Genomic DNA, 88,950 nt, shown 5'->3' on the forward strand with positions numbered 1-88,950 from the left:
GCTATATTTTCCAGCAAATAATCAATTGATGCAAAATGTTGACTCCTGCATGGGATTTTTATTGACTTTGTTTTTATGGCTCTTATTCACCGGACCATTGATGAGAAAAATAAAAACAATACGGAAAAAGAAAAATCTCAACCCGCAGACAAAAATATGCAGCTTGCCCCAGGCATAAACGGAAAAGATTACAAGTGAAAAAGAAAATATTAATACTAGTCGATTGGTACTTGCCTGGCTATAAGGGGGGCGGGCAAATCAAGGCCGTCGAATACATAGTCGAGAATCTCAAGGAATACTTCGATTTTTATATCTTGTGTCGCGACCATGATGCAGATGGAACAAGCTATCCAGGCATTGCGACGAACACTTGGATTATGCGTGATGGCATCTGGATAAAGTACATGTCTGCCACACAGCAACCTTACCGTGCCAGTATCACGGCTGAAGTGGCGTTGCCACAGTGGGATGCCATTTACGCCAATAGTTTCTTCAGCACCTATTTTTCGATCATCCCTTTGCTGGCGCGGCGTTTCTCGGCAAGTTCGAAACGGCCATTTATTCTGGCACCTCGAGGTGAGTTCTCACCTGGCGCCTTCAATCTGAAACGCTGGAAAAAAAGGGCATTTGTCGGCTTGGCAAAGCTGCTGGGCCTGCACAAGAACGTGCTGTGGCATGCGTCAACAGAGCTGGAGCAGGCGGACATACTGAAACAATTTTCGCAAGCGCGTGTACACATCGCTCGCGAATTGCTTCCCCCTGCGGTACAGTCTCAAATTACCCCGTTGGAAAAAGAACCAGGCCAATTACGCCTTATCTTCTTATCGCGTATTTCCAGCAAGAAGGGGCTCGATATTGCGCTGCGGACGCTGTCCAACCTCGACCATGGGCAGGTCACGCTGGATATATATGGCCCCATCGAAGATGCACGCCATTGGAGCGAATGCGGCGCATTGATTGCCAGCATGCCTTCCAATATCACCGTCAAGTACTGCGGTGAACTTCCGCATGCGCGCATCAAGGAGGTCATTCCCGCCTATCATTTTCTGTTTTTCCCCACACTGGGAGAAAATTTTGGCTATGTCATCATAGAAAGTCTCTTGGCAGGGCGGCCTGTATTAATCAGTGACCAGACCCCATGGCGCGAGCTGCAGCAAAAACAGATCGGGTTCGACATTCCACTTGCGCGGCCAGACTTGTTCGTGCAAACCCTGCAAACTCTGATCGGACTGAACCAGGCCGGTTTTGACGCTTACCAAGCAAGTGTCAGCGCTTATGCCAGCGCCTATGTCGCCTCGCAAAGCATGCTGGTTAACGACAGCTTTGCGCTATTTTCTCGGGGCCAGTCACCTGAGTGAAGAGCTAATAATGAAAGCAACAATTTGAATATCCTGATCGTCAGCCAGTATTTCTGGCCCGAGAATTTCCGCATCAATGATCTGGTGCGCGCCTTGCTAGGCCATGGCCAGAAAGTCGACGTGTTGACCGGACAGCCTAACTATCCCACGGGCAAGACTTTTGATGGTTACCGCGCCAATGGATTCTCCATGCAGGATTGGGAGGGCGCCACTGTGTATCGGGTGCCATTGGCTCCGCGCGGTGTCGGATCAGCATTGCGCCTGGTGTGGAATTATGTATCATTCGTCCTGAGTGGCTCGACACTCGGTCCTTTCGCGCTGCGCGGCAGGCATGTAGATGTGATCGTGGTGTATGCTGTATCGCCCATTTTGCAGGCCCTCCCCGCTATTTTTCTGAAATGGATAAAGGGCGCCAAACTGGTTATCCTGGTACAGGATCTCTGGCCAGAAAGCCTCGAAGCCACAGGTTTTATACGTAACCGTACCGTGCTGTCGTTGGTAAGGTTAATGGTACGCTGGATCTATGCGCGCGCAGATTTGTTATTGGTTCAGTCAGAAGCATTTATCGAGCCGGTTGCGGCCTTAGCGGATCGAGGGAAAATTGCCTACCACCCAAATACTGCAGACGATGTATTTGTCGCTCCGCAGCAAGAAACACCCGATCATTGCCCGATTCCGGGCCTTGAGGAAGGCTTTAGCGTCGTTTTCGCAGGTAATCTGGGCACGGCCCAGTCGGTAGAAACCATCGTCGAGGCAGCTGCCTTACTAAAAGATATACGGGAAATCCGCTTTGTGCTAGTCGGCGATGGTAGTCGGGTTAGCTGGATCAAGCAGAAAATTGCCGAGTTAGGCCTGAAAAATGTGCAATTAACCGGCCGTTATCCACTTGGATCAATGCCGTCAATTTTAAAGCATGCCGGAGCGCTGCTGGTGACATTGAAGGATGAACCGATTTTTGCGCAAACTATCCCAAGCAAAGTCCAGGTATACCTGGCCATGGCGCGCCCGGTCGTCGCTTGCTTGAATGGAGAGGGTGCGCGGATCGTGCAGCAGGCCAACGCTGGCGTCAGTTGCAAAGCCGAAGATGCCCATGCACTGGCCATGGCCATCCGCCAACTTGCAGACTTATCTGTAGAGCAACGCAATGTACTGGGGCAAAATGGTTTGCGTTATTTCCGTAGCCATTTTGACCGGGATATGCTGACAAAAACTTTGATTGATCATTTTCAACAGCTAACGGATCCAACAAGTACTGCATAGTACGAGACAATAGCTTTTTTCAAATAAACAAATTGAGAGTAAAAGGATAACTTATGAAAGTTTTGGTGCTTGGAGTGTCAGGAATGCTGGGCAATACGGTATTGCGCTATTTTTCCGACGACAGCCGTTACCAGGTTTTTGGCTCGGCACGCAGCGCTTCTGTACGCAAGGCCTTCCCGCCGGCTCTGGCTGAGCGTATTGTAGTTGGCACGGATGTGGACAATGCCGACTCTCTGGCCTGGTTGTTTGGCAAGGTACAGCCCGATGTTGTGATCAATTGCATCGGCTTGGTCAAGCAATTGGCCGAATCCAACGATCCGTTACAGGCTATCCCCATCAATTCCCTGCTGCCGCACCGCCTCGCCCGTCTGTGCGCCATCGCTGGTGCGCGCCTGGTGCATGTCAGTACCGATTGTGTCTTCGCCGGTACGCGTGGCGGTTACACCGAAGCCGAGGCTTCAGATGCGACCGATCTGTATGGACGCTCCAAGTATCTCGGCGAGGTCAATTACGAACACTGCATCACCCTGCGCACCTCGATCATTGGCCACGAATTAAACAGTGCCAATGGATTGGTCGGCTGGTTCCTGGCTCAGCAAGGGTCGGTGAAAGGCTACACGCAAGCGATTTTCTCAGGTTTGCCTACCATCGAACTGGCCCATGTCATCCGCGATATCGTGTTGCCGCAACCACAGTTACATGGTTTGTATCACGTTGCTTCGCAACCGATTAATAAATTTGATCTGCTCACGCTGGTCAAGAAAGAATACAAAAAAGATATTGCAATCGTTGCCGATGAAAAGCTGAAGATTGATCGGTCGCTGAATGCAGATCGCTTCCGTGAGGCAACAGGTTATATTGCTCCGGCATGGCCTGAGCTTGTTGAAAAAATGGCTAATTTTAAGTAAGAAGGAAATCAAAATGTTTGCAAATAAAGTCTTGATGATCACCGGCGGCACAGGCTCATTCGGCAACGCAGTCCTGAAACGTTTTCTGTCGACCGACGTGTCTGAGATCCGTATTTTCAGCCGCGACGAAAAAAAACAAGAAGACATGCGCATCGCGCTGAACAATCCAAAACTGAAGTTTTACATTGGCGACGTGCGCAATCCTGAAAGCTTGAATGAGGCAATGAAAGGCGTGGATTACCTGTTTCACGCGGCAGCGCTAAAACAGGTTCCATCGTGCGAGTTCTACCCGATGGAAGCGGTGCGCACAAATGTGTTGGGTACCGAAAATGTGCTCAATTCAGCAGTCGCCAACAATGTATCGCGCGTAGTCGTGCTGAGTACCGACAAGGCCGTGTATCCGATCAATGCCATGGGGATTTCCAAGGCACTGATGGAAAAATTAATGGTTGCCAAGGCACGCGTGCGCAGTGCCGGCGAGACGGTCATCTGCGCCACCCGTTACGGTAACGTGATGGCTTCACGCGGTTCGGTCATTCCACTGTTTATCAATCAATTGAAAGACGGCAAAGCGATCACGATCACCGACCCCAACATGACGCGTTTCCTGATGTCGCTTGATGATTCGGTCGATCTCGTTTTGCATGCCTTCGAGCACGGAGAACAAGGCGATATCTTCATTCAGAAAGCCCCCGCATCGACGGTAGGCGACCTGGCGATCGCGCTGAAGGAGCTGTTTGCAAAGGATAATGAAATTCGCGTAATTGGTACCCGCCATGGCGAAAAATTGTACGAATCCCTGGTTTCACGCGAAGAAATGGCAAAAGCCGAAGATATGGGCCGATACTATCGTGTCCCTGCAGATAATCGTGACTTGAACTATGACAAATATTTTGTCGAAGGTGAGACCAAGATTTCGGAAATCGACGACTATACCTCGCACAACACCGAACGCCTGACGGTTCCACAAGTAAAAGAGATTCTGCTGACGCTGGACTTTGTGAAAGAACAACTCGATGCGTAAAATTATGACGATCGTAGGCACGCGGCCAGAATTAATCAAAATGAGCCGCGTGATTGCTGAACTGGAAAAACATACCCAGCATATTCTTGTTCATACCGGCCAGAATTACGACTACGAATTGAACCAGGTTTTTTTTGATGACCTGGAAATCCGCAAGCCGGATTACTTCCTTGACGCTGCGGGTACCACGGCAGCCGAAACCATTGCCCAGGTACTGGTAAAGGCCGATGCCGTGTTTGAAAAGGAAAAACCGGATGCCCTGATGCTGTATGGCGATACTAACTCATGCCTGGCGATCATTGCCGCCAAACGTCGGAAAATTCCGGTCTTTCATATGGAAGCCGGAAATCGCTGTTTTGACCAGCGCGTCCCTGAAGAATTGAATCGTAAAGTATTAGATCATTTGTCCGACATTAACATGGTATTGACGGAGCATGCGCGCCGTTATCTGGTTGCGGAAGGCATTCGTCCAGAAACCATCATCAAGACAGGTTCGCATATGCGCGAGGTGCTTGATTTTTACATGCCAAAGATTGAACGCTCGGATGTCCTGACGCGTCAAAATCTGCAGGAAGGTAAATTCTTCCTGATCAGCGCGCATCGTGAAGAAAATGTCGACTCGCCGGAAGCGCTGCGTGACCTGCTGGCCACGCTTGAGGCACTGGCTGAAAAGTATGATTACCCGGTACTGTTTTCAACCCATCCTCGCACCATGAAGCGCCTGCAAGAGATTGGTATCGAGAACCTCGATAAACGCATCATTTTCTCCAAACCTTTCGGCTTTGTCGACTATATTAAATTGCAAATGGAAGCTTTTTGCGTATTGTCCGATAGCGGAACGATTACGGAAGAAACCTCGCTGCTGAATTTATCGGCAATCACAATCAGAAATACGCATGAACGACCAGAAGGAATGGATGTCGGCACCTTGATTATGTCCGGATTAAAATCCGAACGTGTACTTGAAGCCGTCGACATTATTACCAGCCAATACAACCGCAATACGCCGCCCGTTTTGCCAGTAGCTGACTACGAAAACCCTTTCGTCTCCAAGCAAGTCTTGCGTGTAGTCAGCAGCTATATTGACTATATTAATACCAACGTCTGGTCGAAATAATTCAACCAACGAAATGATTGGCAACGGCAATGAAAATTCGTTTTTAAGATGACAAAGATTCTCGTAACTGGAGCGAATGGTTTTGTCGGCAGCGCGTTATGCGCTACGCTGGCAGAGCGCAACGTCGCCTACACGGCAGCGGTGCGCAAGGATGCCCGCGCTATTCATGCCATTGCCGTAGGCGAACTGGACGCGAGCACCGACTGGTCGCCTGCGCTGGCTGGCTGCACCTGCGTGGTACATCTCGCCGCCCGCGTCCATGTTATGCATGACGTTTCCAGCGATCCCTTGGCGGAATTTCGACGAGTCAATGTCGATGCCACCATCAACCTGGCCCGGCAGGCATTGGATGCCGGGATCAAGCGATTCGTCTTCGTTAGCAGTGTAAAAGTCAATGGTGAAGAAACCACTGACAAGCCCTTCACCGCCTTCGATTTCCCTGCACCTCGCGACCCATATGGCCAATCCAAGCTGGAAGCGGAGGTGGCTCTGCAGGCATTGGCTAGGGAGACCGGACTGGAATTGGTGATTGTGCGCCCTCCGCTAGTCTACGGACCAGGCGTCCGCGCGAATTTTCACAGCCTGATGAAACTGGTCAGACTGGGATTGCCGCTACCTCTGGGAGCCATAGACAATCGACGCAGTATGGTCGCGCTGGATAATCTGGTCGATTTATTGATTTTATGTTGCGGCCACCCTGCCGCTTCCGGGCAAGTCTTCATGGTTTCCGACAATGACGATGTCGGCATTACAGAGTTGCTGCGCAGGCTTGCTTCCGCCATGCGACAGCGTAGCTTGCTGTTGCCTGTGCCAGCGGCATGGCTGGCGGCAGGCGCTCGCCTGATGCGGAAATCAGCTGCCGCCGACAGGCTGCTTGGCTCTCTTCAGGTTGACGTCACACATACCATGCAGACGCTTTCCTGGAAGCCGGTGTCGAGCATGCAGGCAGCGCTCGAAAAAACTGTTGCGCCATTTCGCCGTTAATGCCTCAATAAACTTTTAATCGACCTTGAATGAAAAAAATATTTGATTTTTTATTGGCGCTTGTTGCCCTTTGTATTTTGCTGCTACCAATCACCATTGTCGCCTTACTGGTCAAGATCACATCAACCGGGCCAATAGTTTACTGGTCAGATCGCGTCGGTCGCAATAATCGCATCTTTCGGATGCCCAAGTTTCGCACCATGTTAGTCGGTACTCCTGCCGTAGCGACACATTTATTGTTAGATCCAAGGCGTTACCTGACGCCGATCGGTTCATTTTTGCGCAAATCGAGCCTTGATGAGTTACCACAATTGTGGAGCATCCTGTGCGGCGACATGAGTTTTGTGGGCCCACGACCGGCACTCTTTAATCAACAGGATCTGATCGCATTACGCACACAATATGGAGTCGATCAAATCTTGCCGGGACTGACCGGATGGGCTCAAATCAACGGCCGGGATGAACTGCCAATTCCGGAGAAGGTCAAGCTTGACGTGGAGTATCTGCAGCGACGCTCCCTAGCATTCGATATTAAAATTATCATATTGACCTTTATCAAGGTCATTCGCAAAGATAATGTAACACATTGATTCTAAAAAACTCTTGCCTACCTACGGAGAGTAATATAGCAACTTTTAATTCCGTGTCGCGTTGCCAGGGATGACAATTATATGAAGCATACAAATGAAATCCTTTCTTGATCTTTCGCGTTTCCATAAGCAAATCATAGCGGCCTCAGCAGATTTGTTGATGTTGCCGCTAATTTTTTCTACCGCCATTCTGCTTCGTTACGACGTCGTGGATATGGTGATCTTGAAGCAATATTATTGGCTAATCCTATTGGTACCGGTCGTTTCCTTGCCCGTGTTCGTGCGACTCGGCTTATATCGTGCCGTCATCCGCTTCATCGATCAGAAGATTGTCTACGTGGTGATCCTCGGCGTGTCGATCTCCGTCGCATTACTCGTGGCCGCCGCGGCCATCCTCACACACATGAGCGGCCTCTCGCGAGGCGTCTTTGGCATCTACTGGGTCAGCGCCATTATGTATATGGTGGCAAGTCGCTTCGTCGCGCGCGGCTTCTTGTTGCATGCCAATGCGGAACGGGCTCCAGTACGCGTGGCCATCTATGGCGGAGGCAAGGCTGGCACCCAACTGGCCACGGCGTTACGGGCTGGCCACGACTATCTGCCTGTGGCTTTTATCGACGACAAAAAAGAGATGAAAGGTGCGACCATCGCGGGCATCAAAGTCTATCCGGCCAGCGAATTGGATGCCTTGATCGCAAAAATGGATATCTCAGAGGTGCTGCTGGCCATGCCTTCGCTCGCCAAAAGCCAGCAAAAACTCATCTTGGAAAAATTAGCCGTCCATAAAGTCAAAATCAAGGTAACACCGCCAATCGGCAGCCTCGTGAGTGGCGAATTGCGCGCACAGGATGTGCGCGACATCGAAATCGAGGATTTGCTAGGACGCGATCAGGTAACGCCAAACCGCCACCTTCTGGCCAGCTGTATTACTGGAAAATCGGTCATGGTCACGGGTGCCGGCGGCTCCATCGGTTCGGAACTATGCCGCCAGATCATCCGTCTGCAGCCAAGTCACCTAATCCTGCTGGACATGACAGAATTTGCCTTGTATTCGATCAAGCAAGAGCTGCGATCGCTCATGTCAGCACACGATCTACACATTGAATTGATGCCCTTTCTCGGCTCCGTGCTCGATACAGAGAAATGCACCCGCGTCATGCGTACGTTCGCCGTCGAAACGGTTTACCACGCCGCGGCCTATAAGCATGTGCCACTGGTTGAACATAACCCGATTGAAGGCGTCAATAACAATGTCTTTGGCACGTTAAGCGTTGCCAAGGCAGCGATGGCGGCCGGCGTCGGTTGCTTTGTTCTCATTTCAACAGACAAGGCCGTGCGTCCCACTAATGTCATGGGTGCAACCAAACGCCTGGCGGAATTGATTTTGCAAGGTTTTGCGCGCGAACAAACGAAAACCCGCTTTTGCATGGTGCGTTTCGGCAATGTATTGGGGTCTTCCGGCTCAGTCGTACCGTTATTTCGCCGACAAATCATGCAGGGCGGGCCAATCACGCTGACCCATCCTGAAATTACGCGTTACTTCATGACAATTCCGGAGGCGGCACAGCTTGTCCTACAGGCTGGGGCGATGGGAGAAGGTGGCGATGTCTTTGTGCTCGACATGGGTGAACCTGTCAAGATCATGGATCTGGCGGAACGCATGATTCACCTGAGCGGCTTGGAGATCAGGAGCAGCTCTGCCCCTGACGGTATTGACATACAACACGTTGGGCTGCGTCCAGGGGAAAAACTTTATGAAGAGTTACTCATAGGCGACAACGTGGAAGGCACTGAACATCCTTTGATCATGCGCGCCCAGGAGTCAGAAACGGCCTGGAGCGAATTACAAGTGACACTCAACAGGCTCAAGCAAGCATGCGACCTGTTCGAATATGATCAGGTGCGCGAAGTACTGTTATCGGCCGTAATTGAATATGCACCGCAATGCGGCATAGAAGACTTGATCTGGAATGAGAAAAATCGCCGCAGCTCGCTGTTGCCAATAGCTAGCATATTAAATGGCAATACACCGGATACCTCGTCTTAAATAAAACGCACTCACGCAGTTTAAAGATGCGCAAAAACTGACACATCCATATTTAAAAAGTGAAATCATGCACAACCAAAACACCCAAGACAATCAGGATCAACAAGACGACTTCGAGGACGATAACGCAACGCCGTTTACTGACATGCTGGCGATCGCTTGGCGTTCGCGGCGCACCATCATCTCCGTTACCATCGCCGCTGTAGTGATTGGCGTTGGCTACACCTATGCGTTTCCAAGCTATAAAAGCGAAGGTTTCCTGCAGTTTGGCGGCGCCATTCCCATGCCTGCGTCGCTGAAGGAGCGTGAAACCGCCAGTTCCGGGATCGTGCTGGCTGACTATAAACGCTATTCGGCTGCGTTCAGCACAAGCGGCCGCTTGATGGATTACATTAAGGAATACAAACTGGAAGGTCAGCCTGGCGTCGACAAGCTGCGTCGCGTCTTTGCCTCGCGCGCGGGAATGGGCAAGCTGGTGGAGCCAGTCTTTCCATTTACCAAGATTGACGCCAAGGAATTGATGGAGCAGCCCAAGGATGGTGGCAATAACGTCATTGGCTTGCGCATTACCTATGATGCAGCCACGCCGATCGAAGCCAACCAAACGGTAGCCCTGCTTGGGCGCTATACGATGGACAGCATTATCTATCAGATCTATTCAGACGTGCTACGTTTCAAACATAGTGAAATTACTGCCCGAATTACCAAACTGGAAAATGACATCATCGATAGCAATGGGAAATTGGAAGTATTAAACCGTAAGGGTAGCAATTTGAAGCAAATCATGGCTCGCTATCCACAGAGCGCTAACCAGGCATCCCGTGAAGTAATTTCCATCACAGAAGATAATGCACGCTACTTGCCGCCAGCTACACAATTAATGACTACGGAAGTCGAAGCAGCCGCTGAAAACGAGTCTATCTACAAATTCAAACGCGAGCAGCAAAAATATCAACTGCTGCGTGAGTATTATGATCGTGCAAAAGTAACGCTGGACAATACTAAATCCGGTGAAGTCATCCTGCGCGCGCTTGAACCGCTGAAACAAACCATCTTCAAAAACAAGGACATGAAGAATGAGGTCATACAGGAGACCTTCAATATGATCAGCATTGATAATCAGAATGCGCTTAATCTTTATCTTGAGAAAAGCAGATTCATTGCAGGACCGAGCTTGCCTGAAAACCGTTCATCGCGTTTGACCACAACCGCACTAGCAAGCTTCATCTTCGGCCTGCTTATCTCGCTCGGCCTCGTTTTTGGTCGCAACTGGTGGAAAAATAACAGCAGCAAAATGAATGGCTAACCAAGCTACTCTGAATACATGCCGTGCGCCAAGGTGGCGCATGGCTGCATCAAAAAAATACATAAGGCACAATAAAATAGCAGCGATACGACTCCACAAATAATAATGAAATCTTATTATCCAAGGCTCATCTCGCCGTATTAATGGCCTGCGCACCATCGAGTATCAGGCAAGGAGCTATTACCTTCGCCTGAACTCCATCAAGTCAATCGCAGAAATATTGCAAAAAGCTCTACTTCAGCAACCCACCCAACAACGCCGCCACCTTCTGCTTCGGCTTGGCTGCGGCAGGCGCCATGCTGGCGGCAGCCGGAGCTGCTGCCTTGGCCGGCTCATATGGCTTCAGGAACCAGGGATCGGCCTTTTCGCGGCGGGCGCCGGGACCAAAGGCGGGACGCGCACCGCGCTCGGCGGAACGGCTGTCGCGGCTATCGCCGGCATGGCGGCTCTCAGGGGCACGCGCGGGACGCGCCTCGCCACCTTCGGTACGGCGCGGCGGACGGCGCTCGCTGTCGCTGCTGCGGGCGGGCGCCGGATTGAAGCCCGCCAGTTCGCCGCGCTTGATGCTTTGCTTGATGAGTTTCTCGATATCGGCCAGCAAGCGCTCGTCTTTATCCGAGTAGATCGAAATGGCGTCGCCCGAGGCGCCGGCGCGGCCCGTGCGGCCGATACGGTGCACATAGTCTTCCGCGTTGTACGGCAAGTCGAAGTTGATGACGCAAGGCAAGTCGGAAATATCCAGACCGCGCGCCGCCACGTCGGTAGCCACCAGCACGTCGATCTCGCCCTTCTTGAACGCTTCCAGCGCCGCCATGCGTTCCTGCTGGCTCTTGTCGCCATGGATCGCCGTGGCGCTCATGCCTTCCTGTTCCAGCACGCGGGCCAGGCGCGAGGCGCCGATCTTGGTGTTCGAGAATACGATGACCTGCTTCAGGTCGCGCTGGCGCAACAGATGGGCTACCAGGGCATGCTTCTGGTCTTCCGTCACCTTGTAGACCACTTGCGTGACCTTGTCGGCCGTCTGGTTGCTGCGCGCCACTTCGATCGTCAGCGGATCGTTGAGGAAGGTCGCGGCCAGTTTCTTGATTTCTGGCGAGAACGTGGCCGAGAACATCAGGTTCTGGCGCTGCTTCGGCAGCAAATTGATGATGCGTTGCAAGTCCGGCAGGAAGCCCATGTCCAGCATGCGGTCCGCTTCGTCCATGACCAGCATCTGCACCTGGCTCAGGCTGATGTTCTTTTGCTCGATATGGTCGAGCAAGCGGCCCGGCGTGGCGATGACGATTTCCACGCCGCCGCGCAGGATGACGGTTTGCGGCTTCATGTCCATGCCGCCGAAGACGACGGTCGAACGCAGCGGAGTGTGCTTGGCATAGGCCTTGACGTTTTCCGCCACCTGCACCGCCAGTTCACGCGTCGGCGTCAGGATCAACGCGCGCACCGGGTGGCGTGCCGGCGACATGCTGCTGCTGGCATGCGCCATCAGCAACTGGATGATCGGCAAGGAAAAACCGGCCGTCTTGCCTGTGCCCGTTTGCGCGGCACCCATCACATCGCGGCCTTGCAGCACTACAGGGATCGCTTGTTCCTGGATCGGTGTCGGATGGGTGTAGCCCTGGTCGGTCAGTGCGCGCTGGATTTCAGGCGCGAGGCCGAAGTCGGCAAAAGTCAGGCTGGGAGCAGCGGATACGGCAGGTGCTGGTGCAGGCGCAGCGGCGGCGGGCGCCGCTTCAGGGGCAATCGCCGGGCTGGGCGTAGGAGTCGATTCGATTTCAGACATAAATTTTCTGGTGTGCCTCCGCACTGCGGAAGCCATGCTTTCTCAATAAACAACATTTCGGGGCACAGGCAGCTCCGTCTTGCAAGCCATGGATTATTGTTCTTGCGGCACCTCTGTGCTCCGGGACATGCTGGATGGCGTATGCGGGAGCGTCGAAGAGATGTGCGGCAATGGCGGCGGAGATCGCGCCGGCGGAACATCGCGCGCAGAAGATACAATATCAGTGCTGTAAACGATACCCTAATTCACCGCAACTGTACACGGAAACCGTGATTTTTGAGCAAAAAGCGTTCCAGCAATGACGCGCCGGGATGCCGTATCATGCCAGCTCCTATGCCTGCTCCGATGCCAGCTTTACCGTCCACTGCCCTCACCATGCCCACCCCGCCCTTACCCCACGATCCGCAACCGCAAGCGCCCAGCAAACCAGGCAATGACGAGTGCTGCCACAGCGGTTGCACCTTTTGCGTGCTGGAAATGTACCAGGAAGACCTGGCTGCCTACGAAGAGGCCTTGAGGACGTGGCAGCAGCGCCAGCAAGCTGCTGCCGCGCCAGCTGCCCCAGGCATCAAAAAGCCGCGCAAGCGCGCCTGACTTCATTCACTTAAAAGCTTTCCCATTCATCCACCGGCGCCGCGCGACGCGCCGTGCCGGCCAGTTGACGCGGCGCAGTTGCTGGCGTCACGGCTGTCGGCGCCTTGACGGCGACGGGCGCGCGCGGCCGGCTCGCGGCGGCGCTGGCCGCGTCGAGCTTGAAGATGCTGACGACGGCGCTCAAACTGGCGGCCTGCTCCTGCATCGATTCGGCCGCGGCGGCCGCCTCTTCCACCAGAGCCGCATTTTGCTGCGTCACCTGATCCATCTGGGCGATGGCCTGGTTAACCTGCTCGATACCGGCGCTCTGCTCGCTGCTGGCGGCCGTGATCTCGCTCATGATGTCCGTCACGCGGGTGATGCTGGCAACGATGTCATCCATCGTGCGGCCGGCCTGGTCCACCAGTTTCGATCCCGCCTCGACTTTCTCGACCGAATCGCCGATCAGTACCTTGATATCCTTGGCCGCCGCGGCCGAACGCTGCGCCAGGTTGCGCACTTCGGTGGCCACGACGGCAAAGCCGCGCCCCTGCTCGCCTGCACGCGCGGCCTCGACGGCGGCATTCAGGGCCAGGATATTGGTTTGGAAAGCAATGCCGTCGATGACGGCGATGATGTCGACAATCTTGCGCGACGATTCGTTGATCGACGCCATCGTGCCCACCACTTCGCCGACGACCTTGCCGCCCTCGATGGCGATGCTCGACGAGGTCAGCGCCATGGTGTTGGCCTGGCGCGCATTGTCCGCATTCTGCTTCACGGTCGAGGTCAGCTCTTCCATTGACGAGGCCGTTTCTTCCAGCGAGCTGGCCTGCTCTTCCGTGCGCGACGACAAATCCTGGTTGCCGGCGGCGATCTGGCTCGACGCCGTGGCGATCGTATCGGTGCCGCTGCGTACCTGGCCCACCAGCTTTTGCAGGCTGGCATTCATGTCTTTCAGGGCCTGCATCAATTGCCCCGTTTCGTCTTGCGATTGCACAACAATGTGCGCCGTCAAATCGCCGGCCGCCACCTGGCGCGCCACGCCGACGGCCTCGATCAGCGGACGCGCCACGCTGCGCGCCACCCACAGCGCCAGCAGCATGCCGACGACGACGATGCCCACCACCAAGCCGATCAGGCTGGCGCGCGAGGCTTCATAGGTTGCATCGGCGCTGGCGCTCGAACGCACGCCGCCGTCCGTGTTAATCGACACCAGTTTATCCAGGGCCACCATCATGTCCGTCATGACCTGGGCCGACGGCCCCACGGCCAACGCGCGCGCCTCTTCCTTTTTCATCTCGCGCGACAGGCTCAACATGGTTTCATGCAGGCGCATGAATTCATCGTTGAGCGCCAGGAAGCGCTCGAACACTTCCTTCTCGCCCGGTTCGGAAATCAGGCTGCGGTACTTGTCGCTATCGGCCTTCATCCTGGCCTGCGTTTCCGTCATGCGCGTTTCATTCTGCGCCATGTCGGCATCTTGCGCGGCCAGCATGTGCGCCAGCTCCCAGCGGCGGAAATCGCTGACATCGCTGCGCATATTCAAGGCCGCCAGCACGCTGGGCATCCAGTTGTCGGACAGGTCGGTCGACGCGGTATTAATGCGCGCCATGGAAAAGATCGCCGACACGCCCAGCGCCGCCGTCAACAGCAGCACGGCGCCAAACGACAAGATCAATTTGGTGGCAATTTTCAGATCAAAAAACCATTTCATGCGTTGCTTTCCTTCATTAGACAAGCGGGACAAAAGTGAGCAGTGATGGAGAGCAAGCTCATCCCGACACACACGTTAAATTTCCGCAATGCAACATTTTATCACCGTCGTACTGCAACGCAGAGTGGTTTGACTGCTCCACGCGGCCAAAGTTCGCGGGTAGCGCGCAACGTGACGTTTTTTGCCGAAGTACCGTTATTTCCACAGGGAAAATACAGCAACAGGCGTAGGAGTCGGATGACACGAGGCAATGTTCCTAGCCTACATAAGCACGTCGGCTCATCCGATGCCCGCCGACGCCCCCTGGTCCTATAGTGGATACAAGATTCAGCACAACGCTAGCAAGCCAGAAAAGCAGCGCCATCCAACAAAATCAGAAGACGAGGCCCTACCATGTACAAAGCTTATAGCAACCTGACACCAGCAACGAATAGCCACGCAGCAGCCCAGCACAACTGGCAAGCCGCGCCCGCCACGCCCATGATCAGTATCACGGGCGCGCAACAGAACGAATTGCTACGCGCCTTGTCGCGCGCCGATCTGGAGCGCCTGTTTTGCCAATTGGAATTGGTCGCTTTGCCTGCCGGCAAGCACCTGTTCGATTGCGGCGGCAAAATTGAATACACGTATTTCCCCACCAATGCCATCGTTTCCCTGCTGTACGTGATGGAAGACGGCGCCACAACCGAGATCGCCGTCGTCGGCCGCGAAGGTGTCGCTGGCGTGGTGCTGTATGAAGCGGAACGCGCCACATGTACCGCCATTGTGCAGACGGCCGGCTACGGCTACCGCCTGAAAACGGCCTTCCTGCGCGAAGTGTTCAATGAGGGCGGCGCCCTGGCGCAATTGCTGATGCGCTACACCAGCGCCATGTTTGCGCAAATGGCACAGAACGTGGTGGGCGGCCGTCATTGCAGCATCGAACAAAAACTGTGCCGCTGGCTGCTGGACCGCCTCGACCGTTCCCTGTCGAATGAGCTGAAGGTGACGCAAGACACCATGGCCAACATGCTGGGCGTGCGCCGCGAAAGCATCACCGTCACGGCCCGCAAGCTGCAGGACGAAGGCTTGATCCAGTACCGCCGCGGCACGGTCGAAGTACTCGACCGCGAAGGCCTGGAAGTGGCCGCCGGTAATTGCTACAAGGCAGCGCGCGCCGGTTTCGAACAATTCCGCAGCGGCATCAGCGCACACAATTAAGTAACCAGCGGCAAGTCATCCGCGCAAGCACGCTTCGGCGTGCTTTTTTCATTCCGGGGTGTTGACTTCCCTTCCAAGCCACTTGATCGCCCGTCACTTCGAAGCGCACGACGCCACATGGGCAGCCACCTGCCCGCGCCTTTTCTCCATTGCCTCTCCTCGTTTGCACCGTTGCCTAAGCCGCCAGCCGGTACGCACCCGGTACAATATTGCAATACACCACAAACCGGCGCGACCAGCAGTACAGCGCGCAGGCACTATGAAAGAATCAATGGAAGATATCAATTGCGAAGGCTTGCCCCACATCCGCGTACTGGCAGGCGAAAACACGAGCGGTCCCGTGTATGAAACCCTGCCCGCGCGCAAGATCGACGAGCACGTCTACGAACTGTTGGCCTCGCCCGGCCTGACCCTGAACCTGGCACGCGGCGACATCGTCAGCATCGCCGACCCGCTCGCTCCCGCCGAAGTGCTTAAGCGCGGCGGCAACTTCTGCATCCAGATCTATGCCGACGACGTGTCGCAAGAGGCAGTGGACCAGCTCGAACGCGAGGTGCAAAGCCAGCTGGGCGGTACCATGGATGGTCAGTACAAGGGCAACCTCACCTTCAGCGTGCCGGGACACCACGGCATCTACAGCGTCAACGGGCCCTTCGACGCCTTCCGCGAAGCGACGGGCGTGGAGTGGTACTTCGCAAACATCTACGTCAACCTCGATGACGACGATGATGAAACCTTGCTCAACTGGTGGGTGGATATGTAAGACGGTTCGTGCGCCAGGCGGGGCCATGACACGTGTCAATGCTCCGTATTGCCCTGGCGCACATCAAGGTGCCTGTCCGCATCTTGCGTACGCTCTCTCTACCGTCAGTCACAGAGAGAAACGCCATGCCCTACATTGCGAGTGCCGACTATACAAAGCAAAAAGAAATCGTGGGAAATGGCGAGTGCGTCACCCTGGTCAGGGACCTCACAGGCGCCCGTGCCTCATCGCTTTAGCGCGAAGGCGACAAAGTGACTGATCTGCTGGAAAAAAGTAGCATCGCGAAAGGGACGCTGATCGCCACCTTCGTCAATGGTCGCTATCAGAATCTGCGGCATGGCAACCATGCGGCGCTCTTCATTCGCCAAGTGCCTGGCGGTATTGAAATTTTCGACCAGTGGCGCAACCACAAACCCAGCGCCCGCATGATCCACTTTGGCCGTTCAGCGGCCGGAGCATCGAATCGCCCTGAGCTGTATTCGGTGGTCGAATGAAGCCGCTCGCACTGCTGACATTGGCTATCGCGGCCGCGACGATGCAACCAACTGCAGCAGCCCCTCTTTCTTGCCCGCAAACAGCTCCATTGACCTGGAACCTGCCAGTCGCCAGGCTAGACAGTGTGCGCGTGCTGTCCTATCCGGCGAATCAGCCGCCGGTGGATGGCGAGGCCCTTCCTATCCTGGCCCCGATCAGGGAGTGGACACGAGGCGGCACCTTGTATCAGCACTGGAATATCAATTTCGATGCCCCAAACTTTCTGTTTCAAGTGGACTGCCTGTATGCCGGTACCGCACGCTACCTGCGCATGGATTTACCGGCAGTCAAACAGTGCACCGCGGCCATTCAACAGCGAACAAAAATGGTCAGGTTTCAGTGTAAATAGTGCGCTCGGCGGAATTTCTCATGCATGCTCATGGGAAAAACGGAGTGCGTGTGACAAGTCTGACAGCGGTTGTAGCGAATCGCCCGCACAGGGCACGGCCAACCGAACTCATCGCTACGTGCTACGATGCAAGACAGTTCCTTTCAATGACACGCCATGAAATACAAGCTATTCCTGTTTGACCTCGACGATACCCTGCTCGACTTCCGGGCGTCCGAAAAACGCTCGTTCCTGCACACCATGCACGAACTGGGCTTGCGCGATGGCATCGACGCGCTGTTTTCCCAGTACCAGGCGATCAACGTCGACCTGTGGAGACGTTTCGAAACGGGTGACGTGACCAAGGATTTCCTGAAAGTGGAACGCTTCCGCAAGACGTTTGCGCTGAACGGCATCGCCATCGACCCGGAACTGGCCAGCCGTCTGTATCTGGACTCTCTGCCGGACACGGTCGTGCTCATCGATGGCGCCAAAGAAGTGTGCGAAACGCTGTCGCGTATCGGCGAAGTGGGCATCATCACCAACGGCGTCGAGTCCATCCAGAACCGCCGTATCGCAGCATCGGGCCTGAGCGACTACATTTCCTTCGTCGCCACCTCGGAAGCGTGCGGTCATGCCAAGCCGGACGTGCGCTTCTTCGAATACGCCGCCAACATGGCGCGCGCATTCAGCAAGGATACGACCATCATCGTCGGCGACCGCCTGGACGCCGACATCCTCGGCGCCAACCGCTACGGCATCGACAGCTGCTGGTTCAACCCGGACAGCATGGCCAATATCTCGGCCGCCCTCCCCACCTATGAAGTGGCCAGCCTGCATGACATCGTGCCGGCGCTGGGTGCGGTAACGGTCAACCTGAAACAGGCTTGATCTTCAACAAACACGGCAATTAATAACGCGGGTAACGGCGCGAAAACACGCCGCTGCTCGCGTACCATCGGGGCTCGTCCATCCTGGTGCCAGCCCTTGCCTTCCTTCAAAGTCCTGTTCGCCATCGCGGCATTGATCCTGTTCTTTGCCATGTTGGCCACGCGCCAGGCGGCCAAGTCCCGCAGACCATTGAAGCTGCAAAGAAAGCCCGTCATGACGACGCGCGAGCAGCAGATGTACCACCTACTGCAGACAGCCTTGCCGGAATGCACGGTGCTGGCGCAAGTGGCGTTTTCCGCGCTGGTAACGGCGAAGGGATGGGCAAACAGAAACCGTTTCGACCGCAAGGTGGCCGATTTTGTCCTGTGCAGCCAGCAACTGCACGTCATCGCCGTGATCGAACTCGACGACAGCAGCCACGCCGGCCGCGAACGCCAGGACAAGGAGCGCGATGCCATGCTCAGGCTGGCAGGTTATGTGACCTTGCGCTATGCCACCTTCCCAACACAACAGGCACTACGCGCCGATATCGAGCAACTGCTGCTGAAAAAAGCCGGCGTCGTATCTGCCTGATGACACCACCCAGACATCAATCGCGCGTCAGCGCTTCCAGCAATTCAATCTCAAAGATCAAATTGGAGCCAGGTGGAATCAAGCCCACCTGACGTTCGCCATACGCCAGCGCCGCCGGCACCCACAGCTTGCGCTTGCCACCCACCTGCATGCCTTGCAAACCCAAAATCCAGCCTTGGATGACCTTGTTATTGCTCAACACACAGCGAAAAGGCTCACCCCGCTTGTGCGACGAGTCAAACTCCGTGCCATCTTCGAGCCAGCCCCGGTAATGCGCAGTGATCAGCGCGCCACGCGCCGCCGCCTTGCCATCACCCGCCACGATATCGTCAATCTTCACTTCAGCCGTCATCTCGTTTCATCCTTCATCAATCGTCATGCCGCGATTGTACGGCGGCACGAAAAAAGCCCCGGCAGTCACCTGTCGGGGCTAGTTCTATTCTTGCTAAATTCTGGTGGGCCTCCCGTGAGTCGAACACGGCACCAACGGATTATGAGTCCGCTGCTCTAACCAAGCATGAGCTAGAGGCCCGGGGACTGCGGCGTGGCGGCGCTGTTGATGCCCGCCTCGCGCGGCCGTTTTGGAAACGGACACGCGAGGATAGGGGTATCAGGGGCGCACGTCAAGCCCTATTGGCTTCTAGTTGCCTTCCAAGAAGCTTTTCAGCTTGTCGGAGCGCGATGGGTGGCGCAGCTTGCGCAGCGCCTTGGCTTCAATCTGGCGGATGCGCTCGCGCGTCACGTCAAATTGCTTGCCCACTTCTTCCAGCGTGTGGTCGGTGGACATCTCGATGCCGAAACGCATGCGCAGCACTTTGGCTTCGCGTGGTGTCAGGGAATCGAGCACGTCCTTGACGACGCCCCGCATGGACGCGTGCAAGGCTGCGTCGGCTGGCGCCAGGGTATTGTTGTCCTCGATGAAGTCGCCCAGGTGGGAATCGTCGTCGTCGCCGATCGGCGTTTCCATCGAGATCGGTTCCTTGGCGATTTTCATGATCTTGCGGATCTTGTCCTCGGGCATCTCCATCTTGATCGCCAGGGTGGCCGGATCGGGTTCCGCGCCCGTTTCCTGCAGGATCTGGCGCGAGATCCGGTTCATCTTGTTGATCGTCTCGATCATGTGCACGGGAATGCGGATCGTGCGCGCCTGGTCGGCGATCGAGCGCGTGATGGCCTGACGGATCCACCAAGTCGCATAGGTCGAGAACTTGTAGCCGCGGCGGTACTCGAACTTGTCGACGGCCTTCATCAGCCCGATATTGCCTTCCTGGATCAGGTCGAGGAATTGCAGGCCGCGATTCGTGTATTTCTTGGCGATCGAAATGACCAGGCGCAAGTTGGCCTCCGTCATTTCGCGCTTGGCCTTGCGCGCCTTCATTTCACCGGCCGCCATCTGGCGGTTGATGTTGCGCAAGTCTGGCAGCGGCAATACAACGCGCGCTTGCAGGTCGATCAGGCGCTGCTGCAGTTCCTTGACGGTTGGAATGTTGCGGCCCAGGATGGCGCTGTATGCGTGTCCTGCGTTGACTTCGCCATCGACCCAGTCGAGGTTGGTTTCATTGCCCGGGAAAACCTTGATGAAGTGGGCGCGCGGCATGCCGCAGCGGTTCACGGCCACGTCGAGGATCTGCTTCTCGATATGGCGCACTTCGTCGACCTGGCCGCGCAGGGTGTCGCACAGCTTTTCCACGACCTTGGCCGTGAAGCGGATGCCCAGCAACTCTTGCGATATGGCTTCCTGCGCCTTGGCGTAGGGTTTCGAGTTGTAGCCTTCTTTCTCGAAGGCGCGGCGCATCTTGTCGAATTGCTGCGAAATGATGGCGAATTTTTCCAGCGCAGTGCGTTTCAGGGTTTCCAGCTGCTCGGCCGAGAAGCCGGCGGCGCCCGAAGCGCTCGCTTCTTCTTCCTCTTCTTCTTCCTCTTCTTCCGCTTCGCCCTCTTCCTCGTCTTCTTCGACGGGCGCGGCCACGACAGGGGCGGCGGCGACCGGCTCGTTTTCATCGACGAGGCCGTCGACGATTTCGTCGATCTTGATCTCTTCGTTGGCGATGCGGTCGGCGGCGGCGATGATTTCGGCGATCGTCACGGGGCAGGCGGAAATGGCCTGGATCATGTCTTTCAAGCCATCTTCGATGCGCTTGGCAATCTCGATCTCGCCTTCGCGCGTCAGCAGCTCGACCGAGCCCATTTCGCGCATGTACATGCGCACGGGGTCGGTGGTGCGGCCGAAGTCGGAGTCGACGGTCGACAGTGCGGCCTCGGCTGCCGCTTCCGCCTCGTCGTCGCTGGTGACGACGGCAACGTTATCGGACAACAACAACGTTTCCGCATCGGGCGCGTGCTCGTAGACGGCGATGCCCATGTCATTGAAGGTACCGATGATGCCTTCGATGGCTTCCGGATCGACGATGTTTTCAGGCAAGTGATCGTTGATTTCCGCGTAGGTCAGGAAACCGCGTTCCTTGCCGAACTTGATCAGGGTCTTGAGTTTCTGGCGCCGGCGCTCAAGTTCTTCCTCGCTCGCTTCCGTGTCGGACGAGAACGCGTCCTTCAGCAGTGCGCGCTCTTTCGCCTTGCGGTCCTTGGCCTTGGCCTTGTCGACGGCCTTCAGTTCGGCCCGCTCGACGGCGTTCAGGGCGGCGACTTCATCATTTTCTGGCTGGAATTCTTTTGGCTTGCGGCCGCGGCGGCCTGGCACTTTTACCGACGGCAAGACATAACCGGACGTATCGATCGCGGCCAGGGTGGCGGCGTCGGTGGTCTGGCTGACCACGGGCGCGCTGGTGACGCGCGCTTCTGGCCGGTCGAGCGCCTTTTCGGCTTTCGTGGTAACTTTAGTGGGCTTTACAGCCGCTTTGGATTCGGGTTTCTTGATTGGCACAGGCGCTTTCGATTACACAACGACTTGCTTTACGGTGGATTAGGATAAAGTTTGCTGCCAGTTCCCTGTCTACCTGCGGGAACCACCATCTTCGAACCTGCCGACAACGCAAATTCGACACTGTTACGTTACTTACACCTCATCGGCCACGATCCGCGGGAAGCGCAGCAATTCCTGTCCACCGGCTGTTGCCAGCCGCCTCGGCAAAAATTCCTGCATCGACCGCGTTGGGAGCGAGAGCCTGGCGCGGCTTGCCAGCGTCTGCGAGCCTTGCCCGCAACGCCGAAAGCGCCCGTTGGCCCTGGCTGCCGACACGATCCACCGCGCCGATCAAGAGCCTAACTTACTGAAAACAAATACTATTTACGAAACAGAACTAGCTTGCCAAAGCACACAATACTTAGCATTTAATTATAGCACGCGAAAAATGTTTTTCCAGTGCGCGCCATACCCTCAGGGCAAGGTTAGCGATTCACCAACTCGGCATCGCGCTCGCGCTCCAGCGCCCCCTGCTCCTGCATGATTTCGCGGTAGCGTACACCAATTTTCTCCGATGGCAAACCCGAGGCAAACAATTGCTGCAATTCCGCCTTCAAGGCATTCAATTTGATCTCGCGGATGGTGCTTACCAGCCACGACAATTCGCTGTCGTAATCGGATTCCGTACCAGCCGCGATCTCGCCGATGATCTCGTCGTATTCGCTGCCCAGCTCCTTCAACTGCTGCGCCAGCGCGGCAAAACTGCCGTGCTCGCCCAACGCCTGCCCCACGGCCACCAGTTGCCCCAGGCTGTGCGCCGCATCGGGCCCCAGGTGCTGGAAGGCGGCCAAGGCGGCCTCATCGATGCGCATCGTCAGCGGCGGATGCGCCACCAGCATGCGCATGATCTTCAATTCCAGACCGACAGGCACGGGGCGGCCCGATTTCGGCGGCGCGCGGTGCGCCACGGCAACGGGCTTGGCCAGCTCGAACAGGGCTTCGATCTCGGCCGGCGTGGACTGCGTCAACTGGGCCAGGCCGCGCACGATCTGCAGGCGCAGGGACGACGGCGCCATCAGCTGCAGCAGCGGCTTGGCGTCGAACTGCACGCGGGCGCGCCCTTCCGGTTCCGACAGGTCATGCTCGCCCGACACTTCTTTCAACAAGAATTGCGACAGCGGCATGGCTTCATGCACCTGCTGTTCAAACCCCTCGGCGCCGAATTCGCGGATATAGCTGTCCGGATCGTGTTCCGACGGCAAGAACAGGAATTTGATGGTTTTATTGTCCGACACGTGGGCCAGGCTCGCTTCCAGGGCGCGGCGGGCGGCGCGGCGGCCAGCCTTGTCGCCATCGAAGCTGAAAATCACGTTATCCGTCTGGCGCAGCAGTTTTTGCACATGGGTGGGCGTACACGCCGTGCCCAGGGTCGCCACTGCCTGCGGGAAACCCATCTGCGCCAAGGCAACCACATCCATATAGCCTTCCGTCACCAGCACGTAGCCCGCGTCGCGAATGGCCTGGCGCGCCTCGAACAAGCCATATAGTTCGAATCCCTTGGAAAACAAGGGGGTTTCCGGCGAGTTCAGGTATTTTGGTTCGCCATGGTCGAGCACTCGGCCGCCAAAGGCGATCACTTGTCCCTTGGTATTGCGGATCGGGAACATGATGCGTTCGCGGAAACGGTCGTAGCGCTTGCGGTTATTGCCCTCTTCATCGACCTTGTCGATCACGAGACCGGCTTCGGCCAGGGCCACCACGTCGTATTCAGGGAAGACGGAGCGCAGATTATCCCAGCCGCCGGGCGCGAAACCCATGCCGAAGCGAGCGGCCACTTCGCCCGTCAAGCCCCGGTTCTTCAGGTAGGCGATGGCTTCGGGCGCGTGACGCAATTGTCCACGGTAATAATCGCAGGCCTGCGTCATGGCGTCGGACAGGGCCAGGCTTTGCGCCTGGATCTGCGCCCGCTGGGCCGGCGGGATCTTGTCGTCCGCTTCCGGCACGACCATGCCCACGTTCTGCGCCAGGTCCTTGACGGCGTCGACAAAGCCCATGCCCGAGTACTCGATCAGGAAGCCGATCGAAGTGCCATGCGCGCCACAGCCGAAGCAGTGATAGAACTGCTTGGTGGGGCTGACGGTAAAGCTGGGCGACTTTTCACTGTGGAACGGGCACAAGCCCATGAAATTGGCGCCACCTTTTTTCAGTTGCACATAGCGGCCCACGACATCGACGATATCGACGCGGTTGAGCAAATCGGAAATGAAGGATTGAGGTATCACTGGCTAGGGCGGGTCTTGTTATAGGTCAGACTATACTACCGCACGCGGCCTGAGGTTGAGCCAGGTCAACGTGTGGGCTGTTATTAACAGGCTGCCAGCGCGACGGCTGGCAGCCCTTGCTACTATTGTTGCTTACGCTGCCGGCGTCAAGGCTTTCTTGACCAGGGCGGACACCACCGTCATGTCGGCGCGGCCAGCCAGCTTCGGCTTGACGATGGCCATGACCTTGCCCATGTCTTGCGGACCGGCGGCGCCCGAGGCGGCCACGGCGGCAGCCACTTCGGCCGCCACTTCTTCGTCCGACAGGCCGGCAGGCATGTAGCCCGCCAGGTGCACCAGCTCGGCTTTTTCGATGTCGGCCAGGTCGGCGCGGCCACCGGCTTCGAACTGGGTGATCGAATCCTTGCGCTGCTTGATCATCTTTTCCACGATGGCCGTCACATGGGCATCCGTCAGTTCGATGCGTTCGTCGACTTCCTTGCGCTTGATTTCAGCCAGCAACAGGCGAATCGTGCCCAGCTTGCCCGCTTCCTTGGCGCGCATGGCGTTTTTCATGTCTTCGGTAATTTGTTCTTTCAAGCTCATGGCAATCCTCGTGTTGGTAAGTAGGGTTCGATGCTCGTGCAGGCACTCCAAGCAGGCGGCCACAAAAGCGAAAACCCGCTGCGGCGAACCGGAGCGGGTATGCGACTCATCTGAAGTATCACTCCAGGCGAATCAAAACAAAACCCGTGGCGAACAATGCGCCGAACTACCCGGGTTGGTTTTGACTGAACAGTCTTAGAATAATTTTTTCGGCAGTTGTTGGCTGCGGATGCGTTTGTAATGACGCTTGACAGCAGCTGCCAGCTTGCGCTTGCGCTCAGCTGTTGGCTTTTCGTAGAATTCGCGAGCGCGCAATTCGGTCAGCAGACCCGTTTTTTCGATGGTGCGTTTGAAGCGACGCATTGCGACTTCGAACGGCTCGTTTTCTTTAAGGCGAATAGTGGTCATGTAAAATTCAAACCGTTGAGGTGGTGTATAGGAAGAGATAGATAGTAGCAGCTTTTATTCGGAAAGGGAAGCCCCTCCCCCACTTGCGTGCGGCATGCAGCCTGCGGTCGCTGCCGGAATGTGGCGTAAACCACGCACCGGGGTGGCGCACCGGGCGCCAGAACCCCATCTTACAGAGTAGCTTACTGCAAGGCAATACCTGCCGCCACGCCGGAAGCCCAGGCCCACTGGAAGTTGTAGCCGCCCAGCCAGCCCGTCACGTCGACAGATTCGCCGATGAAATACAGGCCCGGCACTTTATTGGCCATCATGGTCTGCTGCGACAGCTCGCGCGTGTCGATGCCGCCGCGCGTCACTTCCGCCTTGCGGTAGCCTTCGGAACCGTTCGGCACGATGGACCAGGCATTGATGGCCTGGCCCAGCTTGCGCAGCTGCGCATCGGGCATGTCGGCGATGCGCGCGTCCGGCGCCAGGCCGTTGACGGCCAGCAGGCAGTCGGCCAGGCGTTGTGGCAGCCATTGCGCGACGATATTGCCCAGTTGCTTCTTCAGGGTGCCCTTGCCTTCGATCAAGGTCTGCGCCACGTCCACTTCCGGCAGCAGATTGATGACGATGGGTTCGCCCGGCAGCCAGTAGCTGGAAATCTGCAAAATCGCCGGACCCGACAGGCCGCGGTGCGTGAACAGCAAATCTTCGCGGAAACGCGCGCCCGTCGCCTTGCGTCCTTTCAGGCTGCCTGTTTCCACATCCACTTCCAGGGCGATGCCGGACAATTCCGCGAACGGCGCCCAGCTGGCCGCATCGAACGTCAGCGGCACCAGGGCCGGACGCGGCTCGACCATCGTCAAGTCGAATTGCTTGGCGATGCGGTAGGCAAAATCCGTGGCGCCGATCTTCGGGATCGACAGGCCGCCCGTGGCGATGACGACGCTGGCCGTCTCGATGTCGCCGCTATCGGTCTGCAGCACGAAGCCGCCATCCGCTTGCTGGACAACATTGTCGATCTTGCACGGCATGCGCCAATGCACGCCGCCAGCGGCGCACTCGTCCTTGAGCATGTCGATGATCAGCTCGGCCGATTCATTGCAAAACAGCTGGCCCTTGTGCTTCTCGTGGTAGCCGATCCGGTATTTTTTCACGAGCGCGAGGAAATCCTGCGGCGTGTAGCGCGACAGTGCGCTCTTGCAGAAATGCGGGTTTTCCGAGAGGAAATTTTGCGGGGTGGCATTGATATTGGTGAAATTACACCGTCCACCACCCGAGATGCGGATCTTTTCGGCCAGCTTGGCCGCGTGATCGATCAACACCACGCGCTTGCCTTGCTGGGCGGCAACAGCCGCACACATCATGCCGGCCGCGCCCGCGCCGATCACTGCCACATCAAATTGTTTTGCCATAAGAATTCCGGTCACCGCTGATTACAAAGACGCCATTGTAAACTGCGGCGACGCGGCTAGCGCGGCCGTGCTGCAATCTGCCGCGATGTCGTCAAGCATTGCTCCACCTGCTCGGCGATCGACGGCGGCACGGGCACGTCGCCGCGCAGCACGGCCGCGATCCAGGCCGCCGTCGTGGCTGCGTCGCGCTCGGCCGGCAAATGTGGCAACTCTTCCACCAGCAACTGCTTTTCCACCAGTACCGTACGCTCCACGCCATGGAACCAGTCGATCTGCTGCGCCTTGTTGGCGTTGGCCACCGTTTCTCCCTCCGTGCCGCGCATCAGGAAAGCGTCGCCGCGCGCGGGATCAGAGGCGGTGAGGAAATATTCGCCGAGCATTTCCAGGTATTCCGGATGCGTGTACGACACCAGGCGCAAGGCGGGACCGGCGAACGGCTGCATGATTTTCACCAGGGTGTGCGTGGAATTGCGCACGCCCAGCACGCGCCGCAACGACAGCATCCAGGATAAGCGCGGCGCCAGCGATGCTATGGGCAGGAAGGCGGCTTCGCCGCGCGCCATGGCGGCCTCGGCTTGCGCATGGTCCGTGGAAGCGGGCACGCCCAGCGCGGCCAGCACTTCGGCCGTCGTGATGCGGCCCGGGTCGCTGGTCACGCCATGCACGAGCACGGGTGCGCCCGCGCGCGCCAGCAGCAGCGCCAGCAAGGCCGTCAGGTTGGCCATCTTGCGCGCGCCGTTGTAGCTGGGAATGATGATCGGCGCAAATTCACCGGCCGGCGCGGCCAGCGGGGCAAATGAGGCTTCGGCCGCGTCGAGGAAGCCGGCGATCTCGTCCACGGACTCGCCCTTGATGCGCATCGATAACAAAATGCCGCCCAGCTCCAGGTCCGACACGCGGCCCTCGAGCATGGCGCGATACAGGGCGTGGGCATCCATGCGCGTCATGCTGCGCGCGCCGTTCTTGCCGCGTCCTATTTCCTTGATGAAACGTGCTGCGGGGAATGGCTCACCGGCCACATCGGTATGGGGTATGGAAACAGTCGTCATGGCGCCAGCTTACACGGATTTTAGCCCTTGCAGACGGGCTGGCAGGCGGCTTGGGCGAGTATGCAACAGTCTTCCAAGTTCTTTTTTGAATGAATCCGCATCGCGGCTGCATCCAAACGCGCCACCGCTGCGTATAAGACTGCACAGGGGGACTCATCATGGAACACGCGATCAAACGGGAAACGGCCTTCGTCGGCATCGAAACGAGCAAGCTGCTGCTGAAAGCCGTGCTGCTCTCGGGCAACGAAGTGCTGTGCAAGGTGCTGGAAAACGACGTGGCCGGCTACCGCTGGCTGCGCAGCTGGCTGCAAAGGAACGACGTGCCCGTCATGGGCTTGCGCGTCTGCATGCGCCTCGATATGCCGTACAGCGAGACGCCGGCGCGCATGCTGGCCGACATGGGCATGGTGGTTTGCGATGCCCAGCCCGCGCATCTGGCAGACTATCTGCGCGGCCAGAGCTTGCCCGATGACGCGGCGCACAGCGCCGTGGTGCTGGCCAACTACTGTGCGCACAGGCGCCCCGCGCGCTGGACGCCGCCCTCGCCCGCCTACGTGGAACTGCGGCTATGGCTGCGCCGCCTGCACGCCATCGAAGGCGTGCGCCAGCAGGAATCGGCGCGCCTGAATATGCATCTGCAGGCCGGCCAACATGCGCTGCACGCCCTGCTGCGCCAGCAGATCGCCTGCCTGGACGCACAGATACGCCAGCACGAAAGCGCCATCCTCGCGCATGTGCGGCGCTATCCCGGCCTGCCCCGGCCGCCCGAACTGGCCGGCAACTACCAGCGCATCGCCCGCTACAACGTTGGCGCCAGCCTGGCCGGCGGCCATTGAACGCACGGGGGCCGGCAGCGTGCCGGCCCTGCCATAAAAACAACTGAACCATTGCCGTTTTGGCCCCATCCCCGCCGCCAGGCCGCATTTCCGCTACACTATTGCCTCTTAAAGAACGCAATCGCGAAAGCCGAGCCAGAATCATGAATACGCCAGACATCGAAAATATCAACGTCACCTCTTTCGCGCCCATGCCGACACCGGCCGAACTGCACGCCAAGCTGCCCCTGTCGGAAAGCGCCTTCGACACCGTCAGCCGCGGCCGCGAAGCGCTGCGCAACATCATCGACCGCAAGGACCAGCGCCTGTTCGTCGTCGTCGGGCCATGCTCGATCCACGACCCCGTTGCCGGCCTCGATTACGCACGCCGCCTGAAAGCGCTGCAAGAGGAAGTCAAGGACACGATGCTGCTGGTGATGCGCGTGTATTTCGAAAAACCGCGTACCACCACGGGCTGGAAGGGATACATCAACGACCCGTACATGGACGATTCGTTCAAGGTCAACGAAGGCATGGAAAAGGCGCGCCAGTTCCTGCTCGACGTGTGCGAACTGGGCCTGCCCACCGCCACCGAAGCGCTGGACCCGATCTCGCCGCAATACCTGGGCGACCTGATCGCCTGGACGGCCATCGGCGCGCGCACGACGGAATCGCAGACGCACCGCGAAATGTCGTCGGGCCTGTCGACCCCGGTCGGCTTCAAGAACGGCACCGATGGCGACATCAGCATTGCGGTGAACGCGATCCTGTCGTCGGCGCATCCGCACTCCTTCCTGGGCATTAACGGCGAAGGCAATGTCGCCATCGTGCGCACGCGCGGCAACGCGTATGGCCACGTCGTGCTGCGCGGCGGCGACGGCCGTCCGAACTACGATTCCGTGTCGATCGCCATCGCCGAACAGGCGCTGGCCAAGGCCAAGCTGCCGGCCAACCTCGTGGTCGACTGCTCGCATGCGAACAGCTATAAAAAGCCGGAACTGCAACCGCTGGTGATGGCCGACGTGGTCAACCAGATCCGCCAGGGCAACCGCTCGCTGGTGGGCGTGATGATCGAATCGAACATCGTTGGCGGCAACCAGAAGATCCCGCAAGACCTGTCGCAACTGACCTACGGCTGCTCCGTCACCGACGGCTGCATCGACTGGGACACGACGGCAACCATGCTGCGCGATGCGCATGCACATTTGGTCAATCGCCCAAAATAATGCCGGCGATGTTGTCGGATTACGGCGCTTTGCGCCTAATCCGACCTACGAATTGAACCGCGTAAGCCGACACCACCACGCGGCATATCACGCCATCTGCACATGCGGCAGCACGGCGAACGATCCCGCCAGCGCCTGTTCCGCCTTGCTGGCCGGGATATTGAGTTCATTGACGTCCAGGTAAATGCGTCCGTCCAGGATGCGCACGGCGTACAGGCGCGCCATGCCCTGCACGGGCGCCACCAGGCGGCCCGAATCGAGCTCGATGATCCAGCTGTTCTGCGGCCCCATCAGGTTTTTCTCCATCAGCACCCCATGCGACAGCGGGCCGCCCAGGCAGGGCACCGTGTCAAGGAGCGCGTACACCGTATCGTCAGCTGCGCGAAACAGCGCCACGCCGGGTAAATCCTGCCACGCCAGGCCCCGCTGCACCATACGCGCACCCGCCAGCGGCATGTCCTTCAGGCGGCAAATCATTTTCCATTGTTCCGACATCGCTAGCTCCCTCGAGAAAGGTACACGCTTGCATAAGCAAGAGCGGTGCCAGTGCCGTCACAGGCGCAAAGCGGCCAGAATCCCGGGCAAAACCGGTCCGCGCCGCACTGCGCAAGTGCACACTGCCGCCGAAATGGTGCGCCGGCCGCACGGTGGACTGGCCGGCTTTCCTTTACAATGGCGGATTACTCCTCCCTATTTAGCACCTTCATGATTGTTCTTGGCGTCGAATCCTCCTGTGACGAAACCGGCCTGGCCTTGTACGACACGCAACGCGGCCTGCTGTCGCACGCCCTCTATTCGCAAGTCGCCATGCACGAGCAATATGGCGGCGTGGTACCGGAACTGGCGTCGCGCGACCATATCCGCCGCGCCATCCCGCTGCTGGAAGAAACCCTGGCCAAGGCCGGCATCACCCTGCCCGAAATCGACGCCATCGCCTACACGCAAGGCCCTGGCCTGGCCGGCGCGCTGCTGGTCGGTTCCTCCGTTGCCTGCAGCCTGGGCCTGGCCATCAATAAGCCGGTGCTGGGCATCCACCACCTGGAAGGCCATCTGCTGTCGCCCTTGCTGGCGTCGGAACCGCCGGAGTTCCCCTTCATCGCCCTGCTGGTCTCGGGCGGCCACACGCAGCTGATGCGCGTCGATGGCGTGGGCCAGTACACGATGCTGGGCGAAACGCTCGACGATGCGGCCGGCGAGGCGTTCGACAAGTCGGCCAAGTTGCTGGGCCTCGGCTATCCGGGCGGCCCCGCCATTTCGCGCCTGGCCGAATTCGGCGACCCGCTGGCGTATAAACTGCCACGCCCCATGCTGCACTCGAAGGATTTCAATTTCAGTTTCTCGGGCCTGAAGACGGCCGTGCTGACCGTGGTGAAAAACCATGAAGAAAAAGTCATCGCGAATATCTGCGAGCAGGACAAGGCGAATATCGCGCGTGGCTTCGTCGACGCCATCGTCGACGTGCTGACGGCCAAATGCGTGTCGGCCCTCAAGCACACGGGCTTGAAACGCCTGGTGATCGCCGGCGGCGTGGGCGCCAACGCGCAATTGCGCGCCTCGCTCAACGCGGCCGCCGCCAAGAAGCGCTTCAAAGTGTATTACCCGGAGCTGGAATTCTGTACCGACAACGGCGCTATGATCGCCTTTGCCGGCGCCATGCGCCTGCAGATCAATCCCGACGCCGCCAAGCACGATTACTCGTTCAACGTGCGCCCGCGCTGGCCGCTGGACGAGATCCGCGAAGTCTGATCACTTCAGCAGGAAGTTGCGCGCGCCCGCCAGGGCCGCGCCCTCTTCCACTGTTTCATCCTTCAATTCCACGCCCGACAACTGCCGGCTGAACGCCTGCGACAGCAAATAGTGCAGCCGGTACGCCGCCTGCGCATACGCCAGCCCCTCCGGGCGCACGTTCGAAATGCAGTTGCGGCGCTCGTCCAGCAGCCCCACCTTGGGCGCCCACGTCAGGTACAGGCCCAGGCTGTCCGGGGAACTCAAGCCCGGGCGCTCGCCGATCAGCACCAGCACTGCCTTCGCTTGCAGCATTTGCCCCACCTCGTCGCCGATGGCCACCCGTCCTTGCGCCACGATGTGCAGCGGCGACAGCGTCCACGCCTCCAGCGCCAGCCGTTCGCGCAGGGCGGCCAGGAACGGCGCCGCGTGGCGCTGCACGGCCAGCGCCGACAGGCCGTCGGCCACCACCAGCGCCAGATCCACACCCTGCGCCGAGGCCGCCAGCCGCGCCCGTGAAGCGTCGTCGAGCCGGCGTCCCAGGTCGGGCCGCTGCAGGTAGTCGGCGCGCGTGGCGGCCGCGCTGTGCAGCTGCACGCAGTCTTGCCCTTGCGCGGCCAAGTCGCGCGCGAGGACCTCGCCGTCGAGCGCCAGGTGCACGGCGTCGCGCGCCTGCGCGTGGGCCAGCTGGAACGCCAGCTGCGCCTTGGTCGGCACGCTCACGCCGCGCCGTCCCAACGCGATGCGCGCCGCCGTATGCGCGCGCAGCGCCTGCCAAGGATAGTTTTCATCCATGCGTTCTCCCTAGTCGTCCAGGCGCAGCAGGGCCGCCTGGAAGGCCGGCGCCAGCGCTTCGCTCAAGCGGTCCTGCCCATCCGTGATCCGCATGCGCGCCAGCCAGGCCGCGAATTCCGGCGCAGGGCGCAAGCCCAGCACCCTGCGCGCATACAGGGCGTCGTGGAACGAGGTGCTCTGGTAGCCAAGCATGATGTCGTCCGCGCCCGGCACGCCCATGATGAAATTGCAGCCGGCCACGCCCAGCATGGTCAGCAAGGCGTCCATGTCGTCCTGGTCCGCTTCCGCATGGTTGGTGTAGCACACGTCGCAGCCCATGGGCAGCCCAAGCAGCTTGGCGCAGAAATGGTCTTCCAGCCCCGCGCGCATGATCTGCTTGCCGTCGTACAGGTATTCGGGGCCGATGAAGCCGACGACGGAATTGACCAGCAGCGGCTGATACGCACGCGCCACCGCATACGCGCGCGCTTCGCACGTCTGCTGGTCCATGCCCTGGTGGGCGCCCGCCGACAGGGCGCTGCCCTGCCCCGTCTCGAAATACATGACGTTGTTGCCCACCGTGCCGCGCCCCAGCGACAGGGCCGCCGCCTGCCCCTCGGCCAGCAGAGACAAATCGATGCCGAAGCTGCGGTTGGCTGCCTGCGTGCCCGCCACCGACTGGAACACGAGATCGACGGGCGCGCCGCGGCGGATCGCCTCGATCGTATTGGTGATGTGGGTGAGCACGCACGACTGCGTGGGAATCTGGTACTGGTCGATGACGGCGTCGAGCAGGTGCAGCAGCGACACCACCTGCGCCACGTTGTCGGTGGCGGGATTGATGCCGATCACGGCGTCGCCGCTGCCCAGCAGCAGGCCATCGAGTATGGAGGCGGCAATGCCTGTAGCGTCGTCCGTCGGGTGATTCGGCTGCAGCCGCGTGGACATGCAGCTTTCCAGGCCCAGAGTATTGCGAAAGGCCGTGACGACCCGGCACTTGCGCGCCACCAGCACCAGGTCCTGCAGGCGCATGATTTTCGAGACGGCGGCCGCCATTTCCGGCGTGATGCCGGCTGCGACGCGCGCCAGCGTTTGCGTATCCGTCGCGTCATCCAGCAGCCAGTCGCGAAAGTCGCCCACGCACAGGTGCGCGATCGGCGCAAAGGCGGACCGGTCATGGCCATCCATGATCAGGCGCGTGACTTCGTCGTCTTCGTACGGCACCAGCGCCTCGCTGAGGAAGAGCGGCAGCGGCACGTCCGCCAGCGCCAGCTGCGCCGCCACCCGCTCCCGCGCGCTGGCTGCCGCCACGCCTGCCAGCACGTCGCCCGAACGCAGCGGCGTGGCCTTCGCCAGCAGCTCTTTCAGGCTGGCGAACGCATAGGTATGACTGTCTATCGTATGGCTGAAGCGGGGCATGGTTCGGTTCCTCCCATGCCCATTCTACGCCAGGCTACAGGCTGCGCAGCGCCCCTTCCAGTTGCGGATAGCGGAAAACAAAACCGTCGGCCAGCAAGCGGCGCGGCGCCACCCTTTGACCTTCCACCAGCAAGTCGGCCTGCTCGCCCAGCAAAGCGCGCATTAGGAAGGCCGGCGTGGGCATGACACTGGGGCGGTGCAGCACGGCCCCCGCCACTTGGGCGAAGCGGCGCTGCGCTATGGCTTCCGGCGCGCAGAAGTTATAGGCGCCGCCCACTGCCTGTTCTTCGCTGCGACGCGCCAGATGGGCGATGCCGCGGATCACGTCGCGCACATGCACCCACGTGACCCACTGCTTGCCGCTGCCCAGCGGGCCGCCCACGCCGAAACGGACCGGCAGCAGCATTTGCGGCAGCGAACCCTGGTGGCCGAAGACGAGGCCAAAGCGCATGCAGCCCACCTGCACGCCATAGCGTTCCGCCTGGCGCGCTGCCGCTTCCCACTCCTGGCACAGCTGCGACATGAAGATGGCTTGCGGCGCACTCTCCTCCGTCAATTCCGTGTCGTCGCCTTGCGGCTGCACACCGTAGTAGCCGATGGCCGACGCCGACAGCAGTACCCGTGGCTTGTGCTGCGCACGGGCGATCCACGCCACCAGTGCCTGCGTCAGCGCGACCCTGCTGCGGCGCAGGGCCGCCTTGCGCGCGTCCGTCCAGCGCTTCCCGACGATGCGCGCGCCGGCCAGGTTGACGACCATGTCGATGCGCTGCGCATCCGCCAATTCGTCGAACGACTGGATGCAGCGCACCTGGCCGTCGAACATCCACGCGGCCTGCTTGGGCTGGCGCGTCAGCACCGTCACGGCATGGCCGTCGGCCAGCAAGGCGCTGACCAACTGCTGGCCGATGAAACCCGTGGCGCCCGTCACCAGCACGGACTGCGGCGTGCTGGCAAAGCGCAGGTGTTCCTCTTGCTCTGCCGTCTCCTGCACCTTGCGCCGTCCCAGCTGCCACACGGCATACGCGTCGCGCAGTCCGGACAAGCCCACGCCCACGCCGCACAGGGCAAGGAAGACGCTGAGCCAGCCATACGGCTGCCACACGAGGGCCGTCGGCAAGGTCGCCCATTCGCTGCTGTTCAACGCCAGCAAGGCGATAAATGCGCCCGCGTTAATCGCCAGCACCGTGTGCGTGACCCGCTCCGTGGCGGGCAAAAGGCGCGTCTGGTCTTCGACGACGAAGTCCCACAAGGTCAATACGATTTCCACGCCAAACACGATGACCAGCGCCCAGGCCCAGGCGCCATGCCACTCCCATGCCGCCAGGCCCACGAACAGCAGGCTGTAGATCAGGGCGCGCGTTGCGTGGATCGTCAATTCAAGGCGCGCCGACGCCTTTTGCGGCAGCGCCTCCGTGATTTCATGGTGGTAGATGGTATCGAAGGCGCCCAGGCAGCCTTGCGCCGCCATCAGTTGCAGGGCCAACAGATGCGTATTCATGGTGTCTCCTTGTGATTTTGCGGTGCGGCCGATTCGCGGAACACGCCCGCCTGGGTGAACGTGGTGCCGAACAGGGCGTGGCGGATCTCGATGCGGATGTTGAACTGCTGCGGCGTCTCGTTGCGGTGGCACAGATAGGTCTTGCCGGGCGTGAGCATGCCCGGCAGCGGCAGGCGCCAGCCGAAAAGATCGAGAAAATAGCCGTCGCTGGTGAAGTGCAGATTGCCGTCCTCGACATGCAGCACCAGCTTCATGCCCAGGCCCATGCCCACGTATTCGAGAACTGCACCTGTCGCGCTTTCCGCCATGTAGGAGGTGAAGCGGATCGGCGCGCGCCCATGCAGGCGGTAGGTGCGCTGCTTGAAGATGAAGGGGCAGCCGGGGCGCGAATAGACTTCGATATCGACTGGGAAATCGTGATCGTCATGCGGGATCAAAGCGCCGTCAATGAAGGGGCGCGTCAACCAGCCGAGGAATTTTCCCAGGCGCGAGCTGGTGAGTTCACTGAGCTCCCCACGGTAATACAGGGGCTGGCCCGGCGCGGGATTTTTCTCGAAGCGGCGGCGGATGTCCGGGTGCAGCGTGAGCCACTGCGCACCCATCACCTTCTTGAACAGCTCTCCTTCCGAGGGGCCGTTCATGATTTTGCGCGCTTGCCAGGTTTGTCTTCCGGGCTGAGGAACTTGGCCACCTTGCCCCCCATCGACAGCATGCGCTGCAGGGTCGCTGGCGGCAAATTCTTGTAATCGCTGTAGGTGCTGCTGAGCATTTCCAGGAAGGCCAGCACTTCACCCATGCGCTCCAGGGTGGCCGGTGGAATGGCCGCATCGTGCTCGCCCTCGATCGCGCATTCACGCAGCACCGTCAGCGTGGGATCGATCTCGCGCCGCTTGCGCTCCTCCATGATGACGCGGAAGATTTCCCACACATCCTGCAGGGCGACGAAATGGTCGCGCCGGTCCCCCATCACGTGCGTGATGCGCGCCAGGCCCCAGCTTTGCAATTCCTTCAGGCTGTTGCTGACGTTGGACCTGGCCACGTTCAGGCTGGCCGCGATGTCTTCCGCCGTCAGCGGTTCATTCGCCAGGAACAGCAGCGCGTGGATTTGCGCCACCGTGCGGTTGACGCCCCAGCGCGTGCCCATCTCGCCCCAGTGAAGGATATATTTTTGCGTGGTGGGACTCAGTTCCATGATTTTCTCTTATTTCTGTCGTTACAGAAATGTAAGACCAAACGGAAATCGAGTCAAGGACGATTCATCACGTGCGGGCGGGCGGCTGGCCCATGGCACGCAGGAACTGCTGCTGCGAGGCGTGCAGCTGGCCGTAACCGAGTTCGCGGTACACGAGGCCGTGGCGCGGCGCCAGTTCGGCCAGGATGCGCGCCAGCGCCGGGTAGTGGCGATGATTCCAGGTGGGGAACAGGTGATGCGTCAGGTGCAAGTTCAAGCCACCGAGCCAATAACCGAGCCAGCGCAGCGCGCGCGGTTTCGGCGTCCAGTCGCAGGCCGTGTAAAACGTGTGCTGGTACCAGTCGTGCGGCAAGGTGCCGTCCTCGCCCGGCTGAAAGAATTCCACTTCGGCCCAGTGCGTGCCGAGGATCAGCGCCACCAGCGCGCACGAGGCGATCATCTGGCCCAGGAAATACGCGCCCAGCACCACGTTCCAGGCTATGCCGTGCTGCTGCAGCACCCACATGGGCAGCGCCAGCACCAGCGCCACGTGGCCCAGCTTCCAGCCGAGGAACGACAGCCAGCCGCGCCAGCCCTGCAAGCGGCTGTGCGCGGCCACGGGCGTCTTGCCGAAGCGGTCCAGCCAGTCGCCATACCAGTTCAGGTACGGCAGCGACAGGGCCGCCACCACGGGCCAGTACAGGTATTGATAGCGGTACTGGGGCGACCAGCGCTGGAACGGCGTCTGGCGCAGGAAGGGGTTCGGTTCCGTATCGAGGTCATAGCCTTCCACGTTCGCATACGTGTGATGGAAGTGCACGTGGCGGATGGTCCAGAAATCCGTATCCACGCCCACGGGCAAGCCCACCAGGCGTATCAGCACGCGGTTCAGGAAGCCCCGGCGGAAGACGGCGCTGTGAGCCGCGTCGTGCAGGGTATTCATGGCCAGCGCCATGGCCGCGACCAGGCAGGCGACATAGCTGGCGACAAACGGCCAGGTGCCGTCGGCGTTCAAGGCCAGCGCATACAGGCCCACCGTCAGCGCGGCCAGGAACACGGTTTTCGCATGCAGGCGCGCGTCGCCGAAGCGGTGCGTTCCTTCATCCGCCAGGTAGGCGTCGGCGCGGGCGCGCAATTCGCGGCGGAAGGCGGAATCGCGGGCGGGCCGGAAGCGCAGCGGCGGCAACGAAGGTACAGGCTGCGTCACGCGCGCGTCCCCGCTGCGGCAGGCCACCACAGGCGGCGCGCGCCATCGAGGCCATGCGCCAGCAGCGCGGCCAGGAAGACCATGCCCCACACATCGCGCGCGCCATACCAGCCCAGGTACAGGGCCGGCATGGCCAGCGCGATGGCCACCCAGGCGATGGCGCCCCAGCGGCGCGCATCCGACAAGCCGCCCAGCGCCAGGGTGCCGCCGAAAATCAGCGCGAACAGGATCGCCTGCTGCGCGCCGGCCAGCACCGCTTCATGGTTGACGTAATAGATCACGAGGCCAAACAAAATCACGCCGCCGATGCCGATGAACAGCTCGGGCACGTGGAAAGTGCCGCGCGACTGCCAGTGGGGAAAGCGCGCGCGCAGCCATTTAAACAGTTTGCCGTTGCTGGCCAGCAGAGGGTTGTGCGTGGGCGTCATGCCCTTCACGCCATAGCGCATTTCCACGCCCTCGAGTTCGGGCTGGAAGCTGCCGAACAGCCTGTCCCACAGCAGCAGGGTGCCGCCGAAATTGCGGTTGATGTAGCGTTTGTCCGTGCCGTGGTGCACGCGGTGGTGCGACGGCGTGACCATGAATTTATCGAGGATGCCGGATTTGTTTACCAGCGCATTGTGGTTGTAGAACTGCACCGTGTAATGCAGGGACGAGACGACGAGGAAGATTTCCAGCGGCACGCCCAGCACGGCCAGGATGGCGATGAAGGGGAAATTCGTCAGCGACGAATACCAGGAATTGCGCACGCCCAGCGACAGGTTGAAATGCTCGCCCTGGTGGTGCACCACGTGCACGGCCCACAGCAAAGGAATCTTGTGGTGCAGCCGGTGCATCCAGTAAAAGCACAGGTCCCAGGTAAAAAACGCGAAGATCCACTGCACCGCCACGGGCCACTGGTCGACGACGTGCAGGTTCGCATGGCGCAGCAGCAGGGCGAAGGCCGCCACCTCCACGCCGCGAAATACCCACATCAGGATATGGCCGGAATTGAGGTTGAAGATCACGTCCTTCCACGGCACGGGTGTCTTGCGTACCCATTTAAGTATCAAGAGTTCGGCCAGCACGAAGGCCAGCATGATCAGGAACGACAGGGCAAATGGATTCATCATGGTGCGGTGTTGATGGAAACGGCGCGGCGGGCAGCCAAGGATACCTGCATTTTCGCCAGCATGCCGCCAGCGATGCCAACAAACAGGCCGGCGGCCAGGTCGACGCTCACGTGCCGGCGCAGCGCGATGATGGCGTAGCAGATGGCCACGCCCAGCACCAGGGCCAGCGCGGAGCGCAGCAGCTGGTATTTGTCGCACAAGGCCCACACGCACAGCAATGTCAGGGCGCCGTGCAGCGAAGGCAGGCAGTTTTGCGTGGAGTCCGCCGCCTGCAGCATGCGCAGCGCCTGCGTGCTCCAGGCGCTCCCCTCGCCCACGGGCGGATAGGCGAGCGTGGTCGGATACAGCAGGAAGACCACGCCGCAGATGACGGCGGAAAGCGCCATGGCGCGCGCCAGCCAGCGTACCCTCGCCGCATCGGCTGTCAGGTAGGCGTACGGGATCAGGATGAAGAAAGACAGATACAGCCAGATGGCAGAGTCGCTGTAGGGAATGGCGCGGTCGATGGCCGTTTCCGGCAGCAGTACCCCCTGCCCTTGCAGCAAATCGCTGGAAAAATACACGAGGCCGACGCTGCCCCAGCCGGCCAGCAGGTGCAGCAGGCGGGAATACAGCGTCATGGTGTCTACAGATTTCATGCGGTGGCAAGGCGCCGGATGCGGCGCCGTTTCATGGTGGGATCAAAGGAAGGCAGCTCACTGCTCGCCGTCCAGGCCAAGCTATCGACAGCCACGCCCAGGCCCTGCAGCACCGTGGCCAGATGCGCGCGCAGGGCGGCCAGGCCGGCGGCGTCCAGCGCCGCGTGCAGTTGCAAGGCACTATCGTCCGTTTGCACCAGGCGGTAATCGGCATCGGCCGGCAAGGCTTGCGCAAACGCGCGCGTCAACACGTCGGCAAACACGGCAACGGTTTCACCGCCGTTCGCCGATGGCAAGGATGGCAAGAACAGCATATCGTCGCAGCGCCCTTCGATGCCATCGATGGCGCGCGTGGCGCGGCCGCATGGGCATGGCGTGGCGCGCGCGAGCAGGATGTCGTCCAGGCGGTAGCGCACGATGGGCTGCGTGATGCGCGTGAAGTCGGTAATCACTGGCACGAAGCGCCGCTGCTCACCATCGAGCCACTGCGGCTCGATGTGCACATACTCTTCGTTCAAATGCAGCACGCCGTGTTCGCAGCTGCTGGCGAGGAAACCCTCCGTAGCCTGGTAGATTTCATGCACGGCGCCAAATGCCTGCACGATCAGCGCGCGGTCCTGCGCTTCCAGCACTTCGGCGACCGAAATGACTTTTTTCGGCGCCAGCGCCAGGCTGCCGTCGATGACGCGCAGGGCCAGCTGGCGCAGCACCTGGGCCGGCGCGACGATGACGGATGGCCGGTATTGCGCCAGCCGCGCGCACAGCGCATCGAACGGTTCGAACAGATCGTAAAAAGCAAAGGTCAGCCAAGGCGAACGCACGGCCGTGTACAGATTGCTGTTCGCGCGCAGGAACAGCGCGACCCGTTCGCCGGAGAACAGGCCGTCGGGCAGCGCCTTGGCCAGCATCACGCCCGCCCATTGGGCTTTTTCGCGGGGGCTGACGGTAAACACGGCGCGCCGCGACGAAGTGCCCGACGACAGGCCCACCGTGATGTCGCCCACGGCCGGCGTGAAGTCGCGGCTATGCTCGGCCGCCATGGCCGCGTCCATCGCCTGGGCCAACGTGATTCCTGCTGTGTTCATGGCGTCGAAATGCTCGAGCATCAGCGCCTTGTTCATCGTCGGCCAGGCATCGAGCGGCAAGTTGCGGTATGGAGCAAAGTAGCGGCTGCGCGCGCACAGCACATCGATGAAACGGGCCAGCTGCTGTTGCTGGTAGGCGTCCAGCTGCCCGCGATCCGCAAAGCGCAAGCGGCGCGTGCGCCAGTACGACAGCAACAGCCAGACGATACGCTTCACGGGCGGCCCGCCACGGCAATGTAGTCGGCCGTATCTTCGTGCGTGATGCGGATCTGCGCATTGCCCGACCGGTGCAACTGATGCAGCCGGTTCAGGGTGGCGTAATACGGCGCGCGCTTGTGCTGGATGATGAACGACAGTTCCGACGGTCCGCGCAGCTGCTGGAAACTCTCCGGCACCCAGGCCGCATCCGACGCCAGCAAGGTCCAGCCGCCGTCCTGCAGCACGAAGGCGCCCAGATGGCCGATGGCGTGGCCGGGCAAGTCGACGATATAGATTTCTCCCGTGCCGCTGACGTCGCGCCCGTGCGTGAATGGCAGCAGGGCCGCCGGCAGGGCCGTCTCGGGCACGCTTTCGACAAAGCTCAATCGGTCCGCAATATCGGTCGGCAGCAGCTCGGGCACGAAGGCCTGGCGCACGGCGGCCACGCCGGACAGGCCGCGCACGGCATCCCAGCCCGTTTTCGAGGCCATCAGCCGCGCGCCGGGAAAGTCGCGCAGGCCGGCGATATGGTCGGCGTGGAAGTGCGACAGCAGCAGGGTGTGGATGTCGCCGGGCGATACGCCATGCGCGCGCAGCTGGCCCTGCAGCGACTCGTTCTCGTCGAAGAAAATCGGCGTCACCCACGCATACATGCGGTACACGCCTTTCGACGTGGCGGCGCGGAAGTGTTCGGCGTAACCGGTGTCCCACAGGTACAGGCCCGCGCGCGTCTCGAGCAGGTAGGCGCGCGAGGGGAAGCAGCGGCTGGCCAGCCCGCTGCCTTTCAGGACCATGCACGAAGGATGGGTGCAATGGCCGACGCGAAACGCGGTAATCCTAGCCATTGCGCTCCTTGCCTACCTTGTGCGCCGCCGCCTCCTGGCGCATCCACTGCGCCGTGCGGGCGATGCCGTCCTGCAGGCTGACGATGGGGCGGTAGCCGAGCACCTTGCGCGCCTTGGCGTTATCGAGCGTCATGTCGAAACTGAGCGCGCCGATGCTGTAGGGCGTCAGCGATGGCTCGCGGCGCGTGAAGCGCGAGGCGAACTGCATCAGGCGCGCGACCACCGCCAGCACGCGGTAAGGCACGCTGACGATCTCGAACGGCTGCTGCAGATGGTCGCAAAACAGGGTGCGCAAGATGTCGCACAGGCGCGCCGGCTCGCCATTCGTGATGTTGAAGGCCGCGCCGGAAGCGATGGTCTTGTGCACGGTGGCCAGCCACATCGCATGCACGACGTTGTCGACATAGGTGACGTCGATGGTGGCCGCGCCGCCGTTGGGCAGCGGCAGCTTGCCGCCGCGCTCCCGCAGCACCCTCGCCAGGCGCGGAATCAACACCTGGTCGTGCGGGCCGAAGATGGCGCGCGGGCGCAGGATCACGCACGTCATGCCGCGCTGGCGGTCGACGCACTCCTGCACCAGCTTTTCCGCCATCGCCTTGCTGCGCGCATACGCGTTGACGAAGGCGTCGGGGCGGAAGGTTTCCGGCACCTCGTAGCGGTTGCGGTAGTCGAAATAGATGGCGGGGGTGGAGATGTGCACGAAGCGCGCCACGTGCAGGCTGGCGGCCGCGCGCAGCAACTGGGCCGTGGCCGTGACGTTGGCGGCGATGAAGTCGCGCTCCGCGCCCCAGGGCGACGACAGCGCGGCGCAGTGCCAGACGGCGTCCATGCCGCGCACCAGTTCGTCGACCTGGCGCGGCGTGGCTTGCGCCAGATCGAGCGCGACAAATTGCGCGCCCATGCGTTCGAGTTCGCGGCCCACGGCGGCGTTGCGGCCCGTGGCGCGCACTTCCACGCCCTGCGCCAGCAGGGTGCGCACGGCATTGCGCCCCAGCCCGCCCGTCGCTCCCGTGACCAGAATCCGCCTCATCACACCACCTTCACAGGTCAAGTATCATGCCGCCGATGGTCAGGCCTGCGGCCGTGCCCATCATCAGCAAACGCTGGCCTGCCACGGCCCGCCCCGTCATCACCGCCTCGTGCAGGGCGGTGGGCAAGGACGCGGCCACCTGGTTGCCATGCGTTTCAAAGATCTTGATGATTTTAGCATCGGGAACGTCGAGGATGCGCGCCGCATGCGCGAGGCCCAATGGGCTGGCCTGGTGCGGCACGACCACGTCGATCTTTTCCAGTCCCGCGCCCGATTCCTGCATCAGTTCCGCCAGGAAATCCGGCATCACCTTGACGGCCAGGCGGAAGACGGCCTTGCCATCCATGCGGAACAGGTAGTCGCCCGGTTCGCAGCCATTGCGCGGATTGCGCTCGGTGCCGCCGCCGCGAATTTCGCAGTAGCGCCGCCCTTCCGGATACGTGCCCATCTTGTAGGCGCGGATGCCGGCGCTGCCGTCGCCCCGCTCGACGATGACGGCGGCGGCGCCGTCGCCAAAGATCATCGACGCTTCCGGCTCGCTCCAGTCGACGCCGCGCGAGGCGAGGTCCGACGAGACGATGGCGATGCGCCGGTAGGCGCCGCCGGCCAGCATGGACGCGGCCACGCGGAAAGCGGCCATGAAGCTGAGGCAACTGGCATTGACGTCGAAGCTTTGCGTGCCGGGCGGCAAGCCCGCATGATCGGCCACGAAGCAGGCCGTGTTCGGCAACGCCTGCTCGGGCACGCCGCAGGCGCAGATCAGCAAGTCGATATCGGCCGGACGCAGGCTGGCATTCTTCAGCGCGTCGAGCAGGGCGGCGGCGCCCAGCTGGCTTTGCGACTCATCGGGCGCGGCGACAAAGCGCGACAGCACGCCGCTCTTGCGCAAAGTGTAGCCGGCCGGATGGCCCAGTTTCAGGTCCAGGCTCTCGGAGGTAACGCTGTGCGACGGTACGGCTTTGCCCGTCGCGATCAGGCGAACTGGAATCATGTCAGCCTTAAAAAAGTAAAGTAAATACGGTTGATGAAGGGTTGACGCGCTAATCGCGTGCCAGCGGCGGCAATGCAACACCGCAGTTCTTGCAGAAGTTGGCATCGTCATCGAGCCCTTCTTTCAGGCACGTGGGGCAGGTACGCGTGGTGACCAGCTTGGAGCTGCGCTGTACCGTCATCTCGGCGCTGATAATGCCGGTAGGCACTGCCAGGATGCCCCAGCCCAGCAGCATCATCAGCGAGGCGATGGTGCGCCCGATGTCGGTCTTCGGCGTGATATCGCCGAAACCGACCGTGGTCATGGTGCTGATGGCCCAGTATATCGACGTGGGGATACTGCTGAAGCCGTTTTCCGGCCCTTCCACGACGTACATCACCGTGCCCAACAGAAAGACCACCATCATGACGAACGACAGGAAAATGAGGATCTTGCGCCGGCTGGCCAGCAAGGCCCGCCCCAGCACCGTATATTCATGCACATACGACGTGAGCTTGAGGATACGGAACATGCGCAGCAGGCGCAAAATGCGCACGTCGATCAGCACGTGCGCGCCCGGCAGCAGCAAGCCGATGTAGGTCGGCACGATGGCCAGCAAGTCGATAACGCCGAAAAAGCTCTTGGCGTAGCGCACCGGATGCTGCAGGCACGCCAGGCGGGCGAAATATTCGATGGTAAATAAAATGGTGAAAAACCATTCGAGCGCCGTCAGCCAGGTGCCATAGCGCTCGGCCACGGAGGCGACACTGCTGAGCACGACCACCGTCACGCTGATCAGGATGGCGGCGATCAGCAGCAAATCGAAGGCGCGGCCCGTGCGCGTTTCCGCCTCGAAGATGACGGTGTACACCCGCTCGCGCCAGCCCCGCTCGGGCTTGCCATATTTTTGCTGCGTTTCCTGCGCCGCCAGCTGCTGCGGCGTCAAGGGCGCCGCTCCGCTCTTTGTCGCGGCTTTCATGTGGTTGATGTGCTCATATACTATTATTGTATAGATAATTGACAAAGCACGGCGACACGCACTGTTGCGCTACGGCAGCACTACGACAGCTTTTTCGCCAGCAGCACGGCATTGCGCCGGTCGCGCTCGGCCTGCACGATGTCCGTCGTACGCGCTTCCGACAGGCCCACCGTGTGCAGCACGGTGGCCGTCAGTTGCAGCGCCGATTCCAGCGCCTCGGGCACGACCAAGGTGGCGCCCGCCTGTATCAAGGCCACGGCATGGGCCTCGTCGCGGGCGCGCGCATACACGGGCAGCTGCGGATATTCGCGGCGGATCGATTTCACGGCGTGCAGCACGGAGGCCGCATGGTCCATGGTCAGCACGACGGCAGCAGCCCGGTCCGCATTCACCTTTTGCAACAGTTCCGCGCGCGACGCATCGCCGAAATACACGGGGAAACCGCGCGGATGCAGGGTCGTCACCAGGCGCGCATCGTTTTCAATCGCCACATACGCGATATCCTGCTCCGTCAGCACCTTGGCCAGCAACTGCCCCACCCGGCCGAAACCGGCGATGATGACGGTGCTGCCCTGCGGCGGCAGCGCGCCGTGCGCCAGGTCGGCCAGTTGGTGGTGGTGGCGCTGTTCCCACCAGTTGCCGAACGCGCGCGCGGCCTTGGCCAGCGCCGGCGTGGCAAACAGGCTCAGGCCCACCACCAGCATGACGAACTGCGCCACTTGCGGGCCGATCAATTTCGTGCCCAGCGCATACGCGACAACGATAAAGGCGAATTCGCCGCCCTGCCCCAGCAGCACGCCCGTTTCCACGGCGCGCCCCCAGTGAAAGCCGCCGATGCGGAAAATCACGCTGATGACCAAAGTCTTCAGCGCAAACAGGCTCAGCACGGCCAAGGGAATCAGCACAGGCGACTTGAGGATTTCGCGCACGTCGATCTGCATGCCCACGGACATGAAGAACAAGCCCATCAGCAAGCCCTTGAAGGGCTCGATCGTCACCTCCACTTCGTGGCGGAATTCCGTTTCCGCCAGCAGCAGGCCAGCCAGCAAGGCGCCCAGCGCCATCGACAGGCCCGCCAGATACGTCAGGCCCGCAATGCCCAGGGTGCTGAGCAAGGTCAGGGCCATGAACACGTCGGGCTGGCGCTTCTTGACGAAAAACTGGAACAGCGGGCGGATGACCCTGCGGCCCAGCAGATAGATCAGCAGGATGGCGCCCGCCGATTTCACGGCCGCAAAGCTGAGCAGATACGCCAGGTCGTCGCTGCGCCCGCTGGCGAACACGTCGATCAGGATGAACAGCGGCACCACCATCAAATCCTGGAACATCAAGATGGAAAAGCCCGCCTGGCCGGCCGGCGTCTGCAGGGAGCGCTGATCGGTCAGCAACTGCATCACGACGGCCGTCGACGACAGCGACAGCACCAGGCCCAGCACGATGGACGCTTCCAGCGACAGGCCAAAGTAATACGCGACACCGCCGATCAGGCAGGCGCTGACGGCCACCTGCCCCACGCCTGCGCCGAACACCCAGCGCCGCAGCGCCCACAGCCGTTCCGTCGACAGTTCCAGGCCGATCATGAACATCAAGAACATCACGCCCAGCTCGGCCAGGCCGCTCACCTGCTCGGCCCGCACGAACGAGAAATACGTGAGCCATGTGAAGTCGCCCGCCCACAGGCCGAAGCCGAACGGACCGAACAGGGCGCCCACGGCCAGGAAGCCGAGCACCTGGTTGACCTTCAGGCGTTGCAATAGCGGAATAAAAATCCCGGCCAGGGCGAGAAACAGCAGGGTTTCTCGCAAATACGGTAAGGCGTGCTGCTCTTCCAAAATAATCCTAACTTAATGATATTCATGCCGAATTGGCAATTATTGCATGCTGGGCCGTGGCAAAACAGGCGCACACGCGATATTTTTTGCCCAAGAGCAACACATCCGTTCTCTATTTCGGCAGCGCCAGCATGTCCGCGCGGGGGCGGTCCCAGCCCGGCACGTAGGCGGGACATGGCCGGCTGCGGAACTGTTGCAATTCGACGGTCGTGAAATTGGGCTGCATGCCGGGATTGAAACGCACGTCCGTCAGCTTGTCCGCATTCAACCTGGGCATGCGGGCAAAGCGGAACCAGGCATCGACATAGCAATTGTCTTCCTGCAAGGCGCGCAAGGCCGCCAGGCTGCCCGCCGCCTGGGCGGACACGGCAATGCCGGGCGCCAGTTGCTGCTTCTTGCCCGTCTCGGCCAGCCCCGCCGGGCAGGCGGCGGGCGCCAGCGATGCGGGCAGCAGGCTCATGGTGCCGCGCCGCAGGGTGTACACGTCCGTCTTGCTGTCGAGCGAGACATAGATCCAGCACAGCGGGTTGCTGGGAAACGCCGTCATCGCCACGTCCCACACGCGCGTGCCGGGGTCGAGCCGCTGCACGGCCGCCTCGATGCGCGTACGGCCGAGGGCCGAGGCCACGCCCTGCGTGCCAATAAACGTAGCGGCCAGCGCGAAGGCCAGCAGCAACGGCCCGCGTCCCCGCTCGCCAGCCCGCCCCTGCAGCACGGCCAGGATCGCGCCCAGTCCCAACAGCACGGCCAGCGAAGCGGGCGCCAGGTAGGTTTTATAGGTGAAGAAACACAGGGCCGCCGCCAGCCCCGCCAGCAGCACACTTTTCACGATGCCGTAGCGCAAGGACATGATCACAGGCACGCCCAGCAGCACCCAGAACATCGGTTCGACAATGAAGACCATGTCGCCATACAGCCAGCGGCTGTCAAACGGATAAAACGGGTGCAAGCCATAGGAATTGAGGAAATCCATGCCCATGTGCAAGCAGAATCCCAGCAGCAGACAAGCGGCCAGGCCGATGCGGGCGGGCACGCTTTCCTTCAGCAGCCGGCGCGCGCCCGGCCATAGCAGCCAAAGCAAGGCCAGCAAGATCAGCGCCTGGGGCAAGGCCAGCAGCAAGGTATGCGTGTGGCCCCGGTGGTGCAACATGTAGCCGAATGGGCGCGGCAGCAGCCGGGTCAGCACCAGATCGAGGTCGGGCGCGTTGCTGGCAAACCAGGCCGTAAAGAGAAACAGCGCGCGCCGGGTGCGCTGTGCGGGGGCTTGCGGCTCGGGCGGCAGGCTGCGGTGTACCAGTTCGCCGACCCCGAGGCCGATGACCGAATGCGTAATATTATCCATCGGGCAATTTTACAGGATGCCCGCCCCGGCACGCTCTTGCGCTATTTGTGCTACAGCTTTTCCAGCTCCGCGCCGCGCATGCCCACCAGCAAGGCGCGGCCATCGGGCAGCACGCGGAACTCGCCATACCGCGCCTTTTCCCAGCGCGCCGCCTCGCCTTCCTTGAAGAACCAGGCATCGCTGACCAGCACCCAGTTGCCATCCTTCGGCGTCAGCTCGAGCAGGAATTCGCCGGGCGCCAGGGCTTCCTTGGTGTAGGGGCGCAGCAGTTCCGCCACGCCGCGCGCATCGCGCCTGGCCACCACGAAGGGCCGGCCGGGCGCCCGCTCCACGCTGGCCAAAGTGCTCAGCACGCCCAGGTTGACGAAATTGAGGCGCATGTAGTCGCCCTGCATCAGCGAGCGAGGATCGACGGGTTCCAGCGCCACGAAGATTGCTTCCCCCTTGGCAATCAGCTGCTCTTTTTGCCAGATGCCGCCATTGGCGACCAGCAACACCAGCAGCAATCCGCCCAGCACGCCCAGACGCACGGCGCGGCGCTCGAGGGCCACGCCCGCCGGTTTGCTTTCCACCAGGTGCAGCACGGCGCCGCGCGTGGCCAGCCACGACAGCGCGCACAGCACGGCACCCGCTATCGCCAGCAGCGCCGCCTTGCTGGCCAGCGGCCAGGCCAGCTGGTAATAAAAGCTGCCGATGATCCACGCCGCCGCCAGCGCGGCAGCCACGGCCACGCGCGAACGCCCGCTCGTCACGCAATACGCGAGGATCAGCAGCACGGGCCCCAGCGCCGGCATGAACCACGCCAGCACGATCAGCACCAGCGCCACGCCGATGGCGGGCAACTGGCGCAATGCGGGCCAGCGCCATCCCGTCCAGGCGGCCGCCGCCGCGGCCAGCACGAGCGACACGCCATTCAAGGCCTGCGCATACCAGGCAATACCCTGGTGCCGCGTCACTTCGCGCGCCACTTCGCCGGCAAAGCCACCGCCCAACGCGCCACCCAGCATGAATGTCATGCCGGACCAGAAGACCAGCCCCAGCAGGATCGCCAGGACCCACCCCGTCGACAGCGATTCCAGGAAGGCGGCGACGGGCGCGCCGCGGCCATCGTTGAAGGCTTGCTTCTGCAGCCAGTGGGCGCCCAGCCAGAAGGCCAGGGCCAGCATCCAGGCGAAATACAGTTCCGTGGGATCGTTCTCGAAAATCCAGTCGCGCGTGCTATCGACGATGCCCAGCCCCAGCAAGCCGCAGGCGACCAGTCCCAGCAGCACGCGCAGCCAGTCGCGCGGCAAGGCGGCGGCCACCACCAGGCATGCCAGGCACAGCATCAATGACGCCGTCTGCGTGGAATAGTCGCGGTACAGGGCATAGCCGAGCAAGCCGCCGCCCACGAGCAGGCAGGGCACGGCCAGTTGCTCGACAAACAGCGCCACGCCGCGCGTGCGGATCAGCAGCACGGCCACCACCAGCACGATGGCGGCCACGACATACGCGCCGGGACCGTGGCGCACGACGCTTTCCAGCCCCACGCCCAGCGCAATCATCAGGGGAATGGCGGCCAGCCAGGCGCCGAAGGCCGTCATCAGCACCAGCGGCCACGGCCGCACATCCTGTACGGGACGGGTAGCGTTGGGCGGCAACAGGCCGGCGCGCGTGGCGTCGTCGATCAGGGTGGCGAGCGCATCGGTTCGTTGAGTATTGATATTGCTCATGCCGCCTCCCGCCGCGTGCGCCACAGTATGCCTTGCACGGTCAGCGCCAGCAGCACGGCGGCCAGCAAGCCCAGCACTGTCAGCGCGCCGACGCCGTCGCCATGGCCGTTGAACAGCACGTGCGTCAGCCCGCCCACCAGCAAGGTGTTGATACCGAGCGCGACGGCGCTCAGGCCGAACACGTCAAAGAACCGGCCGGTGGCCAGCAGGACGCCGGCGACGAGCAGCAAGCCCAGACCAGCCCAGTAGGGTGACTCGATCTCATTGCCGAACAGGGCGCTGACGGCCGTGCCCGTGATGAGAATGGTGGCCAGCACCAGGCCCAGGCGCAAGGCCCAGTTGCCCGCGCCCGTCCAGCGCGCCAGCAGGGGCGAGACAAACGCACAGGCAAGCAGCACGGCCAGCCAGCCGCTGACGAAAATGCCCAGGTCGGCCGAATCGATGCGCCAGCTGTGGCGCGCCTGGGCCTGCATCCACAGGGTGGCGGCCGTCGACACAATCAGCATCCACGGCGTCCACAGCACGTCGCTGCGCGCGACCAGACACAGGGGCAAGGCCAGCACGGCCCACAGGGCGAACAGTTGCCACGGATCGGCGCCCGTCTGGTACGTCTGGCCAAAGTAAGCGAACAGGCCGCCGATGGCCAGCAAGGCCAGCAGCAGCAAAGGAACTCTCGCCTTGGGCACGGCAAACGCGCCCACGCAGGCGGCGGCAAACACCCCTTGCAACAAGGCAAAGCGGCCCATGCGGCCGAAGTCTTCCCAGTTGGCGGCCACCCAGCAGATCAGCCCCATGCCCAGCAGCGCGGCGCCCAGCACGGCCACGCCGCGCGGCAGCCAGTAGGCCAGGCGCGCCGGTTCGCGCTGGAAACCGGCCACTTCCTGCAACTGCCGGGTTTGTTGGGCATCGAGCGCATGGGTCGAGGCGAGTTGGTACACGGCGAGGCGTAAATCCATCGTCTGCTTTCTATTGATTTTTAGTATGGGAAGAAAGTGTCAGCGCTCGACGCTGACGCCGCGCCAGAAGGCGACGTGGCCGGCAATTTGCTTGGCGGCATCCTTGGGCTGAGGGTAATACCAGGCCGCGTTGGCATTGACCTGGCCGTCGACGACGACGTCGTAATAGCTGGCCGTGCCCTTCCACGGGCAGACGCTCGTGTGGCTGCTGGGACGCAGGTAGTCCTGCGTCACCTTTGACAAAGGAAAATATACATTGTTTTCAACGACTTGCACCTGCGCATCGGTCGCTTGCGCGATGACGGCGCCATTCCAGCTGGCTGTTGGCATTTGACTATCCTCCTTCTGCGCCGAGTGTAGCGCAAAAAGTCCGCCATGGCGCGCGCCATTGGCGCCCGGTTCAGGCGCCCGCGATGATCTGGCGCAAGGCTTGCTCGAACACTTCAGGCGGCTGGCCGCCGGAAATCAGGTGGCGCTCGTTGATGATGACGGCCGGCACGGAGTTGATGCCGTTCTGCTGGTAGAACTGCTCTTGCGCGCGCACCTCGTCCGCATAGGCGTTCGATGCCAGCACTTCGGCCGCTTTGACGGTGTCCAACCCCACCTTGCCGGCCACGGCCAGCAGCACCTCGTGCGACGACGGATCCTGCCCTTGCGTGAAGTAGGCGTCGAACAACGCCATCTTGAGTTCCTTCTGGCGCCCTTCCAGGGCGGCCCAGTGCAGCAACCGGTGGGCGTCAAAGGTGTTGTAGATGCGGCCGCGCTTGTCCATCGCGAAGGTAAAGCCCAGTTGTTCGCCACGCGCGCGGATCGCTTCGCGCGACTGCGCCATTTGTTCCGGCGTGGAACCGTATTTGCGGGCGATGTGTTCGCCGATATCCTCGCCTTCGGGCGGCATGTTGGCATTCAGCTCGAAAGGCTGGAAGTGGATGTCGGCCTGGACGGTGCCGTCCAGCTTGGCCAAGGCTTGTTCCAGCGATTTCAGGCCCACCACGCACCAGGGGCAGGAAACGTCGGAAACGAAATCGATACGGACGGGAGTGGGTGTGGCGGAGGAGGTTGAAACAGTCATGGTGGGCAGCCTTTGCGCGAGTCGGTGGCGGCCGCACCGCGCGGCGCCGCAAGCACAGCATATGCGTGCGGGCCGCGGGAAATCAAGCGCTTACTTCTTCTTGACGGGCGCCTTGGCCGCATCTTTCTTGCCGCCGATCTTGCTTTCCTTGCCGGATAGCAAGTTCGCGATGTTCTGGCTGTGGCGGTAAGCGAGCAGCACGCTCATGACGATGACGGCCAGCAAGATGGGATCGACGCCGAACAGCAAGCCATAGTAAAACGGCGCGAACAGGGCCGCCACCAGGGCTGCCAGCGAGGAATAGCGAAACGCGTAGGCGATGATCAGCCAGGTGGCCAGGGTTGCCAGGCCCAACCATGGATTGATGCCCAGCAGCACGCCGAGGGCCGTGGCCACGCCCTTGCCGCCGACGAAGCGGAAAAACACGGGCCACAAATGGCCGAGGAAGACGGCGATGGCCACCAGGGCCACGGCCGTGTCGCCCACGCCCAGCGCGCCGGCAAAGTGGTCGGCCAGGAAGACGGCCAGCCAGCCCTTTGCGCCATCGCCCAGCAGGGTCATGATGGCGGCGCCCTTGTTGCCGCTGCGCAGCACGTTGGTGGCGCCCGGATTTTTCGAGCCATAGGTGCGCGGATCGGCAATGCCGTAGACCTTGCTCATCACCACGGCAAACGATATCGAGCCGAGCAAGTAAGCGGCCACTGTCATTGCCACGGTTGTGATTACTGGATTCATTTCTTCCCTTTATTGTGTTTATTACACCAGCATCGAGGCTGGCGCAGCAGAATATACACCAGCGCTCCGCCTACGGACAGGGCGGGGACTGGTTTTCTTAATCCTGCAAGGCGCACTGCACGGGCTTGGCTTGCAGCAAATCAACAAGCACCTGCGGCGCCAGCGAGACGAGAAAACCGCGCCGCCCGCCATTGATGTAGATGCGCGGCAAGTCCAGGATCGATTGCTCCACGTACACGGGCATGGCCTTCTTCGTACCGAATGGCGACGTGCCGCCGATCATGTAGCCGGAATGGCGCTGCGCCACCTCGGGCTTGCACGGTTCGACGGACTTGCAGCCGATGCCGCGCGCCAGGTTCTTGGTCGACACCTTGCAATCGCCATGCATGAGCACGATCATCGGCTTGGCCGCCTCGTCCTGCATCACCAGGGTCTTGATCACAGAGTGCTCGGGCACGCCAAGTTCGCGCGCCGACACGCTGGTGCCGCCGTGCTCTTCGTACGGATACGGATGTTCTTCAAAGGAAACTTGATGCTTGCGCAGCAACTGCGTCGCCTGGGTTTCGGAAATATGCTCTTTTTTAGCCATGCGTGATACGCTGATCGTTCAGTGAGGAGTGCTAATTATGCAGGAAGAAATCCGCTTTGCCACATTCAATGTCTGCAACCTTGCCCCCGCCGGGGCGAAATTGTATGACAACCTGGAACCGTTGAGCCCGGCGCAATACGCAGCTAAGGCGGAGTGGACGGCGCGGCAGATCGACCTGCTTGACGCCGACGTGATCGGTTTCCAGGAAATTTTCTCGCAGGCGGCCCTGCGCGACGTGCTGTCGCGCACGCGCCACTACCGCGAAGCCACCGTGGCCGGCTACGATGCGATGGACCCCGCCGGACGCATGCTGCCCACGGTGGCGCTCGTATCGCGCCTGCCGCTGGCCGGCGCCGGTGTTGCCTGGGCGGATTTTCCGACCGGCATGAGCGTATCCGCCGATGACAACGCCTGCCGCTTCGCCCGCGCGCCCCTGCACGTCCAGGTCATCTTGCCTGGCGGGCAACTCACCGATGTGGTCGTCGTGCATTTGAAATCGCGCCGGCCCGACTACCGCCATGGCGACGGCAACGACGCGGCCAGCTACGCGCTGGCCAACCTGCGCTCGCTGCAGCGGCGCGGCGCGGAAGCCGTGGCCCTGCGCGTGCTGGCAAGCGAGCTGGGCCACAGCGGCCGTCCCCGCATCGTGCTGGGCGACTTCAACGACATCGCCAATGCCGTCACCACGTCCATCGTCATGGGCGCGGGCGCGCCGTGCGAGCCCGGCATGGAAATGCGCGCGCGCCTGTACGACGCCAACGCCATCCAGCTGCGCCAGGACGCCCTGCGCCACGTGGGTTACACGAATATCCACGACAGCGCCTACATGACGATCGACCACATCCTAGTGTCCGAACATTTTCATCCTGCCTCGCCGCGCGCCATCGGCGTGCTGCAGGAAGTGACTTATCTCAACGACCATTTGCTGCGGGGCTTGCCGCATGCATCCGACCATGGCCAGGTGCTGGCGCGCATCAAGCTGCTGGGAAACATTGACTAATGTAGCAACCTCGCCAGCGCGCTGCCCTCGACTTGCGCGCTGGCATAGCGCCCCTGGTATTGCTGGCAGCCCTGTCCCCGCAGATACGCGAGTTGCTGCGCCGTTTCCACGCCTTCGGCGATCACCGTCAATTGCAGCTCGCGCGCCATGGCGATGATGGTGGCGGCCACGGCCGTATCGGACTCGCCCGCTGCGCCATCGGCTACGGCGGGCAGGAACGAGGGGTCGATCTTGAGTTTATCCACGGGGTAATGGTGCAGGTTGGCCAGCCGCGAATAGCCGGTGCCGAAGTCGTCGATGGCCAGCCTGGCGCCCAGCGCACGCAGCTGCGCCAGCACGCCGGCCAGGCGCGCGCCGCCCTTCATCAGCAAGGACTCCGTCACTTCCAGTTCCAGGCTGGCGGCAGGCAAACCCGACATGGCCAGCGCTTCTTGTACGCTGAGCAATAAATTATTGTGCAGGCATTGCGCGGGAGACAGATTCACGGCCACTCTCCAGGCATGGCCCGCATCGTGCCAGGCGCGCGCGCGCAGGCAGGCGTGGCGCAGCACCCAGTTGCCAATCGACACCATCAAGCCGCATTCCTCGGCCACGGCGATGAAGCGCTCGGGCGGCAGCACGCCCAGTTGCGGGTGGCGCCAGCGCAACAGCGCTTCGGCGCCGAGGATCTGCCCGCTGGCAACATCGAGGGCGGGCTGGAATTCGAGCACAAATTCATCGCGGCCCAATGCTTCGCGCAAGCCTTGCTCCAGGCTGGCACGCTCGACGATTTGCGCGTTCATTTCCGCGTTGAAAAACTGGAAATTGTTGCGCCCGTTCTCCTTGGCGTGGTACATGGCGATGTCGGCGTTGTGCACGAGGGTATCGATGCCGTCGCCATCGCTGGGAAAGATGGCCACGCCGATTGAGGTCGATACATGCAGTTCATAGTCACCCAGCTGGTACACCTGCGTCACGGCATGCAGCAGGCTGGCCGCCACATGGGCCACCTGGTCGATGCCGCCCACCTCGGCCAGGATGATGACGAACTCGTCGCCGCCATGCCGGCTGACCGTGTCGACGCCGCGCACGCAGCGCACCAGGCGCCGCGCCACTTCCTTGAGCAGCAAGTCGCCCACGTGGTGGCCCATGCTGTCGTTGATGTGCTTGAAGTGGTCGAGGTCCAGGTACAAAATGGCCAGCATGCTCAGCTTGCGCCTCGCGGCCGCCAGCGCCAGCGACAGCCTGTCCAGCAGCAGCACGCGGTTCGGCAAGTCGGTGAGGAAATCGTGCTCGGCCAGGTGGCGCGTGTGCTCCTCGTTTTTCTTGCGCTCGCTGATATCGCTGAGGATGGCCAGGTAATTGCTCAATTGCCCCTGCGGGTCGCGGATGGCCGTCAGCGACAGCCAGGCCGGGTAGCGTCCGCCCGCCTTGCGCTGGCCGGCGATATCGCCTTGCCAATAGCCGTTGGCGTCGACTTCATCCCACACGTGGTCGAAAAACGCGAGCGCGTCCGGCTCCACGCCGTGCAACACAAAAGGTTTGCCCAGCATGTCCTCCAGGCTGTAGCCACTGATCTCGCTGTACGCGGGATTCATGCTGACGACCCGCTGCTGCGGGTCCATCACGACGATGGCTTCGCGCGCATGCTCGACCACCTGTGCCGACAGGTACAGGGCACGCTCGGCCAGTTTACGCGAGGAAATATCGCGGATCACGGCGTAGAACAGGTAGGTGTGGTCGAGCGTGACGGACGTGAGCAGCACTTCGCCCCAGAACAGCTGGCCCGTGCACGTCTGGTAGCGCCAATCATAGCGGCAGTTGCCGTCGGCATGGGCTTGCGCCGCCAACTGCGTGCCGCGCAACGATGACAATGCGCCATCGGGCTGGCGCAAGGGCGAAAAATCGCTGAGGCGGCGCGCCAGCAGCCGTGGCCGGTCTTCGCATTGAAACAGGGCAATGGCGGCCGGATTCGCTTCGGCGACATGCTCGTCGCGCAGCAGCAGGATGGCGTCGGCCGATTTCTCGTACAACTGGCGGAAATTGTCGCCCATCAACAGCAAGGCGCCCTGCGCGGCGCCATCGTGGCCGCCGGCCGTGATGTCGACGTCGATGCAGACTACTTGCCGCACACGCCCGGACTGGATGACGGGAAACACGGTGGAGCAGATGCAACGCGGCGCGGCCCCATCGGCGCCGAGCTTCCACAGGCGCGTACTGCGTGCCTTGCCGCTCTCGCACACGGCCGCCAGTTCGCCGGCAACCTCCTCGGCCACGCTGGCGGCATCCGGCAGCGCCGCGGCCACCCTGGCCCACGGCTGGCCCAGTACCAGCTCGGCTGGCACGCCATACAGGCGCGCCGCGCCGGCACTCCAGTAACGCACGATGCCGTCGCGGTCGATGCCGCGCACGGCAAGGCCGGGCGCCTGTTCGACGGCGGCAACGATGATGGACAGCAAATCGAGCGCCTTGCCGGCCGGCCCCGCCTGCGGTTCGGCCGCGGCCAGCAAACGGCCCGGCGACGGGGCGGCTCCGGCAATCCGATCAGACATCAGGCCCCCTCGTGGCGCGGCCGCGCGGCAACCGGCAGGCGTATGGCCTGTCCGGTGGCGCAACCATCCTGACCATTCTTGCGCGCCGGCGAATCGGCTTCTTGAGGATGCGCAAGCATCGTGACGCGCACGGCGGGCATGCTGGCATTGGTCTCCGGTCGCCGTTTTTTGCATTCCAGCCCCGATTTTGTGCAATCTGTCGCATGGCGATGGCAGCCGGACTTGAATCTTCCTAAAGTGGCAACATGCGCATCGCCGTGAACGGCCGCAGCGGCAGGCGTGCTGTCTGCGGCCGCCACGGTGATGCGCTACCCGAATTCCCCCGGCCTGCCGCAGGCCGGCCGCACCGAGACCTGGCGCCGAAGCCCTGCGCCGCTCCTGACTAAAAAACCTATGAAAAACGAGACCCTGCCCCCCGCCTCCCCCCTTGCCGCCACGCGCCGCCGGCGCTGGCGCACGCCCGTCTTGATCCTCGTCGTGCTGGGCCTGGCCGGCGGCGGCTGGACGGTGATGCAATCGAAGCAGCAAGCCGCCAAGGCGGCCGAGCAGCAAGCGAGCAAGAAGAAGGAGCAGGAAAAGACGCCCGTGCATGAACTGGCGCAGGGCGACGTGGCCGCCATCGATGCGCGCGCCCTCAGCATCAGCCTGCCCCTGTCCGGCTCGCTGACGCCCGTGACCCAGGCTACCATCAAGGCCAAGGTTTCCGGCGTGATCGAGGCAACGACCTTGCAGGAAGGCCAGCAGGTAGCCAACGGGCAAATCCTCGTGCGCCTGGATGCGGCCGACCTGCGCGCCCGCCTGACGCAGCAGCAAGCCATGCTCGACGAAGCGCAGGCGCGCTTGTCGATGGCCAGTAAAAACGAGGCGAACAGCCAGGCGCTGCTCAAGCAAAAATACATTTCGCAGACGGCCTACGACACGACGCAAAACTCCGTCGACCTGGCGCGCGCCAACGTCAAGTCCGCCGCCGCCATGGTCGACATCGCCCGCATCGCGCTGGCCGACACGGTGATCCGCGCACCGATGGCCGGCATCGTCAGCAAGCGCCACCTGCAGGCCGGCGAAAAAGTCTCGCCCGACATGCCCGTCTACACCATCGTCAACCTGGCGCAGCTGACCCTGGAAGCGCCCGTGCCCAGCGCGGAAATTCCCCGCATCAAGCTGGGCCAGGACGTGCACTTCAAGGTCGACGGCTTCGGTGCGCGCGACTTCGCCGGCAAGGTCACGCGCATCAATCCCACCACCGAGAGCGGCTCGCGCGCCATGCTCGTCTACATCGCCGTCGACAATGGCGATGGCGCGCTGCGCGGCGGCATGTTCGCCAAGGGCAGCATCGTCACCGAGCGATCAATCGTGGCGCCGCTGGTGCCCCTGACGGCCGTGCGCAATGAAAAGCAGGGTCCCGTCGTGTATGCGTTGGTCAACAACAAGGTCGTCGCCCAGCCCGTCACACTGGGATTGCGCAACGAGGATGAAGGCTATGCGGAAGTCACATCGGGCCTGGTGCCGGGCGCGAAAGTCATCGTCGCCAAGCTCGATGGCGTGAAACCTGGCCACGGCGTGACCTTTGCCGCGCCAGCAACCGCGCCCGCCGCCCCCGCCGCGCCGGCAGCCGTGCTGGCACGGAAGGATTAAGCCATGTGGATGACCAAAGTCAGTATTCAAAACCCCGTCTTCGCCACCATGGTCATGGTGGCGCTGGTGGTGCTGGGCATCTTCTCCTACCGTGGCCTGGGCGTGGAAAGCATGCCCAGCGTGCAGTTCCCGTTCGCCGCCATTGAAGTGAACTACCCTGGCGCCTCGCCCGAGGCCGTGGAAAACGACATCACGCGCCCCATCGAGGACGCCGTCAACACCGTCAGCGGCATCAAGACCATCCGCGCCAACTCGTGGGAAGGACGCGCCGGCGTCTACCTGGAATTCGAGCTGTCGACGAACATGGACAAGGCCATGCAGGACTTGCGCGACAAGGTGGCCCTGGTGCGCCCGCGCTTCCCGAAGGAAGCCAAGGACCCGTTCATCGCCCGCGCCGAAGGCGACAACGAGCGCCCCATCGCCACCATCGTGCTCACATCCACCGGGCATGACCTGCGCTCGCTGTCGACCATGACGGAGCAGATCATCAGCAAGCGCTTCCAGGGCGTGGCCGGCGTGGGGCAAGTCAAGCTGCGCGGCTTGCGCGCGCGCCAGATCCTCATCAGCATGAAGCCCATCGAGCTCAATGCCCAGGGCATCGGCGTCGATGAAGTGATCCGCGCCATCCAGGCGACGAATACCAATTTGCCGGCCGGCTCGATCAGCCATGGCGCGGCCGAACAATTGGTGCGCGTGGAAGGCAAGATCAAGGATGCGCGTGAATTCGGCAAGATCATCGTCGCGCGCCGCGCCGTCGGCCCCGTCTACCTGGACCAGGTGGCCACCGTCGTCGACGGCGAGCAGGAAGAACTGTCGATCTCGCGCATGAACGGCCAGCAGGCCGTGACCATGGAAATTACCAAGGTGCAGGATGCCAACGTGGTCGAAGTGGGTACCGGCATCCTGAAAGTGGCGGCCGACCTGCAAAAGACCTTGCCGCCCGATATCACCCTGCGCGTGCTCGACGACGAATCGGAACGCGTGCAAAGCCAGCTCAATAACGTCAAGCGCACCATCATCGAAGGCGCCGTGCTGACCATGGTGATCGTCTTCCTGTTCCTGCACTCGTGGCGCTCGACCATCATCACGGGATTGACCCTGCCGATTTCCGTGCTGGCCAGCTTCATCGCCATGAAGGCTTTCGGTTTTACCCTGAACTTCCTGACCCTGATGGCACTGTCCCTGTGCATCGGCCTGTTGATCGATGACGCCATCGTCGTGCGCGAAAACATCGTGCGCCACCTGGGCATGGGCAAGAACCACTACAAGGCGGCCAACGACGGCACCAATGAAATCGGCCTGGCCGTGATGGCCACCACATTCGCCATCGTCGCCGTGTTCGTGCCGGTGGCCTTCATGGACGGCATCATCGGCCGCTTCTTCCTGCAATTCGGCATCACCGTGGCCGTCGCCGTTCTCGTGTCGCTGTTCGTCAGCTTCACGCTCGACCCCATGCTGTCGTCCGTCTGGCGCGACCCCGTCAAGGACCGCTTCAAGTACGTGCCGTGGCTGGGCCGTTTCATGGCCTGGATCGAGACGGGCATCGACCGCCTGCACGTCTGGTATGGCAAGGTGCTGGCCCTGGCCCTGCGCTGGCGCAAGACGACGCTGGCCACGGCCGTGGCCCTCTTCGCGGGCAGCCTGATGCTCGTGCCCATGATCGGCGGCGAGATGTTCCCCGAGACGGACCAGGGCTGGGTCAACCTGCGCTTCAAGACGCCCGTCGGTTCCAGCCTCGAATACACGGATAGCAAAGTGCGCCAGATCGAGACAGCCCTGAAGGAATTCCCCGAGATCGACAGCCTGGTGGCCAATATCGGCACGCCCGATGGACGCAATGCGGCCGAGGTGAACCTGAAACTGACGGACATCAAGACGCACAAGCGCCGCTCGCAGCAGGAACTGGAAAAGCTGATCCGCGAACGCCTGGCGCCGATTGCCGGCATCACCCTGTCCGTCGGCCAGCGCCCCATCTTCATCGCCATTCTGGGCACGGACGAAGGCAAGCTCGATGCCGTGGCGCATACGCTGATGGACAAGATGCGCAACATCAAGGGCCTGGCCGACATGGAATACAGCCAGGAAGGCGCCAATCCGTCGACCACCGTGAAGATCAATAACGAACTGGCCAGCGACCTGGGATTGTCGGTGCAGCAGATCGGCAATGCGCTGCGTCCATTCGTGGCGGGCGACACGGTCAGCCACTGGCTGGCGTCCGACGGGCAGAACTACGACGTCAACGTGCAGTTGCCCAAATCGGGGCGGCAAAAGGTGGCCGACCTGGCCGACCTGTCGCTCGCGTCCAGCAAGCTTGACGCCAACGGCAAGCCCGTCATGATTCCGCTGCGCCAGGTGGTTGAATTCGTGCCGTCATCGAGCCCGCAAGTGCTCAAACGCCAGGCCTTGCAGCGCCGTGTCGCCATCTATGCGGGCACGCAGGGCCGCCCTGCCGGCGACGTCGACGCCGACGTGCAAAAGGCGATGCAATCGATCGACCTGCCGCCGGGCGTACGCTTCGACGTGGCCGGCAATGCGCAGCAGATGGCCGAAACCATGGGCGGCGCCATGATGGCGCTGGGGATCGCCGTGATCTTCATCTACCTGGTGCTGGCCTCGCAGTTCGGCAGCTTTTTGCAGCCGATCGCCATCATGGTGTCCTTGCCGCTGTCGCTGATCGGCGTGCTGGCCGCGCTGCTGATCACGGGCAGCACCCTGAACATCTTCTCCGTGATCGGCTTCATCATGCTCATGGGCCTCGTCACCAAGAACGCGATTCTGCTGGTCGACTTCACCAACCAGCGCCAGCGCGAAGGCCTGGAGCAGTTCGAGGCGCTGATGGAAGCGGGGCAAGTGCGGCTGCGTCCTATCCTGATGACGACCCTGGCGATGGTCTTCGGCATGCTGCCGATGGCCATCGGCATGGGCGACGGCGGCGAATCGCAGGCGCCGATGGGCAGCGCCGTCATCGGCGGCGTCATCACCTCGACCCTCTTGACACTGGTGGTGGTGCCCGTCGCCTACACCTACCTCGACAGCCTGGGCAAGCGCGCCGCGCGCTTCTTTGGCGGCGGCGAGCATGCGCACACCGATGCACATGCCGACGCCGCACATTAAATCAGAACCGGTCGCCTTCACCGTCCCCGCATTGGCGGGGACGACGCGGCGGCTTCCTGAAGAGAGCTTCAGTTGACCAAAGCGGCCCCACTGGCTAGACTGTCCCGGTTATCAATGATATGGAGTGACTCGTGGGTGCTTGTTCCAGTGACAGTAGTCGATTGACCATCGGCGATCGGCCTTAGGCAAGACGCGCGCATTCCGCCCGCCCTGCCCTCGGCAAGGTGCGGTTTTACCAGCGGCAGTATTCTCTCGCAGTACTTCCCTCCTCTTCGTTCCACCGTTGTCGTCTGCTGCCCCCTTGCGGGCGGATAGTCTTCGCCCTTGCACTCGCCTGTTCCTCCCCAGACGGGAGAAATGATGGTGGTATTTGACTTTGCGCTGCGCGTTGCCGCGGCATTGACCCTGGGCGCCATGATCGGCGCCGAACGCCAGCTGCGCCAGCGCATGGCGGGCCTGCGCACGAATGCGCTGGTGTCCGTCGGCGCCTCGCTGTTCGTGATGGTTTCCGTGCTCGAAGGCGATGCCTCGGGCCACATGCGCATCGCCGCGCAGGTAGTGTCGGGCATCGGTTTTCTGGGCGCCGGCGTCATCATGCGTGAAGGCATGACGGTGCGTGGCCTGAACACGGCCGCCACCCTGTGGTGCTCGGCCGCCATCGGCATCCTGTGCGGCCTTGGCTTCGCCCTGGAAGCGGCGATCGGCACGGGCTTCGTGCTGATCGCCAACCTGGTGCTGCGCCACCTGGCGCAGCGCATCAACGCCCACGGCAGCGAAGCGGGCATCGAGACGGAAAGCATCTACCGCGTGACGGCCGTGTGCGAGGCGGAGCAGGAAGTCCAGGTGCGCAATCTGATGCTGCGCATGATCAGCGGCATGCCGGCCCTGATGCTGCAATCATTGCACAGCGAGGATGCCGCGCACGCGGGGCGTATCGAAGTGCGGGCCGACCTGCTCACGCCCCTGTCCAGCCTGGGATTGCTGGAGCAGATCGTCAGCCAGGTGAGCCTGGAAGGCAGCGTCTCGGCCGTGCGCTGGGCGCTGGTGAACAACGCGGAATTTGTCGCAGAACGAGGAGTGTGATGATGAAAAAATTCTTCCATTGGTTTGCCCGGCGCGGTCCCGTCGTGGCCACCTACCGCCTGACCGTCACCTGCCCTGCGGCGCAAGCGGACCATGTCGCGCGCCTGCTGCTGGCCGAACTGAAAGGCGCGGGCCTGGCGCCGTCGCAGATGCTGCGCAGCTGGGACGAAGCCCGGCAGGTGGTGCAGCTGATCGCCACGGTGCTGTGCCTGGCCGTGCAGCGCGCCGTGCTGGTGCGCTTCGTCAACCGCGCGGGCGCCTGGCCGCAAGTGCGGCAAGTGCGCTGGGAAGGCGTCGCGCCGTCAATCTGAGGCGGGCAGGCGCATGAGAAACAGCGCACCGCCTTGCGGGCGGTTCTGCGCCTCGATGCTGCCGCCATACGCGTGCACGATGGCTTGCGACAGGGCCAGGCCCAGGCCGAAACCGGGAGCCTCTCCCGCGCGCGCCTTGGCGCCCCGGTAAAAACGCTCGAACAGATGCGGCAAGTCTTCCACGCCGATGCCGGGGCCCGCGTCAGCCACGCCGACGATCGCATGCCCGCCCTCGCGCGCCACGTGCACGGTGATGACGCTGTCGGGCGGCGAAAACTTCACGGCGTTATCGAGCAGATTGGCCAGCACCAGATCCACAGGGCCGGCCGCCACCCGCGCGCGCACGGCCACACTATCATCGAAGACGATGCGGATGCCGCGCTGCGCGGCCGCCTTTTCCAGGCGCTGCGCGGCCGCCCGCACGAGGGGATTGAGCGCGATGGTTTCCACGGCATTGCGCTCCTGGCCCACGTCCAGGCGCGTGAGCATCAGCAGTTCTTCCACCAGGGTCGTCAGCCGCTGCACTTCATCGAGGCAGGACGCCAGCGCGTCGACATACTCGGACGTCTCGCGCGGGCGGCGCAAGGTGATTTCGATTTCCGTGCGCAGGCGCGACAGGGGCGAGCGCAATTCATGCGAAGCGTCGGCCGTGAAGCGGCGCTGCGCATCGTAGCCGTGTTCCAGGCGGTCCAGCATGGCGTTCAGGGTATCGACCAGGCGGCCGATTTCGTCCTGCGTGCCGGGATGGGGCAGGCGCTGGTGCAGGCTGGCTTCGCCGATCGAATGGGCCTGGTCCACTACGTCGTCGATGGCGCCCAGCACGCGGCGCGTGAGCATTTCGCCGGCCAGCCCCACGGCCGCCAGCAAGGCCAGCGCCATGGCGCCAAACAGCACGGTGGCCGCGGCCAGCACGTGATTGGTGTCGTCGAGCGAACCGGCCACCTGCACGGCCAGGCCCGCGCCGGACGAGGGCACGGGAATCGACACCATGCGCAACGGCTCTTCGCCGAACTTGGGCAGGGTCTCAAAGACGGTCTCGCCGGCCGCCAGGCGCGCCAGCAGGCCGGGCGGCGCCGGCAGCTGCGCCGCCTCCAGATTGCGGCTGCGCGCCAGCACGCGGCCTTCGCCATCGATGATCTGCACCAGGCGATCCAGGCGCGTCAACGACGGCGGCGCCAGGCCCGGCGCCACCTCGTGCACCTGCACGGGCTGGCGCGGCGCGGCCGGCAGCATGGCCATTTCCGTCTCGCCCAACGCCAGCAGGGCCGCATCAAGCTGGCCATGCACGGCGCGCGACAAGCCCCAATAGCCGGCCAGCGCCGTACAGGCGACGATGGCGAGGATGACGGCCAGGTGCACCAGCAACAGGCGCTTGCGAAAGCTAGCCACCGTTGTTTTCCGCCAGGCGGAAACCGCGTCCGCGCACCGTGTGGATCAAGGGCGGCAAGCCCGGCGCATCGACCTTGCCCCGCAGGTTGCGCACGTGGACGTCAATCAGGTTATCAATGCCGATCAGGTCCGCCTGCCAGATCTGTTCGGCCAGGCGCGCGCGGCTCACCACCTCGCCCACCTGGCGCAGCAGGATCAACAGAATCGCATATTCCTTGGGCGTGAGCACCAGCGGCGCGCCGGCGCGCGTGGCCTGATGGCTGACGGGATCGAGCGTCAAATCGGCGAGCGCCAGCACCAGCGGGCGGCTGATGTCGGAGCGGCGCAGCAAGGCGCGGATGCGCGCCAGCAGCTCCTCGAATTCGAACGGCTTGGTCAGGTAATCATCGGCGCCCGTGTTCAGGCCCACCACCCGGTCGGCCGTGGCGTCGCGCGCCGTGAGCATCAGCACGGGCGTCTGGATGCCGCGCGCGCGCAAGTCGCGGCAAAAATCGATGCCCTGCTTGCCCGGCAACATCCAGTCCAGCACGATGGCGTCATAGTCGACGGCGTAGCTTTCATCCTCGCCCTCTTCCGCGCTGTGCGCCACGTCGACAACAAAGCCTTCTTCCTGCAAGCCGCGGGCCAGCAGGCGCGCCGCCTTGCGGTCGTCTTCCACCAGGAGGATTCTCATGCCTGCCTTTCGCGTCGCGCCTTGTTTTCCATGCTGGCATTTTACCGCGCCGCAGCGTGCGCACAGCGAACCTGAAGAATGATTCAGGCGTTCTTGGGCGCTTCTTCAGGAGCACATTGCTATGCTTTCCCGGCGCTGTACTGATACTGCCCGCGCCCCCTCTGACCGCCCGCCTGGGCACAGCATCCACGCATGCCCCATCACCATCAATAACAAGGAAACACGGGATGAACACGACCACCCGCAACGCCCTGGGCGCCAGCTGCGCCCTCGCTCTCGCCTGCTCGGCCCTGGCCGGCTGCGCCAAGCCGACACCGGCGGCCACGCCCGCTGCGCAATCAATACACCGCGATGACGGCAGCATCGCCGTCGACAAGATGTCGCCGCTGCGCCAGCGCCTGCAGATCGCGCCCGTGCAGGAACAGGAGATCGCCACGCAAACGGAGGCGCCGGGCAGCATCGAAGCGATGCCGGAAAAACTGGTGAAAATCACGCCACCGCTGGCCGGGCGCATCACGCGCTTGCAACGTTCACTGGGCGACAGCGTGAAGGCGGGCGACCCGCTGTTCACGCTCGATTCGGCGGAACTGAGCGCCGCCTACGCGGATGACAGCAAGGCGAAGTCCGCCCTGCTGCAGGCGCGCCAGGAACTCGAGCGCCAGAAAACCCTGTTCGAGGCGGAGATCGCCGCGCGCAAGGAGTACGAAGCGGCCCAGGCGGCCTACGACCAGGCCGGCAGCGACGCGCAGGCCAGCGCCGACAAGCTGGCCCAGTACGGCGCCGACGCGCGCGGCACACGCGGCACCAGCCGCGCCCGCCGTGACTACGTGCTGCGTTCACCGATCGCCGGCACCGTGATCGCCATGGAAGGCGCCCAGGGCGGCTACTGGAACGATATCAACGCACCCGTCATGACGGTGGCAGATCTCTCCACCGTGTGGCTGTCGGCCACCGTGGCCGAGAGGGACCTGGCGCAGGTGGCCGTGGGACAAACGGCCAGCATCACCGTCGACGCCTGGCCCGGCAAGGCTTTCGAAGGCAAGGTCGCCTATGTCGGCGCCGTGCTCGATCCCGAGACGCGCACGGTGAAAGTACGCGTGGCCATCGACAACCGCGCCGGCGCCTTCAAGCCCGGCATGTTCGCCCACGCGGGATTCGCCGGCGCTTCCCGCCGCGCCCTCCTCGTGCCCGCATCCGCCGTGCTGCAAAGCGGACCATCGACGCGCGTGATGGTCGAACGCAGCCCGCTGGTATTCACGCCGCGCACGGTGGAAGTGGGCGCCAGCCATGGAGACCAGGTGGAAATCGTCTCGGGCTTGCGCGCGGGCGAACGCATCGTCGTCAAGGAAGGAGTGCTGCTCAATGATTGACCGTTTCATCGCCACCTGCTGCCAGCGGCGCGGCATCGTCTGGCTCGTGCTGCTGTTCGTCGCCGCCTACGGCGTCTATTGCTGGAAGCAGCTGCCCATCGAGGCTTATCCCGACATCGCCGACGTCACCTCGCAGATCGTCACGCAAGTACCGGGACTGGGCGCCGAGGAAATCGAGCAGCAGATCACCATTCCCCTCGAGCGTGCCCTGCTCGGTACGCCCGGCATGCACGTGCTGCGCACGCGCAGCCTGTTCGCGCTGTCCTTGATCACGGTCGTGTTCGAGGATGGCAGCGACGGCTACTTCACGCGCGAGCGGCTGCAGGAACGCCTGGCCAGCGTGAACCTGCCGTACGACGCCAAGCCGGGCCTCGATCCCTATACGTCGCCCACAGGCGAGATCTACCGCTACACCCTGGAATCGAAGACGCGTTCCCTGCGCGAACTGTCCGAGCTGCAGTTCTGGACCGTGATCCCCCGCCTGCAGCAGGTGCGCGGCGTGGCCGACGTCAGCAATTTCGGCGGTCTCACGACGCAGTTCATGCTGGAACTCGACCCCGCAAAGCTGGACAGCTACGGCTTCTCGCTGGCGCAGGTCAAGGACGCCATCAACGCCAACAACATCAGCGGCGGCGGCAGCGTGATCGACCGCGGCCAGCAATCGTACGTGGTGCGCGGCGTGGGCTTGCTGCATACCCTCGACGACATGGGCAACGTCGTCGTCAGCAGCAAGGACGGCGTGCCCGTACTGGTAAAAGACCTGGGCAGGCTCGCTTACGGCAACGTGGAGCGGCGCGGCATCCTCGGCAAGGACGACAACCCCGACACCATCGAAGGCATCACCCTGCTGCTCAAGGATTTCAACCCGTCCGAAGCGCTGGCCGGCATCCATGCGGCCGTCGACGACTTGAACGCCCATGTGCTGCCGAAGGACGTCAAGGTCGTGCCCTACCTGGACCGCAGCTCGCTGATCGACGCCACCTTGCACACGGTCGGATTTACCCTCGGTGAAGGCATGCTGCTCGTCGCCCTCGTGCTGCTGCTGTATCTGGGCAGCCCGCGCGCGGCCGCCATCGTCGCGCTGACGATTCCGCTGGCCCTGCTGATCGCCTTCATCTTCATGCACCACTTTAAGATTCCCGCCAATTTGCTGTCCTTGGGCGCGATCGACTTCGGCATCCTCGTCGACGGTTCCGTGGTGGTGCTGGAAAACATGCTGCGCCGCCGCGAACGGGATCAGGAACGGCCCCTGACCCTGCAGGACGCCATTGATGCGACCCTGCAGGTGGCGCGTCCCATCATGTTCGGCATGGCCGTCATCATCGCCGCCTACCTGCCCCTGTTCGCCTTCCAGCGCATCGAATACAAGCTGTTTTCGCCGATGGCGTACGCGGTCGGCGCGGCGCTCCTGGGCGCGCTGGTGGTGGCGCTGGTGCTGATCCCCGGCCTGGCCTGGCTGGCCTTGCGCAAGCCGCGCCGCATGCCGCACAACCGCGCGCTGGACACGCTGACAGGCGCGTATGGCCGCTTCCTCGAGCGCATGGTGGGCAGGAAGCGCTGGGTGGCAATGGTGTGCGCAGGATCGCTCGCAGCGCTTGCCATCCTGGGCGGCAGCATCGGGCGCGACTTTTTACCGTACCTCGATGAGGGTTCCTTGTGGCTGCAGGTGCAGATGCCACCCGGGATCACCTTGGACAAGGCGTCCGAAATGGCCAGCGAACTGCGGCGCGCCGCGCTGGAATTCCCGGAAGTGTCGACCATCGTCACGCAGACGGGGCGCAACGACGACGGCACCGATTACTGGACGCCGTCGCACATCGAGGCGAGCGTGGGACTGCATCCGTATAAAAGCTGGAAATCGGGCATGAGCAAGCAGCAGCTGATCGCCAAAATGAATGCACGCTTCGCCCGCATGCCCGGCGTTACGGTGGCCTTCATGCAGCCGATGATCGACGGCGTGCAGGATAAATTGTCGGGCGCGCACAGCGACCTGACGGTGAAAATCTTCGGCAACGATCTCGATGAAGTGCGCGCCATCGCCGGCAAGGTGGCCAATGTCCTCAAAACCGTCCACGGCGCCTCCGACGTGGCTGTGGACGTGGAGCCGCCCTTGCCCAACCTGAAGGTGCAACTGGACCGCGCCAAGGCGGCCCGCTACGGCATCAACGCCGCCGACGTGGCCGACCTGATTTCCACCGGCATCGGCGGCGCGCCCATCGGCCAGGTGTATGTCGGCGAGAAAAGCTACGACATCGCCGTACGCTTCCCGCCCGCCACGCGCTCCAGCCCGGACGCCATCGCCAGCCTGAAGCTCACGGCCGCCAATGGCGCGAGAATTCCGCTGGCGCAGGTAGCAAGCATCAGCACCACTTCGGGCGAAAGCGTGATCGTGCGTGAAATGGGACGGCGCCACATCATCGTGCGCCTGAATGCCCGCGGGCGCGACCTGGCCGGCTTCCTGGCCGAAGCGCGCCCCCTGGTGGCGCAGGCCGTGGCCAATGAACACCAGCGCATCAGCGTCGAGTGGGGTGGCCAGTTCGAAAACCTGCAGCGCGCGCAAAGCCGTTTGGCCCTGATCCTGCCGATGACCCTGGGCGCCATGTTCCTGCTGCTGTTTGGCCAGTTCCGCAACCTGCGCCAGCCTGCGCTGGTCTTGCTGGCCGTGCCGCTGGCCATGCTGGGCGGCCTGGCTGCGCTGCACCTGCGCGGCATGACCTTGAACGTGTCGAGCGCCGTCGGCTTCATCGCCCTGTTCGGCGTGGCCGTATTAAATGCCGTGCTGATGCTGGCGCAGATCAACCGTTTGCGCGTCGACGAGGACAAAAGCTTGCGCGACGCCGTGCTCGAAGGCGCGCGCGACCGCATGCGCCCCGTGCTGATGACGGCCACCGTGGCCGCCCTGGGGCTGACGCCGGCCATGCTGGCCACGGGCCTGGGCAGCGACGTGCAGCGACCGCTGGCCACTGTCGTGGTGGGCGGCCTGGTGACGGCGACGGCACTGACCCTGCTGCTGTTGCCGGCCCTGTATTACCTGATCGAGGCGCACCTGCAAAAACGCCAGACGCATACCGAAGGAGAGACCCATGACACGTTTTAATCTGCTGCTGGCGGTCTGGCTGATCGCGCCCGGCGCCATTGCCGCGCCCTTGAGCTTTGACACTTACCTGTCCGCCGTGGAAAGCCACAGCCTGGAACTGCAGGCGCAGCAGGAGAGCATCAACTCGGCCAAGGCCGGCATCGGCATTGCCGGCCTGCGTCCCGACCCGGAGTTCACTCTGGGCGCCACGCGCGAAACCGTGCGCAGCGTCGAGCACCGTCCCGTCACGTGGAACCCGGCCATCAGCATGGCCATCGAGACGGGCGGCAAGCGCGCCGCGCGGTTAAAAGCGGCGCACAGCAATGTCGCGCTGGCCGAGGAAACGGTGGCCGGCTTCAAGAGCGAGCTGTATGGCACGGCCGCCGCCGCGTTCACGGAAGCGTGCCGCACGCGCGACGTCCTCGCGCGCAAGGAGCAGACCATGGCGGCCCTGTCGACAGTGGTGGAGGCGAACACCGTGCGGCGCAAGGCGGGCGACGTGGGCGGCATCGAGCTGCTGCAGTCGCGCGTGGAACGCGACCAGTTCCAGGCCGAGCTGGCGCAGGCGCGCAGCGAGGCGGACAGCGCCATGTTGAATTTGTCACCGCCCTTGGGGCGCCAGTTCGATGCGCTATTTCCCGACGCGCAGCTGGCCTGCGACTTTGCCGCGTATGCCGACCAGGATGCCAGCGCGCTGCTGCAGCAAGCGCTCGAGGCCCGCAACGACGTGCGCATCGCCCGTGCCACCGTGGACAATCTGCGCGACGGCGCGGCCCTTGTGCGCGCCAACCGCTCGGTCGATCCGACCGTCACCGTGGGCCTGGCCGCCGCCCGCGGCTACCATGACGGGATCGACGCCAGCGGCAATCCCGTCGACGGTTCACCGCGCTCGCGCGCGCTGTCCATCTCGCTGGCCATCCCCATTCCCCTGTCGCGGCGCGACAAGGGAGACATCGTGCAGGCGGAAGCGGGTGTCACGCAGGCGATGCTGGCGCTGCGCCAGGCGGAACTGACGGCGGAAACGCAAGTGCGCACGGCGCAGCGGCAGCTGCATGCGGCGCAGGACAGGCTGGCGCGCTACCGTGACGGCGTACTGGTCGATGCGCAAAAGGTGGTCGATGGCATGCGCCTGTCTTACGTCAAAGGCAATGCGTCGCTGCTGGAATGGCTGGCGGCGCAGCGTTCGGCCGATGAAGCCTACCAGGGCTATGTGCAGGCGCGCGCCGATGCGACCATCGCCAGCACGCAGCTGCAACTGGCGATCGGCCAGCGGCCGCGCTTGTAGCGGGGAGAAAGTAGAACGAGGAGTTACCGGCGCGGCGATGGTGCCGCACCGGTCGTCAAGCACGGGGAATTACTGGGGCTGGGCTGGCGCGTCGGTGTCGTCGTCTTCCGGCTCATCACTCTCCGCACCTTCGGCACCCTCTTCGCCGTCGGCCGGCTTCGGATTGTTCTTCGCTTCCAGCTTGCGTCTGGCTTTTTCCTCGGCTTTCTTCTTCTTTTCCAGCTCTTTTTGCCGTTTTTCGTATTGGAAATTTGTCTTGGCCATTTACTACCTCTTTAGTTTTTAGATGTTACAGATAAGCATATAAGCCACATTATGACGTAGTTGGAGCAAACACCAAATGTTTAGCCGCGTGGATGATGCTGCGCATGCAGCAGTTTCAGCCGTTCGCGGGCCACATGCGTGTAAATCTGCGTGGTGGAAATATCGGAGTGTCCCAGTAACAATTGCACAACACGCAAGTCCGCGCCATGGTTGAGCAAATGCGTGGCGAACGCGTGGCGCAGGGTGTGCGGCGACAGCGGGGCCGTGATGCCGGCGCTCAGCGCATGTTTCTTGATGATGACCCAGAACATTTGCCGCGTCATGGCGCCGCCGCGCCGCGTGACGAACAGCGCGTCGTCCATTTGCCCGTCAAGAATGATGCCGCGCGCTTCCTTCAGGTAGCGCTCGATCCACAGCCGCGCCTGTTCGCCGAACGGCACCAGCCGCGTCTTGCTGCCCTTGCCCGTGATGCGCAGCACGCCATCATTGAGGCTCAGTTCCACGGATTTCAAGTCCACCAGCTCCGACACGCGCAAGCCGCTCGCATACATAAGTTCGAGCATCGTGCGTTCGCGCAGGCCCAGCGGCGTGCTCACGTCGGGCGCCGCCAGCAAGGCTTCCACCTGCGCTTCGCTCAAGGTGTGCACGAAGCGCGCGGGCTGCTTGGCCGAGACCATCTTCAGGCACGGGTCGGCAGCGATATGCTTGTGCCGCAGGGCCAGCTGGTAAAAACGCTTGAGCACGGACAGGCGCCGGTTCGACGACGTGGCCTTGCTCTCGTCGTGGCGGGCGGCGAAATACGCTTCGATGTCGGCCGTGGACACCTCATACAGGCCCTCACGCCCGGGACGTGCCACTTCCAGCCAGCGCGCAAACAAACGCATGTCGCGCCGGTAAGCGTCCAGCGAGTTTTTCGACAGGCCGTCTTCCAGCCACAGGCTGTCGCAGAATTCATCGATCAGGGTGGCGTTGTCGGGGGCCAGCAGGCTGTTCATCATAGGTAAGCCGCCACGCCTTCATGCGCCAGCAGCCAGCGCTTGACGCCCAAGTGGAATCCCGTCGCGTCGTCGTGGTGGGCAAAGCCGCCCAGGCCGCCAGCGGCCGTGACCCGGTGGCAGGGGATCACCACGGGAAACCAGTTGGCGCCGCAGGCCTGGCCCACGGCGCGCGGCGCCGAGCCGATCAGGCGCGCCACGTCGCCATAGGTGCGCACCTGGCCGCGCGCAATGCCGCTGATCGCCGCCCACACCCGTTGCTGGTAGGCGCTGCCCGAAGCGGCCAGCGGCAGGTCGATGACATAATCGGGATCGCGGAAATAGCGCGCCAGTTGCTGGCATGCCCGCTCGGAGACGGCATCCAGCGCGTCTTTTTCCGCAAAGTGCGGCGGCAGGTAGACCAGTTCGCATACCTGGCCATCGTGCGCGCGCACGCCCATGGCGCCGAACGGCGCGGCCACGATGGCGCTGAACAGTTCACTGCCCTGTTGTTTTTTCATCTGCTGATCATTATTCAAGTGTGGCATATATGCAACCTGCCGCCGCGGGAACCGGCGCCACGGGAATTATGCACCGTCTTTGGGCGTGCCGGCGGACGTTTCCTGCGCACGAAAAAAAAGCGCACCAGTCGGTGCGCTTCAAATATTGCTTCACGTTCCCGGTCGTTTGGGTCCGCCGGTGCCGGCTTGTGGCCGCAGACAGCTATGACTCAACAACTTCTGTGAAACGTGTGTCTCCTCAATATATCCCCGGTATCAATACCGTTTTTATAGACCACTCCCCCACTAACTTTGTTACCAATTCTGTATTTCAGCCTTGCTACCGGAGCGTATATGCATATACGTGTTTCCCCTTAAGGCTGCCCATCATAGCGCATTTATTCGGCCGTATCGACTTTTTTTGCACCATGACGGGGACAACTGTTTTAGTTGTAAATTAAATTTGGCAGCCACAGCGAGATTTGTGGTACGTAGGTAATCAACCCCAGGAAGGCCAGCATGGTCAGCAGCCATGGCATCACGGCCACGGTCAACTCCGAGATGCCCATCTTGGTGATACCGGACGCCACGTACAGGTTCAGGCCCACGGGTGGATGGCACATGCCCACTTCCATGTTGACCACGATCAGGATGCCGAAGTGCACGGGATCGATGCCCAGCTTCATGGCGACGGGGAACAGGATAGGCGCCATGATCAGCACGATGGACGACGGTTCCATGACGTTACCAGCCAACAACAGCAGCACGTTGACCACCAGCAAGAAGCTGATCACGCCCAAGCCCTTGCCCGTGATCCATTCGGCCATCGCCTGCGGGATGTTTTCGCTGGTCATCAGGAACGAGAACAGCACGGCATTGGTGATGATGTACAACAGCATCGCCGACATGGCGGCCGAATCGAGCAAGACCTTGCCCACTTGCTTGATCTTCAAGTCCTTGTAGACGAAGACGGCGATGATGAAGGCGTACACGGCAGCCATGGCGGCCGCTTCCGTCGGCGTGAAGGCGCCCGAATAGATGCCGCCCATGACGATGACGATCAGCAGCAGGCCCCAGGCGCTCTTCTTGAACGTGACGAAGCGCTCGCCCCAGCTGGCCTTTTTCATGCGCGGATAGTTGTGCTTGCGCGCCAAAAACCACGTGGTCAGGCCCAGCAGCATGGCCAGCATCATGCCGGGAATCACGCCCGCCATGAACAGTTTACCGACCGAGGTATTCGTGCTGACGGAATACATCACCATTACGATCGACGGTGGAATCAGGATGCCCAGCGCGCCCGAGGTGGTGATGACGCCGGCGCCGAAACCGCGCGGATAGCCCTGCTTGACCATGGCCGGCAGGATGATGGAGCCGATCGCCACCACGGTGGCGGGGCTGGAACCGGACACGGCCGCAAACAGCGCGCACGCCATCACGCCGGCCAGCGCCAGGCCGCCATGCCAGTGGCCGACCATGGAGCTGGCGAAGTTGATCATGCGCCGCGCCACCCCGCCATGCGTGAGGAAGTTACCGGCCAAAATGAAGAACGGGATGGCCATGATCTCGAATTTCTCGATGCCCGTGAAAATCTTCAGGGCCACCGATTCGATGGGCACGCTGGTCATGGTGAACAGGAAGGTCAGTACCGTCAGGCCCAGCGAAATGGAAATCGGCATGCCGGTCAGCATCAGCGCCAGCAGCAACACAAAAATAATCAGCGCGTTCATGCCTTGGCTCCTTTTTCTTCCGCCGTCAGTTCGTCTTCCAGGCCCTCGACGTGCGAGTGATCGTGTTTCGGCAAGGCGCCCGTCTTGATGAAATGCACCATCACTTGCAGGAAACGGAAGCACATCAGGTAGGAACCGAGCGGCACGGCCAGGTACACCAGCCACATGGGGATTTCCATGTCGGCCGAGGTCTGGTCCGTGTGGCCGATCGACCACACGAAGCTGGCGCCCAAAGTCCCGACGATGCCCGTAAACAGGGCGCCGGCGCCGAGGCCGAAGACGATAAAGCGGTCACGCCAGCGCGGGTTCATGCGGTTGATCAGCACATCGACGCCCACATGGATGCCCGTGCGCACGCCATACGCGGCGCCGAACTTGGCCATCCAGACGAACATGTAGATACACAGTTCCTGAGCCCAGCTGGTATTGATTTGAATCAGGAAGTCTTGCAGGCCCGGTATCGGCAGGCCCGCCAGGTAGCGGTGCACGACCGCGACGAAGATGATGAAGGTGGCCGCGCCCATCAGGGTCGCGATCAGCCACTCTTCCAGGTGATCCAGAAATTTCATGGTGGACTTTCAAAGAATGCGGGTACACGGACTCCCGCGCAGGACGCGCAGGAGTCATTCAAGCCAGTGGCAGGGATGCCCTGCCTGGCGCGCCAGGCGGCGCGCTACAGCATGCTGCTTACTTCGCGCTTTCCTTGTTGATGGCCGAGATCAGGTCCTTGCCGATGCGCCCTTCCATGGCCTTCTGCACGGGTGCCAGCGCCTTGCGCCACTCGGCCTGTTCCTGCACCGTCAGCGTATAGATCTGCGTCTTGCCCGCTTTCTTGATGGCGTCGAGGGCCTGGTCGTTGTCGCGCTGGGCGATGGCTTTTTCAAACGTGGTCGCCTCGCGCATGGCTTTTTCCAGCTGGCCGCGTATATCGGGCGGCAAGCCATCCCAGAATTTCTTGTTGACGATGACGGCATAGCCCAGGTAGCCGTGGTTCGACACGGTCACGTGCTTTTGCACTTCATGCATCTTTTGCGTGTACATATTCGATGGCGGATTTTCCGTGCCGTCGACGACGCCCGTCTGCAGCGCCTGATACACTTCCGAGAAGGCCAGCACCTGCGGGTTGGCGCCCAGCGCGCGCATCTGCGCGTCGAGCACCTTGGACGACTGGATGCGCATTTTCAGGCCCTTGAAGTCGGCCGGCATGTGCAGCGGCTTGTTGGCCGACATCACCTTGAAGCCGTTGTCCCAGTAGGCCAGGCCCGTGATACCCTTGGGTTCCAGTTTTTTCAGCAGGCTCTTGCCGATTTCGCCTTCGGTGACGTTGTACAGCGCCGTCTTGGTGGGGAAGATGTAGGGCAGGTCGAAGGCTTCGAATTCCTTCACGCCCAGCGGGCCGAACTTGGCCAGCGAGGGCGCCAGCATCTGCACGGCGCCCAGCTGCAGCGCTTCGAGTTCTTCCTTGTCCTTGTACAGCTGGCTGTTCGGGTACAGTTCGACCTTGACCTTGCCATTCGTGGCTTTTTCGGCCAGCTGCTTGAAGCGTTCGGCGGCCTGGCCTTTCGGCGTGTCGGTCGCCACGACGTGGCTGAACTTGATGACGATGGGGGCTTGCGCGTAAGCGTGGACGCCGGCGGTGGCGCCTATGGCCGCGCACAGCGCGACGAACATGGTTTTCATCTGCATTGTTGTCTCCTGAGTGGTTTTTGAAAAACTTTATTATTTGTCTACTTGGATATTGTGCCAAAGAAACTGCCGCCGCTATTGTGGTTAACCACAATAGCCGGTTCCCGATAAGCCGCTACCCTGCCAGCCATGCCGACTCCCCCCACCCTTGCACGCCGCTTCAAGCTATCGAGCCCGATGCGCTGGCTGCTGCCCGTCATCCTGCTGCTGCTGTTCCTGTCCATCCTGTTCTGGCTGCCCTGGCAGGCGCGCCAGATGGAAAGCAACGAACGCCAGGAGCAGCTGATCGCCGACACCCTGTGGGTGGAACAGACCATCCGCTTCCAGCTGGCGCGCAACGAGGAAAGCCTGTTCAACCTGGGCGTGGACATCGCCAGCGCCTCCCTGTCGACGGAAAAAGTGCACGAACGGCTGCAGCAGATGTTGCGCAATGGCCGCGAATTGCAGCGCGTGCTGTGGCTCGACACCAGCGGCAAGGTGCTGGCCACCAGCGACAACAGCCTGCCGCACGCGCTGTCGTTTGCGCCGGCCTCGCTGACGGCGGCCGACAATGCGCGCCGTTTGCACCGGGGCCAGTATGCCCAGCCTTCGCAGCAGACGGGCTTTCCCGACGCGCCGCCGGGCGCCATGCTGATGGATTACCACCAGCCCCTGTTCGATGGCCAGCGCTATGTCGGCAGCCTGGTGGCCACCTACCAGATCAGCAGCCTGCTCGATGAAATGGTGCCGTGGTGGTTCGCCCAGGATAACCAGATTTCGCTGATCGACCGTGACGACAAGGTGCTGGCGCGCCGCGCCGCCGCCGGTCCCGGCCACGGCGTGTACACGCACAAGCGCGCGCTCGACGTGCCCGGCGCCAGCATCACCCTGTTTACCGACAGCGTGAAAAGCCAGCCCAAGCTGCTGCCCAATTTGCTGGTCGGCTCCGTCATCGCCCTGTCGCTGGGCTTGCTGTGGAGCTTGCTGGCCCTGTGGCGGCATATTTCGCGCCGCCTGGTGGCCGAAGGCGCGCTGCGCCAGCAGATGCTGTTTCGCACGGCGATGGAAAACTCGCTGGTGACGGGCATGCGCGCGCGCGACCTGGAAGGCAGAGTCACCTACGTGAATCCCGCGTTTTGCCAGATCGTCGGCTATCCGCCCGAAGAAATCCTGGGCCGTTTGCCGCCCATGCCCTACTGGGTGCCCGAGGCGCTGGAGGAATACCAGCAGCGCTTCGTCAAGGCCCTGGCCGGCAATCCCACGCCGCAGTTCGAAACCTATTTCCAGCGTCCGGACGGCACGCGCGTGGCGGTGCTGATCTTCGAGGCGCCGCTGGTGGACAAGAACGGCCAGCAGACGGGCTGGATGGGGTCCGTGCTCGATATTTCGGACCGCAAGCGCGTCGAGGAACTCAATCGCCAGCAGCAGGAAAAGCTGCAAACGAGCTCGCGCCTGGCCACCATGGGCGAGCTGGCGTCGATGCTGGCGCATGAACTGAACCAGCCGCTGGCGGCCATTTCCAGCTACACGACGGGCGCCTTGAATTTGATTCGCCGCGCCATCGAGCATGACGCTCCCGTCGATCCGGGCACCTTGAAGCCGGCGCTGGAACAGGCCAGCGCGCAGGCGCAGCGAGCCGGCCAGATCATCCGCAGCGTGCACGATTTCGTGCGCAAAAGCGAGCCGCAGCGCCAGGATATCGCCATCCGCACCCTTATCGACGGCATCCGCGCGCTGATCGACCTGCAGGCGCGCAAATACTATGTCACCATCCAGGAAGAGCTGCCGCCGGACCTGCCGCTGCTGCGCGCCGACCCCGTGATGATCGAGCAAGTGCTGCTGAACCTGACGCGCAACGCCATCGAGGCCATGCAGGACGCGGCGCCGGGACGGCGTATCATGCGCCTGCGGGCCAGCCACGACGCGCGGCAGGGCATGGTGACGGTGGACGTGATCGACCATGGCCATGGCATCCCCCAGGACGTGGCCGAGCGGCTGTTTTCGCCGTTTTTCTCGACCAAGTCCGAAGGCATGGGCATGGGCCTGAACATCTGCCGCACCGCCATCGAATTTCACGGCGGCGCGCTGACCTTCGGCGCCAACCCCGCTGGCGGTACCATCTTTACATTCAGCGTGCCGGCCGCGCCAGGCGCGCCGCACTCGCATTAACCAGTAATCAGTAACCAATAACGCATAACGACAAGCCGGAGACACCATGCTACACATCATCGACGACGAAGAGGTCGTACGCGACTCCCTGTCCTGGCTGGCCGCCTCGCGCAGCATCGAATCGCGCAACTACGCCAGCGCCCAGCAATTTCTCGATAGCCTCGATGGCAGCTTCGACGCGGCCGGCGACTGCGTGCTGCTCGACGTGCGCATGCCCGACATGAACGGCATCGCCATGTTCGACCAGCTGGTCAAGCGCGACCTGACGGCGCGCCTGCCCGTGATCTTCCTCACCGGCCACGGCGACGTGCCGATGGCCGTCGACAGCCTGAAACGGGGCGCCTTCGATTTCTTTGAAAAGCCGTTCAACGACAACGACCTGATGGACCGCGTGCAGCAGGGCCTGGCCAACTCGCGCCAGGCGGGCGAGCTGGCCGCCGTGCACGCGCGCCTGGCCACCCTGTCGACACGCGAACGCGAAGTGCTGGACCTGATTTTGGCGGGCAAGATGAACAAGGTGGTGGCCGACAAGCTGGGCATCAGCATGCGCACCGTGGAAGTCCACCGCGCGCATATCTTCGACAAGATGCAGGTCAAGACGGCGGTGGAACTGGCGGGATTGTTGAAGTAATGACGCTGATTGTTGGATTACGCAGCGCTGGCGCGCCGCTAATCCAACCTACGTTGCAATATAGGCCGGCGTAGGTCGGCGTAGGTCGGCTTAGCGCAACGCGCGTAAGCCGACACCACCACCATCACTCATCATGGTGTTCATGATGCTCTTCCACGCCATGCTTCCAGTAGCTGGCCACATGCAGATGCTGCTTCGGCACCCCGGCGTCAATAAAGTGCCCGCGCAAGCCCTGCACCTGCGCATGCTCGCACGCCACCCACACGTAGCCGTCGCCATCCTGCGGCAAGGCCACTTGCGCCAACGCTTCCAATAGCAGCGGCCCCTTGCGGCCATTGCGCGCCACCCAGCGCACGTCCAGCCGGGCCGCGCAATCGAGCGCGATCTGTTCACCGTCTTCGACGATCTCGATCACGGCAATGGCGCGCGCCGTGGCCGGCAACTGCTCCAGGCGGCGGGCGATGGCCGGCAAGGCCGTCTGGTCGCCCACCAGCACATACCAGTCGAAATCAAGCGGCACCAGCATTGAGCCGCGCGGGCCGCCCACGCCCAGGGTCTGGCCGGGCGCGGCTTGCGCCGCCCAGCTGGCAGCGGGGCCGTCGCCATGCAGCACGAAGTCGATTTCCAGCTCGCGCCGCGCGGCGTCGTAGCGGCGCGGCGTGTAATTGCGGGCGATGGGGCGCGCGCCCTCGGCATACTGGATGGGATTCGGCCCATTGCCCAGCACGGGAAACACGGGCGCTGTCTGCCCCGGGGCGGGGAAGAACAGTTTCACATGGTCGTCGTGCGCCGGCGAGACAAAGCCGTCCAGGTCGTCGCCCGCCAGGGTGATGCGGCGCATGTGCGGCGTTAGCTGTTCGGTGCGCACGACGGTGAGCACGCGCAGTTTCAAGTCATGCCGCACGCGCTCGATGGCGTGCGGGCGTGGCGCTGTAGTTGTTACAGTAGTCATTGCTTGTCCTTGTAAAGTGGGCTCAGTGGCCGTCGACGATGGCGTTCGCCGCCTGTTCCAGCACGGCGGAGACGCGCTCGGCTTCCGCCTCGCTCCAATTGGTCTTGTTCAGCAACAGCGCATGCTTGAGGGTATGCATGGCCTGGTGCACGCGCTCGGGCAAGGCCTTGCGCGCCTGGACGCGGGCAAACATGTCGAGGCGGGCCAGGATGCCATCCACCTGGGCGCGGTTCTCGTCCAGGTAGGCGCGGCCCAGGTCCGTGATCGTGTAGAGCTTCTTGCCGCTGGCGCTTTCGGAAGACGTGACGTGATCCTGCTCCTCCAGCAGGGTCAGGGTCGGATACACGGCGCCCGGGCTGGGGGCGTAGGCGCCGCCGCAACGCTCTTCGATGGCCTTGATGATTTCATAGCCGTGACGGGGGCTGATTTCGATCAGCGCCAGCACGATCAGCGGCAGGTCGCCGCGGCCGAAGACGCGCTCGGCCCGTTCGCCGCGTCCACCGCGCCCGCCAGGACCACCGCCCATGCCGTCACCGCGCTCGTCGAAGCCGCGCGGGCCGCGGCCATGCATGGCGTATTCCTGGCGATGTTCGCCATGATGGTGGTGATGCTGGCCGCAATGGCCGTGATGATGATGGCCGCCGTGGCCGTGTTCTGCGTGGTGTGAGTTTCTCATGTTTTCTCTTTAAAGATATATCGTTAGTAGGTATCGGCATTTTATAACGATATATCGATAAGTCAAGGAGAAATTTGTTATGCTCGTCTTTTCCCACTCCACACGCCGATGCCATGCCTGAAAAAACCGTTGCTGAAAAAATGTATGTGAAAAATGCCACGACCCTGGCCGTGCTCAATGACGGCGGCGAGCATGGGCAATTGCTGGCGCAGTTACCGGCCGAGCGGGTAGTACGGGAAGGTGAAAATGCCGACTGGATACTGCTGTTCGCGCGCAGCCGCGCGGAACTGGAGCAATTCCTGCCAGCGGCGCAGGCGCGCCTGGCGCCCGGTGGCGCACTGTGGGTAGCGTACCGCAAGGGCGGAATCAAGGCAGGCAGCGATATCCACCGCGACGATATTCGCTTGTATGCGCAGCAATCAGGGCTCGACAGCGTGGCGATGGTCGCCATCGACGCGGACTGGTCGGCGCTGCGCCTGAAACAGGTGTAACCGAAGTCTAGACGACGCCGTGCAAGGCCAGCGCCCATTCGACGTGTTCGCGCACGATGGCCGACGGGTGCTCGCGGCGCGACAGCAGGGCCGCGACGATGTCGGCCTGGCCCTTGGCCTTGGCGGCCGCATTGCCCATGCCGACGGCCAGGTTGCGCAGCCAGCGTTCGTGGCCGATGCGGCGAATCGCGCTGCCTTCCATGCGGCGGTTGAATTCCTCTTCCGTCCAGGCGAACAGCTCCACCATGCCGGCGCTGCCCAGGCTGTGGCGCTCGTCGAAGTCGGGCACGACGGCGCGCTGGGCGAACTTGTTCCACGGGCAGACGGTCTGGCAATCGTCACAGCCGTACACCTTGTTGCCGATCAAAGGACGCATCTCGACGGGAATGGCGCCCTTCAATTCGATCGTCAGGTAGGAAATGCAGCGGCGCGCGTCGAGCTGGTACGGCCCGAGGATGGCTTGCGTCGGGCACACCGTGATGCACGCCGAGCACTGGCCGCAGCGCGGCGTTTCCGGCGGATCGACGGGCAACGGCACGTCGATGAGGATCTCGCCAAGGAAAAAGAAGGAACCGCCCTGGCGGTTGATCAGCAAGGTATGCTTGCCGCGCCAGCCCAATCCCCCCTTTTGCGCCAGCTCGACTTCCATCACGGGCGCCGAATCGCTGAAGACGCGGTAGCCGAAGTCGCCGATCTCGCCCTTGATGCGCTCGGCCAGCTGCTGCAGGCGCGAACGCATCACCTTGTGATAATCGCGGCCCCGCGCATACACGGAAATCACGGCCGCCTCGGGATCGGCGTCGCGCGCCGCCTCGCGTTCGCGCCAGTCCGGTCCCAGCGCCGGCGGCAGATAATTCATGCGCGCGCTGATGGCGCGCACCGTGCCCGGCACCAGTTCGGCCGGGCGCGCGCGCTTCATGCCGTGGCTGGCCATGTAATCCATTTCGCCGTGATACCCTGCAGCTAGCCAGGCTTGCAAGGGCGCTTCCATGTGCGACAGGTCGACGTCGGCGATGCGCACCTCGGCAAAACCCAGCTCGCGCCCCCATTCCTTGATGGTGCGCGCCAGGACGGCGAGATCGGTGACGGTGGCGGACATAGGGGACTTTACGGAAAACGGCAGGCGCGCGGGCGGTTACAATGAGAGCAGCCTCCATTTTATGCGATACCGAAGATAATGACCGAACACTTCAAAGCCCATCTCCACGACGAAGCCGGCACCGCCGCGCTGGGCGCCGCGCTGGCGCGCGCGCTGGCGCCGGGCCTGGCGATCTACCTGCACGGCGACCTGGGCGCCGGCAAGACGGCCCTCACGCGCGCCCTGCTGCACGCGGCCGGCCATGCGGGCCACGTGAAAAGCCCCACCTACACCCTGTCCGAACCGTACACGGTGCAACTCGACGGCCGGAGCGTCAACGTCATCCATTTCGACCTGTACCGCATGGGCAGCGCCGAGGAATTTCTCGACGCGGGCTTTCGCGAAGACTTCGACGGCCGCAATATCTGCATCGTCGAATGGCCGGAGAAAGCCGAACCGGTGCTGCCGCCAGCCGACCTGAATATTTATTTGAACGTTGCGGGTACAGGACGTGATGTAGAATTGCAAGCGTCTTCTGAATTGGGTCTGTCATGCCTTCACCGTCTCAAATTCGCCCCGAACCTTTGATCTCCTCGCCCATCACCCGGCGCACGGTCCTCAAGGCCGGCGGCACCCTGCTGTTGTCCGTGTTCGCGCCCATGTCGGCGATGGCGGCGCAAATTCTCGCCGTGCGCGTCTGGCCGGCCGAGGACTACACGCGCGTCACCCTGGAAAACGACAGCATCCTCAAGGCGACCCACTTCATCGTCAAGGACCCGGAACGCCTGGTGGTCGACATCGAAGGGCTGGAACTCAACCCCACCCTGAAGGGCCTGGTGGCGAAGATCCAGTCGAACGACCCGTACATCAAGCAGGTGCGCGTGGGCCAGAACCGGCCCAACGTCGTGCGCCTGGTGTTCGACCTGAAAGAGGAAGTCACGCCGCAGCTGTTTACCCTGCCGCCGGCCGGCTCCTACAACCACCGTCTGATCTTCGACCTGTATCCCGTGCGCGAGCCGGACCTGATCGCGCAGATGATCGAAAAAGGCGACTGGTCGAGCGACCCGGCCAAGCCGCCGATGGCCGACACGCATACGCCGCCGCCCGCGCTGCCGCTGCCCGAGAGCGGCAAGCCGCCCGTGGCCGCCGTCACACCGGCAACACCGGTCGTGCCGCCCGTGCCCGACGTGCGCCCGGAACAGCGCCCCGAAGCGCGTCCCCTGCCGGGCCAAAAAGTGGTGCGCATGATTACCATCGCCCTCGATCCCGGCCACGGCGGCGAAGACCCGGGCGCCATGGGCAGCCGGGGCAGCCGCGAAAAAGACGTGGTGCTGGCCATCGCCAAGCGCCTCAAGACCAAGCTGGAACTGCAGCCGAATATGCGCGTCATGCTCACGCGCGACGCCGATTTCTTCGTCCCGCTGGGCATGCGCGTGGAAAAGGCGCGCAAGGTGCAGGCCGACCTGTTCGTCTCGATCCACGCCGACGCCTTCATCCAGCCGACGGCGCGCGGCTCGTCCGTCTTCGTGCTGTCCGAAAAGGGCGCCACCTCGACGGCCGCGCGCTGGCTGGCCAACAAGGAAAACCAGGCCGATCTGATCGGCGGCGTGAACGTGAAGAACCACGACAAGCAGCTGGCCAGCGTGCTGCTCGACCTGTCGACGACGGCGCAGATCAATGACAGCATGAAGCTGGGCAAGGCCGTACTGCGTGAAATCGGCGGCATCAACCGCCTGCACAAGGGTTCCGTCGAACAGGCCGGCTTCGCCGTGCTCAAGGCGCCGGACATCCCTTCCATCCTGATCGAGACGGCGTTCATCTCGAATCCGGAAGAAGAAGCCAAGCTGACCGACAACGGCTACCAGGACCAGATGGCCGACGCCATCGTCACGGGCATCAAGAATTATTTTGCCAAGAATCCGCCGCTGGCGAAAAGCCGCCTGACCTGACATGAAAGCTTAGCATGAGCGAGAGTACCTTTGGCCAGCTGCCGGCCGTGACCATCCGCGCCGCCGATGGCGCGCAAGCGACCGTCACCCTGTACGGCGGCCACCTGGTCTCGTGGCAGACCAGCGATGGCCAGGAGCGCCTGTTCTGCAGCCGCGATTCCGCCCTCGACGGCAGCCGCGCCATCCGTGGCGGCGTACCCGTGATCTTTCCCCAGTTCGGCGCGCGCGGCACGGGCATGCGCCACGGCTTTGCGCGCGTGGCGACGTGGCAGCTGGAATCGAGCGGCGAGGCCGATGGCGCCGCATGGGCGCAATTTGTCCTGACCCAGGCTGACTTGCCGGAAGCAATCGCCGCCACCTGGGCCTGGGCTTTCACCTTGCGCCTGCGCGTGGCCGTCAAGGCGCAGGCGCTGGAACTGAACCTGTCCGTGCACAACACGGGCGAGCAGGCGTTTCCATTCTCGGCCGCCCTGCACAGTTATTTTGCGATTGATCAATTGAGCGAAGCGCGCGTTGGCGGCTTGCAGCGCGTGCGCTACTCGGACGAGACGCCGCAAGACGCCTTGCAGGCGGAAGAAGTGCTGCAGTTCGCGGACAAGCTGGACCGCATCTACTACCAGCTGCCCGGTCCCTTGACCCTGCAATCTGGCAGCCATACCCTGCGCCTGGAGCAGCAGGGCTTTACGGACGCCGTCGTGTGGAACCCGGGCGCGCAAGACGCGGCCGCCCTGCCCGACCTGGCCGACGACGAGCAGCCGCGCTTCATCTGCATCGAGCCGGCCCTGATCCAGCCCGATACCCTGGCCGCCGGCGCCGAATGGACGGGCCGCCAGCGCCTTGAGTTTATTTAATTCGATTCCTTGATGATGCGGCCATTTCCCGGCTGAATCGGGCGCGCATTCAGGGGATACAGGCGGCTGAACAGCGCCATCTGCGCCGGCGACGCCTGCACCGGCTGCTTCATCACCATCCACAGCACGCCTTCGCTGCAAGGCGGCTCCGTCATCGACCCCATATACGTGTAGTAATCGCGCCGCGCCGGCAGCATCTCGGCCGGGTCGAGCAGGATGGTCGGCTGCATGGTCTCGAATTTTTCCAGCGGCAGGTTGTTCCACACGGTCTGGATGGTCGCTTGCGGCGCGCCCCGCTCCAGCAGCAGCGCCAGCACGGCTTGCCGGCCTTCAGCGTCGCGGTGCACCAGGTGCACCACCATCTCGAACGCCTTGCCATTGATGCGCTCTTCGGACGGGCGGTGGAAATGGAATTGCTGCAGCTCGAACATGCGGTTCTGCACCGTGATGTAATTGCCGCCGCTCACGCCCACCTGCACCGTGTGGCCATTGTCGACCACGTTGAATGACGACGGGTGGTAGTCAAAGCTGATCTGTTCAAGTTCCACCTTCATGCCGTCGCGGATATCGATCGGCGACTGGCGGCTGCCATTGCCGCACTTGGCCCAGTCGACATTGATCTTGCTCCAGTTGGCCGGGCCGCTGTCTCCCTCGTACGACCAGTGCGTGCCGCGCGCCACGGGCGGTGGCGGCGGCGGCGCGGCCTTCACCACGGCGGCGCGCTTGGCGCGGGCGGCGGCGCGGGCCGCCTGGGTGGCGCGCATTTCCGCCAGTCGCGCGGCGATGCGTTCGGACAGGTCGACTTCGGCCGCTTCTTCCTTTTCGCGCGCCGTGGGCGCGACGACGACAGGCGCCTTGGCCTCCTTGCCCTTCACCGATTCGGTCAGGGTTTTCATGGCGGCCGCGCGCGCCGACGCCGACATGGGCGCGGATGCGGTGGCGCTCGCCGGGGCGGGGGCATCTTTGGCGCTTGCCATGGCCGTCATCACGGCAAGGCTGCAAGCTAACAGGGCGCTCAAATGTCGCATGGAAATCCAGAAAGTAAGAATACCCTCTGGTTTACGGCTGGAAAGCAACAAAACTTGAATCAGGGCAGGAGCAAAACAGAAGTGCCGAAGAGAAAACGGGATCCAGGGCCAGCTGCGGACGGTGCCGCAGCATGCTTGCCCTGGATCTTTGCAGCAATTACGCCGACTTGCCGACCATGCGCTTGTAGAGTTTCCACATGCCGCCCAGTACCACCGGCACGACAGCGGCGCCGACACCGATCAGCACGATCAAGGTCAGGTGGTCGCGAATCCATGGGATATTGCCGAAGAAGTAACCCGCCGTCACCAGACCGACCACCCACAACAGGGCGCCCGTGATGTTGTACATCTGGAAGCGCGCATGCGTCATGTCGGAAATGCCGGCCACGAACGGGGCGAAGGTGCGCACCACCGGCACGAAACGGGCCAGGATGATGGTCTTGCCGCCGTGCTTTTCAAAAAATTCATGCGTGCGGCGCATGGCGTCCTTGTTGATCCAGCGGTAATCGTGGGTAAACACCCTCTGCCCGATGGCCTCGCCTATCCAGTAATTGAGCGTGTTGCCCGTGACGGCCGCCGTGACGAGCAGGAAGATCAGCAAGCCCAGGTGCATCTGTCCCGTCGCGCAAAACGCGCCGGCGATAAACAGCAAGGTATCTCCAGGGAAGAAAAACAGCACCACGAGGCCTGTCTCGCAAAAAATAATGGCAAACAGCACCGCATACACGAGGGTGCCGTACTGCTCGATCAAGATACCCAACGTCTTGTCGACATGCACGATCATGTCGAGGAATTGCACAAAATCCATATATTTTTCCCTAAAGGTAGCGGCGGAATCATACACCACCCGGCCCGCGCAACGGCAGTCCCCGGGCCGATATTTCTGGATTAATTCTGCGGCGCCCTTGCGCGTGTGGCAATTTAAGTAAAGGTTAAGGAAAAGCCATATCGGCAGGCAACTGTCAGGATCGCCATCTGCAATGTTTTTCCAACGAAATATTGCCATTCCGGTATACACTTTCTGCACGGCGCAACCCGCGTCGACCAGGAGAAAACATGTATCGACACCCACTGAGCGGCCTGACCATGGCCACCGTACTGGGGCTTGCACAGCTGGCTGCCCACGCGGCACCCGTCCAGATCAAGGCGCCCGCCGAACTGCCCGCCAAGGCAACCTTGGCCGACGTGATCAAGGCCTCGAAGCCGTCCGACTGGCGTCCGCTGGACCCGGACAACACTCTGTACCTCGACATTCCCGCCGGCCGCGTGGTGATCGAACTGGCGCCCGACTTCGCGCCGAAACACGTGGCCAACATCAAGGCCCTGGTGGCGGAACAGTATTACGACGGCCTGGCCATCACGCGCGCGCAGGACAACTGGGTGGCGCAGTGGGGCGATCCGAACGAGAAAAATCCCAAGCCGATCCAGCATGCCCAGCGCACCCTGCCCGGCGAATTCACGGTACCGCTGAAAAACATCAAGAGCTTCACTCGCCTGCCGGACGTCGATGGCTATGCGCCGCAAGTAGGCCATTCAAACGGCTTCCCGTCCGCGCGCGACCCTAAAACGGGCACGGCCTGGCTCACGCATTGCTATGCCACCGTCGGCGTGGGCCGCGACAGCGCCAGCGACAGCGGCGGCGGCACGGAGCTGTACGCCGTCATCGGCCAGTCGCCGCGCCACCTGGACCGCGACATCACCGTCGTCGGCAGGGTCGTCTCCGGCATGCCATTGCTGTCCACCCTGCCACGGGGTACGGCGCCCATGGGCTTTTATGACAGCCCCGAGAAAAACGTGCCGATCAAGGCCATCCGCCTGGCCGCCAGCGTGCCACCCGAGCAGCGCAGCAACCTGGAAGTGATGCGCACCGACAGCGCCGCTTACCAGGCCGTGCTGGAAGCCCAGCGCCACCGCGGCGGCCCGTGGAGCAAGGTCACGGCAGGCCATATCGACCTGTGCAATGCGCCGATACCGGTGCGGGAGGTGGGGAAGTAGGCCAACTTTTAGCCCAAGAGCAAGGGCTGGGGTCAGACCCGACGGGTCTGACCCCGGTATAATTACCGCATGAACGCTCCCATTACGCCCCACCGCCCGATCCAGGCCTTGCCTGACCAGTTGATTTCGCAAATCGCCGCCGGCGAGGTGGTCGAGCGGCCGTCCGCCGTCGTCAAGGAGCTGCTGGAAAACGCGCTCGACTCGGGCGCCACGCAGATCACGGTGCGGCTGGAAGAAGGGGGCGTGAAACGCATCGCGATCACCGACAACGGGCGCGGCATCGACAAGGATCAGCTGCCGCTGGCCCTGGCGCGCCACGCCACGTCAAAAATCGCTTCCCTGCACGACCTGGAAAACGTGGGCACCCTGGGCTTTCGTGGCGAGGCGCTGGCCTCGATCGCCTCGGTGGCCGCCGTTACCGTGACCTCGCGCACGGCCGACGCAGCCCATGCGTGGGAAATCGTCGGCTCGCACAATGGCAGCGTCTCGCCATCGTCGGGCGCGCACGGCACCACGGTCGACGTGCAAGACCTGTATTTCAACACGCCCGCGCGGCGCAAATTCCTCAAATCGGAGCAGACGGAATACGGCCACTGCGCCGAAGTCGTGCGCCGCATCGCGCTGGCGCGGCCGGACGTGTCGTTCTCGCTGTCGCACAACGGCCGTACCATCGACCAGTGGAATATCAGCGAACTGGCCAAGCGCAGCGCCCACATCCTGGGCAACGACTTCGCCGAAGCGCGACTGGCACTGGACGAGTCGGCCGGCAGCCTGCGCATCCACGGCTTTGCCGGCTTGCCGACGGCGTCCAAGGCGCGCGCCGATGGCCAGTTCTTTTATGTCAACGGACGCTTCGTGCGCGACAAGCTGCTCGTGCACGCCGTGCGCATGGCCTACCAGGACGTGCTGCACGGCGACCGTTTCCCGTCGTACGTGCTGGCGCTCGACCTCGACCCGGCCCTGGTCGACGTCAACGTGCACCCGTCGAAGATCGAAGTGCGCTTCCGCGACAGCCGTTCCGTGCACCAGTTCGTCTTCCACGCCGTGCAGCGCGCACTGGCGCAGACGTCGGCCACGGCCTTCGGCAGCGTACCGGCACCTTTGCCGGCCGCTTCCACCCTGGGCGGCGATACCGCTGGCGCAGGTTTGGGTGGCCCCGGCATCTGGCGCCGCGAGCAGACGCAGACCTCGTTCGGCACGCAGTTTACAAATACCTTTGCCCCCGCCTCGCCCGGCGCGAACCTTCCCTTCTTTGCCGACGCGCCAGGCGTGGCCCAGGACACGGCGGCCTACGGCGCCCTGTTCGGCGGCGGCACAGGTGTCGCCAACTCGCCGATCACGCAGGTGGAACCGTACATCGCCTCGCCCGAAGCGATGGCGCGCGAAGAGTATCCGCTGGGCTTTGCCCTGGCCCAGCTGCATGGCATCTACATCCTGGCGCAAAATACCAAGGGCCTGGTGCTGGTCGACATGCATGCGGCGCACGAGCGCATCCTGTACGAGCAGCTGAAAAACGCGCTGCAGGCGCAAGTGTCGGGCCAGGACATGCAGGTGCAATCCTTGCTGATCCCCGTCACTTTCTATGCGGACGCCATCGAAGTGTCGACGGCGAATGAAAACCAGGACACATTGAAAGCGCTGGGCTTCGACATCGCCGCCCTGTCGCCCACCACCCTGGCCGTGCGCAGCGTGCCGACCTTGCTGAAGAACGCGGACGCGCAAACCCTGGCGCGCGACGTGCTGCGCGACGTGCGCGAATACGGCGGCTCGCGCGTGCTGATCGAGCGCCAGAACGAATTGCTGGGCACCCTGGCCTGCCACACGGCCGTGCGCGCCAACCGGATTTTATCGGTACAGGAAATGAACGCCCTGCTGCGCCAGATGGAAAGCACGGAACGCGCCGACCAGTGCAACCATGGCCGGCCCACGTGGGTGCAGGTCGAGATCAATGCGCTCGACAAATTATTCCTGCGCGGCCAGTAGACAATAGAGACAGTAGGTCGGATTAGCGCAGCGTAATCCGACACTGCAGCGGCGGCATCACGTCGGATTACGCTTGCGCTAATCCG

Annotated in this window: 79 protein-coding genes, 1 tRNA gene and 1 pseudogene; 35 read left to right on the forward strand and 46 right to left on the reverse strand. The window is 62.3% G+C overall.

The window, feature by feature from the left end; translation table 11 throughout:
- Positions 1-194 precede the first annotated feature (194 nt).
- From ASN89_RS14895 to ASN89_RS14935, 9 genes are all read left to right on the forward strand, one after another.
- Positions 195-1,358 (forward strand): glycosyltransferase family 4 protein, encoded by a 1,164-nt coding sequence (locus tag ASN89_RS14895; RefSeq protein ID WP_058049807.1) that lies wholly within the window; start codon positions 195-197, stop codon positions 1,356-1,358.
- A gap of 24 nt (positions 1,359-1,382) precedes the next feature.
- The gene (locus ASN89_RS14900) at positions 1,383-2,618 is read left to right on the forward strand and encodes a glycosyltransferase family 4 protein (protein ID WP_046686126.1); all 1,236 of its coding nucleotides are present in this window, start codon (positions 1,383-1,385) and stop codon (positions 2,616-2,618) included.
- Between the two features lie 53 nt (positions 2,619-2,671).
- On the forward strand, positions 2,672-3,526 hold the full coding sequence (locus ASN89_RS14905) for a dTDP-4-dehydrorhamnose reductase family protein (protein WP_046686127.1): 855 nt from the start codon (positions 2,672-2,674) through the stop codon (positions 3,524-3,526).
- A gap of 13 nt (positions 3,527-3,539) precedes the next feature.
- Positions 3,540-4,550: a polysaccharide biosynthesis protein gene (locus ASN89_RS14910; protein WP_046686128.1), complete on the forward strand. Its 1,011-nt coding sequence runs from the start codon at positions 3,540-3,542 to the stop codon at positions 4,548-4,550.
- On the forward strand, positions 4,543-5,667 hold the full coding sequence (wecB, locus tag ASN89_RS14915; protein WP_046686129.1) for a non-hydrolyzing UDP-N-acetylglucosamine 2-epimerase: 1,125 nt from the start codon (positions 4,543-4,545) through the stop codon (positions 5,665-5,667). The genes ASN89_RS14910 and wecB overlap by 8 nt, the downstream gene beginning before the upstream one ends.
- Positions 5,668-5,715: 48 nt before the next feature.
- On the forward strand, positions 5,716-6,651 hold the full coding sequence (locus tag ASN89_RS14920; RefSeq protein ID WP_058049808.1) for a UDP-glucose 4-epimerase family protein: 936 nt from the start codon (positions 5,716-5,718) through the stop codon (positions 6,649-6,651).
- A gap of 29 nt (positions 6,652-6,680) precedes the next feature.
- The gene (locus tag ASN89_RS14925; protein WP_058049809.1) at positions 6,681-7,241 is read left to right on the forward strand and encodes a sugar transferase; all 561 of its coding nucleotides are present in this window, start codon (positions 6,681-6,683) and stop codon (positions 7,239-7,241) included.
- A gap of 94 nt (positions 7,242-7,335) precedes the next feature.
- Positions 7,336-9,288 (forward strand): polysaccharide biosynthesis protein, encoded by a 1,953-nt coding sequence (locus ASN89_RS14930; RefSeq protein ID WP_058049810.1) that lies wholly within the window; start codon positions 7,336-7,338, stop codon positions 9,286-9,288.
- 67 nt (positions 9,289-9,355) lie between these two features.
- Positions 9,356-10,594, forward strand: coding sequence for an LPS biosynthesis protein (locus ASN89_RS14935; RefSeq protein WP_046686133.1), 1,239 nt, complete (start codon positions 9,356-9,358; stop codon positions 10,592-10,594).
- 232 nt (positions 10,595-10,826) lie between these two features.
- On the opposite strand, the gene ASN89_RS14940 is transcribed toward ASN89_RS14935, so the two are convergent.
- Positions 10,827-12,374, reverse strand: a complete 1,548-nt coding sequence (locus ASN89_RS14940) for a DEAD/DEAH box helicase (protein ID WP_058049811.1) — start codon at positions 12,372-12,374, stop codon at positions 10,827-10,829.
- A gap of 375 nt (positions 12,375-12,749) precedes the next feature.
- Between ASN89_RS14940 and ASN89_RS28205 the strand changes: the two genes are divergently transcribed.
- On the forward strand, positions 12,750-12,968 hold the full coding sequence (locus ASN89_RS28205; RefSeq protein WP_082654586.1) for an oxidoreductase-like domain-containing protein: 219 nt from the start codon (positions 12,750-12,752) through the stop codon (positions 12,966-12,968).
- Positions 12,969-12,978: 10 nt separating this feature from the next.
- On the opposite strand, the gene ASN89_RS14945 is transcribed toward ASN89_RS28205, so the two are convergent.
- Positions 12,979-14,664, reverse strand: coding sequence for a methyl-accepting chemotaxis protein (locus ASN89_RS14945; RefSeq protein ID WP_058049812.1), 1,686 nt, complete (start codon positions 14,662-14,664; stop codon positions 12,979-12,981).
- Between the two features lie 480 nt (positions 14,665-15,144).
- On the opposite strand from ASN89_RS14945, the gene ASN89_RS14950 reads away from it, so the two are divergent.
- The 6 genes and pseudogenes from ASN89_RS14950 (at position 15,145) to ASN89_RS14975 (ending at position 18,953) form a co-directional block, all read left to right on the forward strand.
- Entirely contained in the window at positions 15,145-15,864 is a 720-nt protein-coding gene (locus ASN89_RS14950; RefSeq protein ID WP_058049813.1) for a Crp/Fnr family transcriptional regulator, read from the forward strand.
- 271 nt (positions 15,865-16,135) lie between these two features.
- Positions 16,136-16,627: a DUF4265 domain-containing protein gene (locus tag ASN89_RS14955; protein ID WP_058049814.1), complete on the forward strand. Its 492-nt coding sequence runs from the start codon at positions 16,136-16,138 to the stop codon at positions 16,625-16,627.
- Positions 16,628-16,875: 248 nt separating this feature from the next.
- Positions 16,876-17,121 (forward strand): annotated as a pseudogene (locus tag ASN89_RS14960) (BPSL0067 family protein); the annotation flags it as partial.
- On the forward strand, positions 17,118-17,510 hold the full coding sequence (locus ASN89_RS14965; RefSeq protein ID WP_058049815.1) for an STY0301 family protein: 393 nt from the start codon (positions 17,118-17,120) through the stop codon (positions 17,508-17,510). The pseudogene ASN89_RS14960 and the gene ASN89_RS14965, both read left to right, overlap by 4 nt.
- A 156-nt stretch (positions 17,511-17,666) precedes the next feature.
- Positions 17,667-18,380: a YjjG family noncanonical pyrimidine nucleotidase gene (locus tag ASN89_RS14970; protein WP_058049816.1), complete on the forward strand. Its 714-nt coding sequence runs from the start codon at positions 17,667-17,669 to the stop codon at positions 18,378-18,380.
- 96 nt (positions 18,381-18,476) lie between these two features.
- Positions 18,477-18,953, forward strand: a complete 477-nt coding sequence (locus tag ASN89_RS14975) for a DUF2726 domain-containing protein (protein ID WP_058049817.1) — start codon at positions 18,477-18,479, stop codon at positions 18,951-18,953.
- 16 nt (positions 18,954-18,969) lie between these two features.
- On the opposite strand, the gene ASN89_RS14980 is transcribed toward ASN89_RS14975, so the two are convergent.
- From ASN89_RS14980 to ybiB, 8 genes are all read right to left on the reverse strand, one after another.
- Entirely contained in the window at positions 18,970-19,305 is a 336-nt protein-coding gene (locus ASN89_RS14980) for an FKBP-type peptidyl-prolyl cis-trans isomerase (protein WP_046686138.1), read from the reverse strand.
- 101 nt (positions 19,306-19,406) lie between these two features.
- Positions 19,407-19,485 (reverse strand) — tRNA-Ile (locus tag ASN89_RS14985).
- A 108-nt stretch (positions 19,486-19,593) separates the two neighbouring features.
- Positions 19,594-21,834, reverse strand: a complete 2,241-nt coding sequence (gene rpoD / locus ASN89_RS14990; protein ID WP_046686139.1) for an RNA polymerase sigma factor RpoD — start codon at positions 21,832-21,834, stop codon at positions 19,594-19,596.
- Between the two features lie 464 nt (positions 21,835-22,298).
- The gene (gene dnaG, locus ASN89_RS14995; RefSeq protein WP_034746977.1) at positions 22,299-24,095 is read right to left on the reverse strand and encodes a DNA primase; all 1,797 of its coding nucleotides are present in this window, start codon (positions 24,093-24,095) and stop codon (positions 22,299-22,301) included.
- A 132-nt stretch (positions 24,096-24,227) separates the two neighbouring features.
- Positions 24,228-24,680, reverse strand: a complete 453-nt coding sequence (locus ASN89_RS15000; RefSeq protein ID WP_058049818.1) for a GatB/YqeY domain-containing protein — start codon at positions 24,678-24,680, stop codon at positions 24,228-24,230.
- 195 nt (positions 24,681-24,875) lie between these two features.
- Positions 24,876-25,088 (reverse strand): 30S ribosomal protein S21, encoded by a 213-nt coding sequence (gene rpsU, locus ASN89_RS15005; RefSeq protein ID WP_008451879.1) that lies wholly within the window; start codon positions 25,086-25,088, stop codon positions 24,876-24,878.
- Positions 25,089-25,270: 182 nt separating this feature from the next.
- Entirely contained in the window at positions 25,271-26,485 is a 1,215-nt protein-coding gene (locus tag ASN89_RS15010; protein ID WP_058049819.1) for an NAD(P)/FAD-dependent oxidoreductase, read from the reverse strand.
- A 56-nt stretch (positions 26,486-26,541) separates the two neighbouring features.
- Entirely contained in the window at positions 26,542-27,534 is a 993-nt protein-coding gene (gene ybiB / locus ASN89_RS15015) for a DNA-binding protein YbiB (protein WP_058049820.1), read from the reverse strand.
- Between the two features lie 158 nt (positions 27,535-27,692).
- On the opposite strand from ybiB, the gene ASN89_RS15020 reads away from it, so the two are divergent.
- Positions 27,693-28,370: a hypothetical protein gene (locus ASN89_RS15020; protein WP_058049821.1), complete on the forward strand. Its 678-nt coding sequence runs from the start codon at positions 27,693-27,695 to the stop codon at positions 28,368-28,370.
- Positions 28,371-28,513: 143 nt separating this feature from the next.
- The gene (locus ASN89_RS15025) at positions 28,514-29,575 is read left to right on the forward strand and encodes a 3-deoxy-7-phosphoheptulonate synthase (RefSeq protein WP_046686144.1); all 1,062 of its coding nucleotides are present in this window, start codon (positions 28,514-28,516) and stop codon (positions 29,573-29,575) included.
- 87 nt (positions 29,576-29,662) lie between these two features.
- Here ASN89_RS15025 and ASN89_RS15030 read toward each other — a convergent pair whose 3' ends face one another.
- Positions 29,663-30,070, reverse strand: a complete 408-nt coding sequence (locus ASN89_RS15030; protein ID WP_058049822.1) for a nitrite reductase (NAD(P)H) small subunit — start codon at positions 30,068-30,070, stop codon at positions 29,663-29,665.
- Positions 30,071-30,280: 210 nt separating this feature from the next.
- Here ASN89_RS15030 and tsaD point away from each other — a divergent pair, with 210 nt between their 5' ends.
- Positions 30,281-31,321 carry a tRNA (adenosine(37)-N6)-threonylcarbamoyltransferase complex transferase subunit TsaD gene (tsaD, locus tag ASN89_RS15035; RefSeq protein ID WP_034779881.1) on the forward strand — a complete coding sequence of 347 codons (1,041 nt, stop codon included), beginning with the start codon at positions 30,281-30,283 and terminating at the stop codon, positions 31,319-31,321.
- On the opposite strand, the gene eutC is transcribed toward tsaD, so the two are convergent.
- The 21 genes from eutC to ybaK all read right to left on the reverse strand — a co-directional run bounded on the left by eutC (position 31,322) and on the right by ybaK (position 52,464).
- Entirely contained in the window at positions 31,322-32,095 is a 774-nt protein-coding gene (gene eutC / locus ASN89_RS15040) for an ethanolamine ammonia-lyase subunit EutC (RefSeq protein ID WP_058049823.1), read from the reverse strand.
- 9 nt (positions 32,096-32,104) lie between these two features.
- Positions 32,105-33,493, reverse strand: coding sequence for an ethanolamine ammonia-lyase subunit EutB (locus tag ASN89_RS15045; protein ID WP_058049824.1), 1,389 nt, complete (start codon positions 33,491-33,493; stop codon positions 32,105-32,107).
- A gap of 34 nt (positions 33,494-33,527) precedes the next feature.
- Positions 33,528-34,991, reverse strand: a complete 1,464-nt coding sequence (locus ASN89_RS15050; protein WP_058049825.1) for a TIGR01777 family oxidoreductase — start codon at positions 34,989-34,991, stop codon at positions 33,528-33,530.
- Positions 34,988-35,632: a DUF4166 domain-containing protein gene (locus tag ASN89_RS15055; RefSeq protein ID WP_058049826.1), complete on the reverse strand. Its 645-nt coding sequence runs from the start codon at positions 35,630-35,632 to the stop codon at positions 34,988-34,990. Before ASN89_RS15055 ends, ASN89_RS15050 begins: the two co-directional genes overlap by 4 nt.
- Complete coding sequence (locus ASN89_RS15060) at positions 35,629-36,183, reverse strand: GbsR/MarR family transcriptional regulator (protein ID WP_046686150.1); 555 nt, start codon at positions 36,181-36,183, stop codon at positions 35,629-35,631. The genes ASN89_RS15055 and ASN89_RS15060 overlap by 4 nt, the downstream gene beginning before the upstream one ends.
- A 67-nt stretch (positions 36,184-36,250) precedes the next feature.
- Positions 36,251-37,369, reverse strand: coding sequence for a fatty acid desaturase family protein (locus ASN89_RS15065; protein WP_058049858.1), 1,119 nt, complete (start codon positions 37,367-37,369; stop codon positions 36,251-36,253).
- Complete coding sequence (locus ASN89_RS15070) at positions 37,366-38,481, reverse strand: sterol desaturase family protein (RefSeq protein ID WP_082654588.1); 1,116 nt, start codon at positions 38,479-38,481, stop codon at positions 37,366-37,368. Before ASN89_RS15070 ends, ASN89_RS15065 begins: the two co-directional genes overlap by 4 nt.
- Positions 38,478-39,101, reverse strand: coding sequence for a phosphatase PAP2 family protein (locus tag ASN89_RS15075; RefSeq protein WP_058049827.1), 624 nt, complete (start codon positions 39,099-39,101; stop codon positions 38,478-38,480). Before ASN89_RS15075 ends, ASN89_RS15070 begins: the two co-directional genes overlap by 4 nt.
- A 14-nt stretch (positions 39,102-39,115) precedes the next feature.
- Entirely contained in the window at positions 39,116-40,420 is a 1,305-nt protein-coding gene (locus ASN89_RS15080; RefSeq protein WP_058049828.1) for a F390 synthetase-related protein, read from the reverse strand.
- A complete protein-coding gene (locus ASN89_RS15085; RefSeq protein ID WP_058049829.1) occupies positions 40,417-41,247 on the reverse strand; it encodes an MBL fold metallo-hydrolase in 831 nt (276 codons plus the stop codon). Before ASN89_RS15085 ends, ASN89_RS15080 begins: the two co-directional genes overlap by 4 nt.
- On the reverse strand, positions 41,240-42,277 hold the full coding sequence (locus ASN89_RS15090; RefSeq protein WP_058049830.1) for an NAD-dependent epimerase/dehydratase family protein: 1,038 nt from the start codon (positions 42,275-42,277) through the stop codon (positions 41,240-41,242). Before ASN89_RS15090 ends, ASN89_RS15085 begins: the two co-directional genes overlap by 8 nt.
- A gap of 10 nt (positions 42,278-42,287) precedes the next feature.
- The gene (locus ASN89_RS15095; protein WP_058049831.1) at positions 42,288-43,268 is read right to left on the reverse strand and encodes a 3-oxoacyl-[acyl-carrier-protein] synthase III C-terminal domain-containing protein; all 981 of its coding nucleotides are present in this window, start codon (positions 43,266-43,268) and stop codon (positions 42,288-42,290) included.
- A 49-nt stretch (positions 43,269-43,317) separates the two neighbouring features.
- Positions 43,318-44,226, reverse strand: a complete 909-nt coding sequence (locus ASN89_RS15100) for an ion transporter (RefSeq protein WP_046686156.1) — start codon at positions 44,224-44,226, stop codon at positions 43,318-43,320.
- 80 nt (positions 44,227-44,306) lie between these two features.
- Complete coding sequence (locus tag ASN89_RS15105) at positions 44,307-46,058, reverse strand: cation:proton antiporter (RefSeq protein WP_058049832.1); 1,752 nt, start codon at positions 46,056-46,058, stop codon at positions 44,307-44,309.
- Positions 46,059-46,170: 112 nt separating this feature from the next.
- On the reverse strand, positions 46,171-47,400 hold the full coding sequence (locus tag ASN89_RS15110) for a metal-dependent hydrolase (protein ID WP_058049833.1): 1,230 nt from the start codon (positions 47,398-47,400) through the stop codon (positions 46,171-46,173).
- Between the two features lie 50 nt (positions 47,401-47,450).
- A complete protein-coding gene (locus tag ASN89_RS15115) occupies positions 47,451-49,112 on the reverse strand; it encodes a GDYXXLXY domain-containing protein (protein WP_082654594.1) in 1,662 nt (553 codons plus the stop codon).
- Positions 49,109-50,068, reverse strand: a complete 960-nt coding sequence (locus tag ASN89_RS15120) for a DUF2157 domain-containing protein (protein WP_058049835.1) — start codon at positions 50,066-50,068, stop codon at positions 49,109-49,111. Before ASN89_RS15120 ends, ASN89_RS15115 begins: the two co-directional genes overlap by 4 nt.
- Positions 50,069-50,107: 39 nt before the next feature.
- Positions 50,108-50,398, reverse strand: coding sequence for a DUF427 domain-containing protein (locus ASN89_RS15125; protein WP_058049836.1), 291 nt, complete (start codon positions 50,396-50,398; stop codon positions 50,108-50,110).
- Positions 50,399-50,468: 70 nt separating this feature from the next.
- Complete coding sequence (locus tag ASN89_RS15130; RefSeq protein WP_046686160.1) at positions 50,469-51,140, reverse strand: DsbA family oxidoreductase; 672 nt, start codon at positions 51,138-51,140, stop codon at positions 50,469-50,471.
- Positions 51,141-51,230: 90 nt separating this feature from the next.
- The gene (plsY, locus tag ASN89_RS15135) at positions 51,231-51,875 is read right to left on the reverse strand and encodes a glycerol-3-phosphate 1-O-acyltransferase PlsY (protein WP_232731198.1); all 645 of its coding nucleotides are present in this window, start codon (positions 51,873-51,875) and stop codon (positions 51,231-51,233) included.
- 97 nt (positions 51,876-51,972) lie between these two features.
- Positions 51,973-52,464 (reverse strand): Cys-tRNA(Pro) deacylase, encoded by a 492-nt coding sequence (gene ybaK / locus ASN89_RS15140; protein ID WP_058049838.1) that lies wholly within the window; start codon positions 52,462-52,464, stop codon positions 51,973-51,975.
- A gap of 37 nt (positions 52,465-52,501) precedes the next feature.
- On the opposite strand from ybaK, the gene ASN89_RS15145 reads away from it, so the two are divergent.
- Positions 52,502-53,464 (forward strand): endonuclease/exonuclease/phosphatase family protein, encoded by a 963-nt coding sequence (locus ASN89_RS15145; RefSeq protein ID WP_058049839.1) that lies wholly within the window; start codon positions 52,502-52,504, stop codon positions 53,462-53,464.
- Here the strand turns inward: ASN89_RS15145 and ASN89_RS15150 are convergent.
- Positions 53,461-55,995: an EAL domain-containing protein gene (locus ASN89_RS15150; RefSeq protein ID WP_082654590.1), complete on the reverse strand. Its 2,535-nt coding sequence runs from the start codon at positions 55,993-55,995 to the stop codon at positions 53,461-53,463. The genes ASN89_RS15145 and ASN89_RS15150 overlap by 4 nt on opposite strands.
- A gap of 393 nt (positions 55,996-56,388) precedes the next feature.
- On the opposite strand from ASN89_RS15150, the gene ASN89_RS15155 reads away from it, so the two are divergent.
- The 4 genes from ASN89_RS15155 (at position 56,389) to ASN89_RS15170 (ending at position 62,138) form a co-directional block, all read left to right on the forward strand.
- Positions 56,389-57,630, forward strand: a complete 1,242-nt coding sequence (locus ASN89_RS15155) for an efflux RND transporter periplasmic adaptor subunit (protein WP_058049840.1) — start codon at positions 56,389-56,391, stop codon at positions 57,628-57,630.
- Positions 57,631-57,633: 3 nt separating this feature from the next.
- Positions 57,634-60,744, forward strand: a complete 3,111-nt coding sequence (locus ASN89_RS15160) for an efflux RND transporter permease subunit (RefSeq protein WP_058049841.1) — start codon at positions 57,634-57,636, stop codon at positions 60,742-60,744.
- A 360-nt stretch (positions 60,745-61,104) separates the two neighbouring features.
- The gene (locus ASN89_RS15165; RefSeq protein ID WP_046686306.1) at positions 61,105-61,827 is read left to right on the forward strand and encodes an MgtC/SapB family protein; all 723 of its coding nucleotides are present in this window, start codon (positions 61,105-61,107) and stop codon (positions 61,825-61,827) included.
- Positions 61,827-62,138, forward strand: a complete 312-nt coding sequence (locus ASN89_RS15170; RefSeq protein WP_152988577.1) for a hypothetical protein — start codon at positions 61,827-61,829, stop codon at positions 62,136-62,138. The genes ASN89_RS15165 and ASN89_RS15170 overlap by 1 nt, the downstream gene beginning before the upstream one ends.
- Here the strand turns inward: ASN89_RS15170 and ASN89_RS15175 are convergent.
- Both ASN89_RS15175 and ASN89_RS15180 read right to left on the reverse strand, forming a co-directional pair.
- Positions 62,130-63,527: an ATP-binding protein gene (locus ASN89_RS15175; protein WP_058049843.1), complete on the reverse strand. Its 1,398-nt coding sequence runs from the start codon at positions 63,525-63,527 to the stop codon at positions 62,130-62,132. The two genes, ASN89_RS15170 and ASN89_RS15175, sit on opposite strands and share 9 nt — an antisense overlap.
- Positions 63,520-64,200 (reverse strand): response regulator transcription factor, encoded by a 681-nt coding sequence (locus tag ASN89_RS15180; protein ID WP_058049844.1) that lies wholly within the window; start codon positions 64,198-64,200, stop codon positions 63,520-63,522. Before ASN89_RS15180 ends, ASN89_RS15175 begins: the two co-directional genes overlap by 8 nt.
- A 227-nt stretch (positions 64,201-64,427) precedes the next feature.
- Between ASN89_RS15180 and ASN89_RS15185 the strand changes: the two genes are divergently transcribed.
- The 3 genes from ASN89_RS15185 to ASN89_RS15195 are packed head-to-tail and all read left to right on the forward strand — an operon-like array spanning position 64,428 to position 69,931.
- Positions 64,428-65,570 (forward strand): efflux RND transporter periplasmic adaptor subunit, encoded by a 1,143-nt coding sequence (locus ASN89_RS15185; protein WP_058049845.1) that lies wholly within the window; start codon positions 64,428-64,430, stop codon positions 65,568-65,570.
- A complete protein-coding gene (locus tag ASN89_RS15190; protein WP_058049846.1) occupies positions 65,563-68,667 on the forward strand; it encodes an efflux RND transporter permease subunit in 3,105 nt (1,034 codons plus the stop codon). The genes ASN89_RS15185 and ASN89_RS15190 overlap by 8 nt, the downstream gene beginning before the upstream one ends.
- The gene (locus tag ASN89_RS15195; RefSeq protein WP_058049847.1) at positions 68,654-69,931 is read left to right on the forward strand and encodes a TolC family protein; all 1,278 of its coding nucleotides are present in this window, start codon (positions 68,654-68,656) and stop codon (positions 69,929-69,931) included. Before ASN89_RS15190 ends, ASN89_RS15195 begins: the two co-directional genes overlap by 14 nt.
- A gap of 69 nt (positions 69,932-70,000) precedes the next feature.
- Here the strand turns inward: ASN89_RS15195 and ASN89_RS15200 are convergent, their stop codons facing one another.
- The 6 genes from ASN89_RS15200 to ASN89_RS15225 form a co-directional block, all read right to left on the reverse strand.
- The gene (locus ASN89_RS15200) at positions 70,001-70,195 is read right to left on the reverse strand and encodes a hypothetical protein (RefSeq protein WP_046686172.1); all 195 of its coding nucleotides are present in this window, start codon (positions 70,193-70,195) and stop codon (positions 70,001-70,003) included.
- Positions 70,196-70,275: 80 nt separating this feature from the next.
- Positions 70,276-71,193 (reverse strand): site-specific tyrosine recombinase XerD, encoded by a 918-nt coding sequence (xerD, locus tag ASN89_RS15205; RefSeq protein ID WP_225242529.1) that lies wholly within the window; start codon positions 71,191-71,193, stop codon positions 70,276-70,278.
- Positions 71,190-71,690 (reverse strand): methylated-DNA--[protein]-cysteine S-methyltransferase, encoded by a 501-nt coding sequence (locus tag ASN89_RS15210; RefSeq protein WP_046686173.1) that lies wholly within the window; start codon positions 71,688-71,690, stop codon positions 71,190-71,192. The genes xerD and ASN89_RS15210 overlap by 4 nt, the downstream gene beginning before the upstream one ends.
- 425 nt (positions 71,691-72,115) lie before the next feature.
- Positions 72,116-73,396: a TRAP transporter large permease gene (locus tag ASN89_RS15215; RefSeq protein ID WP_034746868.1), complete on the reverse strand. Its 1,281-nt coding sequence runs from the start codon at positions 73,394-73,396 to the stop codon at positions 72,116-72,118.
- The gene (locus ASN89_RS15220) at positions 73,393-73,965 is read right to left on the reverse strand and encodes a TRAP transporter small permease (protein ID WP_034746865.1); all 573 of its coding nucleotides are present in this window, start codon (positions 73,963-73,965) and stop codon (positions 73,393-73,395) included. Before ASN89_RS15220 ends, ASN89_RS15215 begins: the two co-directional genes overlap by 4 nt.
- Positions 73,966-74,083: 118 nt before the next feature.
- The gene (locus ASN89_RS15225) at positions 74,084-75,076 is read right to left on the reverse strand and encodes a TRAP transporter substrate-binding protein (RefSeq protein ID WP_402721258.1); all 993 of its coding nucleotides are present in this window, start codon (positions 75,074-75,076) and stop codon (positions 74,084-74,086) included.
- Between the two features lie 135 nt (positions 75,077-75,211).
- Here ASN89_RS15225 and ASN89_RS15230 point away from each other — a divergent pair, with 135 nt between their 5' ends.
- Positions 75,212-77,230: a PAS domain S-box protein gene (locus ASN89_RS15230; protein ID WP_058049848.1), complete on the forward strand. Its 2,019-nt coding sequence runs from the start codon at positions 75,212-75,214 to the stop codon at positions 77,228-77,230.
- A gap of 46 nt (positions 77,231-77,276) precedes the next feature.
- On the forward strand, positions 77,277-77,861 hold the full coding sequence (locus ASN89_RS15235) for a response regulator transcription factor (protein ID WP_035821983.1): 585 nt from the start codon (positions 77,277-77,279) through the stop codon (positions 77,859-77,861).
- 124 nt (positions 77,862-77,985) lie between these two features.
- On the opposite strand, the gene ASN89_RS15240 is transcribed toward ASN89_RS15235, so the two are convergent.
- Positions 77,986-78,813, reverse strand: coding sequence for a siderophore-interacting protein (locus ASN89_RS15240; protein WP_058049849.1), 828 nt, complete (start codon positions 78,811-78,813; stop codon positions 77,986-77,988).
- A gap of 22 nt (positions 78,814-78,835) precedes the next feature.
- Positions 78,836-79,384 carry a PadR family transcriptional regulator gene (locus ASN89_RS15245; protein WP_046686178.1) on the reverse strand — a complete coding sequence of 183 codons (549 nt, stop codon included), beginning with the start codon at positions 79,382-79,384 and terminating at the stop codon, positions 78,836-78,838.
- Positions 79,385-79,602: 218 nt separating this feature from the next.
- Here ASN89_RS15245 and ASN89_RS15250 point away from each other — a divergent pair, with 218 nt between their 5' ends.
- A complete protein-coding gene (locus ASN89_RS15250) occupies positions 79,603-79,980 on the forward strand; it encodes a DUF3052 family protein (protein WP_082654592.1) in 378 nt (125 codons plus the stop codon).
- A 7-nt stretch (positions 79,981-79,987) separates the two neighbouring features.
- Here ASN89_RS15250 and queG read toward each other — a convergent pair whose 3' ends face one another.
- Positions 79,988-81,079 (reverse strand): tRNA epoxyqueuosine(34) reductase QueG, encoded by a 1,092-nt coding sequence (gene queG / locus ASN89_RS15255; RefSeq protein ID WP_058049852.1) that lies wholly within the window; start codon positions 81,077-81,079, stop codon positions 79,988-79,990.
- A 78-nt stretch (positions 81,080-81,157) separates the two neighbouring features.
- Between queG and tsaE the strand changes: the two genes are divergently transcribed.
- The 3 genes from tsaE to ASN89_RS15270 are packed head-to-tail and all read left to right on the forward strand — an operon-like array spanning position 81,158 to position 83,858.
- Positions 81,158-81,646 (forward strand): tRNA (adenosine(37)-N6)-threonylcarbamoyltransferase complex ATPase subunit type 1 TsaE, encoded by a 489-nt coding sequence (tsaE, locus tag ASN89_RS15260; RefSeq protein WP_058049853.1) that lies wholly within the window; start codon positions 81,158-81,160, stop codon positions 81,644-81,646.
- Positions 81,610-83,007 (forward strand): N-acetylmuramoyl-L-alanine amidase, encoded by a 1,398-nt coding sequence (locus tag ASN89_RS15265; RefSeq protein ID WP_058049854.1) that lies wholly within the window; start codon positions 81,610-81,612, stop codon positions 83,005-83,007. Before tsaE ends, ASN89_RS15265 begins: the two co-directional genes overlap by 37 nt.
- 14 nt (positions 83,008-83,021) lie before the next feature.
- Positions 83,022-83,858, forward strand: coding sequence for a D-hexose-6-phosphate mutarotase (locus ASN89_RS15270; protein WP_058049855.1), 837 nt, complete (start codon positions 83,022-83,024; stop codon positions 83,856-83,858).
- On the opposite strand, the gene ASN89_RS15275 is transcribed toward ASN89_RS15270, so the two are convergent.
- Together ASN89_RS15275 and ASN89_RS15280 are read right to left on the reverse strand one after the other, a co-directional pair.
- Positions 83,855-84,886, reverse strand: coding sequence for a carbonic anhydrase (locus tag ASN89_RS15275; protein ID WP_058049856.1), 1,032 nt, complete (start codon positions 84,884-84,886; stop codon positions 83,855-83,857). The two genes, ASN89_RS15270 and ASN89_RS15275, sit on opposite strands and share 4 nt — an antisense overlap.
- A 157-nt stretch (positions 84,887-85,043) precedes the next feature.
- Positions 85,044-85,694 (reverse strand): VTT domain-containing protein, encoded by a 651-nt coding sequence (locus ASN89_RS15280; RefSeq protein WP_046686184.1) that lies wholly within the window; start codon positions 85,692-85,694, stop codon positions 85,044-85,046.
- Positions 85,695-85,942: 248 nt separating this feature from the next.
- Between ASN89_RS15280 and ASN89_RS15285 the strand changes: the two genes are divergently transcribed.
- Both ASN89_RS15285 and mutL read left to right on the forward strand, forming a co-directional pair.
- A complete protein-coding gene (locus ASN89_RS15285) occupies positions 85,943-86,881 on the forward strand; it encodes a peptidylprolyl isomerase (RefSeq protein WP_046686185.1) in 939 nt (312 codons plus the stop codon).
- Between the two features lie 69 nt (positions 86,882-86,950).
- Positions 86,951-88,864, forward strand: a complete 1,914-nt coding sequence (mutL, locus tag ASN89_RS15290) for a DNA mismatch repair endonuclease MutL (protein ID WP_058049857.1) — start codon at positions 86,951-86,953, stop codon at positions 88,862-88,864.
- The last annotated feature ends 86 nt before the right edge of the window (positions 88,865-88,950 follow it).

It is taken from the genome of Janthinobacterium sp. Ant5-2-1, from assembly GCF_001445815.1.
Classification (GTDB): domain Bacteria; phylum Pseudomonadota; class Gammaproteobacteria; order Burkholderiales; family Burkholderiaceae_D; genus Janthinobacterium; species Janthinobacterium lividum_E.

What these genes read in the sequence shown, in the direction of transcription:
- ASN89_RS14910 (WP_046686128.1), top strand. Translation starts at nt 3,540, where the DNA reads ATGTTTGCAAATAAAGTCTTGATGATCACCGGCGGCACAGGCTCATTC.
- ASN89_RS15115 (WP_082654594.1), bottom strand. Translation starts at nt 49,112, where the DNA reads ATGAGCAATATCAATACTCAACGAACCGATGCGCTCGCCACCCTGATC.
- ASN89_RS15060 (WP_046686150.1), bottom strand. Translation starts at nt 36,183, where the DNA reads ATGGAACTGAGTCCCACCACGCAAAAATATATCCTTCACTGGGGCGAG.
- ASN89_RS15145 (WP_058049839.1), top strand. Translation starts at nt 52,502, where the DNA reads ATGCAGGAAGAAATCCGCTTTGCCACATTCAATGTCTGCAACCTTGCC.
- rpsU (WP_008451879.1), bottom strand. Translation starts at nt 25,088, where the DNA reads ATGACCACTATTCGCCTTAAAGAAAACGAGCCGTTCGAAGTCGCAATG.
- ASN89_RS15110 (WP_058049833.1), bottom strand. Translation starts at nt 47,400, where the DNA reads ATGGATAATATTACGCATTCGGTCATCGGCCTCGGGGTCGGCGAACTG.
- ASN89_RS15200 (WP_046686172.1), bottom strand. Translation starts at nt 70,195, where the DNA reads ATGGCCAAGACAAATTTCCAATACGAAAAACGGCAAAAAGAGCTGGAA.
- queG (WP_058049852.1), bottom strand. Translation starts at nt 81,079, where the DNA reads ATGTCCGCCACCGTCACCGATCTCGCCGTCCTGGCGCGCACCATCAAG.
- ASN89_RS15165 (WP_046686306.1), top strand. Translation starts at nt 61,105, where the DNA reads ATGGTGGTATTTGACTTTGCGCTGCGCGTTGCCGCGGCATTGACCCTG.
- ASN89_RS15120 (WP_058049835.1), bottom strand. Translation starts at nt 50,068, where the DNA reads ATGGATTTACGCCTCGCCGTGTACCAACTCGCCTCGACCCATGCGCTC.
- xerD (WP_225242529.1), bottom strand. Translation starts at nt 71,193, where the DNA reads ATGATGAACAGCCTGCTGGCCCCCGACAACGCCACCCTGATCGATGAA.
- ASN89_RS15180 (WP_058049844.1), bottom strand. Translation starts at nt 64,200, where the DNA reads ATGAGAATCCTCCTGGTGGAAGACGACCGCAAGGCGGCGCGCCTGCTG.
- ASN89_RS15030 (WP_058049822.1), bottom strand. Translation starts at nt 30,070, where the DNA reads ATGTCGGAACAATGGAAAATGATTTGCCGCCTGAAGGACATGCCGCTG.
- ASN89_RS14935 (WP_046686133.1), top strand. Translation starts at nt 9,356, where the DNA reads ATGCACAACCAAAACACCCAAGACAATCAGGATCAACAAGACGACTTC.
- ASN89_RS15275 (WP_058049856.1), bottom strand. Translation starts at nt 84,886, where the DNA reads ATGCGACATTTGAGCGCCCTGTTAGCTTGCAGCCTTGCCGTGATGACG.
- ASN89_RS15185 (WP_058049845.1), top strand. Translation starts at nt 64,428, where the DNA reads ATGAACACGACCACCCGCAACGCCCTGGGCGCCAGCTGCGCCCTCGCT.
- ASN89_RS14965 (WP_058049815.1), top strand. Translation starts at nt 17,118, where the DNA reads ATGAAGCCGCTCGCACTGCTGACATTGGCTATCGCGGCCGCGACGATG.
- ASN89_RS14920 (WP_058049808.1), top strand. Translation starts at nt 5,716, where the DNA reads ATGACAAAGATTCTCGTAACTGGAGCGAATGGTTTTGTCGGCAGCGCG.
- ASN89_RS15220 (WP_034746865.1), bottom strand. Translation starts at nt 73,965, where the DNA reads ATGAAATTTCTGGATCACCTGGAAGAGTGGCTGATCGCGACCCTGATG.
- ASN89_RS15010 (WP_058049819.1), bottom strand. Translation starts at nt 26,485, where the DNA reads ATGGCAAAACAATTTGATGTGGCAGTGATCGGCGCGGGCGCGGCCGGC.
- ASN89_RS15250 (WP_082654592.1), top strand. Translation starts at nt 79,603, where the DNA reads ATGCCTGAAAAAACCGTTGCTGAAAAAATGTATGTGAAAAATGCCACG.
- ASN89_RS15045 (WP_058049824.1), bottom strand. Translation starts at nt 33,493, where the DNA reads ATGCCCCGCTTCAGCCATACGATAGACAGTCATACCTATGCGTTCGCC.
- ASN89_RS14930 (WP_058049810.1), top strand. Translation starts at nt 7,336, where the DNA reads ATGAAATCCTTTCTTGATCTTTCGCGTTTCCATAAGCAAATCATAGCG.
- mutL (WP_058049857.1), top strand. Translation starts at nt 86,951, where the DNA reads ATGAACGCTCCCATTACGCCCCACCGCCCGATCCAGGCCTTGCCTGAC.
- ASN89_RS14905 (WP_046686127.1), top strand. Translation starts at nt 2,672, where the DNA reads ATGAAAGTTTTGGTGCTTGGAGTGTCAGGAATGCTGGGCAATACGGTA.
- ASN89_RS15055 (WP_058049826.1), bottom strand. Translation starts at nt 35,632, where the DNA reads ATGAACGGCCCCTCGGAAGGAGAGCTGTTCAAGAAGGTGATGGGTGCG.
- tsaD (WP_034779881.1), top strand. Translation starts at nt 30,281, where the DNA reads ATGATTGTTCTTGGCGTCGAATCCTCCTGTGACGAAACCGGCCTGGCC.
- ASN89_RS15280 (WP_046686184.1), bottom strand. Translation starts at nt 85,694, where the DNA reads ATGGATTTTGTGCAATTCCTCGACATGATCGTGCATGTCGACAAGACG.
- ASN89_RS15195 (WP_058049847.1), top strand. Translation starts at nt 68,654, where the DNA reads ATGACACGTTTTAATCTGCTGCTGGCGGTCTGGCTGATCGCGCCCGGC.
- ASN89_RS15075 (WP_058049827.1), bottom strand. Translation starts at nt 39,101, where the DNA reads ATGACGCTGTATTCCCGCCTGCTGCACCTGCTGGCCGGCTGGGGCAGC.
- ASN89_RS15225 (WP_402721258.1), bottom strand. Translation starts at nt 75,076, where the DNA reads ATGAAAACCATGTTCGTCGCGCTGTGCGCGGCCATAGGCGCCACCGCC.
- ASN89_RS15245 (WP_046686178.1), bottom strand. Translation starts at nt 79,384, where the DNA reads ATGCATGGCCGCGGCCCGCGCGGCTTCGACGAGCGCGGTGACGGCATG.
- ASN89_RS15215 (WP_034746868.1), bottom strand. Translation starts at nt 73,396, where the DNA reads ATGAACGCGCTGATTATTTTTGTGTTGCTGCTGGCGCTGATGCTGACC.
- ASN89_RS15095 (WP_058049831.1), bottom strand. Translation starts at nt 43,268, where the DNA reads ATGATTCCAGTTCGCCTGATCGCGACGGGCAAAGCCGTACCGTCGCAC.
- eutC (WP_058049823.1), bottom strand. Translation starts at nt 32,095, where the DNA reads ATGGATGAAAACTATCCTTGGCAGGCGCTGCGCGCGCATACGGCGGCG.
- ASN89_RS15265 (WP_058049854.1), top strand. Translation starts at nt 81,610, where the DNA reads ATGCCTTCACCGTCTCAAATTCGCCCCGAACCTTTGATCTCCTCGCCC.
- ASN89_RS15270 (WP_058049855.1), top strand. Translation starts at nt 83,022, where the DNA reads ATGAGCGAGAGTACCTTTGGCCAGCTGCCGGCCGTGACCATCCGCGCC.
- ASN89_RS15125 (WP_058049836.1), bottom strand. Translation starts at nt 50,398, where the DNA reads ATGCCAACAGCCAGCTGGAATGGCGCCGTCATCGCGCAAGCGACCGAT.
- ASN89_RS15285 (WP_046686185.1), top strand. Translation starts at nt 85,943, where the DNA reads ATGTATCGACACCCACTGAGCGGCCTGACCATGGCCACCGTACTGGGG.
- ASN89_RS15090 (WP_058049830.1), bottom strand. Translation starts at nt 42,277, where the DNA reads ATGAGGCGGATTCTGGTCACGGGAGCGACGGGCGGGCTGGGGCGCAAT.
- ASN89_RS14955 (WP_058049814.1), top strand. Translation starts at nt 16,136, where the DNA reads ATGGAAGATATCAATTGCGAAGGCTTGCCCCACATCCGCGTACTGGCA.
- ASN89_RS14980 (WP_046686138.1), bottom strand. Translation starts at nt 19,305, where the DNA reads ATGACGGCTGAAGTGAAGATTGACGATATCGTGGCGGGTGATGGCAAG.
- plsY (WP_232731198.1), bottom strand. Translation starts at nt 51,875, where the DNA reads ATGAATCCAGTAATCACAACCGTGGCAATGACAGTGGCCGCTTACTTG.
- ASN89_RS15020 (WP_058049821.1), top strand. Translation starts at nt 27,693, where the DNA reads ATGGAACACGCGATCAAACGGGAAACGGCCTTCGTCGGCATCGAAACG.
- ASN89_RS15150 (WP_082654590.1), bottom strand. Translation starts at nt 55,995, where the DNA reads ATGTCTGATCGGATTGCCGGAGCCGCCCCGTCGCCGGGCCGTTTGCTG.
- ASN89_RS15170 (WP_152988577.1), top strand. Translation starts at nt 61,827, where the DNA reads ATGATGAAAAAATTCTTCCATTGGTTTGCCCGGCGCGGTCCCGTCGTG.
- ASN89_RS15070 (WP_082654588.1), bottom strand. Translation starts at nt 38,481, where the DNA reads ATGATGAATCCATTTGCCCTGTCGTTCCTGATCATGCTGGCCTTCGTG.
- ASN89_RS14940 (WP_058049811.1), bottom strand. Translation starts at nt 12,374, where the DNA reads ATGTCTGAAATCGAATCGACTCCTACGCCCAGCCCGGCGATTGCCCCT.
- ASN89_RS15240 (WP_058049849.1), bottom strand. Translation starts at nt 78,813, where the DNA reads ATGACTACTGTAACAACTACAGCGCCACGCCCGCACGCCATCGAGCGC.
- ASN89_RS14950 (WP_058049813.1), top strand. Translation starts at nt 15,145, where the DNA reads ATGATCAGTATCACGGGCGCGCAACAGAACGAATTGCTACGCGCCTTG.
- ASN89_RS15085 (WP_058049829.1), bottom strand. Translation starts at nt 41,247, where the DNA reads ATGGCTAGGATTACCGCGTTTCGCGTCGGCCATTGCACCCATCCTTCG.
- ybaK (WP_058049838.1), bottom strand. Translation starts at nt 52,464, where the DNA reads ATGGCTAAAAAAGAGCATATTTCCGAAACCCAGGCGACGCAGTTGCTG.
- ASN89_RS15155 (WP_058049840.1), top strand. Translation starts at nt 56,389, where the DNA reads ATGAAAAACGAGACCCTGCCCCCCGCCTCCCCCCTTGCCGCCACGCGC.
- ASN89_RS14945 (WP_058049812.1), bottom strand. Translation starts at nt 14,664, where the DNA reads ATGAAATGGTTTTTTGATCTGAAAATTGCCACCAAATTGATCTTGTCG.
- ASN89_RS15000 (WP_058049818.1), bottom strand. Translation starts at nt 24,680, where the DNA reads ATGAGCTTGAAAGAACAAATTACCGAAGACATGAAAAACGCCATGCGC.
- ASN89_RS15160 (WP_058049841.1), top strand. Translation starts at nt 57,634, where the DNA reads ATGTGGATGACCAAAGTCAGTATTCAAAACCCCGTCTTCGCCACCATG.
- ASN89_RS28205 (WP_082654586.1), top strand. Translation starts at nt 12,750, where the DNA reads ATGCCCACCCCGCCCTTACCCCACGATCCGCAACCGCAAGCGCCCAGC.
- ASN89_RS15235 (WP_035821983.1), top strand. Translation starts at nt 77,277, where the DNA reads ATGCTACACATCATCGACGACGAAGAGGTCGTACGCGACTCCCTGTCC.
- ASN89_RS14925 (WP_058049809.1), top strand. Translation starts at nt 6,681, where the DNA reads ATGAAAAAAATATTTGATTTTTTATTGGCGCTTGTTGCCCTTTGTATT.
- ASN89_RS15230 (WP_058049848.1), top strand. Translation starts at nt 75,212, where the DNA reads ATGCCGACTCCCCCCACCCTTGCACGCCGCTTCAAGCTATCGAGCCCG.
- ASN89_RS15210 (WP_046686173.1), bottom strand. Translation starts at nt 71,690, where the DNA reads ATGAAAAAACAACAGGGCAGTGAACTGTTCAGCGCCATCGTGGCCGCG.
- ASN89_RS15130 (WP_046686160.1), bottom strand. Translation starts at nt 51,140, where the DNA reads ATGACTGTTTCAACCTCCTCCGCCACACCCACTCCCGTCCGTATCGAT.
- ASN89_RS14970 (WP_058049816.1), top strand. Translation starts at nt 17,667, where the DNA reads ATGAAATACAAGCTATTCCTGTTTGACCTCGACGATACCCTGCTCGAC.
- ASN89_RS15100 (WP_046686156.1), bottom strand. Translation starts at nt 44,226, where the DNA reads ATGAAAGCCGCGACAAAGAGCGGAGCGGCGCCCTTGACGCCGCAGCAG.
- ASN89_RS15025 (WP_046686144.1), top strand. Translation starts at nt 28,514, where the DNA reads ATGAATACGCCAGACATCGAAAATATCAACGTCACCTCTTTCGCGCCC.
- wecB (WP_046686129.1), top strand. Translation starts at nt 4,543, where the DNA reads ATGCGTAAAATTATGACGATCGTAGGCACGCGGCCAGAATTAATCAAA.
- ASN89_RS15050 (WP_058049825.1), bottom strand. Translation starts at nt 34,991, where the DNA reads ATGAATACGCATCTGTTGGCCCTGCAACTGATGGCGGCGCAAGGCTGC.
- tsaE (WP_058049853.1), top strand. Translation starts at nt 81,158, where the DNA reads ATGACCGAACACTTCAAAGCCCATCTCCACGACGAAGCCGGCACCGCC.
- ASN89_RS15190 (WP_058049846.1), top strand. Translation starts at nt 65,563, where the DNA reads ATGATTGACCGTTTCATCGCCACCTGCTGCCAGCGGCGCGGCATCGTC.
- ybiB (WP_058049820.1), bottom strand. Translation starts at nt 27,534, where the DNA reads ATGACGACTGTTTCCATACCCCATACCGATGTGGCCGGTGAGCCATTC.